Below are 104,223 nucleotides of genomic sequence, written 5' to 3' on the forward strand. Positions count from 1 at the left end.
GCCCTACACCCGCTCCCTTCCCGAACTCGGCCGTGCAATCCCTCCGCGCCTATGATACTGCCCCTCAAGGTGCGGAAMAGTCGGTCGCCGCCAGGTCCCCTAGCCCACTCATAAAAACTCCCACACACCAACATCACATACACCACCGCGGGGTGGAGCAGCCCGGTAGCTCGTCAGGCTCATAACCTGAAGGCCGCAGGTTCAAATCCTGCCCCCGCAACCACACCAATACAGTTCTAAAACCCCCGCTCTCTCACCGAGACAGCGGGGGTTTTCGTGTTATGGGAAGTCTAGGTAGAAACTACTAAGGAAACAGACGGAAAGGCTTCCTACAGTAATTTCGCGTTTGGTAAGAGTATGTGAATTCTGGAATTAGCTGGCGTCATACACCCGGGCTACCAGCATCAAGTGTTTAATTGATGCTGGCTTATCCGCTAAGCCTTCCATGGGCAGATAAAGCTATAAGCAGGTGGTTCTTTAAGCTCTTTTGGCTGCTTCACGTGCGGCAAGCTTTTCTTCTTCGGTCCAGACCTTGCGCTCACGCTTGACCTGCGGCTTGACCTGTTTGACTGGGCCGCCGCCTAGCACAGGTGCTCTCATGGTTGAGTGACGTGCGGTTTCTGAATGCCAAGGATGATCGGTGTGAACCATTAATGTGCGACCGATCTCTTGTTCCACACCATGCAGCCACGCACGTTGTTCGGCATCACAAAGGGTAATGGCGAAACCACTGCGCCCAGCGCGGCCGGTACGACCAATGCGATGGACGTAACTCTCGGGTAGGCTTGGGAGATCATGGTTGAAAACATGTGTGACTGTGTCGACGTCGATGCCTCGGGCAGCAATATCTGTTGCGACAAGTACTTGTACAGCTCCCTCGCGGAACGCATTGAGTGCACGCTCTCGCTGCCCTTGAGATTTGTTGCCATGCAAAGCTTCAGCAGTAATTCCTGCCTCGGTTAAAAAGGCACAGACCTCATTGGCGATGTTCTTCTGAAGTGTGAAGACAACAGCCTGACCAACATCCTGTGTCTCGAGTTGTGCGAGAAGAGCTGCTTTTTTGTGGGCGGCATCCATAAACATCACCGACTGCTCAATTCGGTCCACGGTGGTCGATGGAGGCGCAATTTCGACTTTTACTGGATCGCGCAGAAGGCTCTCGACCAGCGCTGTGATAGATTTCGGCATTGTCGCTGAAAACAGAACGGTATGCCGATCTTTCGGCAGCGTTGCGACAATACGCTCGATTGGTTTTGCAAAGCCCATATCCAGCATCTGATCGGCCTCATCAAGTACAAGCGCTTCAAGTTGCGAGAGATCGCATAAGCCCTGCTCAATAAGATCCAGAAGCCGTCCTGGAGCGGCGACAATAATGTCCACGCCATTTTCAAGTGCATTGACCTGATGAAATTGGCTGACACCGCCGAAAATCGTTGTTACGCGAAGGTTCAGATTGCGCCCGAACTTCTCAAAACCATCTGCAATCTGGGAAACAAGCTCACGTGTTGGTGCGAGTACGAGGATGCGTGCGCCACCTTTTGGTGCTGTACGAGAGTTGGCTGCCAAACGGTGGAGTAGCGGGAGCGCAAAAGATGCTGTCTTGCCTGTGCCAGTTTGCGCCATACCCAAGAGATCGCGGCCTGCCAGCAGCATAGGAATTGACTGTGCCTGGATGGGGGTAGGTGTGACATATCCTTCTTCAGCCAGAGCGCTTAGGAGAGTCGGCGCCAAGGAAAGATCGGCGAAAGTCATAGACATGGACACGCGGCGCCTCCGGCGCTCAATAATGCTGCGCCTGGTTGGGCTTCGCTGTTTCAGAACGCGGAGTTTTACGGATGATGCTAAGCGGGGTCAACGCGTTCAATCGGTTCTTTTATCTCTATGCGCGCGTCACATCTCCTGCGGTTCTTACAAGTACTCCCACCTATTAACCGCTCCAATAATTCATGATTTTGCGATATCTCGCATCGCCACCACCAGATTCATATGAGACGCTAAAAGACGCTGCGGGAGCGTAGGGAGATAAATACGAATGGCTTCCAATCTTTTTGACTCTGGTAGTGTTGCGAAAGGCGGACGCAAGCTTTCACCATCACTGCCCGCATCATAACTTTTAGCGATCGCATTGATGAGGGAAGGCGGAACGGAAGCCAGTAGCGTCCTTTGGGCGGGAGTTAGAAGTCTGTCTCGCAAAGGGCCAGACAGGGTCCGAATTTCAGAGACTTTTGGAGGTTCGTAAGGCTTGAGTTGGGACAGCGGAAATTCGACTTCTACGCCATTGCTTTGCATCACATAACCAGTGGAACCTTCAATATCGACAAGTTTGCCGTCATGGGCGCCTTTGAGGTCCGAAACATGATCGCCGATCGAGAACTGTGCCATGGCTAACCTCACAATATGATGTGTCATAGGGGGGTATGAAATGCTTGGGCGTCAAGCAGGCTGCCACCCGTCAAACACTTTTACCTGTTTGAGTGCGCAACGAATAATAACTGCGAAGTAATAAGTAGAAAATAGATCTCTATTTACGTCTTGGACGTAGATATGGATCTGCGTCAGTCTCTCATTACTGGAATAGAGATTATTCATTTCATCCAGGAAAGCACCCAAGTTCTGGCGGTTTCAGGCGTTCGTCAGCGCCAATGTAACTCTCTCATTTCGCAAAACTCATGCGATGGTTCTCTGATCCAAGACATCAGATACGCCCGTGACATCCGTCTTTGTATGGAATAATTGTTTGTTCCGGTAACGGGTGAAGGCCTGTCTTGGAATTCCATCCTATAAAATTACAAACCGAATTGCTGACGAATTTTTTGATGATAAAGCTTTTGCCTTTCAGCCTGCTCGTCAGAAAAATGTAATCTTCTTGAAACAAGCTCATGCATGAATTTTATTTCTTCGAGATGAGTATTTTGATTGAGCGTATGGGTCGAAGACGATTGATGTCGTCTATGGATGTTCATGGCATCGCTGACATAAACAACACTCACGTCCTTATTATCTAAAAGCTCAAGATAAACGCGCCAGTCTCCGGCGACGTTCAAAACTGCCAAGTCTTTCTTGCATTTTTTTAGAGCCGCTTGCATCGCTGTTTTTTGAAAAATAGCGCTGCTGACATTGAGAACCAGATTACGCTCAGCCAGGCATGTTTGGAGAAAATCTTGTCCGCTGAATTGCCCATCGTGTTCAAGAAGGTTTCCGGCTGCTTCCATGCAATATGGTTGATATGATGCGGAAAGCGGTGCGCCGTTCTCATCTATTGAGCGGCTATCACAAAATGCCATGACCGTGTTCGGGCGCTGATGCGCAGCGTGAACAAGTTTTTCCAAAAAGTGAGGGTCACAGAGATCATCTGCTTCCGCGATCCATACCCATTCGCCTTGTGCCTGTTTGAGTGCTTTCTGCCATTGAGCGAAGACCGATCCGGAAGGGCGTCTGCCTTTGATGATGCGAACGTCACGTCCCCACTCGGCAGCAGTATCCACCGCGATCTCGACGCTCTTATCTGTCGATGCATCATCGAGAACGATAATTTCCAGGACTGGAAATGTCTGCGTAAAAATGGAGACAAGCCTGGCCTCCAGATAACGAGCGTAATTGTAAGAGGGGACTACGACAGACACTGATGGGACTTTTGGCGCAGCCAGTCGCAGAAGTTGCTCAGCGTAAGGGCGAAAAAGAAAGGACTTCCCGAGTTTGCGTGCCGCGTCCTGTCGGCTGGTTTGAGTGCGGCCTTTTGACCATTGGGCAAGTTCCAGCGCTGCCAAACTCATGGCTCTGACATCGGCGAATGGCACAATTGTATTGCATGTTGTCGGGTCGTCTTGCAGGCTTTTAAGAAGCTCTGGAATGCCACCGTTGTCTGCAAAAGACGTACAGGGCAGGCCTGATGCCAGAGCTTCCAGGACGACGGAAGGGTAGGGGTCTTCGCGCGAGGTCAAAGTAAAGACGTCCGAAGCAGACAGCCAGTCCGCAACGTTATGAACACGACCTGGCATATGGAAGGTGCCGCTTGCCCGGGCATGATCGATTTCGGTGCTCAAACCATCCTGAAGAACCGGATCAATCGCGCCGACCCATACACAGTGTGCTTGCCCGGCGAGTTTCCGCCAGAGCTGGAGAAACAGGTCGAAGCCTTTCCGCATATCCGCGTAGCCAACGCCAATGACAAGCAGATCCTGAGCGTTAAGGCCCAACTGCGATCTAAGCGCTTCCCGGGAAGGCCGGTTGAAGGTTGTCTGATCATACAGACCCTGCGGCAGGATCGTTATGTGAGGGTGTTTCTCCAATCCTAGGCGCGCTGCACAGGAGTGTGCGGGGACGACAATTGATTGTGCCGCCTCGCATGCGTCCCGCATGGTTTTCCGTAGATCTCGGCTTTGCAGGAGGTGGGGCAACTCATGAACGAGGAATGTGTAGGTGATTGCATTGTTATGCAGTGCAGGCGCAATGGCTGATGATGCCGCGCTGTTCAATATAGCACATTCAAAACCTTCTGCCCGCAACGTGTTGAGGCGCGCCATAACGTCGCTGGAGGTGGGAGACAGAATTTCAACAGGAGCAACAGCCCTGTAGTCTTCCATCATTGCGCCGCCTTCGAGAAGCACGAAGCGGATATCAACACCGAAAGATCGCCGGAATGTACGGCCTGTCTCCAGAAGGAGTTTTTGGGCTCCAGCCGGGAAGGCATCGTGGCCAATCAGCAGCAGGCGCACCTTATTTGAGGAGCTTTTAAAGCCTGTGCAGGCTCTTGATGTTGCATTCAGATAGGCGCTCCCGAAATGAACGTCAGGCTCCAGATAGGCACCTTCTGCCCATTCATTCCACGCGTTAACGCAGACAATAGATTCCCCGAAAAAACGGTGTTTCTGCGCTGAATTGACGAGGCCATTGAGCCATTTCTCATAAAGCTCAGGAGTTGAGCCGTGCATGACGAGACCGTTGCCCTGACGTCGTGCGTCATTATCCCATGAAGGGGTCGCTGTGCGGATAAGGGGAAAAGACGGATTTGGCTGTCGAAGCGCATTTTCTACAATGTCAGCGTAATCATAGATCTGCCCTCTGAAGTCCTCGTCAAGAATTTGAACGTTTTCATTGATGAGGCGGCAGTCAGAAACGACTTTGTGCGGAGGGAATTCAATGGCTCCTTCAACACCGAAGGAATGAGGGTCTTCATCTCCAAAAGCCTGTCCCATAATAAATATGGGATTGAGACCATGTCTTTCCCGAAAGAGTTCACGCCAGCGCGCAAAGGCCTGCCGTGCATTGGGAATGGTTCCCGGGCGATACACCATCAGGAGGGGGCGATCCCCGATCCTGATGTATCGTGGATCACACATATGTCTGGCGAAACAGTCTACGAGAGCGTTGTCATCCTCGTCTCTGTAATGCTGGGCAATCAGAATATCATCTTCTGATCCGTCCCACCGGCGGCTCCAGTTCTCATTGGCCCACATCAGGCAAAATGGGAGGTCAATCTGAGGGTTGGCCAGAAGCATCTCCAACGGCCCGTCAAGGAGACGTTTTCGATTGAACCAGTAAAAATAGAAGACAAACCCTTCAATACCAGCGGCCTTGGCCATTCGGGCCTGACGGTCCAGAAGATCTGGAGAATTCAGAGTGTAATGACCCAGGTCACGTGGAATCCGGGGCTGATAATGATCTGCAAAGCGGGGGAGTGCGCGCGACGTATTGGTCCACTCTGTAAATCCCTTGCCCCACCATTTATCGTTTTCTGCTGTGGCATGATATTGGGGCAAGTAATACGCAAGGACACGGGCGCGTCTGATCGCGCTCTGGGGAAGTGGGTTGAAATCCTCAAAGGAGGGGCCTGGCGCGCTACGCCGCCGAACCTCCCGAAAGACTGTGACTTCATTCGGCGGGCATGAAGAATGAATTCCCGAACGGTTCTTGTTCTCCAGATAGTGGAGAAGCGGATTACTGTCCGGAGCATGCCGAAGATAATTCTTCCGGTAGTAAACCGGGTCAAAGCCTTCAAATGGCTGCCTGGCCTCACGGAAGCCCTGGATCATGTAATGTTCCAGCGGGTCGAGGCCGGCGGCGGCTACATCCGGATAGGTTTTTAAATAAAAAGCCGGATCAAACTCAGCAATAGGCTTTAATTTCTGCGTATGGCGGTTGAGCAGGTAATGAGCCAGCGCCAGCATCCCTTGCGGAATGGGGTAAGTTTGAGTGTACCAGCCAGGATCAAACCAGCCGATTGGTCGGCGGCCTTCTTTCTCGCCTTTTGTGACGTAATGTAAAAGTGGATCTCCTAGAACGTCCCGATTTTGCGCGACATACCAATGAGGATCAAAAAACGGATTGGGTTTGCGACCCTCTTTCCAGCCATGCTGGTGATAATGCCGAAGAGCTGCTGTTCCGAGGTTCTGGAGGTCTGGATTGTTCTTCAGATAATATGTTGCATCAAACACCCCGGAGTATCCCAGAATTTGAAGCGCGCTTGGTGCGAAAGCATCCGAGGCTGCAGAGACGGCTGGGCTGGATGAATCCGGGAGGGTGTGAAGCATGAAACGGTTTTTTACTGTTTCTTAATGAATTTCAAGTGCGTTAATTTATCGTCAATAAGAAGGGTGATTTGCCGTTGAGGGCGGAGAATGTCATACCGTCGGCCCCGAAGGGCATCGACGCCCTCCCGTCGGCATCGGAGGTGGAAGACTGATGGACCGCAGTGTGTCTTCCTTTGAGGAAGATAGTCCCGTTTACACGCATCAGACCATGTACCTGGAAGAGGGGATGGATCTGGAATGCGGCGTTCATCTTGCGCCGCTTGAAGTTGCTTACTGCACCTATGGCACCCTCGCGCCTGATCGCGGCAACGCCATACTGGTCTGTCATGCTCTGACCGGAGATCAGTATTTAGCGGAGCCTAATCCACTAACTGGCAAGCCAGGTTGGTGGAACCGCATGGTTGGGCCTGGCCTTCCAATCGATACGGACAGATTTTTTGTCATCTGCCCCAATGTGTTGGGCGGATGCATGGGGTCCACTGGGCCGAAGTCCATTCGGGCAGAGACCGGGCGACCTTGGGATAGCGAATTCCCTCCCATCACCATGCACGACATCGTTGCCTCTCAGGCATGTTTGCTGGACCATCTGGGCATCAAACGTCTTTTCGCTGTGGTAGGTGGCTCCATGGGAGGAATGCAGGCGCTGACGTGGATTGCTGATTATCCAGAGCGCGTCTTTGCGGCTTTGCCGATTGCAACTTCGCCGTTCCACTCAGCCCAGAATATTGCATTCAATGAGGTTAGCCGTCAGGCGATCTTTGCAGATCCTGACTGGCATGATGGCCATTACAGAGACTTCGGCGCCATTCCGGCTCGTGGCCTGGGGGTCGCTCGGATGATGGCCCACATTACTTACCTGTCTGAGGAGGCTCTGAGCCGGAAGTTTGGACGAAAAGTTCGAAGTGAGGCTCCAACGGCTGTACCAGCTGCCAGCAGCCCCTCTCTATTTGGTGAGATGTTCGAAGTTGAGAGTTATCTGCGGCATCAGGGCTCGACATTCGTGCGCCGGTTTGATGCAAATTCGTATCTGACAGTAACGCGGGCGATGGATTATTTTGATCTGGCCGCTGAGCATGATGGTGATCTTTCGGCACCGTTTCGAAAGTGCGAGACGCGTTTCTGCGTTGTGTCCTTCAGTTCAGACTGGCTTTTTCCCACGTCTCAGTCCCGTCTTCTGGTGCGGGCTTTGAACAAAGCTGGAGCAAACGTCTCTTTTGTGGAAATTGAGAGCGATCGTGGGCATGACGCATTCCTGTTGGACGAGCCTGATCTGGATCGAACGGTTCGGGGTTTCCTGAATGGTGCAGCCGAGCACGCAGGTCTGACGAAAGTGGAGGGGGTCTGATGCGGCTGGATCAGCGTCTGATTGCGGAGATGATTCCAACCCGGGCCCGCGTTCTGGATGTCGGTAGTGGTGACGGTACGCTCATCGATTATCTGTACCGGACGCGAAACTGCGACGCTCGCGGCATTGAAATCGACATGCAGAGCGTGACGCAATCCGTTGCCCATGGTCTGCCGGTTATGCACGGAGATGCAGATCACGATCTGTCCTACTATCCCGATGATTCGTTTGACTATGTTGTTCTGCAAAGAACGCTTCAGGCGGTAGAGCGTCCTCGAGAAGTGTTGCGGCAGATGCTGCGCATAGGGCGCCACGCCATCATCTCTTTCCCGAATTTTGGTCATTGGCGGTTGCGTTTGCAGCTTCTGACAACCGGCCGCATGCCGATGACATCAGTGTGGAGTACGCCTTGGTATTCCACGCCCAACATCCATCCGTGCACTATTCGGGATTTCCTCGCGTTGTGTGAGGAAGAGGGATATATTGTGCAGCAATGGCTTGCCATTGATGAGGATGGGTTGAAAGCGCCTTGGCGGCGTTCAATTCGCTTCGCAAATCTCTTTGGTGAGCAGGCACTCTTTTTGTTGCGTCGCGGGTAGGGGGCGGTTCTTTTCTCTCTGTGCATTGTGCATGCTCGGGAGCTTCACTGTTTTGCAAAACACGTGAAATAATAATGATTTTTTATAAATCATAGCCCTCAATTCCCTTGCGAGGCAGGGGAAGCTGCCCTACATCCGTTTGCAGATATCTCTGCCTGAAAGCAGGGAGATGCTGACGGTTTCTTCGTCATGCTGGTCGATTTTGGCACAAGGTGCTTTGCTTCCCTGATTCTTGCGGGAAAAGTGAAGTGGGCAATGTGCGAAGGCTCTCGGGCTTCCGCGCATGTCCAGCCGTGTGCCTGCGTCTCGGTGTGAAGGTTCGTCTTTCATCAACTCTCTAGGCTCAAAGCAGGCATTTTCTTCGTGCATAAAGTGCGAACTAGCTGTGCGAGCCAGGCCTTGTTATCCCTCAGGAGGGGTCCATGACCAGTTTCGCAGAGCTCAAACTCGCCGAGCCACTTCAGAAAGCCCTTGCTGAAGAGGGTTACACCACGCCAACCCCCATTCAGGCTGGCTCCATTCCTTACCTTCTGGAAGGACGGGACCTTCTTGGTCTGGCTCAGACGGGAACAGGCAAGACGGCTGCATTCGCGCTGCCGATCCTGGACTACCTGCTGCGGCATCGTCGCCCGGCAGCTCCAAAGAGTGTCCGGGTACTGGTTCTTGCTCCGACGCGTGAGCTGGCTTCCCAGATCGATGAGAGCTTTGCTGCATACGCACGCCACATGAAGCTGACGCATGCAGTCGTGTTCGGCGGGGTCGGACAGGGACGCCAGGTCGAGGCAACGCGCCGTGGCGTGGATGTTCTCGTGGCTGCGCCGGGCCGTCTGCTGGATCTGGTTGGGCAGGGTCACATCGACCTTTCTGCCCTGGAGGTTCTGGTGCTGGATGAAGCCGATCGTATGCTCGACATGGGCTTCGTCCGTGATATCCGCCGCATCATGGCTCTCTTGCCTGCGCGCCGTCAGACGGTTCTGTTCTCGGCAACGATGCCGCAGTCCATTAGCGATCTTGCTCATTCTCTGCTGAAGGACCCTGCTACTGTTCAGGTAACACCTGAATCCAGCACGGTTGATCGCATCCGTCAGGCTGTGATGTTCGTGGAGACGGACAAGAAAAAGGATGCGACACTGATGCTCGTTGAGAGCTCAAATGTCGTACGTGCGGTCGTGTTTACGCTGATGAAGCATGAAGCGAACAAGGTTGCGGAATTCCTAAACAAGAACGGCATTACGTCCGAAGCGCTCCACGGCAACAAGTCCCAGGGTGCGCGTGAACGTGCCATGGCTGGCTTCCGCAACGGGACGATCAAGGTCCTGGTCGCGACAGACATTGCCGCGCGTGGCATTGACGTTGATGATGTCTCTCACGTCTTCAACTACGATCTGCCAAATGTCCCTGAATCTTACGTTCATCGTATCGGTCGTACAGCGCGTGCTGGCCGCGATGGCTGGGCCGTCTCGCTCTGCGATGCCGAGCAGCGTGCGTGGCTTCGAGATATCGAGAAGAAGATCGACAAGGCTATCCCTGTTGTAACCGATCATCCTTACCACTCTGACGCGGCTCAAAACTCCACGATGCGTCCGCCAGTGTTGGGTGGTGGTCGTGGCGGTGGCGGCCAGAGGGGCGGTGGTGGAAAKGGCGGCGGTCGTCGTCGTTCCGGCCCTCCTGCTGGTGGACGTAGTGGTGATGGCGCTCGTCGTGGCGGCGGCGGTGGTCGCCCAACGGGTCGTCGTTGATCCATTTGTAGTGGATACTAAATAATAGTATGTAGTCCTGAGAGGAATTTCTACTTCTCCGCCTATTAAGTTAGGCGGAGATTTTTTTAGACATGACGTTGAAACTATTTTTTATGTAATGATAAATATATTTTTCTTGTAGAGCGCGAATAATCCGCGGAGATGCGCCTTTTCAGCTTCAGAGTGCTGTTTGAGATCGGTCAGAAACTCTGTGCGGGGAGTTTGACCGGGTGCTTGAAAGTGGCTTGAGGACGCGCGAGGTCTGAACTGTTAAACTTCCGGAAGCACATGAATAGCACGGCTGGAGATTGACCGGATGCCGGAGGATTGTTCAGTTCTGGAACCAATTATGCACGGCTGCCTTCTGCGTCAGATCAGTACGAGATACGGCATAGTTTCAGACTAATCATAATCTTTTTAGGTAAGCGTTAGTTTGATCCTATAAATAGAGCAATCAGGTCAAGAAAATAACCACCAAAATTTTTGTGGTGATAGGCATGATTGGTTAAAAGGCATGTCAAGTATTTTTCAGTTAATTATATTCGCATATCATACATCTATGATATGCGAATATAATTACATAATTCGGACTAGAAAAATTAGAAAACTGAAAATTTAGCGTGCAATCCACGCTGCCGTGATCGCTGGGCTTATAAGGGTGCTGATCAACTGATTGAACTTATAGAAACGGTCAGTCTTAGCATTCGCGATCAGGATCACGTCCTTGCTCTTGATGGGTATCCGCTGGGCAAGGAAATAGCTTGAAGGGTTCATCATATCCAGCTTGTAGATTACAGGAATTCCTTGGAGAGTTTCAGCAGTCTGCAGGTTCAGGGCTTTGGCTGCTACAGTGTCCTCAAAACGGAAGAGGAAGACAGCGTTAGGGTCCGCCAAGTTATCATTCGGGCCGCCAACGCGTGCGATTGCTTCTGCGAGGTTTACAGTAGGGGAGTTGAAATCAACTTGCATGGCATTCTTGGAAGCCGCGCCAAACACCGTATAGCTGCGGGGCTGGTAGACAACATGAATACGATCTCCCGGTCTGGCTGGAATATCTTCCTTGGGATAGGTCTCTAGCGTTCCGAGATCCGTACCCCCAGACTTATTGCCGCGAACGAGTTGAACGAACGTGTCTTCGGGGGGGTAATTTGCGCCTCCGGCAATAGCGACAACGTCTGACAGGCGTTCCTGTGCCGTGCTCAGCAGGACCCGTCCCGGATGATGAACGGCGCCCGAGATGATAACGGTGTTGGAAATGTCGGTGCCGATATGGACCATCACCTCTGCGTTCTGAGACTTCCCCGTTAGTGCCGTACGAATTTTCTCGGCAAGATTTTGAGGTGTCATCCCGACGACATGTAGACGCCCTACATAAGGGATGGTCAGTGTTCCATCAGCTTCCACTTCGGTGGGTGGAAGAGTCTGGTGAGTTACACTTCCCGTTGCACCGGATGCGGCTGAGAGATCGGTGTTGGAACTGACACTGGGGGCTGCCCCCGAGAACAGGCCGCTTCCGAGTTCGAAAACCGTAATGTTGAGCACGTCCCCCACGCCGATACGGTCATTAGGTATCAGGCGTGAACTATCAGCATAAAGGGACGAGATAAGGGGGGGGTGTTCGGTTGCGAGTACCTTTGTGACTTCGGGCGTGACTTGCGTGACAAGAAAGCCCAAAGGATTCCGGGTCTTGTCGGTAGCCGCTTTCAGCACAGCACTCTCGGTGGGTGCATTCCCCGGCAGTGCACTGCATCCGCTGAGCGACAGGGCGCCGAGTAGTAGTGCCATTCTGAGGGGTGAGCGGTTGCTACTTGGAAAACAATCGACACGCATAGAATAGAGAAGCCTTCGAATGGGGGAAAAGGAGAGGGTGTGCTCACGTGGCGGCAATGCTGTTATAGAAGGATGCCAGTCGTTGGCCATAGGCCTCTACTAAGAAAGATCTCTCTTTCGCTTTTTCGTAGTGCCCGATCATTCTTAGCTGACAGGAGACAGCACAATATCTACCAGAAATACGGTCAAAGAATGATCGCCCTAGTTCTATATGTGACCGTCTCTGTGGCAATATAGCTCACAATTGGAGGGTTCCAAAAACCTATTGGTTTTGAGCTACTGTCTATGATTTCGTTCCTTCTGTTCTGACTGAAGGAATGGCGAGATGAAACAGTGCGGTTTTTTTTGATGTTAAAGAGCGACTGGCTCGCCTGAGCGGACTTGGTGATCAAATTCGAGGCATTTTCCTGAACTGTGGAATTTGAGATGTTTTGACCTGATATGGGTAAGAATTTGGTATATTCAGATGGGAATAAAGTCAGTCGATCCGGTTCTGGTGTTCAAAATTCTAGTAATCGTAGGCGCTGAATAATTTGTTCAGTGAGCGGGCGAAGGAACTGATCAACGATCACCTCTCTTTCACGCGCTTTTTTCAGTCCGGGACTATCGGACCTCGCCCTTGACGCAAAGACAATTTGACTGCGTCGAGAAGGTCTGAACCACCCGGGTGTGATTGAAACACTTAGATACGGTCTTGTGGAATGCCGGTTATCTGTAGGTGTCAGACCAGCTTTTGGTTGCTGCACTGATGGCGTTTCCAAACGCAGCGCAATGTCAATGGTGAGAAGTCAGACTTTTGGAATGGATTTGTTTTTAAGGCATGGAAAGAGAAGCCGGCAAGGCTGTCTCACAAGGACAGGTATTGCTGCTAAACGCGGAATTTTACGACGCTCAAGCGGCATAAGAACGGAGCGACCTGCAACAGATCTTGCCATTGAACCAGGAGTTTAGGCGATCAGAATCGAAGATGGGGCTGTTCACCAGCGCCATTGGAATAAAACGCGCCGCTTCCTCTTTATCGAGAGCATTGGTGGCATCGTATAGTAATCCAGAGCGCAATGCCTTCTGCTCTGTTTCAAATGCGGAGCAAAAGCTGTCTCGGACAACTATCAAGACCTATCCGTTGAGCCCCCAATCAGACTTTAGGAACCTCAATCGACGGTTCCTCGATTTCGCGATGCTATTGGTATCCGGAAATCTGTATTCCTAGATGAAATACAGATTTCCGACGATCCGTGCTTGGTGACGGTGCGATCTTCACACTGGCGCATCTGACTTAATTGATGTTTGACTGCTGATGCCTAGCGAGAAAAAAGGAAATAAATACTCAATCACAATGCTTGTAGCGCGACTTTTTTGTACTTTCCTGCTGAGGTGCAAAGGTAGAGATTGTCGTCATCCCATGTTACCTGCCCCTTCTTGCATTCCGTTGCCGGTTTGGGAGACGAGGTGGCAATAAGGCGCAGACCTTGAATATCCAGATAGCCGTTCTTGTCGAGGTGAGACGTTTCAGTGTGCTGCTGGTCGAACGTTTCCAGGAAAAAGCCAGTTTCGGTAGGCTGTGTCTTATAGAGTTGGATCATGTTCGTGGCATTACGGATTGAAATTCCGGTCGTCCAAGGAAGCCACGAATGGTCATAGGCGACGTGCATGATATCCAATGCAACCGAATTCGTCTGGTTTCCGGGCGCGCCTCCGCCAGTCAGAAATAGCCCACGAGACCATTTGCCATCCAGTACTTTGCCGTTAAAATTAACATCAACTTCCATATCTGTTGCAGAATTGGTGCTGAGGTTCAGAACATCGTTGTCAATTTCTGAACTGATGGACGTGTTCTTGCCGCCGCCCGTCCCGGAATCCATGCCCCGGTAGATGCAAGCAACCCAGTTTCGGTTCGGGTTGGGATTATGAAGATTGGGGCGATTGGGGCGGCATTCTAGAGAAACGGCCTGTGTGGTTACATGGTCTTTTTGCGGAAGTGCCGCTGGGTCAAACACGTATTTGAGATTAGAAGTGACATTCCACGGATTTGTATAGGTGGCGTTGAATGTTCCGCGCCCATTTTCAGGTGCACCAATACCCGGACCAGAGAAAATATTGCCATTCAAATGATAGGTGCCGAGCGTATCGCTGGGGAGCGCCTTGGAGAGATGGTATCCTTCCGTTGAAGGCGGAAAATAGACATCCGGAGCGGACGTAGTGGTGAATGCCTTTTCTATTTCCGTTTTATCGGAGGTAGCTCCTCGAAAATTTGCCGGCTTTCCATGTTCTGTGATGATCACGGGTTGCCCGAGCGCAACACCTGACGCGCCAAGAGATGTCGTGACTGCAATAATTAGTGCGAGTTTTCTTTTCATGATGTCATCCGTCCGTTGAGATAGGGGGCTAATGTCCCGGTTGGCGGTACGTTTCTCTGATCTTGACGAATGATCGCACGATAAGTTTCACAGACGCCCTGGCGAGTGATGATTGCTACTGTTTTGAGGCGAGATATCAAAAAGACAGGAGGCGTTTCCTGATGGGGGGGCACCTCCTGTTTGATCCGTTAGATCGTTGCAGGCCAGTTAGTAGGAAATAAGGGGATCAATTCCTGTCAAAGGAGTGTCCCATCAAACCGAGAGGTTTGTCGAATTATCAATAGTATTATCGTTGATGCTGCTCTCGATCATAAATCCGTAAACTTTGTCGATGATGTCGAGTTTTGTTTTGCGGGCAGTTTGCGCATGATCGTGGAAAGTTTCTGTCTTCTTATTCCAGTCGTAGGAGAAAGTGAAATCATGCATGCCGATGATATCGAAGCCAGAGCCCATTTCGATCAGCGATAGGTGTTTGACGTCATAGTAAGGGACACTTACGGACGCACAAAGGCCACGAGCTCCCATCATCGAAGCGACAAGGTGGGCATGAAAACGTGTCGAAAAAACAAAATCGTTCGAGCTGATTTGAAAGCCGTTTTTCCAGAGATCATTGAAGTCCCGGACAACGATATCAGTCCGTCTGGATATGCTGACTACCTTGTCAATGATGATGTGGTCAGAAATGGCGTCCAGAGTAAGAAATTCAATGCCATTCTGTGCCTGGGGGCAATGCTCGATAAGCTTCAGGAGAAAGGAGACGACGAGGAAAGGATTGCTCCCCGGCTGGGCGGAGATGATTAATTTGCCCGGTCTGTCCTCATCACTTTGAGGTATAGGAGAGAGGAAGACATCGTCACACGAGAAGGATGCCTTGCTTTTCAGGCCCCAATGAATCAAGCGCTGATAGCTTTTTTCGTCTCGCACATCGATCCATGAGAAGACCTTGAAGAATTCTCCGATAATACGCTCGTATGACTGATCGATAGGCTCTAGGCCAAGGCCGGTACCAAAAAGCTCGAACCCGGCTTCTTTCTTTAACTTTGCCAGAATTGCGATGATTGCGTAGTTAAAATAAAACTCACTATTCATGTAGCCACCGCCAATCATATGAACGCAGCGTGCTGATTTTATTAATTCGAGCCCATTGGCGAACGAAACTCCGCCGTCATTTTGGAAGCCAAGGTCCAAAATGTAATCAATTCCCTTGTTGATGGAGTTTCTGGATGCAGTCCATAAAGTGTCGGTAAATTTTATATTTTTGTAGTCTTTGAATGCCACTGCAGATACGCCCGGATTGCACGTGTCTACCCAGATTTCTTCCAGCGGAAATTTGTTTGTTAGAAAATTAATCCATGTTTTGGCGATTAATTCATCACCAAAATTCAGATAACCAGAGTGGCAAACCAAGTATATCATAATGTTTCCGCTGTTACGGGTGATTTTTTCGATTTTCCATCATTTATAAAAATATTAAAAGGCATGATATAATTTGTTTCAGAATGATTTTTTTTGTAGGTGAAGCGGTAAACTAAAGTTGCAAGCTGGTGAGTCTGCTTTGACTTTTCTTGCCTATGTTGTGTTCTGGGGGGAATGTCTATGTTTTGGAATTTCCAAGTTTTCTAGGTGCTAACCGCAAAGTGCGGCTGTGCAGCGTTAGAATTTCCACTTGAGACGATATGAGGAATATATCGTTTTATTGGGTTGTGTTATCGTAAGTGATTAATATGTAGGCGGCTTCTAAAAATAATTATTTCTGTACGGTGATAAAATCTGCTTATCGCGTGAGAAGAAAGCCTTGGCGGCTATTTTTCTCCCTAAATTTCACAATTCGATAAATGCAGCGAACTTGGAAAACTTCGGGGGTATCTGCCGGAGATGTATGTCGGGTCCACCTACGAATTTGGTAAGGCGCATGATGATGCTTGTAACGTGCGGTAGATAGCGGTCGTAATTGCCTTTCAGATTATGGCAGGTTTGTGAGGTATAACGTGTTGAAATTTTTATATTAATTTCCGGTAAGTAAAATAATATATTTTTTATACAAGGGTTGGCTACTAAGGAAACTTTGGGTTCTCTAGGCAAAGAACTGGAGAAAGGGGGGCGTCTACCGCCCAGGCACCGAAAAAGTTATTACTGAAGGCTTTCTGGCAGAATGACCTCCAACTTGACCTAGGAAAAGGCGAATGCGACAATCTTTTTCTCTTTGAGAAGGTTTCAGGCGGGTTTGAGGAGTGCTGAACTTTCAAGGCGAGCCTTGCGGTAGGGGTATGTAAAGAGGTTGCGGCGAGGGTGGGTCCTGTTTGGAAGCCATGTCGTGCATAATATTGTTTGGTGTCGTTCGTGCCCAATTCCGTTCTTTTGAATGTTGCGGTTTGTGTTTCTGGCAGCCCGTTGTAAAGGTCGTCTTTGTTCATGAGTAATGTCAAGAAACTTGTCTCAGACTATTTGTTTCTAGGGTTTGTTGTTGTTCCGACACTGCTTTCAATTCTCTATTTCGGGTTTCTTGCGTCGGATGTTTATATTTCGGAATCGCGCTTTGTCGTGCGGTCTCCTGAAAAGCCTTCGATGAGTGGGTTGGGCGTCATGTTCAAGAGCGCTGGGATTGCCAATTCCAGCGATGAGGCATACGCCGCTGACGACTACATTATTTCCCGTGATGCGCTGCATTCTATCAACACGGACAACGCTTTTGTTCATGCGTACAGTGATCCGCATGTTTCAGTTTTCAATCGCTATGACCCGGTGAAAATCTCCTCATCTTTCGAGGATCTGTATCTCTATTTCCAGCGTAAGGTTAAGGTTGACAACAATTCTACGACTGGAATTACAACTCTGACGGTGCGGGCTTATCAGCCCCAGAATGCCCAGAAGTTCAATGAAGAGCTTTTGAAGATGGCTGAAGACACGGTCAACCATCTGAACGAAAGGGCGCGTTCAGATCTGATCCAGTTTGCAACGCGTGAAGTGCGAGAAGCTGAGGCTGCTGCTCAGAAAGCTGCAATTGCTATTGCTGATTACCGGAATAGCCACAGGATCATGAATCCGGAGCAGCAGGCATCCGGGCAGTTGCAGATGCTTTCCAAGTTCGAGGATGCGTTGATAGCAACACGTGCCCAGCTTGCGACGATGCAGAAAACGACGGCTAATAATCCTGGTATTGCAGTTCTTCAGAACCGCATCATGAGTCTCTCGAAGGAGATGACAAATGAGGTTACGAAAATTTCCGGCACTGACGGTTCTCTTGCATCCAAAGCGTCGGATTATCAGGGCCTGATCCTTGCGGACCAGATTGCGGGTAAGCAGCTTGCCGCCGCCGTTTCCTCTCTGGAGCAGGCGCAAATGGAAGCACGGCGTCAGCAAAGCTATGTTGAACGGATTGCTCAGCCTAGCCTGCCTGATGCTTCTGAGGAGCCTTATCGTATGAGGGATATTTTCGCGACATTCCTTATGGGGCTCATTCTGTGGAATATCGCCCGGATGCTGAATGCAAGCGTTCGGGAACATATGGATTGACGGGCATGAGTTCACATGGCTCTTTTGCCCGCTCTTTCGTTATCCAGAGGCGTGTCATCTGGGCGCTCTTTCTGCGCGAAACCCTGACACGCTATGGGCGGCACAACATTGGTGTGCTGTGGCTTTTCGGCGAGCCAATGCTATTTACACTGGGAATAACGACGCTCTGGACGCTGGGGCACATGTCTCACGCGTCTAACATTCCTATCGTGGCTTTCGCCCTGACAGGATATTCCACCGTTCTTGTATGGCGTAACATGCCCAACCGCCTGAATAAGGCGGTGGAAATCCATCTTGGCCTCATGCACCACAGGAATGTCAGACCCATAGATATTTATGCGGCGCGTCTGCTTCTGGAAGTGGGAGGCGTTACCACGTCATTTGTGGTTCTTTCGGCCCTGTTCTGTAGCATAGGCTGGATGGACCCTCCTGAGAATATTCTGGAAGTTATAGGAGGTTGGGTACTGATGGTCTGGTTCGGGGCGAGCCTGGCGATCCTTGTCGGTTCCATCAGCGAGCATTCAGAACTCTTTGAGCGGCTCTGGCACCCCATAACCTATCTTATGATTGGATTTTCAGGGCTCGGCTTTCTGGTGGATGCCATGCCTGCTGCTTCGCAGTATTACCTTTTGATGATCCCGATGGTGAATTGTTCCGAAATTATCCGAGATGGGTATTTCGGGTCTCTTTTCACCGCGCATTTCGATGTGATGTATGTTGTGATCTGGAACATCATCCAGTCTTTTTTTGCGATGATTGGGGTGAGGTTCGTTTCCCGAGGCATGACGCTGCAATGATCGAGTTCCGGGATGTCCGTAAAAATTATCATGTTCGAGGAGGGATCAATCGGGTTCTTAGGGGGGCCGATCTCTTAATTCGTCCAGGAGAGAAAGTTGGAATTCTCGGTCGGAATGGCGCAGGCAAGTCGACTACAATTCGTCTGCTGAGTGGTTCGGAACTGCCGACTTCCGGCACGGTCGAGCGGCAAATGTCCGTATCATGGCCTTTGGCGTTCGGTGGGGCTTTCCAAGGTGCTCTGACTGGTAGGGATAATGCGAAGTGCATTTCACGTATCTACGGGCGGGAAATTGAAGATACTCTCCAGTTTATTCAAGATTTTGCCGAACTTGGCCTTTATTTTGACGAACCAGTAAGGACCTATTCGTCGGGAATGGCTGCGCGTCTGGCGTTCGCCATCTCGATGAGTATTGAGTTCGACTGCTTTCTCATTGATGAAGTTGTCCATGTTGGAGATCACAAATTCCATGAAAAGTGCCAGATTGAGCTTTTTGAAAAACGGGCGAACCGGGCACGAGTTATCGTTTCACATAACGAGGATTTTGTCCGGGAGCATTGTGAACGGGCATATGTGCTCAAAGATGGTCTGTTCCACTCGTTCGAAGACGTTGATGAGGCCATCGACTTTCACATTAACACCCTTCATGGAAATAATGGCTCTGGGGATATGAGCAAGCCGATGGTTGCCGTACCACGGCACGATCCGAATTCGATTTATGTTCCTCATCCAGCGATCGAACGTCGGTCTGATGTGCCTGAGGGAACCCAGATTACGTTATCAATCCCACCGTCCTCCATTTTTCCAGACTGCCGACATGAAGCATGGCTTTATCGGCCCGCTGGGTATGATGGACATAGTGCTCTGCCGCTGATGGTGTTTCAGGACGGATGGTGGTTTAAAGCCGACGATGGTCCGTGGCAGGTACCCGTGGTTCTGAACAATCTGATAGCGGATGGCCTGCTTCCACCTATGGCCGTGTTGTTTGTAGAGGCGGGGAAGCCCAACCAGAAGCACGGGCTGGCGAGTGAGCAGCGTTCCTTTGAGTATGACAGTTTGACGGATCATTATGTCCGCTTTCTGGACGAGGAGGTTTTCCCTGAGGTCCGCAAGCACGTCACGATTATGGATGATCCCGCCCAGAGAGCGATCGGAGGGTTCAGCAGTGGCGGCATCTGTGCGTTCACAGCTGCGTGGCAGCGTCCAGATGTGTTCGGAAAGGTCTTTTCCGCTTGCGGCAGTTTCGTGGATATCCGCGGGGGCGGAGCGTACCCGGATATCATCATGCAGTCCGATCCCAAGCCCCTGCGGGTATTCCTGCAGGTGGGGATCAATGCTCGGCTGTCCGGTCGCTTTGAAGGACTGGACTGGCCGGCGGGAAATCGCACTATGGCCAGGGCTCTGGCCTTCAAGGGGTATGACTATCAGCTAGTGACCGGGGAAGGGGATCTTTCCCATGTTCATGGAGCGTCCATCCTTCCGGACGTCTTGCAATGGCTGTGGCGTTAAGGGCTCTTTTTTTGGTAACTCGTTGACGAATTTTCTGAATGCCTCGGATGCGTCAATCTTTTTGGGAGTCTTGAATGCGTTATCTCGTTACTGGGGGCGCTGGTTTCGTCGGCAGTCATGTCGTTCTTGCTTTGCTAGACGCGGGTCATGAAGTGGTTGTTCTCGATAATCTGAGCACGGGTTATCGTGCAGCTGTCCCAGTCGGTGTGGCCTTCCACAAAGTGGATTTGCTTGACTATCAGGCAACTGCCGAAGTTGTTGCTCAAGGACCCTGGGATGGTGTTCTGCATTTCGCGGCTTTGTCCCTTGTCGGGGACAGTATGCGCGAACCGCTGCACTATCTGCGACAAAATTACCTGACGGCGTTGAATCTCGTGCAGACCTGCGTCGAGCAAGGGGTGAAGAAAATAGTTTTTTCTTCCACCGCAGCTCTCTTTGGTGGGCCTGAACGCCTGGATCCCATTCCTGAAACTGCGCCGGTTCAGCCTGGATCGCCTTACGGTGAGAGCAAGTTCATGATCGAACGTGTGCTGCACTGGGCTGACTCGATCTATGGTTTGAGGAGTGCCTGCCTACGGTATTTCAATGCCGCAGGTGCCGATCCGGAGGGACGGGCAGGGGAAGATCACCGCCCTGAAACCCATCTGATTCCCCTAACCATTGATGCCGCCCTGGGGCGCCGTCCGGCACTCAAGCTATTTGGTACGGACTATCCTACCAGAGACGGTTCTTGTATCCGCGATTATATCCACGTGACAGATCTTGCTGATGCCCATGTGCGTGCGCTCGGCCAGATCGACCATCGTAGCGTCACGTATAATATCGGTAACGGACAAGGATATTCGAATCTTGAGGTCATTCGCAGTGTAGAGCGGGTGAGCGGACGGAAGGTTCCTTGGGAGGCAGCGCCGCGACGTGAGGGGGACCCTTCTCTACTTGTGGCTGATTCCACCACGCTTCGGAAGGAGACTGGCTGGGAGCCGCGTTTTGGAGGTCTTGATCGCATTGTGGAGACCGCGCTGCGTTGGCGCGAGAGTCATCCCAATGGTTATGCAATATAATCGTGCAAAAATTTTTGAACTTGGAATAACGTTATGAGATTTTGTATTGTCGGCGCTGGCTTCAGTGGAGCCATTATTGCCCGTCACCTTTCAGAGAAGGGTCATAAAGTTCTTCTTCTTGACGAGCGGTCCCACATCGCCGGAAACTGTCATACCGAACGTGACAAAACGACGGGCGTGATGGTGCATCGTTATGGCCCACACATTTTTCATACTGCTGACCAGCGCGCGTGGGATTACATCCAGCAATTCGGGACGTTCCAGCCGTACATCAATCGGGTAAAGGCGATTTCCCAGGGACGTATGTACACGCTCCCGGTCAATCTCCTGACGATTAATCAGTTCTTCAATACGACTATGTCTCCCAAGGAGGCGCGTGCCTTTATCGAAGAAAAGGCTGACACGTCGATCAAGGAGCCGAAGAACTTCGAAGAGCAGGCACTTTCGATGATTGGTCCGGAGCTCTACAAAGCCTTTTTTTACGGATATACGAGGAAGCAGTGGGGACTGGAACCTACCGAGTTACCGGCTTCTATTCTCAAGAGGCTTCCGCTGCGCTTCAATTATGATGATAACTATTTCAATCATCCGTACCAGGGGATGCCGGAAGAGGGATACTCGGCCATCGTCGAGAATATCCTGAAATCCGAGAACATCGAAGTTCGGCTGAATACGAAATTCGAAGATCTTTCCGAAGAATTCCAGCACGTTTTTTATACTGGGCCGATCGATCGTTATTTCGATTTCAGACTTGGACGTCTGGGGTACCGGACTCTTGATTTCGAACGCATCGACAGTGATGGAGACTATCAAGGTGCGGCAGTAATTAACTATTGCGATCAAGATGTTCCGTTTACGCGTATCTCAGAACATAAGCATTTTGCGCCATGGGAAGCGGATTCTTTAAAGAAAACGGTTTCTTTTCGGGAGTATAGTCGTTTAGCTGAGCCGAAGGATGTCCCATATTATCCAATTCGACTCGCCAATGAAAAAACAATGCTTGACAATTATATTTCTCTCGCGCGGGATACCAAAGGCGTATCCTTCCTTGGTCGCCTGGGTACTTACCGTTACTTGGATATGGACGTGACGATTTCAGAAGCTTTGAAAGCTTGCGATCAAATTGATGAACTCTTGGCAGCAGACACCCAACTGCCGGCATTCTTCATCGATCCTTCCTGAGTAATTTTTTTGTCTTGCTAGCCTTGCTATACGCGTTTCGCGTGAGTGAGGCTTTGCGGTATGAAACGTGTTAATAAATTTTTGCAGGTAACGGTTTCTCCATGAATGTTCTTAATCACACTCCAGAGGTAAGCAAGTATTCACATGCTGACCTTTTCCCGTTTTTTCCTATAAACTTCTCACCGGACCAGAGAAGCAAGTCCCTGTATATGGTGAAGCCGTATACAGATCTTGATGACAATGGAAATGTTATTGTTGAGCGTGGGCGTGTAGTTACGTTTGACGGTTTCATGACCGCGCTTTACGAACGTGAAATCAACCACATTGTTCCGAATGCAAAGCTTTATCTTGAGCTTGAAGTACAAGGAAGCTGTCGTGTTGGCCTATTTCATCGTTCTCAGGCTGGTGTGGTCACCGAATTTGCGATGGAAAAGCATGTCGGCAAAGATCCTCACGAAGTCCGTACAATTCGCATTGATTTCGACATTGTAGGAGCTGAGGCTAAACTTGGCCGGTGGTACTTTACAATTGAAGCACTGGATTTTTATTCAGCAGCCCAAGAAACCAGCGAAAAGTCCGAAGCAGACGGCGGCACTCTTCTACATAAAGCATATCGGAGTGCATGGAATGCACTAGGTGTCGAAGGAACGCCAACCGATGTTATTCTGCGCCGCGCAACGTGGGGCGTGTACAATGCGAAGCTGCAGGAGGTCCGTCCTTGCTTCGTAATTTGCACTTTCCGTCGTGAGAAGCAACTCGCGGGCAATGTGGACCGTCTGGTCAGCGCGCTTGAAGCAGAATACCCCGGTTACGGTATCATCATTGTCGATAATGCCCGGACGGTTGAACGTCAGGAACATTGGCCCGAAAACGTCCGCGTCATACAGCAGCGTAACGTTGGCGGGGCCGGTGGTTTCGGACGTGGTATGTTTGAAGCTCTGGAAAATGGTGGCTACACACATATCGTGATGCTCGACGACGATGCAGACGTTGAGAAAACGGCCATCGCGCGTATGACCAATTTGTTCCGGCTCAGCCTGGACCCGGAAGTATTTATTGGCGGCGCACAGCTTGACGTATACGACCCGTCTCGCCTGGCAGATGGTGGTGCGCACTGGGTTCCAGACCGCTTTGAGCGTCCTTTCGCACGACTCGCCCCAAGTGATCTGGGTGAGTTGTCCGCAAAAGACGCGCTCATGCGCAACCATTCGCTGAATTTCAACGGCTGGTGGCTGTTCGGCGGTCATGTGGATGGTTTCCGCAAGTTCGGAATGCCGCTCCCCTGCTTTGTGCATCTGGACGACGTTGAATATGGCGTGCGTCTGACAATGCGCGGCGGCCATGTACTGTCTATTCCGGGGATCGCAGTCTGGCATGAGCCGTATTATGCAAAGCCCGAAGGTTGGTTTGCGTATTACAATATCCGCAATGAGCTGATTCGCCTCTCCTGCCATATTGAGGTGCTGTATGCGCTTCTCGTCGGAGACAGTTTCGAGACGTCCCGCGAAGAAGTCGATAAGCGCATTTCCAAGATCATGCGTCGTGTCACCCGTTTGCTTCTTCGGCGCTTCCGTGGTTTTGCCGACATTTACCACTACGGTTCGGCTATGCTGCTTGTTCTGGCAGTTGAGGACTTTCTTAAGGGCCCAAGCATTCTCGCAGACACGGATGCTGCGGATCTGCATGCGGATATCATGAAGGTCTACAAACGCTTCAACGCCAATCACCGCTTCGAGAAGTCTCTTCCAGTTGGTGTAATTCCTACCCCGCCTGGGACGTCTGACAAGTTCATTGTTCCGTGGGTTAGCCGTACGAAACGTGGACGGGGTGTTCTTCTTCGCGGCTACAATCTCTATCAGCGTTTGAGCCGTAACGGGAACGTATCGCTGATGACGAGAAAGAAGACGCCTCTGGATGCGATTTCAGCACGTCGCCGTCAGATGACGGTCTTTAATAGCCGTAATGATATTAACTGGCGCGATATCCGCTCTGGTCGTGACTGGGCGTACTATGATCCTCAGCAAATCGGATATCATATCTTTTCTAATGACCCCGAGCTTTATAAGGAAGCGCGCGAGCGTTTGTCCAAGGCGCTGCGTGCCTACCGCAAGGACGTCTCCAGCGTTCAGCTTCAATGGGCGAACGAGTACGATCGTCTGATTTCAGAGCCATTCTGGCGCGATTTGGTCCAGACGTTCGATCGCGTCTGAATGTAAGGTCAATGCCAGCTTGGTACCTGTTACAACCTTCGAGAGCATCTTCTTCCCTTGAGATGTTCTCAAAGGATCTGTTCCCGCAGGCTTGGGCTGCTCATGCACGATTTGAGCATGTGGGGCTTCGGGTGCAGGCGGAAGCTGAACTGCTGGTAAAAGTTTTCCGACACTTAAAAGGGGCAACTCCAGAATTAATTCTGGAGTTGCCCTCTGTGCAGGGGGAGATGGTTCTTGCTCTGCCGCCTCTGACCGAATGCGGGGACCGTCTCTCCTACAATCTGTATGAGGGCAATCGCGAAATTCCGTTGCAGCCTCAGAGCATTGTAGTGGATTGGGTTTGTGATCGACCTCCCGAACGCCAAGTCGGTATTGCGGTCGTAGTGTGTACCCGAGACAGGGACCCGCAGCTTCAGGTGCTTGTTGACCAGATCGTCCCTCAAATCGGGGATGTGGAAAGCTGCATCATTGTTAATCAGGGAAAGGTCGCTCTTAAGAACCGATTGGTTTTGGAGGGTGATCAGAAAAAATATCGGATTTTCGAGCAGGATAACCTAGGGGGAGCGGGCGGCTTTACTCGCGGCATTATGGAAGCCTTGAAGGACCAGAATGTTACGCACGTCCTGCTTATGGATGATGATGTAGAAGTCGATGCAGGTTTGTTTTGTCGTCTTCGTTCCGCCTTGTCGTATGTTGTTTCTCCAGAGACATGCTTGGGCGGAGCAATGATCGATCTTGATCAGCGGGATCGTCTCCTGTCTATCGGGCATGGTTTTGATCCTATCAAGGCAATGACGACAGACTTTTTGCCTCGTAAGGGAGTGCGTTTAGGGGAAACGGAGGCTCGCTCCTTCCTTGAGCGACCTCTCGATGTCGATTTCTGCGGGTGGTGGTTCTTCTGCTTCTCTCGTCAGGCGGTAGAGGTTAACGGGCTGCCATTACCTTTGTTTCTTCGTGGAGACGATGCGGAATATGGTCTGCGCTTGAAGCGTGCAGGTTTTCCGACGGTTATGTGGCCAGGGATTTATGTTGCTCACCCGCATCTGCTGAACCAGACAAGACCATGGCATCAGTATTACGATCGACGAAACGCGCTTGTCTGCGCAGCACTTCAGTGTGGTTCCGTACCATCTCCGGCTATCATTCGGCTTGTTCGGGGGGTCTTTAACGCGATTGCTCTGTATCGCTATGCAGAGGCACGTGTCGGGATTGGAGCGCTGCAAGCATATCTTGATGGGGCAGAGGGTCTAGAGCGCTGGAGCGAGGAAGGGCATCGTGCCCTTGTAGAAGATGATGAGGTGATGTGTCAGTCTTTAGGGCAGGAACGTGTTTTTCTAAAAACGTTCGATACGCCTTTGTCACGAACCATCATCACAGTCCTTCGGGTGTTGGGAGATATTCTAGCCCAGGGGAACGCTATAACCACTCAGGCTGTAAAGGTTGACGCTACGTGCTGGAAGGTCGGGACGATTCACCGCCCCGTTAGTGTGTGGCTCGTTGGCGAGAGGCAGATAATACATATCTGGCGCGATGCCGCTCAGGCGCGCGACATTGCGCTGAGTCTGCTCCGTGTAATGTTTGTTCTCGCGACACGACGATCACGGAAGCCTGAAACTCTATTGAGGCTATCGACGCCAGAATGGTGGGCAAAACGTCTAGGTGTTTCGATAGACTGAGGCTTTTTGAGGATTTTTTTTAAGAAGTTCGTGCCCATTAATTGTTTTTTTTGTTCACTCGTTGGTGGTCTTGTTTTACAGGAAATCCTCTGCGTTGGCTCCCAAAAACAAAGTGTTGAGCCGTTAATGCATGTAATGGCGTTAAGTCATATCAAAACATAATATTGCATCGCTATCGTCCCTATAGGCAGTATAATCAAAGAAAAAAAATACTATTTTTCTTACATGTCAGAGAATTTATTCTTGAGTATATAGTGCGTATTCTAGAATAATCAATTCGAATATTAATTTTTGATGAACAGATAGTAGGTAGGATATGATATAGGCTGAAGGATAGGGGGAATTTATTTACGTTTAAAAAATATGGCATAGACAATTATTATATTGGAATAATTGCAATGTACTTAATGTCTTCTTAGAATAAAATCGGGTAAATTTATAATTTTATATATTCAGCACGTATAGTAATAATAAATTAGTCTATAAGAATATTGTTAGTTTATTTTTTTTGAATGTTGAAGTTGTATAGTGCCGCAAAATGTAAAGTGGAGTGGATAGCGGGTCTGATGAGTTCTTGTCGTCTGAATACGTGGATTATATAATTTTCCAGATTATGGCGGAGAGGGTGGGATTCGAACCCACGGTACGCTTCCACGCACGGCGGTTTTCAAGACCGCTGCCTTAAACCACTCGGCCACCTCTCCGGACCCCGACCGTAAAATCGGGAGTCGTGTCCTGCGTGCAGGACGTGGGCGGCTTCATGCGATGAGATGGCTCCCACGTCAAGTCTCCTTCTTTGTTACATACCTTGGAGGGGTTTACTCTTCGAAACAGGACATGGGGCGTTTTGTAACGAAGAAACTGCCATCTTGAAGGGAATGGGGCGGGAACGCTTTTTCGCCTCTCATCACCATCAAGGATATAGCATCCATGACGGCATTTCGTCTTTCTGTTCTCCTCCCAGCTCTAGCTTCCGTTGGGCTGTTGGCTGGTTCCTCTCTGGCGCACGCCCATCCAGGTGCGCCTGGACCGCAGCTTGATGGCCTACATGGCAGGCCGGGTCCGGGAGGGGGGCTGCCACCGTTCCCGCCGGGAATAACTCTGACTGATGCCCAGAAGGCTCAGGTCCATAAGATTTTCAGCCAAGGTCATGAGGAGATGAAGGCTCGGCATGAAAAGCTGAAGGCTCTTCGGGACAAGATCCGCACGGCTCTTTCCGTGGAGGGTGATCTGGATCGTACGCTTCTCGCTGATCTGACCAAGCAGGAATCCGACCTGCATGTGCAGGAAGCGCAGGCTCGACTGGAGACGCAGGAGAAGCTCCATGATATCCTGACTCCTGAGCAGCGCCGCCAGGCGAATACGACCATGGAGAAAATTCGTTCGCTCCATGATCAGTTGGACGCCATTATGGGCCATCCACCTGAAGACGGGCCGCCGCCTGCACCCTGATTTCTAAGGTCGAGGCGCTCTATTGCTTGACGTCCGCGTCACGAAGCGATAGAGCGAACCTGTTTCCGGACACGCCACATCGCGAAGGCTCGCGCAGTGGCGTGTTTCTGCTTGCTATAAGGTGGCCCGTTGTTCGATCAACTCTCAGGTAAGATGTCCGGTGTCCTCGAAGGGCTTTCCAAGAATGGAAAGCTCTCGGAGGCTGATGTTACCGAGGCCATGCGTGAAGTTCGTCTCGCGATGCTGGAGGCGGACGTCGCGCTGCCGGTCGTGCGAGACTTCGTCAATAAGGTGCGTGAGCGTGCAGTTGGTCATGAGGTGCTGGAAAGCGTTTCTCCTGGCCAGGCTGTCGCCAAAATCGTTAACGATGCCCTGATTGACGCGCTCGGCGGCGCCGGTGTTGCTCCTCTGAATCTTTCAGCTGTGCCGCCAGTTCCATTGTTGATGGTTGGTCTGCAGGGTTCGGGAAAGACCACGACTTCGGGTAAGATCGCCCTGCGTCTCTCTTCCCGTGAGCGCAAGAAGATTCTTCTGGCGAGCTTGGACGTGCAGCGTCCAGCAGCGCAGCTCCAGCTTCAGCAGCTTGCTGAGCGCGTCAACGCGATTACAGGGCTGGTAAAGTCTCTGCCAATCCTAGCGGGGCAGTCGCCGGTAGATATCGCGAAGCGTGCGCTGGAAACAGCCCGTCGCGAAGGCTACGATATCGTCATTCTCGATACCGCTGGCCGACTCTCTATCGACGAAGCTCTGATGGACGAGGTTCGCGAGATCCGTTCTGTCACGAACCCGGCAGAAACGCTGTTGGTCGTGGACGCGATGACGGGGCAGGACGCGGTCAATACAGCCAAGTCCTTCAATGAAGCCGTCGGTATTACCGGCGTCGTCATGAGTCGAATGGATGGTGACGCCCGTGGCGGTGCCGCACTGTCCATGAAGGCCATTACGGGCGCACCAATCAAGCTGACGGGTTCTGGCGAAAAGCTGGAAGCGCTCGAAGAATTCCATCCGGAACGTGTTGCTGGCCGTATTCTGGGGCTGGGTGACGTTGCTGGCCTCGTGGAACGCGCAGCGGAAACGCTCGACCACGAAGAAGGCGAACGCGTAGCCAAAAAGATGCTCGCCGGTAAGTTTGATCTGGATGACTACGTGTCCCAGATCAACCAGATCAACCGTATGGGGTCGATCTCGGGCATTCTCGGCATGCTTCCTGGTATGGGTAAGATCAAGGATATGCTGGGTGACAAGGAGATCGATACGTCGATCTTCAAACGTCACAAGGCCATCATTTCCTCGATGACCAAGCAGGAGCGCAAAACGCCGGGAATCATCAAGGCATCCCGTAAAAAGCGGATCGCCTCAGGTTCTGGAACGACGGTTCAGGAAGTGAACCGTCTACTCAAGCAGTTTGACGACATGTCCACAATGATGAAGCGCATCAGCAAAATGGGCCTTGGTGGCCTGATGCGCGGAATGGGTGGGGCAGGTGGTCTGGCCGACATGATGAAGGGGATGGGCAAGCCCGGTGGGCGCCCGCCTTTCGTCTGATCAGCATCAAGTTTTCAAGTTTGTCTTTCAGGAGTTTTTCATGAGCCTCAAGATTCGTCTTTCACGCGCTGGTGCCAAGAAGCGTCCGTACTACCACATCGTCGTTGCAGACAGCCGCAGCCCGCGCGATGGCCGTTTCATCGAAAAGGTTGGCGCATACAATCCGATGCTGCCGTCCGACCATGCTGATCGTATCCGCCTTGACGGCGAGCGCATCCAGCATTGGCTGTCCAACGGCGCGCAGGCAACCGATCGCGTTGCACGTTTCCTCGGTAACGCTGGTCTGGCTCCGAAGCCTGCTTACAGCGAGCAGCCGAAGAAGTCCGCTCCGAAGGCCAAGGCTCAGGCTCGCGCTGCAGAAGCAGCCGCTGCTGCAGCTGCCGCAGCCTGATCTACTGCTGACGTTTCAGGACGCTTGATCCGTGCCACCTTTTAAACCTGACAGTGATGTCCTGATCGCGACCATCGGTCGTCCGCATGGCGTACGCGGTCTGGTTCATCTTCATGCAGCTACTGATGATCCGGCTTCTGTCGAGATGTTTGGTGCGCTGCATGATGAGCGTGGGGTTGTATGGACAGCAAGCTGGGTTTCTCCGGGAGTGGCTGCTCTGACAGACGCTCAGGGGAACACTCTGCCAGACCGCACAGCTGCCGAACGACTGGTTAACCGTCGTTTGTATGTTGCGCGTGAGCTTCTGCCGGCTGTCGAGGAAGACGAGTTCTATCATGCCGACCTGATCGGCATGACTGCAGTTTCCGAAGATGGCGAAGTGCTTGGAACCGTCTCCATAGTTCATGACTATGGAGCGGGTGTCAGCATCGAGATTGATCGAGGTCTGATTGTTCCATTCACGCTGGCTTGTGTGCCGCATGTCGATCTCGCGCACCGTCGCGTCACCGTCGTGCCGCCAGTTGAAGTCGAGGTCGAAGGTGATCTCGATGGAGAGGTACAGGTCCGGGCATGAGTTGGCGCGCGGACATCCTGACCCTGTTTCCGGACATGTTTCCGGGGCCGCTGGGATTTTCCCTAGCGGGCAGGGCGCTTGATCGCGGTATCTGGTCCTGTGAATCGCATGATCTGCGTGAGCATGGACTGGGTCGTCATCGCGCTGTGGATGATACGCCGTTTGGCGGCGGAGCTGGTATGGTCATGCGGGCAGATGTTTTGGATACGGCTCTTTCAGCGCTTCCGGCGCTGGATGGTCGTCCTGTCATCTATCCGACACCCCGTGGGCGCCGTCTGTCGCATGAAGATGCAGAGCGTTTCGTGGCAGGGCCAGGTGTTGTGGTTCTGTGTGGGCGTTTTGAAGGTATTGACGAGCGTGTGCTGGAAAAGCACGACATCGAACAGTTCAGTATGGGCGATGTCGTGCTGTCAGGCGGAGAAATTCCGGCCCTGATGCTTCTGGACGCATGTGTGCGTCTTTTACCGGGAGTGATGGGTTCCCAGATTAGTGGTCAGGACGAAAGTTTTGCCGACGGTCTGCTGGAGTACCCGCAATATACGAAGCCGGCGGTCTGGGATGGGCGCGAAGTGCCCGAAATCCTGCTCTCCGGCAATCATGGTGCCATCGCCCGTTGGCGTCATGAACAGTCAATCGCCGTCACGAAGGCACGTCGCCCCGATCTGTGGGATGCGTACCTGGCGCGACAGCAGGTTCATTGAATTTTTGTTTCCAGGAGTTTGGTCATGAACATTATCCAGCAGTACGAGGCGCGCGAAATCGAGCGTCTTTCCACGGCTCGCGCCGTTCCGGAATTTATCGCAGGTGACACGGTTCGCGTTGGCGTCCGCGTTGTCGAAGGTACGCGTGAGCGCGTGCAGAACTTCGAAGGCGTTGTCATTGCCCGTTCCAACAAGGGTCTGAACAGCAACTTCACGGTTCGCAAGATTTCCAACGGTGAAGGTGTGGAGCGTGTGTTCCCGCTGTACGCTCCGTCCCTGGCCAGCATCGAAGTGGTGCGTCGTGGTAAGGTGCGTCGCGCAAAGCTGTACTACCTGCGTGGCCGTTCGGGTAAGTCTGCCCGTATTGCAGAGCGCCCGCGCGATCTGCCGAAGGCTGGCGAAAAAGCCGCTTCCTAAGTCAAGGTTGGAGTATAAGGATGCCCGTTTCTTCTTCGCCCAGAACCCTGTTTGACAAGATCTGGGCCGATCACGTTGTTGACCGCCTCGAAGATGGGACGTGCATCCTATACATCGACCGTCACCTCGTTCACGAGGTGACAAGCCCGCAGGCTTTTGAAGGTCTGCGGATGGCCGGACGTCGCCTGCGCCGTCCGGACGCAACAGTCGCCGTGGTGGACCACAACGTCCCCACGTCCGACCGTTCCCAGCCGATCGAAGAGCCGGAAAGCCGTCTCCAGATCGAAACGCTGGAGAAGAATGTCGCTGAGTTCGGCGTTCCCTATTTCCCGCTGCGTTCCGCGTCTCAGGGCATCGTTCACGTTGTCGGGCCAGAGCAGGGCATTTCTCTGCCAGGCATGACGATCGTTTGCGGTGACAGTCATACCTCGACGCACGGCGCACTCGGCGCGCTTGCATTTGGTATTGGCACGTCCGAAGTCGAACACGTCATGGCGACCCAGACGCTTCTCCAGAAGCCTGCAAAGAACATGCGTGTTTCTGTTGAGGGCAAAGTGGGTCCGGGCGTAACGGCCAAGGACATCATGCTGGCCATTATCGGCAAAATCGGTACGGCAGGTGGCACCGGGCATGTGATCGAGTTTGCCGGCTCTGCAATCCGTGATCTGGACATGGCCGGGCGCATGACGCTCTGCAACATGTCCATTGAAGGCGGTGCAAAGGCTGGTCTGGTTGCTCCCGACGAAACGACTTTTGCCTATGTGAATGGCCGTCCGTTTGCGCCGAAAGGTGAAGCGTTCGAACAGGCCTGTGCTTACTGGCGTACGCTGGCATCGGATGAAGGCGCTCATTTTGACACGGAAGTGACGTTGCGGGCCGAGGACATTGTGCCTTCCGTCACTTGGGGTAACAGCCCGCAGGACGTTTTGCCGATTGATGGCATCGTGCCGTCCCCATCAGATTTCAAAGACCCGGCTCAGGCTGCGCAGGTTCAGCGCGCTCTGGATTATATGGGCCTGACGGCTGGTCAGAAGATTGCTGGAACACCAGTAGATGTCGTGTTCATCGGCTCCTGCACCAACAGCCGCCTGGAAGATCTGCGCGCCGCTGCTGAAGTTGTGCGCGGTCGGCATGTTGCGGCAACGGTTCGTGCCATGATCGTTCCAGGCTCAGGCCTCGTGAAGGCTGCTGCCGAAGCCGAAGGGCTGGACAAGATTTTCCTTGATGCCGGTTTTGAGTGGCGCGAGGCAGGCTGCTCGATGTGTCTGGGAATGAACCCGGATCGTCTGACGCCGGGACAGCGTTGCGCTTCTACGTCCAATCGTAACTTTGAGGGGCGTCAGGGGCCGGGTGGCAGAACGCATCTATGTTCCCCATCCATGGCTGCCGCGGCGGCTGTCACGGGCACGCTATGTGATGTGCGTGAGCTGATGAAGGAGACCGTCTGATGGACAAGTTCACGGAACTGACCGCCATTGCGGCTCCGATGCCGAACGAAAACATCGATACCGATCAGATCATTCCGGCACGCTTTCTGAAGACCATCCAGCGCACGGGTCTTGGCAAGAACGCCTTTGCCGCGCAGCGCTACGACGAGAATGGCAACGAGAACCCGGACTTTGTTCTGAACAAAGAGCCGTATCGTCAGGCTGAAATCCTCATCACCTATGATAATCTCGGTTGCGGATCGTCCCGCGAGCATGCGCCGTGGGCTCTGCTGGATTTCGGCATCCGCTGTGTCATCGCGCCGAGCTTTGCCGATATTTTTTTCAATAACTGTTTCAAGAACGGTATCCTGCCGATCCGTTTGCCACGGGAAATCTGTGACGAACTGATGGGTGATGCACGCCAGGGTTCGAATTCCCGTCTGACGGTCGATCTGGAAAAGCAGATCATCATTCGCCCCGACGGGAATGTTGTGCCGTTTGAAGTTGATCCCTTCCGCCGTCACATGCTGCTCGAAGGTCTGGACGATATTGGCCAGACGCTGGCGCATGATGCGGAAATCAGCAGCTTTGAACATCAGGCCAGCCGCGCATGGGTGCCGTCAATCAGCATGGGAACTGCAAAATGAGTGAAGCCCACAAGCTTCTTGTTCTTGCCGGTGATGGTATCGGCCCGGAAGTCATGCGTGAAGTTGCACGGATCGTGCATTGGCTGGACGCAAACCGTGGCCTGAAGCTGGACATTACGGAAGAACTCGTTGGCGCGGCTTCCCTTGCAGTCCATGGCGTTCCTATCCGTGATGAGGTTATCGACCTTGCCCGGAAGTCTGATGCGGTTCTGTTTGGCTCGGTTGGTGATCCGGCCTGGGGTCATGTCGGGTTCGACAAGCGCCCTGAAGTGGCCATTCTGAAGCTGCGCAAGGAGCTTGAGCTTTTCGCAAACCTTCGTCCGGCCCAGCTTTTTGATGCGCTGATCGATGCATCTGCCCTGAAGCCGGAAGTGGTTCGTGGTCTAGATATCATGATCGTTCGTGAGACGGTCGGTGGTATCTATTTCGGTGAGCCGCGTGGCATTGAGACCCTTCCGGATGGTTCCCGTCGTGGAATCAACACGGAAGTTTACACGACGTCCGAAATCGAGCGTGTTGCCCGCGTTGCTTTCGAGATGGCCCGTCAGCGCGGCAATCGCGTCTGCTCCGTCGAGAAGTGCAATGTGATGGAAAGCGGCCTCCTGTGGAAGGAAGTCGTCACTGATCTGCACAAGCGCGAATATCAGGATGTGGAACTGTCCCACATGCTGGCCGACAACTGCGCCATGCAGCTCGTTCGCAACCCAAACCAGTTTGATGTGATCGTTACGGGTAACCTGTTCGGCGATATCCTGTCCGATCTGGCGTCGATGCTGACGGGTTCTCTGGGTATGCTTCCGTCTGCAACACTCGGCATTGTCCGTGAAGATGGCAAGCGCAATGCGCTGTACGAGCCAATCCACGGCAGCGCGCCAGATATCGCTGGCAAGGGCATTGCAAACCCGCTGGCACAGATTCTGTCTTTTGCGATGCTGCTGCGTTACTCGCTCAACCGGGCTGAAGATGCGGAACTGATTGAAAAGGCAGTGTCCAACGTGCTGGCAAGCGGCCTGCGCACCGCTGACATCATGTCTCCAGGCATGGCTCGCGTTGGTACTGATATGATGGGACAGGCCGTTCTGCGCGAAATGGAAAAGCTGGCCTGATTTTATCTTAAATTGTTTCTGCTTAAGGGCCGGGTAGTTCCATAAAGGAGCCGCCCGGCTTTTTTTGTGCACAAAAAACGTGTCAGTCATGTGCCGATGGGCTGTGGTCAAATGAGGGCGGACGGCGCTAGGGTCTCTGCGCGATAAAGCCACCGGGAACCCATCATGTCTCTCATTGCCGACCGTCTGAACCGTATCCTGCCGAGCCAGACGATTGCGATTACCCAGAAAGCCCGTGCCCTGAAGGCCGAGGGCCGCGATATTATCAGTCTTTCAGCTGGTGAGCCGGATTTTGATACGCCGGATTTCGTCAAGCAGGCTGCCATTCGGGCCATTCAGAATGGCGAGACGAAATACACGGATGTTGCAGGTACGATGCCGCTACGTGAAGCCGTTGCGGCCCGACTGAACGCTGATTTCGGTCTGGATTACCGCGCTGAGGAAATTTGCGTTTCGACTGGCGGCAAGCAGGTCATTTATAATGTAATGGTTGCCACCCTGAATGCGGGCGATGAAGTCATCATTCCGGCTCCTGCCTGGGTGTCTTACCCTGATATCGTCTCGCTGGCAGACGGAACACCTGTCGTAATCCAGACAACGGCTGAGAACGGTTTCCGCCTGACGGCTGACCAGCTTCGCGCGGCGATTACGCCTAAGACGAAATGGCTGATGCTGAACTCGCCCTGTAATCCGACAGGTGCAGCTTATGACGAGCATCACCTCAAGGCGCTGACTGAAGTTTTGTTAGAGCATCCGCATGTGTGGATCCTGACAGACGATATGTACGCTAAGCTGATGTATGAAGGTGCCGTGGCCAAGACGTTTGTGCAGGTTGAACCGCGTCTGCGGGACCGGACAGTGACAATGAATGGCGTATCCAAGGCCTACGCCATGACGGGTTGGCGGATTGGTTTTTCGGCAGCGCCTGTGGAACTGACGCGTCAGCTGATCAAGCTGCAAGGACAGAGCACGAGCAATCCGTGCTCCATTGCTCAGGCTGCGGCCAAGGAGGCCGTTTCAGGCCCGCAGGATTTCATTGGGGAAATGGTGAGCGTTTATGAGCAGCGCCGCAATCTTGTGGTGTCCATGCTCAACGACGCACCTGGCCTGAGCTGTGCAAAGCCGGAAGGCGCGTTTTACGTCTTCCCATCCATCGAGGGAACGCTTGGAAAAACGAGTAAGGGTGGTCATCTGATCGACAGTGACGAGGCCTTTGTCACGGCTCTTCTGGATGAGACGGGCGTTGCCGCAGTTCATGGAAGTGCTTTCCTGACGCCCGGATATTTCCGGATTTCCTATGCCACCAGCACCGAGCTTCTGAAGGAAGCCTGCACCCGCATTCAGCAGTTCTGTCAGGGCCTGTCATGACGTTTCGCATCGCATCCCGTCTGGTAACACTCCCTAAGCCAGCAACTATCGCTATGGCGGCGCGGGCCCGCGAATTGCGGGCGGATGGTGAAGACGTCATTTCACTTGCCCTTGGGCAGCCGGATTTTCCATCACCGCCAGAAGCTATTGAAGCGGCTTATGCGGCCGGGTTGGCTGGCGATACTGGTTATCCTCCCATTCCGGGCCAGAAAGCGCTGATTGACGCTATTATTCATAAGTTTAAGCGGGATAATGATCTCACGGTCACGTCCGACCGTATTATGGTGGCCAATGGGGGCAAACAGGTCATCTATAATGCTTTTGCGGCAACGCTGGATGACGGGGACGAGGTTATCGTTCCTGCGCCTTACTGGGTCAGCTATCCACTGATTGCCCGGATGCTGGGTGGGGCGGCCGTTGAAATTCCCTGCCCGGAAGAAAAAGGTTTCCGGCCTGACGCAGCGACAATCAAGGCTGCGATTACGCCTAAAACCCGTTGGCTGGTTCTCAATTTTCCGAACAATCCCACCGGTGCCATCCTTGAACGGCATGACCTTGAAGCCATCGCCGAGGTTTTGCGCGAGGCCCCGCATGTTCTTGTCATGTCTGATGAAATTTACGAGCACCTGACGTTTGATGGTCGCAAGCATCTGTCCATCTTGCAGGTGGCCCCTGATCTGGCAGACCGCATTCTGGTCATTAACGGTATGGCCAAGGCTTATGCCATGACGGGCTGGCGCGTCGGCTTTGCATGTGGTCCGACGCCGCTCATCAAAGCGATGATTGCAGTGCAGGGGAACACAACGTCAGGTGTTTGTACACTTGCTCAGGCAGGCTCTGCCGCTGCGTTGAAAGGGGGGCTGGATCGTATTCAGCAGATGCGCGAAACATACCAGCGTCGTCGGGATACGATGGTTGAAGCGCTTCAGGCTATTCCAGGACTGACATGCGCCGTTCCGGAAGGCGCTTTCTATGTTTATCCAGGTGTTGGCGGATTGATCGGCGGCACTTCTGCCAGTGGGCGATTGCTGGATACGGATGTGGCATTTGCAGAGGCCTTGCTTGAAGAGGCTCATGTTGCGACCGTTCCGGGAACGGCGTTTGGCTTCAGCCCCTATCTGCGCCTTTCATGCGCAGCGGCAGATGACCAGCTTGCGGAGGCATGTCGCCGCATTGAAGGGTTTGTAAAAGGTATCCGCAAAACCTGAGAAGCATGGACGGAAACGGAGCGGAGTGTCAGAATTGGATCATGACACAGACAATCCCTCCGTTCTCTGACCTGTCTTTTCCCTGTCCAGACGAAGCGTCTCTTAAGGCGCGCTACGCGGACATTTCGTCGCTGCTTGATCGCGGGCAGCGCGAAGAGGCTCTCAAGGCCTTTGATGCCGTTCGGCGAGAGTATGAATCTTGGGCCTCCCACGTTCATCTCCAGTTCTCCCGCAACACGCAGGACGAGACGGCGAAGACGGACCGTGACTATGCGGATCGTCTTTCGCCTATTGCGACGGACCATGAAGTCATCATCAAAAAGCGTCTGCTGGCAGACCCTGATCGTGCCGGTCTAGAAGCACTCCTGACGCCACATGTGGTTCATCTGTGGGAAGCAGACACCACGACGTTTGATCCCCGGATCAGCACGGATCTGGAAGAAGAAGCGCGCCTGACGGGTGAATACACAGCGCTTCTGGCCTCGGCGAAAATTACCTTTGATGGCAAGGTTCTGAACCTGTCAGGGCTTGTACCATATTTGCAGGGGCCGGATCGGGAGGTTCGCCATGCTGCTGAGCAGGCACGCTGGGCCTTTTTTGAAGAACATGGCGAAGAACTGGATACGCTTTATGGGCGTCTGGTTGAGCTGCGTGACCGGATGGCGAAAACGCTGGGGTTCGAGAACTATATCGGGCTGGGTTACCGCCGTATGCGCCGGACAGATTACGGCCCGGAGCAGGTGGCATCCTTCCGGGAAAAGGTTCTTAGTTCAGTTACTCCATTGGTTCAGTCACTGCTGGAACGCCGTCGCCTTAAAATGGGATGGGACAAGGTCTGGGCCTGGGACGAGGCACTGATCGATTTGCAGGGGAATCCGGAGCCGGCAGGCGATCATGATCTGCTCGTGGCGCGGGCAGAGGGCATGTTCCGTGCGCTCGACCCCAAAGGCGAAATGGGCGATTTCTACGTTCAGATGCGGGATCTCGGGTATCTTGATCTGAAGAACCGGGACAACAAGGCGGGCGGCGGCTTCTGCACCTCATTCCCGACCGTTGGCAGTCCTTACATCTTTGCCAATTTCAATGGTACCCATAACGATATTGGCGTGTTTACCCACGAGATGGGTCATGCTTTCCAGAACTGGAAAAGCCGCGATCAGGACTGGGTCGATCAGCTCTGGCCCACCATGGAAGCAGCCGAGATTCATTCCATGGGTCTGGAATTTCTGACCTGGCCGCAAATTGATACGCTGGTCGAAGACGGGGCAGGGGACCGGTATCGCCGGATGCATCTCATCGATGCGCTTTCATTCTTTCCCTACGGTGTTTGTGTCGATCACTTCCAGCATGAAGTGTATGCCAATCCGCAAATGACAGCGGCAGAAAGGCACGAGACCTGGGCGCGCCTGGAGAAAATGTACATGCCCTGGCGGGACTGGGGCGATCTGGCTTATCCGGCAAAGGGTGGTCGCTGGCAGGCCCAGCTCCATATCTATCGTCTGCCATTTTATTACATTGATTATGCTCTGGCTCAGTGTTGTGCACTGCAACTCTGGCTTCGTTCCCGTATGAACCGGGAAGCCACGTTCGAAACATATCGCAAGCTGTGTTCGGAAGGCGGCTCCAAGCCGTTCTCACAGCTTGTGGCTGATGCCGGTCTGGTATCCCCGTTTGAGGAGGATGCTTTGGCGGAAGTCGTTCACGAAGCCGAGCAGGAACTCGGAATCTGAGACTGATCTTCTGGCTCTGAAGGATAACTTCAGAGCCAGAATGAACGGTTTATCCGCGGCTGTTCCACTCGGAAATCAGGTCAAGAACGGCCTGTGGGGACATGCTGCGAGCATTCCCCAGAGCCTTCGACCCGTCGCCGTTCAGGGCCTTTCCATCCGGCGTGACGATAATAACTGTTGGAACAGCCTTGATCGTCACGTCGTATTTCTGGGCCAGATCGAGATTGGTGTTAATGCGGCCAACATTCACCGGGACGATCACAAATTGGCTGTCCAGCCATGCCTTGGCGTCGGGCAGGGCAAAAATGCCGGAGAGCATTTTGCAGTCCGGGCACCAGTTGCCGCCGAAATCGAGAAGCACCTTACGGCCCGTTTTGGCAGCGAGCGCAAAGGCATCGCGCACCTGCTCCTGGGCGACGGACGTGTCTGGATAGGGTGTTGCGACCGGCGGGGCTGATGTTTCCGTCAGTTTGGGCGCAGGCGTACTTGCAGCCTGTGCTGAAAAAGGTGCGGAAAGCGCCAGACCCAGTCCGGCGGCGGCAAGAAGGGAAACGCGCATAAAAAAGGCTTTCATTGATCGAATGGTCTGCATCACATAACGCAGTGTTACAGCAAAACGATTAAAGCCTACTTCATTCGGAAGGTCATGCTTTTGATAACGCAACACGGTTCATCCTCATCGCCCTCCGCTCAGCAGAGTGCGGAAGTCAGTATTCTGGAGACGCTTCTGAGGACGGTCGTCCTTGTTGGGCTTACCCTGGCGCTTGCCGCCATCTTTCGTTTCTGGGAACCCGCCGTAAAGCTCTCTCAGAAGACTGCAGCGACACATGTCTGGCAGTCGCTTTACAGCGTGTTTCATATTGAAACGGCGCTCGGGCGAGAACAGCTCATTCTTGTGGGTATTATTCTATTCTGTTTTGCTGTGGCGCTGGTTGTTCAGGTGGCCGGGCTTTTTACTCTTAAGATGATCAAAAACAGATCCTGAAGTCTCAGGCTGAGCGCCGTCTTAGTCCGGACAGTGCTGCAAGAAGCCATGCTAAAATCAGCAAGGTACCGCCATAGGGGGCTATGCGGGCTACTGAGAGTGTCCCGATTTTCATATCAAACAGCGCGAAAAGCGTGACGGAGACACAGAAGAGCAGCGTGCCTGCCAGCATCGTCAGACATGCAAGACGTGCCAGGCGTAGCGTCAGAAAGCGCGCTCCTAGTGAAAGCGCACAGAGTGCGATGGCGTGCCACATGAGGATGTCCACCCCGGAGTGCAGAACGGCACGGCCATTGGGGATGGCAAACATATGGTCGGGGAGGTGAGAGGCAAGCGCCCCGAGAACCACTCCGGATGCGCCTTCGACAGCTCCAGCAATGAAACAGAAGCGGAAGGTACCGGAAAAATCATGCGTGCTAGAATTTGCGGACATGGCCTGAATGTATCATGAGTGGTGCCGAACATGAATGGACCGCTTGAAGCCGGGACCATTCAGCCAGAGTGGCTGGGACATTGTCCTGGTCTCGCAGATGGAAGGAATGTCTCTTCATGACACTTACTGCACGCTTCGCAGCTTTTGCCTCGATTGCCATGCTGGCAGGCCTGAGCGCCTGTAATGCCCCGGATGCACCGCCGGCACCGGCGCTGCCGTCTGCTGCATCAACCTATACGCTTTCGACAGCGGATGCCGCATTTCTTCAGCAGGTCGATGCCATGGACCTGACGCAGGTGAGCATTGCGACACTGGCTGCCACACATAGCAACAGCGATGTTGTGAAGGCTTTCGCCGCAACACTGGTCAGTGACCACACGACCAATCGCAAGGCCGTCTCGAAGGTAGCTAGCGATGCCAACCTGACCGTTACTGATAAGCTGAATGCTGGTGATGAAGCTCACGTTGCATCCTTCGGGCATCTGTATGGCGCTGCGTTTGACCGTGTCTTCCTGCGCGAAGTTCTGAGCGTTCAGACGCCTGCTCTCAGCAGTGCTCTGGCAACAGCATCGCAGTCCGGCGGAACGGCCGATATCAAGACGCTGGCGTCAGACACTACGAAGATGCTCAAGGACCATACGACTCGTGCGCAGGACCTGAGCGGCGCGAAGACTGTCAAAGGTCATCATCATCACTTCGGTCGTCACTAAGCTTTAGAGGCCAATTATGACGGGTGTTCGGCTTGATCGTATTGTAACGCGTGGCGGCGATTCAGGGCAGACTTCACTGGGAGACGGAACGCGTGTCTCAAAAGGCTGCCCAAGGATTGAGGCCATGGGAACGGTCGATGAGCTGAACGCTCTTCTTGGTTTACTTGATTATTCGCTTAGAGCAGAAGAAAGTATACGCGAACTTTCCTCTGATATTCGAAAAATACAGTCCTGTCTTTTTGATCTGGGTGCAGACTTATGTATTCCTGACAAAGAGCGCCCTCAAAGTCTTACAGTAAAAGCCGTTAGTTGGCTGGAAGAACGTATTGAAGAGATGCGCCTGCAGCAGCCTGCTCTTCAAAGCTTTATTCTGCCCGGTGGTTCTCTTGTTTCTGCCCATGCCCATATGGCCCGGACTGTTGCACGGCGCGCAGAACGGCGGATTGTCGTTCTGGAGCCGGCGCCCGAGGATGGGCTGAGGTTCCTGAACCGTCTTTCTGATTATTTCTTTGTTCTTGCGCGTCATGCCAATGATCACGGAGCGACGGACATTCTCTGGCAACCGGGGCAGTGGCAGTAAAAGAAAGATGAATACAGTCTTATTGTGTTGATGACAGGACATATAAGATCTGGTAAAAGAATTTCGTCTGATACACCGGAATGAGTTAGAAAACCGGCAGTGTCGACTTTCATTTCCTTGTCAGGGCATGCTTTTTTCTGATCGGCTTCAAGCCTTTCAGAGCCTCCGTCATTCAGGATGGGCATTCTGATCAGGTGACATAGAACAAATTTTATAATTGGTTGAAAAAACGAAGAATGCAGGACGATCAGCAGGTTAGTGAAGACAAACTGCGTGAGGCGCTTGCTCGTCTAGGGTCAGGATCTTCCCGTCCCCAGAAGGCGCGTCCCACAACGCCGACAACAGAACGTCGCCGTCGCTTTGTACGAGATGGTCAGGTTGTTGTTGAACATCAGGCCAGCCGTGGATTTGCACAGCGTAGCAATGCACCGAGCCAGGACGACCAGGACGAAATCGAGCGTCTTCGTCAGTCCGTAAAGCGTGAGCAGCGTCGCTGGGAAGAAGCTGAGCGTTATCTGGCTGAAGCCCGGACGCAGCTCAAAGCGTATGAGACGCGAGAAGCCCACGCTAAAATCCAGATTACGGAGCTGAACCGTCATCTGCGTGAGCATCAAGACCAAATCCAGGCTCTGAAAGCCCAGCTTCATCAGTCCCGTGAGCAGGCCGCTGAAGCAGCCCGCCGTTCGCCGCGCCCGGTTGGACGTCCGCGTAAGGAAGTGCAGGACGAAACTGTGGTGAAGAAGGTCGAGAAGGTCGCTGTTGAGGCCCCGGCTGTTGTTCTTGACGAGCCGGAACCTGTTCAGTGGTGGGTAAAGGCCTGAATTTCAGGCCGTCGGGCGACGGACAGAACGCCCGAACCAGAACATGATGCCTAGAAACACTGCCCATCCCAGTCCGGCTCGAACCATGTCCGGAATGGGAAGGGCCAGTGTTTCCGTGCTGCCGGTGGCGCCGACAATGGCTGCCACGGCAACACCCACCAGACTTTCTCCCACAATAAAGCCAGATGCGATCATTGTGCCCTGTTCCTTTGGGAACTTGCGCAGGAGCCAGCCGAGGCCTGCTCCGATTGCGATCGTCACGGAGACGTTGGCAGGCAGGTAGATGCCCATACCAACGGCCAGAGGCGGCAGAGCAAGACTGCGCCGCTTTAGAAGAATATCCGCAATGACCAGTACAATTCCGAGCGCTGCTCCAATCTCCAGCATCAGCCAGTCCAGATTGTGCGTGAGAATACCGGTGGCAATGGCAGCCATCAGAGCTGGTTGTGGCGCTGCCAGAGCCCGGGTTGGGTCCATATCAGCGCGGGGCATGGCTCCTACAAATCCGTAGGCCTGATACAGCGTTTGTAGTACCCATGGGATAACCACTGCACCGACAGCACAACCAATCAGAAGGGCAACTTCCTGCTTCCAGGGGGATGCGCCGACCAGTTGTCCGGTCTTCAGATCTTGCAGGTTATCATTCGATACGGCGGCAGATGCCGTAATGGCAGAAAGTACAAATAGTCCAAATGCAATAACCGTTGGGCGTTGGTCAGGCGAAAGAACGCCGCTGCTTTCCAGTCCCCAGAGTGTGACGGAAATGGCAATGATCGCGATAATTCCGACGCCTGAAATCGGGGAAGACGATGATCCGATAATGCCCGCCATATAGCCGCAGGCGCTCGCGACCAGAAATCCAAGACCGAAACAGGCACCCAATCCCAGAAGAACTAGAGTAACCAGTGATGCACCGTGTGGTATTGCGGGCCACAGGAACTGGGTGAACAGCCCTGAAAGGACGAGTGCCAGTCCGATGCTCAGGCCAATCAACGTCCGGGGCGCAAGATCCTGATCACTCTCGTCCTGTGAGGCACGATGCTTGATGGACAGAGACTCTTTCAGGCCAACTGCAACAGGTTTGGCCAGTGCGAGCAGCGTCCAAATTGCGGCAACCGCAATTGTTCCGGCGCCAATGAAACGCACTTTATGCAGCCATAAACCTGTTGCCGCGGCCATGGGGTCTGCGGCCGGGTTCAGATGCCCCAGAATGGGGACCATGACGCCCCAGCCCATCAGAACACCCAGCAGCATGGCAATGCCACCGCCGATGCCGACGAGATAACCCGTTCCCAGGAGTGCGAGGGAGAAGCTGATATCCAGCCGAAACACGGAAGCGCCGAAGCTTGTAGCAGCTGAAACGCCGTCGGAAAGAAGCCGTAGCCCTGATGTTGCGAAAGCAACGGCTGCGGAGACAAGGCTCCCTTTTGTCAGGGAACGCAGGCTCTCGGCATCGCCTTCAGGGGAAGAGGCTCGCAGGATTTCGGCACAGGCTGTGCCTTCCGGATACGGCAGGTCAGAGTTTTTCACCAATGCCCGACGCAGCGGGATCGTGAAGATGACGCCGGTCATGCCTCCTGCAAGTGTTAGGAGGAGTGAGACAAAATATGGAAATTCGTGCCAATACCCGACCATGATGAGGCCAGGCAGCGCTGCGAAGACGCAGGAGAGTGTTCCTGCCGCAGAAGCCTGCGTCTGCACCATATTGTTTTCGAGCATCGTCCCGCCGCCCATCAGGCGGAGTACGGCCATTGAAATGATGGTCGCGGGAATAGAGGAGCCAAAGGTCAGGCCGATCTTCAATCCCAGATAGACATTTGCTGCCGTGAAGACGACGGTAATCAGGGCACCCAGAATGATGCCCCGCAAGGTCAGTTCGCGGCTGTCCATAAGTTTCATGGTGGGGCAATCCTGTGATGTCGCGTTGTTTTTTCGGGCATTACGCTGCGGAGGCCCGCACCGCAACCATTCATCAAAAAGCAAATGACAGGCTGGACTGATAATAGAGCCCGCTTTTTGCCCCGGCATTTTTCAGATCATGCGATGCCGCAAACCAGGCGACGACATGTGTCCAGTTCCAGTGTCGGGATACAGCCCATGTCAACAGACCATTAGGGGCTACGCCGATGAAGTGGCTGCGAAACCTGGGGAAATTATAAGCTGAACTGATTGAATAGACGGAAGACGCTGTGGTCTCCCTCCATAGAATCGGGACTTTGATCCGCAAAGACACCTTACCGTAGGACCCCACGACAATGGGGGACAGATTGATCAGGTTCGCAGCGCCAATGTAGCCCGTGTAATCCAGATACGGATTTTGCGGGGCAAATGGCGCACTGTAAGTCCCGACTGTTCCTGTGCGACGGTTTTCATTGCCGCCGGAATAGACGTCCGTCTGAATTCCAAAGAAGGGTTTGAGAGGCAGATTGGAACGTCTGTATCCCAATGTCGTATTCACGGAATAAGCAGAGACCTGGCGCCGGGCAGTGGTTCCGTATTGTGTGAAATTGCCTTGCTGCCACAAGACGCCGATGGCGTATTCAAGTTGCTGGGCTGTGCCGTACCACCGAAAACCGAAATTGTTACGATTTGTCGCGCCCGTTACGGAGCTGATTTTGCTCGCACTGACCAGCGGAACAGAGCCTGTTTTTCCACCAAGATGAAAGCCAATCCAGAACAGATCGAGATAGGATTGAACACGCTGTTGGCCCAGATGGAACGCGGGGACGTCAAAGGTCGTGTTGAATCCATAGAGGCGCGTGTTCCAGTCCTGTGTGTCGTGGAACATGGCCGTTGGGGTGATGTCTGTCGCAACGAAGTCATAGAGATCGAACCGGACATGCGGGAAAATCGCATAAGCGCGCGGTCCGTTCCAGGTAATCTGGATATTCGGGGGTTCCCGGTCATACAGGACGTAGGATGGCGCATCGAGAAACTGCTGCCTTCCAAACATCAGGCCCGTCTTTGCTGTGCCAATAGTGCGTTTGTATTCGATAAAAGCCTGATGCAGGTCCAGACGCTTACGGTAAGTGCCACCATAGCCATATCCGTTCCAGCCTGCGGCCGTACCGTTCACGAGCTGCGCGAAGATACGCCAGTGTTCTCCGATATGAAGGTCGGCCCCCAACATATTGCGCGTGACAAAGCGACCTGAGCCGGAGTGGGTATTTGTCCCCAGCATCGGATAGTCGTTGTACCAGTTGCGAAGGCGGGTGCGTTCGGACAGGGACAGCCAGATTGTGCGGTCATTATTCAGAGCAATGAACTTCAATGGATCGAAAATGTCGCTCTGATGGTGCTTGTCACGCAGATATGACCAGTCTTCAGCCCATGGCGCGACACCATAGCGTCCGACAGGCCCAAAGCCCGCACCTTCGCCGTTGCCGCGATTGAATCCACCCCATCGGGGCTGGCGTCCGATTGGCGCCACATTCTGGCTCGGCGTCAGACGGCGTGGTTGTTCCAGAAACCCTGCATGGGGAAAGTTCTGAATTTCCGGACGTTCTGCGTGATGGACCTTGATCCTTTCTTCTTTCGATGCCGAAACGTCAGGAGTCGCAGAAAAGGCTGAAGACCCAAGGCCTGCCAGGCAAGCCAGGGTCGTTTTCAGCGTAATCCGGATTTTGACGTCAGGTGAAAGAGAAGGAAAAAGGCCCTTACTGCGTCCGGCCACGGAACTTTACGACAGGGAGGTGCTGCTGATTGTAAGTCAGCTCATCCTTGGTCAGCTGATAGCCGATTTCGAGCGTGTAGGGATTTTCCTGAATATTTTTGGATGCAGGAAGATCAACAAGGCGCAGATCCGTACGAACAGACTGGTTGCTGACATTCGGTTCCAGCTTGAATGTGTCCGTGAAGATCTTCTTATCCACGATTTTTCCGTCACGCATGATGACGATGAAATAGGGGACGTCGATGGTGCCGGTCTTGGAGGCGGGTCCTCGCGTCAGGTTCATTGCCAGACTGACGCGGGTACGAATCATCTGCTGGTCTTTGGGACCTTTGGGGCCACGTTCACAGTCCCCCGAAATGGCGGTGAGCTGTGCATGGCTGACCAGATTCCCGATGTCCGGATCTTTTCCATCATAGACAAACCGGTCTGCTGCGGCGCTGGGAATATCCGTGACCGGGCATGTGGGGGCAAAGAAGCCCGGATTGGATTCGTCACATCCCGCGAGTGTTGAAATCGCGACGACGGCAAAAGCCGGGACAAACAGGGACGTGGCAAGGCGCCGAAAGGCTGGCATCTGCTGTAGAAACTCCCACAAAGCGGCCCGGACGTTGCGACATGCGTCAATCCGGTCGATACTGGTCCTACATATCGAACTCCGCCCGCTTGGGGAACACCATGTCAGATCAGACAACTCTTGCACCTGAAGGTGCTGCACACCAGAAGACGCTCCGCGTCCTGCTGGCCGGGCCTCGCGGCTTCTGCGCCGGTGTGGATCGTGCCATCCGTGTCGTTGAAGAAGCGCTGCGCCGTTATGGCGCCCCCGTCTATGTTCGTCACGAAATCGTCCATAACCGTACTGTGGTTGAAGGACTGGAGGCCAAGGGTGCCATTTTCGTTGAGGAACTCGACGAAGTGCCGCCCGACGGACATGTCGTTTTCTCAGCACATGGCGTGCCGAAGTCGGTTCCAGCCGAAGCGCAGCGTCGCAATCTGCTGTACCTAGATGCAACGTGTCCGCTGGTTTCCAAGGTACACCGCGAAGCAGAGCGTCACTTTGCAGGTGGTGGCCCCGAGCAGCTCCATATTCTGATGATCGGTCATGCCGGCCATCCGGAAGTGGTGGGCACAATGGGCCAGCTTCCGCCGGGCGCTGTCACGCTCATCAACGATGCTGAAGAAGCCCGTACGATCCAGCCAAAGGATCCGGCGAAGCTGGCCTTCATCACGCAGACGACGCTGTCTGTGGATGATACGGCTGAGATCGTCGATATTCTCCGGACTCGCTTCCCGCTGATTGAAGGCCCGAAGCGCGAAGACATCTGTTACGCGACGACCAATCGTCAGGAAGCCGTGAAGGCCATTGCGCCGGAAAGTGATCTGGTGATCGTGATCGGTTCGCCAAACTCTTCCAATTCGCAGCGTCTGCGGGAAGTGGCAGAGCGTTCTGGTGCTCGCCGTGCACTTCTGGTGCCGAAGCTGGAAAATCTGGACTGGTCTGTGCTGGAAGGCGTTGAAACGCTGGGCATCAGTGCGGGTGCGTCCGCTCCGGAAAGCCTCGTACAGGAAATGGTGACGGCGCTTGCTGCAAAGTACACGCTGAAGATCGAAGAGCGAATCATGAAGGAGGAAAACATCAATTTCCGCCTTCCTGGTCCGCTTGCTGGTGAGGACAACTGAGTCTTCATGGCCGTCTATACTGAACTGGCGGCCGAGGCGCTTGAAGCGTTTCTTGGCACATATGACATCGGTGCCCTGGTTTCTTTCCAGGGCATTGCCGAAGGCGTCGAAAACAGCAACTTCCTTCTTCAGACCACGGAAGGGAAGTTCATCCTCACGCTCTTTGAGCGGCGGGTCAAAGCGTCTGATCTTCCATGGTTTCTGGGGCTGATGCAGCACCTGTCGGGTAAGGGCATGAACTGCCCGCAACCCGTACAGGCAAAAGACGGCATCGCTCTCAGGGTATTGGCAGATCGCCCGGCGGCGATCACCACGTTCCTTCCGGGTCAAGCCATACCTCAGATTACAGCATCTGCCTGTCACGCACTGGGACAGGTCCTCGCGACATTCCACAAGCTAGGGCAGGACTATACGGCGGAGCGCCCTAATGGGCTGTCTGTGGAAGCCTGGCGCCCACTCCTTGAGAGCTGTCAGGGCAGCGGGGATGACCTGCTGCCGGGTCTCACGCAGGAACTGTCTGAGGCACTGTCACGGATTGAAAAGTCTTGGCCTGCTGCGGGCAGTTTGCCCCGTGGTCAGATCCATGCAGACCTGTTTCCCGATAATGTCTTCTTTCAGGGCGATCAGGTCTCTGGGCTGATCGATTTCTATTTCGCCTGCACGGACCTCTTTGCTTACGATCTGGCGATCTGTTTGAACGCCTGGTGTTTTCGCGATGAGAAGGTTTTCGAACCTGCTTTCGCTCACGCCGTGATCGAAGGTTACGAAAGCGTCCGCAATTTAGAGATGGCTGAAAAGAAAGCTTTGCCAGTTCTGTGTCAGGGGGCCTCAATCCGGTTTCTGCTGACGCGCCTCTACGACTGGATCAATACCCCGGCTGATGCACTGGTGACCCGCAAGGACCCACTGGCCTATCTGGGGCGTCTCCGACATTTTTCAGGTGTCGCCCATGTCTGATGCGAGCGCGGATCAACTTCCGGTCGAGATCTGGACGGATGGTGGATGCAAACCCAATCCCGGCCCAGGAGGCTGGGGAGCACTGCTTTGCTTTAAGGGCAAGGAAAAGGAGCTATGGGGCGGGCATCCGGAGACGACCAATAACCGCATGGAACTGACGGCTGCGGCTGAGGCTCTGGAAGCTCTGAAGCGGCCGTGTCGGGTCACGTTACATACAGATAGTGAATACCTCCGGAACGGTATCACGCGGTGGCACAGTGGTTGGGTACGGCGGAACTGGCGTAATTCAGCTGGTGATCCTGTTGCCAACATGGATCTGTGGCAGCGCATTCTCGATGCGGCCAAACCTCATGAAATCGAATGGCTCTGGGTGAGGGGACATTCTGGTGATGTGAACAATGAACGTGTGGATGTATTGGCAACTCGGGGGCGGGAAGAGCTCTGAAAAAGTCATGTTTTCTGCGGGTTACTGAAGAAAGTTCAGAAAAATGCAGAAATATGAAAAAAGGGGCTTTACCGACCCCGGCGGTTGGACTAAATACCTCCTCACCGGTCCCGAATAGCTCAGTTGGTAGAGCAAGCGACTGTTAATCGCTGGGTCGTAGGTTCGAGTCCTACTTCGGGAGCCACTCTTTCTTCTTGAAAGAACTGGTTCGGTACAGTGAAAAGCCCCTTACGGGGCTTTTTTCATATCTACTGTACTGATTGACCATCACCGGAAGCTCGATGCCGTTCCGGTGATGAGTTCGTGGGATTTGCTCAGAGTTCTTCTGGTCTGACGTCTTCCAGTCGATCCAGCGCCCACAGGCTGGGAAAGAGACGAATCCAAGTTGCCGCGACAAGAATTGTTCCTACGCCGCCTGCGATAACAGCTGCTTCTGGCCCGATGGCTGTTCCCAGCATTCCGCTCTCAAATTCGCCCAGCTGGTTGCTGGAGCCGATGAACAGCGAATTCACAGCGGAGACCCTTCCGCGCATGGCGTCTGGTGTAGCCAGCTGAATGAGTGACGACCGGACGACAACACTGATGACGTCTGCTGCTCCTAGAACCATCAGGGCGACGACTGAGAGCCATGTGATGTGCGAAGCGCCGAACACAATGGTCGCGATGCCAAAAACGATCACGGAAACAAACATCGTAATTCCAGCTCGGCCCCCAAGTGGATGGCGAGACAGCCAGGCTGATGTAAAGAGCGCTCCGAGCGCAGGGGCTGCGCGCAGAAAGCCCAGCCCGATTGGCCCAACATGGAGAACGCTATCCGCATAGACGGGGAGCATGGCAGTGGCACCGCCAAGCAGAACCGCAAACAGATCCAGGGAAATCGCGCCAAGAAGGTCGCGACGTCTGTTTAGAAAACCAAGGCCCGCAAATACAGAGGCGAACGTCACAGGGTCTTTTGATGCGACCTTATGGCGCAGCTTTAGAGCCAGCGTTCCTAGAAACGCCAATGCGAATCCAAGCGTCGCAAGGCTGTAACAGATAACTGACCCAAGCCCGTAGAGAAGGCCGCCCAGGCTTGGTCCCACAATGGATGCCGTCATGAACAGCGAGGACATCAGGGCCTGTGCTCTGGGCAGAAGCTGAGGGGGGACGATCGCTGGAAGAAATGCCTGCTGGCACGGCATCTCGAAGCTGCGTAGCGTGCCGTAGAACGCTGCAAAAGCGTACACGTAGGCCGGGGTCAGGCAATGCATGGCCGCGATGGCTGCAAGGGCGCCCGTGCTGAGCACTTCCATAATCTGGCAGATCAGCACCACGCTGCGGCGATTAAAACGGTCCGCGACGTGTCCGGAGATGAATGTCAGGGGAACCATCGGTAGAAACTGTGCAAGGCCCAGATAGCCCAGCGACGAAACGCTATGGGTCAGGGCGTACATCTGCCAGCCGATGGCAATTGTCAGCGTCGTAGCAGAAAGCTGGGAACAGATTCGGCTGATAATCAGTGGGCCGAGGCCGGGAAGGGCTCGTAATGCTGGTTCAATCATTCAGGCACATTAATCACTTCCGGCGTGCAAGTTTATTGCAAAATTCCGAGCCGGAAGGCAGATGAGAGACATGAATGCTACATCCACACCCAAACCCGTAACGTACGCAACCGTCACCTGGGACCAGCTCCATCGTGACGCCCGTACTCTTGCTGCGACGCTCATGGAAAAGCACGGTCCGTTCCGCGGTATCGTGGCGATTACGCGTGGTGGCCTGATCCCCGCAGCTATTCTTGGCCGTGAAATGGGCTGCCGCCTGATCGAAAGCGTTTCTGTCATCAGCTACGCTGGTGAAGAAGGCACGCAGCACCAGCCGAAGGTTGTGAAAGCACCAACCGCCGCAGGTGACGGTGAAGGCTTCCTGATCGTCGATGATCTGGTTGATTCCGGCATTACGGCTCAGTTCGTGCGTGAAATGCTGCCCAAGGCTGTTTTTGCCTGCCTGTATGCCAAACCGGACGGAAAACCGCTGACCGATCACTATGTCACGGAAGTCGCTCAGGACACCTGGGTGCTGTTTCCGTGGGATACGGCACCACTTTTTGTGCCTCCGCTCGTAAGAAATGAAAAAGATTGAAAAAACCCTATTGCGTCCGGAACTTATACCACCTAAGTTCCGCCTCGGTTCGGGGCGTGGCGCAGCCTGGTAGCGCGCCTGTTTTGGGTACAGGAGGCCCCCGGTTCGAGTCCGGGCGCCCCGACCAGTCTTTGAGGTTTCTTTACTGCGCCCTTAGCTCAGTTGGATAGAGCAACAGCCTTCTAAGCTGTGGGTCGCTGGTTCGAATCCAGCAGGGCGCGCCAGCCTGCTTAACAGCAGCGCCGCGCGCCTAGCAATTTTCAAAAAATTAGTTGGCAGGATTATTCTTGCTATAGGCATCTCGAAGAACCTTTTCCATTGCTGGTTCTGGTGATCCGAGAAGAGTCTGCTTCAAGGCGCTATTAGCCTTGATCGACAAAAGCCCCCATGCGCCTGAATGGTCGTTTGCCATGACGATTTCGAGCTGCTGCGCCGCACAGTCGTGGGGTTTGCACATGTGACCCAGTGCATAGCGCTTTCCATCTTGGGAAAAATATTCCACAGGCGTTGATGTGCCCTGTCCTGATACGACCCAGGCCGGCAACGTGATCATGCTTTTATAGGCCTCCTTGAAGCCCGAACGGCTCAGGAGTTCCTGTGTCGTTGGAACTTCTGCAGACGCAAGTGAGGTGGAGAGTGCGATAAGGGGTAACATCGCAGCGAATAATTTCAGTTTCATATGCAGTGTCCTCTCCAGCCGAGCTCATTCAGTCAGAAAAAGTGATTCCGTTGCTCCTCAGTTTCTGGAGGAGGGCGCTTTGGTCCGCGTTGATTCCACGGCAGGCCTCAAGCGCGATGTCTGTCCTAAAGCCACAGCGCATGGCGTCCTCAGCAGTTGCCGCGACACAGAAATCAAGCGCCAGGCCACAGATCACAACATGGTTGATGGAAAGGCCGCTGAGGAGCGCATTCAGGCCCGTAGAGGTGACATGGTCATTGTCGAAGAACGCTGAATAGCTATCCCGATTCTGCGCCATTCCTTTGTGAAAGATATGGCTGATCGGGCTAAGGTCGAGAGATTTTGGAAAATCGGCACCTGACGACGCTGCAACACAATGTTCGGGCCAAGGTCCGCCTTGTGGCGCGAAAGAGCAGTGATTTGCGGGATGCCAGTCCTGAGTGGCAATTACAGCCCCAAAGCCAAGATGGGACAGGGCATTAACCTGGGCAATGATTTCATCACCTCTCGGAACAGCTAAGGCTCCATGAGGCAAAAAATCATTCTGGACGTCGACGATAATCAGAGCTGAGTGCTGAAAATCAGGCAAAGGAGCAATCTTCCAAGGCTGAGGCAGGAATCATGTCCTGCAGAACGCATTGTGCGATCTTAATCAGCCTCCATGCTTGGAAGAAAGGTTTCCTGTTAGAGGCGTGTCACCAGAAGCTGGTTAATCCGGAAACCTTCAACGTCCACAACTTCGAATCGGAAGCCTGAAGATTCGACGCTATCGGCCTTTCGGGCCATGCGACGTAGGCGATTCATCACGAAGCCACCAACGGTATCGAAATTCTGGGCATCGTCGAAAATCGGAATATCCAGTTCGCGAATAACGTCACCGATTGGTGCTGCGCCATCGATGAGCCAGGAGTTGGCATCACGGCGGACAATGGCTTGCTCTTCAAATGGGCTGACCAGACCATCCATCAGGGCGCCCATGATATCCTTGTAGGTGATGAGGCCCACGACCAGACCGTATTCATTCACGATCAGTGCAAATCCTGCGGAATGAGCATCAAACTGCGCGAGCGTTTCCCACAGGTTCAGCGTGTCGGGCAGGGACAAGACATCCCGGCGCATCTTGAAGATCTGGCTGGCGACGGGCGTTAGGCTCTCCTTGGATTGCGGCTCATCCACAACAGCAACCAGAACGTCTTCTGCGCGAATAGACCCGATCACGCGATCCAGACCGCCATCGCAAAGGGGATAACGGGAGTAGGGACGCACGCGAACCTTGTCACGCTGGCTCTCTGGTGTCTCCTGAACGTCCAGAAAGACGATCTCATCACGCGGGGTCATGGCGGACGTTACGGAACGATCCTGAAGGCCCAGAACATTCTGAATCATCTGATGCTCCTGCTCAAGCAGGATACCAGAGGCTGTGCCTGCAGCGAGAATAGCGCGCAGATCTTCAGGCGTTACAGGTTCGACAGTGGCCGCGGCTGGGATTTTCATAACGCGCAGAAGCACATCGGATACGCGCGAAAAGACCCAAACCGCAGGATACAGAACCTTCAGCGCCAAGGCAGGGAACCACCCAACCTTAAGAGCGATCCGATCCGGTGCATTCATTGCAATCCGCTTGGGAAGCAGATCCGCGAACAGGACGAAAAGTCCCGTAATAAGAATGAAGGAACAGGCCGAGCCGCCCTTGGCCGAAAGAGACGGTGAAAAGCCCATGAGCTGGAAGCCGTCTGCGATGGGCTCGCTCAACATCGATTCGCTGATGATGCCGCCAAGAACGCCAACGGCATTCAGGCAGATCTGCAGGACAGTAATGACCTGCCCGCTGTTGCGACGGAGCTTCAGAAAGGCAACGGCTCGTGGATCGCCGGCTTCTGCTTTCGAGCGAAGCCTGACGTCACGAGCTGCGGCGAAGGAAATCTCTGAAAGAGAGATCAGGATGGAGACCGCGATCAGGACGACGGTCGCGAGAAGGCCCAGCAGGAGAAGAACAATCATGTGCTGGGTGTAAGAAGAAACTTGCATGCAGGCGGCATCATACTCCGAAGACACCAGAACACGCCAATTATCTTCGGGTGGCAGCCATGCAGGTCCTCAATGTCTTAAAACTGTCAAATCCCTGCCAATGTTCTCCAACCGGCTTCATCAACAGTTTCGAGCCCCAGATCAGCAGCCTTCTTTGCTTTTGATCCGGCTTTTTCTCCCAGCACAACCAGAGACGTCTTTTTGGAAACACTATCGGTTACCTGTGCCCCAAGACGCTCCGCGATAGCTTTTGCTTCAGGGCGCGTCATTGTGGTCAGGGTGCCGGTGAAGACGATGGTTTTACCCGAGAGGTGGCCTTCGGACGGTGCTTCTTCTGCTTCAATTGTATGAAGTTGCTGCCGAAGATCATCAAGTGTTTCGACGTTGTGGGCTTCTGAAAAGAATGCGACCAGTTCGTCTGCAATCGCACCACCGACGCCCATGATGGAATCTAACGCTTCCCGCTCTTCACTGCCCGCGTTCGCGGCTACCATTGCGTCGCGCCAGGCTTCGAAGGTGCCGTAATGCCGCGCAAGCAACTGGGCGTTACGCTCCCCGATCCGGCGAATTCCAAGACCGAAAATGAGCCTGGCCAAAGATATGGTCCGTCGCTCATCAATCGCCAAGAGAAGATTCCTGACCGAAAGCTCTCCCCAGCCGTCCCGTTTCTGAAGTTCGTCCTGATGTGCGCTCAGGCGAAAAATATCCCCTGGTCGCAGGACATAGCCCGCAGCATGAAATTCTCGGATGCTGCGGTCTCCGAGGCCATCAATGTCGAACGCGCCTCGTGACACCATATGAATGAGGCGTTCCACGACCTGTGCCTCACAGGTCAGTCCGCCGGTACAGCGGCGCACTGCTTCTCCATGAACACGCTCAGCCAGTGATCCGCAGACCGGGCAATGATCAGGGAAGACATATCGCGGGCTGCGTGGCTCCTCGCTTTCCACAACGCCCAGAATTTGTGGAATGACGTCTCCGGCACGTTGAAGGCGAACCAGATCGCCATCACGAACGTCCTTACGGGCGATTTCGTCTTCGTTGTGCAGGGTTGCGCGCGAAACAATCACGCCGCCAACATTGACGGGCTCCAGATGAGCCACAGGGGTCAACGCGCCAGTTCGTCCGACCTGAATTTCAATCCGCAGCAGCCGGGTGATGGCCTGTTCAGCCGGGAACTTCCAGGCGATGGCCCAGCGCGGCGCGCGGCCCGCAAACCCCAGTCGGTTCTGGAGGGCAATATCGTTCAGTTTGAAGACAATGCCATCAATATCATAATCCAGGCCGGAGCGATCGCGAGCGAGCCTGTCCACATACGCGGGGATATCCCGGGCATGTTCGATCAGTTGGGACAGGGGATTAACCGTGAAGCCCCAGCGTGTCAGGGCTTCAAGATATCCTGAATGTGTTTCGCTCACAGCGGACGATGCGTAACCCTGAGCGTAGGCGAACAGGGACAAGGGTCGGCTGCGTGTGATTTCCGGGTCTAGCTGTCGAAGAGATCCTGCTGCGGCATTTCGCGGATTGGCGAACGGTTTGATCCCGCGTTCTACCTGTTGCTCATTCAGGGTTAGGAAGTTCTTCTTTGAGAGGAAAACTTCACCACGGATTTCTATGACATCTGGTGCATCATCAGGGAGAGTGTGCGGAATATCCTTGAGCGTCAGCAGATTGGCCGTGACGTCTTCACCCTCGATACCGTTTCCGCGCGTGACGCCCCGGACGAATTTTCGATTTTCATACGTCAGGTTGATAGAGAGGCCGTCAATTTTGGGCTCGGCAACAAATTGAAGGGCTTGAATGCCGTCGTCATTCAGTCCCAGAAAGCGACCGGCGCGGGAAACAAATCCTTCAAATCCGTCTGCCCCAAAGACGTTATCCAGAGACAGCATCGGAACAAGGTGACGGTGCTTTCCAAAAGCCGAATCGGGTAGGGCGCCTACGCGATCGCTTGCTCCTCCCTCACGGCGAAGCTCAGGGTTGGCGTCTTCCAGTTCCAGAAGCTCACGCCGGGCAGCGTCATATTCTGCGTCAGAAACCTCCGGGTCGTCCTTGCCGTGATAGGCCTCGTCCCATCGGGCGAGCAGGGTCTCAAGTTCGGCGTGACGATCGGCAGAATTCATGCGGTCTGTTCCAGAAGGCTATCTGCGGCGCCGCGTGCCGCATCAGTAATGACATCACCCGCAAGCATCCGGGCAATTTCTTCGCGGCGGGCTTCACGGGAAAGAGGCTCGGCAAGTGTTTCGGTGCGCTCGTTGCGGATGCGCTTGGCAATGCGCAGGTGATGGTCACCTCGGGCGGCAACCTGCGGACTATGCGTTACGACGAGGACCTGTACGTCCTGTGCGACCTTGTGAAGCCGGTCGCCTATCGATGATGCGGTTGCGCCGCCAACGCCAGAATCCACCTCGTCAAAGACCAGTGTTCCAACATCAGAGCGCTGGGCCAGCACAACCTTCAGCGCCAGCATCAGACGCGATAGCTCACCGCCAGAGGCCACTTTGGCCAAAGGGCCGGGCGCCTGACCGGGGTTTGCCGTAATGAGAAAAGAGGATTGCTCCATGCCGCGGCTGTTCCATTGTTCGGGTGCGAGCGGGAGCAGCGAGACAATGAAACGGGCACGTTCAAGCTTGACCGGCTTCAACTCACGGCTGACGGCCTGCTCAAGTTTTTGAGCAGAGTGTTCGCGCGCCTTGGACAGAGCTTTCGCGGCTTCTTCATAGGCCAGCCGCGCTTCTGTCAGAGCGATTTCAAGTCGTGACAGTTCGGCATTACCCGAATCGAGCGCAGCCAGGCGGCTTTTCAGGGACGCCAGAAAGGACGGGAGTTCGGCGACCGAGACATTATGTTTTCTGGCTTCGGCCCGCAGGGAGAAAAGACGCTCTTCTGTCTCCTCCAGCAGCCGTGGGTCGCTCTCCGTATCGGCAGCAAGACGCGTTAGCAGCATTTCTGCTTCTGCTAACGCTTCCTCAGCTTTTTCCAGCGCATCCAAAGCTTCCTGAGCCTGTGCCTGATGAGTGGAGGTGCTGCCTTCAGTTTCTGCAGAAGACGGCAGCAGCCGGACCAATGCCCTGCTGGCCGACCGCAAAGCTGCGGAAGGGTTTGATGAGCGTCGGTCACGCGGCGTCAGTTCAGAAAGGGCTGCGGCAACAGCCTCTCCGCGACGTTCGTCTTGCTGAAGACTGACACGTAGCGCGGCAAGCGACTCTTCTTCGCCTTCCTGAGGAGCCAAAGTCGAGAGGTCATCAACGGTCGCGCGCAGCCACTCTTCCTCGCGCGCAGCAGCATCCATTTCGGAACGTGCTTTTGCGAGGGCTGTACGAGCATGGGCCCATTGATGAAATGTTGCGGCAGTTCGCGCCAGAAGGTCCCGTTTGACGCCGAATGCATCCAACAAATTCAGGTGAGTGCTCTGATCGGCGAGGCCCATCTGCTCGTGCTGGCCCTGGATTTCCACGAGTTGAGACGCGATACGCCGCAGCAGGCTAATTCCGACAGGCTGATCCGAGACATAAGCGCGTGAGCGTCCATCAGGCGTGACGATGCGGCGCAGCACCAAAGGCTCCGAAGCTTCTTCCAGTGCGATTCCCTGCTCACTCAGGAGAGTGAAAACAGGATGCCCGGACGGAACTTCAAAGATGGCAGCCACACTGGCTTGCGCTGCCCCGGAGCGGATCAGTCCAGCATTGGCGCGGTCGCCAAGGGCAAGGCCAAGGCTATCGAGCAGGATGGACTTACCGGCACCGGTCTCACCCGTCAGAACGGTGAGACCAGCGGCCAGAGTCAGATCGAGCTTTTCGATCAGAACGACGTCACGGATCGAGAGATGGGTCAGCATGACGGGAATGTTGTGTGTGGTGAGGCGTGTTTCAAACGCCTCACATCAGAATACGCTATGCCAAGCGCGGGAAAAGAATCCACGCGGCTTGCTGGACGTCTTGGTGGGCTGCTTGAACTCGCTGGACAGCAGCTTGTTGTCCCGCAGATTTGCGTAGGCATAGCGGTACCACTGACTGTCTGGATAGTTGTAGCCCAGTACGGATGCCGTCTGTCTGGCCTGATCCTTGAGACCGAGAGCCAAATAGACTTCGACAAGACGCTCCAGCGCTTCAGCTACGTGATTCGTGGTCTGGAAGTCCTGCACGACACGCTGATAGCGCGTCATTGCGGCTTCATAGTTGCGCTGCTGCTGATACCAGCGGCCAACCAGCATTTCCTTGCCTGCAAGATGATCACGGCAAAGATCAATCTTCAGCTGGGCGTCACGTGCATAAGCTGTCTGCGGGAAGCGGGTAATAACCTCTTCCAGAGCATCAAGGGCTTCAACCGTTCCCTGCTGATCACGCTGGACGTCAGCGATCTGCTCATAATAGCAAAGGGCGCGCAGATAGAAGGCATAGGCCGCATCAGGGCTGGTCGGGTGGAGCTGGAGATAACGCTCAAGCTGCTGAACCGAAAGCGCATACTCACCTTGCAGGTAGTAGGCATAGCCTTCCATCAGCTCGGCATTGCCGGTGAAACCGGAATACGGATAGTTCTGCTGAAGCAGCTCGAATTCGCCGCCCGCCAGTTCATATCGGCCGGAATGAAGAGCATCGATACCGTAGTTATACAGCGTCTCTGCGTCAGCAGCCTTTGGAATAACTGGCTTCTCATGCTTGTGAGAAAGCAATGAACAGCCTGACAGAAGCAGCAAACCGCTTACGGCCGCAGCCTTCAGAACAAGACCCCGTCCGTTCCAGGACACTTCGAAATGATGCTGAGTGCTGCTTGCCATACCTGCTCTTCCCGTGAAGCCCGTCTTATATCACGGGAATGCGGGGACGAAAGACCCGCCATTTAACCTTAGGCTGCGACGCGTGTGCGACGGTGGCCCCGTGCTGAAACGGTAGAGGTCGGAGTTTCAAAACGCCAGTTTTTCTGATCTGAAAAAACGCTGCGCAGAAGCTCGTTATTAATTTTGTGACCAGATTTATGGCCGATGAATCCCGCTTTCAGGCGGTAGCCGCAGCAATACAGATCACCGATAGCATCAAGAAGCTTATGTCGGGCAAATTCCCGCTCGATTTTCAGACCTGCTGGATTAAGAATGGTCTTACCATCCACTACGACAGCATTGTCGAGAGAGCCTCCACGGGCGAGGCCAATACTTTGAAGATATTCAATGTCCTTCCGGTTCACAAAAGTACGGCAGAAAGACACTTCTTCTAGAAAGCGAGCCGGATCAAGCTGCATGGCATAGCGCTGACACCCAATGGCTTCAGCATCAAAATTTAACGAAATTGCAAGAGAAAGACCGCGTTGAGCCGGGCGCAGCTCGGCAAAAGCACCGTTGTCGCCTTCAACCCGGACGTTTCGAAGAATTTCGATAATTTTTCGTGGCGTATCTAGCGTTTTCTTCCCTGCGCATCGTAGCAGAAAAGCAAACGCATCTGCCGAACCGTCCAGAACCGGTAATTCCGGACCACTAACCGAAATGAACGCGTTATCGATTTCCAAGGCGTTAAGGGCCGCCATCAGGTGCTCAATAGTTGCCACGCGCAGAGAAGGATCATTTTTGCAGGCAACAACAGTCGAAAGTTTGGTGTCGATAATCCGGTCATAGAGAGCGGGAAACGAAGGAGAGCCGGGGTAATCGCTCCGCTGAAAGCGAATACCTGTATCCGCTTCGGCTGGAGAAATTTCCAGATCGACATCAAGGCCACTGTGAAGAGCGATGCCTCGGCAGGATATGGCAGAATGAAGGGTTGTTTGCAGGTTCTTCAAATCGGGACGCTCAGAGAAAAGAGGCGTCTGCGTGCTGTCAGACGCGCTGGAAAGTAGCGGGCGGACCTTTCGATCTGCTGGAACCGACTTTCCATGATGCGCTGGCGTAACCTGCATGAATCCCCCGACGATTTAGACTGGCTTATAATAAAACCCAGTCATCGCCGGAGTGCCATTCAATGATTGTTGCCGGATATTACCTGACTGCTTTCCTGCGATGCGCAGGATTTTGCAGGAAAGCAGTTCGCTTATTCAGCGACGAAGATAGGTTGGAATATCGAGCGTGGAATCATCGCTACCGTCAGACGGCCCTTGGTTATGGCGCTGTTCGGAGGGGTTATGATGATCCGTCTGCTGATATGCGTCACGGCTGTTCTGCTCCGTGCGCGGGGCCTGCGGTGCTGCTTGCTGCGGAGCCGGACGGCTACGGAAAGCGCCTGTCATAAGGCCGAAAATGCTGCGTGGGGCTTCTGGAGCTGGTGCACGCGGCGGCTCGGAAAACAGGCCAGCGCGAGGGGAGCGCGGCGCCGCATCGTCCTGCGGGGCTGCGACGTGCGGCTGTTGAGGTGCCGCATGTGGCGGTGGTGCAACCGGGCTTTCTGCTGCTGGKGCGGGCGATGCAGGCTGCTGTGACGCGTTCGGGTCAAGGTTGAAGTTCGGGCGTGGCGGCCCACCTGCGTAGGTTGATCCCGGCTGAAACGTCTGAGGAGCCTGACGATTTTGAGCAGACGTATCACGTGGAGCCGAGGCAGAAGGGGCCTGCTGGGGAGCCGCCCCAGGCGTCGTCTCTGTATTGTTCGGATCATTTCTGGACTGGGTGTCGATGCCTGTCGCCACAACCGAAACGCGGATGCGCCCGTTCATGTTCTCATCAATCAGGGCGCCGAAGATGATGTTGGCTTCTTCGGCAACTTCTTCACGAATGCGGTCGGCAGCTGCGTTCACTTCGTAAAGTGTCAGATCTTCGCCACCTGTGATATTGATCAGCAGACCGCGGGCGCCAGCCATGGACGCATCTTCAAGCAGTGGGTTGGAGATGGCGCGCTCGGCAGCGGCAACGGCGCGATCTTCACCATCATCTTCCGTGGTGGCTTCACCGGTGCCCATCATGGCCTTGCCCATCTCTTCCATCACGGCCTTCACGTCCGCAAAGTCGAGATTGATGAGGCCCGGAGAGACCATCAGGTCCGTAATGCCGCGAACACCCATGTTCAGGACGTTGTCAGCCATTTTAAAGGCTTCACGGAACGTCGTGTTCTGGTTCGCGGAATTGAACAGGTTCTGGTTCGGAATAACAATCAGGGTGTCGACGTGCTTTTGAAGCTCGGCGATACCGGATTCAGCAGCCAGCGTGCGGCGGCGCCCTTCGAAGTTGAAGGGCTTCGACACCACACCAACTGTTAAAACGCCCCGCTCACGGGCCATGCGCGCAATAACCGGAGCCGCACCCGTACCCGTACCACCGCCCATGCCGGCTGTGATGAAGACCAGATTCGCCCCTTCGAGCTGACGCTCGATTTCCTGTGCAGCTTCTTCAGCAGCTTCGCGGCCGATTTCCGGCTTGGCGCCTGCGCCGAGGCCGCGTGTCAGATGGGGGCCAAGCTGGACGCGGCGTTCAGCCTTGGAGTGGGCGAGCTGCTGCGCATCCGTGTTGGCAACAACGAACTCGACGCCCTTGAGCTCCGAATCGATCATGTTGTTGACGGCATTCGTGCCACCACCACCAACACCGACGACGGTAATGCGCGGGGCCAGTTCAACGTGAGAGTTCGGGGTCGGGGTAAGGTTCAAAGTCATGATCAGGTCCGGAACTGCGAGGAAGCAACGGAAAAAAGGGCGTTATTTTCTGTGTAGCTCATCCACGGTCGCGGATGAACCCCACGAGACGTTTCAGAAGGCTGCCAGATCGAGGTTCGGGAGTTGAAATGTCCCCAAAGTCCCGATCTGCGCCCGCTGCCCAGGCCAGAAGCCCCGCAGCGGTGGAAAAACCGGCCGAAGCTGCAGCAGTCTCCGGCAGGCCATGAACGTTTAGCGGTTTGCCCATGCGAACCGGCCGGGCAAGAATGCGTGTTGCGACAGGCACGATGCCCTCCATCAAGGAAGCTCCGCCTGTCAGAACGACACGCCCGTTGGCGAGACGCCCCAGACCTGCATTGTCCAGAGCATGGCGCACAAGTTCAAGTGTCTCTTCAACGCGAGGCTGAATAACGGAGATCACTTTCGAGCGCGGAATACGGGCCAAACGGTCCCGGCCTTCCCCAATGAGGGGCACGGACAGGATTTCGCGTTGATCGTCAGACCCGAGCTGTGCCGCACCATACATGGTTTTCAGGCGCTCTGCAGTTTCCAGAGATGTCGAAAGAACGCCCGCAATATCACGGGTAACATGAAGGCCACCAACAGGGATTTGTGCCGTATGGATCAGTCGGCCTTCACAGAAAACTGCGAGAGAGGTGGTTCCGCCTCCCATTTCCACGACGGTAACGCCTAAATCACGTTCTTCGTCAGCCAGCACGGCAACGCCAGAAGCAAAGGGGCTGGAAACCAGTCCGTCAAGTTTGAGCTCTGAATGCTGAAGAACGGTATCCAGTGTGCGGAGAGCACTGGAGTTCATGTCAACAACATGCAGTTTCGTCGCCAGCTGTTCACACTGATGGCCACGCGGATCAGCAATGCCCGGCATGGAGTCAACGACATACCCGATGGGAAGGGTATGGATGACGTCCCGGCCTTCTGACCATGCACGAGCCTGACCGTCCGTGATCAGGCGCTGAACATCTCCATCCGTCACTTCACGACCACCGATGGGCATGTGGGCATCGATTAGGCGGCTTCGGGGATGACCGCAGGACAGATTGACGACCAGTGAGTCCATTCGTCGCTCTGCGGCTTCCTCTGCCTGACCAACGGTGGCGCGAATAGCAGCCTCAGCTTCACGAATATCCACGATCGACCCAGATCGAATGCCGTGGGAGCGCCGCCAGCCATAACCCAGAACCTGAATGGAACCATCCGGCTCACCCTTGCCAATGAGGCAGGTCATTTTCGTCGTGCCGATATCCAGCGCACCGAAAACGCCATTGCGCCAGACACGAGGTTTGGATGTCTCTTCCGGAGGCAGCGGCAGGATTTCACGTGATGCGCGGTTCAGCGCAACTTCGCGTTCGCCACCCACAGGGATCAGGGACCGGCCCCGCAGACCACCCCGGCGGCGAAAGGCCGGAAGATCGGACGTTGGTGTAAGATCGGTCATGGCTGCTGTGTCGTCTGGCTGCTGTCAGAAGGAGGGGCGGGTGTGTCTGTTTTGGGKGTGTCAGGAGGAGGTGTGGGCGCAGGTGTCTGATGAATGACCATGCGATCTGGAAGGCGCATGTCAATCGAGACGACAGGCCGATCCAGCAGGTTCATGCTTGTCTGATATTGCGCGAGACGTGCAAACGCTGCGGCCTCTTCGCCTTCGGGGAGCATGACAGTTGTCCCGTCTTTCAGGGTCACATTCCAGCGCCTGTTTCCCACACGAATGAGGGCGGTCACACGGGATTTGACATCCGGCTGTTTGACTAAAGCGTCAATGACGACGGACGCGGCAGTATTGGCACCATCGCCAACGACAAGCGGTAGCTGAAGAAAAGCCTGAGCATTCTTGCCTGTCATGCCCTGATCGGGAACTTCTTCGCCGGCCTGGTTAATGAGCGAAAAATGCCCATGCGTTTGCCAGACGGCGATGGGTGTACGTTCGGTCAGGTTGATGATGATCGTATCCGGCATCCGCCGCTCGACGGTCGCATGATCCACGAAGGGAAGTTCATCAATGCGCTGGCGTGCGGCTTCAACAGAAAAACCGAAAATTGGGTGGCCAGTGCTTGTTCCCAGGGCTTCGTAAATTGATGCCTCGCTGGTCATGCCGCGACCATTGATGACGACGTGCCGAATAGGCAGCGGCTCCATGGCAACAAGCTTGGCTCTCAGCGGAGCAAAACGCTCCTCCGACGCTGCGTCATACAGGAGGCGCGCTCCTGCTCCTCCCAGTCCGACCACGACAAGGAATACGATTCCGGGGCGAATCAGTTTCCGTTGACGGCGCAGGAACAGTTTCGTCCGTGACGGCCGGTCTTCGTAAGGCGGCATCGGCGCCGGGCGGAAAGCCGGGTCACGTCGGAAATCGGGTTCCTGAGGGCGGGAGTCCCTGCGCATCAGCGGGTCAGTGCCTCCTGAACCAGCCAGTCACAAAGATCCGGGTAGGAGATGCCGCAATATGCAGCCTGTTCCGGCAGCAGGGAGGTTGGGGTCATGCCGGGCTGCGTGTTAACCTCGAGAACGATCAGAGTGTCTGTCTCGTCGTCGTAGCGGAAATCCGTTCTGCTGGCGCCAGAACATCCCAAAATCTGATGAGCACGCAGAGCATAATCCAGTGCACGCTCGGTCACGCTTTCTGGCAGCTCTGCCGGGACGACGTGTCTGGAGCCACCAGCTTTGTACTTTGCTTCGAAATCGTAGAATGCAGCCGTTTCGGCAGGCAGGATGTCGGTTACGGCCAAGGCGCGATCACCCATGACGCCCGCAGTCAGCTCACGGCCAGGAACGAATGTTTCAACAAGAGCTTCTTTGCCGAAGCGCCAGTTTTTTGCGATTTCGACACGACGGTTGTCACCCTGGCGAATAATTTCAACGCCGACCGACGATCCTTCTGCAACGGGCTTCACAACATACGGAACGGGCAGTGGGTCTGCTTCCGCCAGTTCTTCAGGCGTGATGACACGGCCTTCAGCAATGGGAAGCCCCGCTGCCGCGAGCAGCATGCGGGTTGCTCCCTTGTCCATTGCGACAGCAGAGGCGCGGATGCCGGAGTGTGTGTAAGGAAGTCCCATCCATTCCAGCACACCCTGAATGGCGCCATCTTCGCCTTTTGGGCCATGCAATGCATTGAAGACCACGTCAGGGGCGGCGGCTCTCAGAGCCTGGATCGTGACGGCAATATCGGCGCCGACATCGACTGGCGTTACTTCATGCCCCTTCTCGCGCAGGGCGGAGATGGCTGCATTGCCACTGACAAGGCTGACAGGTCGCTCGCTGGACGTACCGCCATATAAAACTGCGACCTTCATACTGTCTTCTCTCCTACGTCACGACGACCAATGCGTCTGATCTCCCAGTGCAGGTCAATTCCGCTGCGGTCCAGAACTTTCTTGCGAACAGTTTCCCCAAGCGTTTCAAGCTGTTTGCTACTGGCATCACCAATGTTCAGCAGGAAGTTGCAATGCTTCTCACTGACCTGAGCGCCACCCAGCGTCAGGCCACGGCAACCTGCTTCATCAATCAGCGCCCAGGCTTTGTGACCCTCCGGGTTACGAAACGTTGAGCCACCAGTGCGGGCACGAACAGGCTGGGACGCTTCGCGAGAGGCACGAATTTCTGCAAGGCGTTCCCGAATGGCGTCTGGTGCGTCGGGTGTGCCACGCAGTCTGGCCCGAATGACAATAGCACCTTCCGGCAAAGCCGAATGACGGTACGCAAAGCCCAGTTCTTCACAGGTGAGGCGACGCAACTCGCCGTCTGACGTGAGAATATCCGCCCAATCGAGAACGGCATTGATGTCCGAACCATAAGCGCCAGCATTCATGCGCACAGCGCCGCCGATGGACCCGGGAATGCCGACAAGAAATTCCAGTCCAGCCAGTCCTGCAGCGGCACTGTGCTCGGCCACCGTAACATCCAGAGCTGCGGCGCCCACTACCAGGCCGTCAGTCTGGACTTCAATGTCCGAGAAACCACGGGCCAGCCGGACCACCACGCCTTCAATACCACCATCGCGGATGATGACATTTGAGCATGCGCCAAGAACTGTCAGGGGCATGTCGACGGGGCGGTTCCGCAGCAGGTCAGCCAGATCATCTGCGTCTTCTGGCACGAACAACCAGTCAGCGGAGCCGCCAGTGCGGAACCAGGCGCGGGCTCCCAGCGGTGCATTGGCCGTCAGACGTCCGCGAAGGCCCTGAACTGGAAAGTTGTCGCTCATACAGCGCTTTCCGGCGTCGGGCTCTTGGTGTTTAGAGCTTCCAGCTCTTGCGGAAGGGTCTGTGCCCACTGGGTGATTGTTCCGGCACCGAGGCAGACAACATAGTCGCCGGGCTTTGCAATCGCGTTCACCATTTCGGGAAGAAGTTCAGGTGAGGGCAATGGCACGACAGAGCGGTGTCCACGATCCCGCAGGCCTTCGACCAGCGCATCACGATCTGCGCCATCAATCGGGCTTTCACCAGCCGCATACACGTCAGCCACGATAACGGTATCAGCATCGTTCATGCAGGTGCAGAATTCGCCGAACAGGCCTTTCAGGCGGGAATAACGATGTGGCTGCACCACGGCGATGACGTTCTTTGCGCCTGCCTGACGGGCAGCTTTCAGGACAGCCGCAATCTCGACCGGATGATGACCATAATCATCAATGATCGACACGCCATTGAATTCACCCGTCCGCGTGAAACGACGCTTTACGCCCTTGAAGGACGCCAGGCCGGAGGCGATGACGGAATCACTGATTTCCATTTCCAGCGCCACCGCGATAGCTGCCAGAGAGTTCAGAACGTTATGATGGCCCAGCATTGGCAGGCGGAACGGACCGGCGCGACGCGTCCGGTTGCGGGCGCGGTTCGTGACGACAACCTCGAATGTTGCGCCACGCTTGTCCATCACGACCTTCTCAGCGCGAACATCGGCTTGCGGGCTGAAGCCGTAGGTGATGATGCGGTGGTCGGACAGGCGCGGGATCATCTGCTGAACCTGCGGGTGATCTACGCACAGCACAGCAAAGCCATAAAACGGAATGTTGGAGACGAACTGGTCATAGCCCGCCTGCATGGCTTCTTCCGTACCCCAGTGATCCAAATGCTCGGGGTCCATGTTCGTGATGACCGCAATGACCGCAGGCAGACGCAGAAATGATCCGTCGCTTTCGTCTGCTTCCACCACCATCCAGTCACCGGAGCCCATACGGGTGTTGGTTCCGTAAGCCTCAATGATGCCGCCATTGATGACGGTCGGGTCCAGCTTCGCATGCTCCAGAACGCAGGCCACAAGGCTTGTCGTCGTGGTCTTGCCGTGCGTGCCGCCGATCGCGACAGACCAGCGCAGACGCATCAGTTCTGCCAGCATTTCCGCGCGACGAACGACCGGAATCAGCTTTGCCCGCGCGGCAACAACCTCAGGGTTGTCTTTTTTGACGGCTGTAGAGGTCACGACAACCTGGGCGTCACCCAGATTGGAGGCATCATGTCCGATGTGGATCTGGATGCCAGCGTGTCGCAGACGCTGAACATTCGAGCTTTCCGCAATATCTGAACCCTGAACCCGGTAGCCCAGCATATGCAGAACTTCCGCAATGCCGGACATTCCGATACCGCCGATACCGACGAAATGAATGGTTCCGATGTTCAGGGGCAGGGCGCGCATGGGGCAGGTACTCTTGAGGTAATAGGGTAAAAAGAGATGATCAGGACCGAAGGCCGGCTTCGATCAGGTCTGCTACCTTTGCGGCAGCATGAGGGCGAGCAAACTGACGTGCAGCTTCAGCAGCAGCAGAAAGGCGCTCAGGGTGTGTAAGCAGATCAGCCACGAGAGCCGCCAGGGCCGCAGATGTGAAATCCGGCTGACGAACCATCCAGGCCGCTCCGGCATCCTGTAAGGCTTGGCCGTTGGCGCCCTGTTCGTCAGAGGCGGCGATGGGCAGAGGCACTAGAATGGACGGAAGCCCGGCCATGGCGAGTTCCGCAACAGACGACCCGCCTGCGCGGCCAATAACCAGATGGGCTGATTTCAGTCGTTCGGGAACATCGTTGAAAAAAGGTTCAACCTCAACCGCAATACCTGCATCTTCATAGATGGCACGAACGCGATCAGTGTCTTCCGCACGAACCTGTTGCGTGACATGCAGACGTGTGCGGAAGCCAACCGGCAGAGCAGCCAGAGCCTGTGGCACAATATCTGAAAATACGCGGGCACCGAGAGAGCCCCCCCAGACCAGTAGCCGAACAGTCTCTGTCGGAGCGGTATAGGGTTGCCCGAATAGGGCTTCGATCCCGGCCCGAACAGGCATCCCTGTCAGAGTGACGCGGGCGCCCTGTGGGAGGCGCGCAACGCTGTCATAAGACGTGGCGATCAGCGGAGAAAAGCGCGACAGAAAGGCGTTTGCCTGCCCGAGAACCGCGTTCCCTTCGTGAATAACCATTTCCGGACGCTGTGATTTTGGCAGCATGCGAGAGGCCAGAAGCGGCGGAATGGATGGATATCCTCCAAACCCGACAACAGCGGCCGCATCGAGTGTTTTGAGGACCCGGCGTGCTTCGAGCATGCCTCGGAAAAGTGCAGTGATACCACGCACTTTCCCGCCAAGGCCTTTGCCAGCCACGCCTGCGCCGTCCAGCACATACTGAGGTCGATCCTTGAACAGGCCGGCCTCACGCCGTCCATGCCTGGCGTCCGTCATAAGAACAAGGTCATGCCCACGTTCTGCCAGGACGGTTGCAACAGCTTCAGCGGGGAAAAAATGTCCTCCGGTTCCACCGGCAGCAACGACAATCGGACGTTTCATGGGGTGTTTCTCTCAAGAAGGGAACCGGGGGTGTAAGGGGTGGCGACGCGCTGGGCAATCTTGCCCGGACCAACGTGATGGCGCGTCAGGGCAAGGACCATTCCCATGGTCAGAGCAATGGACATGGCCGAACTCCCACCATACGAGATGAATGGCAGCGTCATGCCCTTTGTTGGGATGAGGTGAAGTGTTGACCCCATGTTGACGAAAGCCTGTAGCCCGAACCCTGTCACCAGGCCTGCCGCAGAGACGATCACAAAAGGATCTTCTTCCCGCATAAGTTTCAGCAGGGTGCGCAGGACAATAATGCCGAACACGGTGATAATGCCGAAGCAGAGCAACAGGCCGTACTCTTCGCCAGCAACGGCGAAAACAAAGTCGGCATGAGCATCAGGCAGCAGATCCTTGACGCGTCCTTCACCCGGCCCACGTCCGAGCAGACCCCCATTTCCGAAAGCACGAAGCGCCGTGTCGATCTGATAGTGATCGCCAACGTCCGGATGCAGGAACCGCTCAACACGGGAGCGCACGTGCGGGAACATGACGAACGCCATGCCGAATGCACCAATCATGCCTGCAACACAAAGCCCAACCCAATACAGACGTAGTCCGTCGACGAAGAGCTGCGTCATGAAAACCATGGTGATGACGGACAACATTCCAATGTCCGGCTGGGACTTGAGGAGCGCCAGAATGACGCCAAAGCATGCGAAGGCGATCAGCATCCCGGGGAACGCTATGTTCCCTCGCAAAACGACCGTCCGGCGTGCGGAGAGGAGCCAGCCCGTCATGACGGCAAAGCAGGGTTTAAGGAATTCTGAAGGCTGCACGGACATCATGGGCAGGGCGATCCAGCGGCGCGCGCCTTTGATCTCCATCCCGTGCACCAGTGTCATGGCTGTGGCGGCGAGGGCAAGAATACCCCCGATAAAGGCCAGKTTTTTGACACCCGCTCGCGAAAGATAAGACACACCAAGCACGATTGCCCCAGCCAGTGCCAGGAAGATCACCTGCTTGAGGATGAACATGTTGCGGGACGCGCCAATTCTCGAGGCCACGGCAGGGCTGGCCGCGAGCATCAGCACATAACCCAGGCCGATCAGAATTCCGACACAGGCGAGCGTGACCCGGTCGGTATTGCGCCACCAGCGGGCGATTGCCGATGAATCGACACGGGAGGAGCCCGCCATGACCGTCAACCTTCCTGTTCTGCTTTGAGCATTTAGCCCGAATGGCCTGATTTCACAATATTATCGCAAATCTGGAGAAAGTGTGACCCACGATCCTCAAAACTGCGAAACTGATCAAAACTTGCGCAGGCCGGAGACAGAAGAACAGTTTTGACACCACCCGTTAGGGCTGCGTCAAACGCTGCGGGAACTGCGCGGTCCAGCGTGTCACACATCGTGTAGGGAACGCCATTGGCTTGAAGTGTTTCAGCAAGAACAGCGGCGTCTCGGCCAATGAGGAACGCGTGGGCAATGCGGTCAAACCACGGGACAAGCATTTCGATGCCTCCCGCTTTAGCCGTTCCCCCTGCAATCCACATCACACGGTCGTAGGACCCAAGCGCCTTGGATGCAGCTTCGGCATTAGTTGCTTTGCTATCGTTGATGAACGCCACACCATCCCGCTCGGCTACCTTTTGCAGCCGATGTTCCAGACCGGGAAATGAGGCCAATCCATCACGAATAGCCGTGTCGCTCAAACCAAGATGCTTTGCCATCGCCCAAACCGCGGCGACGTTCTGACGGTTGTGCCGTCCCGGAAGTGCAGGGCCGTCGAAGGATGGAACCGCATTCGGCGCCAGCATCGTGACGGGAATTCCTCGTGACGCAATTTTCTCGGCGATCGTCAGGCACCATGGATCGGCTTCGCCGATGGCCGCCAGATCTTCAGACGTCATGTTGTCGAAGACATGCGCTTTCGCTGCCGCATAGCCATCCATGTCTCCATGACGATCAAGATGGTCCGGTGTAATGTTTAACAGGCAGGCAGTCGCAGCGTGGAACTGATCCAGCCGTTCCAGCATGTATGACGACATCTCAATAACGTAGATGCCGGTATCAGCCAGAAGAGGAAGTGCCAGAGACGCAGTGCCCAGATTGCCGCCCGCGACACAGGGAACCCCGGCGGATTGCAGGAGATGAGCCAGCAGAGCTGTTGTTGTGGATTTTCCGTTTGTACCGGTTATGGCTGCAAAATGCGCTTTGGATCCGGCTTTGCGAACATTGCGATAAAGCAGTTCTGCATCTGACAGGATCTGCACATTCTGAGCGCGAGCCAGTTCGGCCACAGGATGGGGCTTAGGCAGAATGTGCGGAATACCAGGAGACAGGACGAGCGCTGTCATGCCGGACAGGTCTGTCAGTGGTGCAAGTGTCAGTCGCTCATGAGGGGGCAGAGACGGGGCATTATCATCCCATGCCTGAACCTCGGCACCCATGTTCAGCAACGCGTTGACTACGGCCGCACCGTTACGACCAAGGCCGCAAACCGCATAGCGCTCACCTGCGAGAAGATCTGTCGGAAAGCCTGTCATCTCAATTTCAGCGTGGCCAGACCACACAGCCCCAGAACGATGGAGACAATCCAGAATCGTACGACGATCTTCGGTTCCTGCCAGCCCTTCTTTTCAAAGTGATGGTGCAACGGTGCCATGAGGAACACACGCCGGCCTGTACGCTTAAACCAGAAGATCTGGATCACGACGGAGAGCGTTTCTGCGACGAACACGCCGCCAACAATGCACAGAACAAGCTCATGCTTGACGGCGACGGCAACGGCCCCAAGTGCGCCGCCGAGGGACAGGGAGCCTGTATCACCCATAAAAACGGCAGCCGGGGGTGCATTGAACCACAGAAAGCCAAGCCCCGCTCCAATCAGTGCGGCGCAGAACACAGCCAGTTCGCCGGTGCCCGGAACAGGGTGAAGCTGGAGGTAATCAGCAAAAACATGATTGCCCACGAGATAGGCAATCAGCGCAAAGACGAGCGCTGCAATTACGACAGGAACAATGGCCAGCCCATCCAGGCCATCGGTGAAGTTCACGGCATTGCCGAAGCCCGTAATCGTAATCATCGCAAAAAGTGGGAAGGCATAACCGAGCGGAAGGAGGATATCCTTCACGAAGGGGAATGCGACGGCATTACGGAGTTCCGGTGGCGTCAGGTGCTGGAGCCAGATGCCTGCGATGAGAGAGGCTGCAAACTCACATCCCAGCCGTACGCGCTTGGACACACCTTTCGTATTACGGCGGGAAAGCTTTAGATAGTCGTCTGCAAAGCCAACGGCACCGAATGCGGCAGTTGTGAGCATAACGGCCCAGACGAAACCGTTTGTCAGGTCTGCCCACAACAGCGTCGCGGAGAACAGCGCGATCAGGATTAGCATCCCGCCCATTGTTGGCGTGCCAGCCTTTTCCAGAATATGCCGTTCCGGACCAAGCGTGCGGATAGGTTGCCCTTCACGCTGGATCCGTTTGAGCTGCGCAATGAAGGGGTTGCCAAGCGCTAGCGAGATCACCAGCGCCGTCAGGCACGCACAACCCGAGCGGAACGTCAGATAATGGAAGAGGTTGAAGAACCCGCCATGCGATGAGGCATGAGAGGCGACGAGATTGAACAGCATCAGGCAGAGACCGGGTTGGAAGCGTTATCGAGGGCCGCAATGACATCGCGCATCCGGCTGCCCAAACTGCCTTTGACGAGCAGAAGGTCACCGGGGCGGAGAGCATCACACAGAAGGGGGGCGAGGGAAGACGCGTCCGGGGCATAACCACCCCGCACGGTTTCGGGAAGAGTTTCGTAAAGCGCGTGCATGTGGGTGCCACAGCAGAAAGCCAGTGCATCTGCTGCAATTACGGCATCCGCGAGAGAACGATGTTCTGCCTCTGCGAATTCGCCAAGTTCACGGATGTCTCCCAGAGCGACCACGCGCCGTTTGGCGGGAAGAAGCGAGAGAGTCTCTAGCGCCGAACGAATGCTGGTCGTGGAGGCATTGTAGCTTTCATCAAGCAACTGCACGCCGTTCAGCACAGTACGCATCTGTCCGCGGCCTGCTCCTGGAACAAACCCGGTCAACGCTTTAGCCGCATCCTGCACATTTTCGCCAAGGGCTGCGACAGCTCCGAGAGCCAGCGCAGCGTTTCGCGCCAGATGTCGGCCTGGAGCTGTTAATCTGACGGACACGCTCGGAGTATTAGGGAATGTCAGGGTAAAAGTGCTGCCTTCCGCGGTGCAGACCAGGTTTTCTAACCGGACTTGGGCGGCAAGAGAAAAACCACTTAACCAAAGAGATGTATGGTCAGGGAGAGCTGCCTGAAACAGGTCTTGCCCCACAGCATCGTCCGGAGCAATGGCCGTCCCGTGTGGTGGTAATGCGCTGAAGAGTTGGGATTTTTCACGCGCGATTTCTTCCACGCTTCCCATGTGGCCCAGATGCGCTGTTCCGATGGTGGTAATGATCCCGACGTCCGGGCGAACCTGCGCAGCCAAGGGGGCAATTTCCCCCACATGGTTCATGCCAATCTCACTCACGCAAAAACGTGCGTCGCGGGGGAGGCGCGCTAAGGTGAGAGGGACGCCCCAGTGATTATTGTAGGATGCAATGGCAGCATGTGTCGGCCCGAGCGCAGAAAGTGCGGTGCGGAGCATGTCTTTCGTCGTGGTCTTGCCGACGCTGCCAGTAATCGCGACGACTTTTCCATCAAAGCGTGCGCGCGCGAAGCGTCCCAGTGCTTCCAGACCCTGCATCGTATCGGCAACGATCAGGAGGCGTGGGTCCGTAAGGCCTCTGGTATCATGCACCATCACACACGCTGCCCCGGCATCAAGGGCCTGCGCGATGTGAGCGTGGCCATCACTGGCATCGCCCTTAAGTGCGATGAAAAGGTCGCCAGATTTTAATGTCCGGGTATCGATGGAAATTCCGGTGACGGAAACGTCGGCTTCAAGGCAGCCATTTGTCGCATCACGAAGCTCTTTGGATGTCCAGAGAACGCTCATGCTGCACCTGCGAGTTCACGGATAACGCTGCGGTCATCGAACGGAAGAACGGTTTGACCAACAATCTGTCCCTGCTCATGACCCTTGCCAGCAACAACCAGAATGTCCCCCGGCTGAAGCGCGTCCAACCCTGCGGCGATCGCAGACCTGCGGTCTCCGATTTCGTGCGCTTCTGGGCAGGCCGCATGGATGGCGGAACGGATACTCTGCGGATCTTCCGTGCGCGGGTTATCGTCTGTGACAATCGCCAGGTCCGCCATGCGCGCTGCAACTTCGCCCATTAACGGGCGCTTGCCACGATCACGATCGCCGCCCGCACCGAACACCACAATAAGCCGTCCTTTGGTGTGTGGCCGGAGGCTCGCTAGAACGCGTTCCAGTGCATCCGGCGTGTGGGCATAATCGACGTAGGCTGCGGCTCCATTGGAAAGCTCAACAGCACGTTCACATCGTCCGCGCACGCCGACCAACTGCGGCAGGTAATTTACCACGCTTCGTGCTGTGCTTTCATCCTGCCAGCACATCGCGGCCGCCAGCATGGCATTATCGGCCTGGAACAGGCCGGGTAATGCCAAGGTCATTTCTGGAAGCTCTTCGCCGTAGAGGGAGAGCCGAACAATCTGACCGGTAGGTGTCGGAGTTGTTTCGAGAAGGCGCAGGGCTGTCCCTGTTTTGCCGACTGTGCGAAGTGTCATGGCGCGCTGGGCTGCCAGTGCCTGCAACGCGTTGAGCGTCTCAGGATCCATATCCGCATTGACCGCAGCAATACCATTCGTTGGCAGAAGCTCTTCAAAAAGACGCAGTTTGGCAGTGCGATAGGCTGTAATGGTGCCGTGGTAATCCAGATGGTCACGCGTCAGATTTGAGAAGCCCGCTGCGTTAAGCGTAACGCCATCAAGACGGTGCTGCTCCAGTCCGTGCGATGATGCTTCGAGTGCAACATGGTCCACACCGTACTGCGCCAAAGAGGCAAGTGTCTTGGCCAGTGAAACGGGATCAGGCGTTGTCAGTGATGGCGGAGGCGGGACGTCAACATTGGCAATCAGCCCCAGTGTTCCAAGGCTGGCCGCCTTGAAGCCCTGAAGCGTCCAGATCTGGCGAAGAAATTCTGCCGTGCTGCTTTTGCCGTTTGTTCCGGTTACTGCTGCAATGCAGGTCGGCTGTGGACCTGCAAGCGTTACAGCCGTTAATGCGAGCAGGTGTTTGGCGTCAGGAGTTAGCAGAACGGGAACATCAGCTTGCGCCGGATGATCTGCAACAACGGCAACTGCACCATTTGCGACCGCTTGAGGAATGAAGGCTGCTCCGTCCTGTTTTGCGCCACGAAGAGCAAAAAACAGTGTGCCCGGCCGGACCTGTCTGCTGTCTGCTGTTACCGCGCAGATTTCAGGGTCAACGGAAGGCGACAGAATGGAACCATTCTGCCGGAGGAGTTCAGAGAGACGCATGGGTAGGCTCAGTGCTGTGTCTTGGGAGTGTGCGCCTGATAGCGCGGATCTCCAGGGTCGTTACCAGGGCCAAGGGCACGATAGCCCGCTGGCACGGACGGATTCATAGGGATGGCGAGAGATGCATCAATGGCGTCCTTGTTGGCCGTATCCGGGAACTGGTTCAGGATAGGTCCAACACGGGAAATGATTTTCTTGACGGTCGGCGCTGCGTTCCATGCGGCAGTGGTCCAGCCATGTGTGGCCGCAGTGCCCTGTGGGCTATCGAGCATGACATACACCGCGTAATGCGGGTTGTTCATCGGGAAAACACTGGTGAAGGCCGAAACGTTGACGTGTTTCAGGTATCCACCATGAGCACCGATCTTTTCAGCCGTGCCTGTTTTGCCACCCACGTAATAGCCCGGAACTTCAGCCGATTTGCCGCTTCCCAGGGTAACGTCAAGACGCAGCAGTTTGCGTAGCAGGGCAGACGTTTTCTCTGACAGAACCCGTGTTCCGACAGGTGTCTGTGCGCCAATGTCATCACCACTATCCGCTTCGTCGGGCTTGTAAGCGACAGGACGCACCTTGGCATCAGGTGTCTGGCTCTCGTCCTGCTGATCCCGAGCCACCAGTGTGGGCTTCAAAAGAATGCCACCATTCACGGTCGCCGCTGTGCCACGGACAATGGCCAGCGGAGGCTCAGCCACACCATGACCGAAGCCAACAGTCATGACGGTGGAAAGTCCCCAGTTTTTCGAGGCCGGTACAAGTGGACGTCCGGCTTCTGGAAGCTCAACCGGGACGCGGTTGAAGAAGCCCATGTTTCGCAGCCAGTCCTGCTGGCGCTGGGCGCCCACATCCAGGGCAATATGGGCTGCGGCCGGGTTGGACGAATAGGCTAGCACACCCGGCAGAGACAGCCATGGCGCAAAGTGGTCAGTCTTCATATCGCGGATGGTGAAGCGGCCAACCCGGATAGGAATGGTCGAAAACCGATCCCAGATATGAACCACGCCAAGCTGAAGACCCATGGCCGCCGTTTGAAGCTTGAAAGTCGAGCCCGGCTCATACATGCCTGTCACGGCACGGTTAAAGCGGGCATCGTTCGGTGCATGGTTGAATTCATTGGCGTCATAGTCAGGGAGGCTGACCATGGCCAGAATTTCGCCCGTTCGAACATCCATGACAATGGCCGAAGCACCAATGGCCGAGAACTCGTCCTTGGCTGCCATCAACTCATCATGCGCGACAGCCTGAACGCGAACGTCCAAAGACAGGCGTAGAGGCGTGCGATCCGAGTTCAGGCGCTGATCAAAAAATCGCTCCACGCCAGCAATGCCATGATCATCGATATCCACGCTACCCATGATCTGAGCGGCAGTCCGGCCAAGCGGATAATGACGGCGCTCACCGGCTTCAAAATAAATACCGGGAATACCAAGATTATTGATCGCGATTTCCTGCACAGGAGAAATATCACGAGCGATGTAAACGAACTGCTTCTTCAGTGAGAGACGACGAACGGTTTCGGCTTCATCCAGCTTGGGCAGAACAGTTTTAAGCTTCTTTGTCGCGTCCTCTGGATCAATCAGTTCCATCGGATTGGCGTAAACCTGCGCCACGGGAAGAGACAGCGCCAGGGCCTGCCCGTTACGATCGGTAATGGTCGCGCGCTTGACTGTGGGCAGGACGAAATCACCTGCCATTTCACCGCGAGGATCGCTTTTCGGAATTTCTGGAACCTGAGGTGCGATCTGGCGCTTCTCGGGCTCCATGGGCATCAGGACCGTTGCGAACGTGGCTTTGAGGGCAACTGCGCCATAAATGGCCAGAAAACCCATGCCGACGCCCAGAAGGCGACTATGCATCTGATCGAGATTAAGACGGCGGGAAGGTGTTCGCACTGCCGTCTGTGACTCGCGCCGCTCTGCCCGTTTGCCCGGGCGCGCTGCGCGACGCGAACCTGATGGGGGTGGCACGTCCTGGGGCATCGTGCGGCGTTGCGTCCTGTCTAAGGTGCTCGCCCGAAGCTATCCGGAAAATACTGAACGAGCAGTTAATAAAGAAGAGAGGGTCTCAGTTAGCCAACGGAACTGGCGGGGGCAATGCGTCTTCGTCATTTCCCAGCGCAGAGCTGGCATGATGGTGCGGGCGGGGGCGCTCTTCTGCAACGCGGGTCAAGGACGCCTCACGAACCTGATGGACAGGTTGCGTATGCCACGCCGCTGCGACCAGCGGTGTCGGGCGTGCGCCGTGATAGCTCACAAGACGAACAGTTGGCGTCACGTCCGAACGGGTTGTCGCGCTGACATGCGGCGTCACAGGACGAGCAGAGGCCAGATCCATGTCTGGGGAATGGACAATCCGGTCAGCATGCGGGTGAGCAACATGCGTCGTAACGGCACGGGCTGTCATGACATGAGGTGTGGGAACTGCAGGTGTGGCTGCAGCAATAACCGGAGCATGCTGAACAGGCGCAACTGGGTGAACAACCGGAGGAGCCGGGAGCGGAAGATGTGCCTCGGTCGCCGCACGGTTGACGACTTCATGCAGGCTTTCTCGCGGATCTGTTGGAACAGGGCGAGAGCCCGGGTTGGGAAGGCGTGCTTCAAGACTGGCCATGCGGATGAACTGATCCGGGGCCATAGGGTGAAGGTCAGGAAGAAAGCGCGCTGCCAGGGTGTTCAGGCGATCCGGCTGGTTCAACAGGGCCCATTCCGTCCGCATCATGGCCGTTTGTGCGCGGACCTTCTGCGTTTCCTGGACCACCTTGGTGATCTTCTGGTCGAGGACCGTCGTCTCATGCTTCTTGGTGTAGAGAAACAGGCCAGACCCTGCGGCGAGAACAGCGCAGGCGATGGTGAAGGGCCGGATCATGCTCGGTTTCCTGAGGCGGGCGGTTGTGGGGCGGAATTACGAACCAGGGCGCGCAACCGGGCGCTGCGTGCTCTGGGGTTATCCCGCGCTTCCTCTTCCGTGGCAGACAGGGGGCGGGAATAGAGAAGAGAAAAAGCCGAAGGCTCTTTCCGGACGGGCGCCGGGTCATAGCGGGACGGATTGGCAGTACGACCTGCCAGTTCCGCCATGGCGCGCTTTGCCAGACGATCTTCAAGGGAATGGAAGGTCACAACAACGAACACGCCGCCTGGAGCCAGAAGGCGAGGGGCTGCCTCCAGCGCGCGTTCCAGTTCGCCCAACTCGTCATTCACAGCAATCCGGAGGCCTTGGAAGCTGCGCGTGGCAGGGTCGATCTTGGAGCGATCCTTGGGAACACAGGACCGAACGATATGGGCGAGGCGACCCGTGGTCGTAATGGGTTCTTCCGCGCGGGCTGCCACAATGGCGCGTGCGATGCGACGGGACAGCTTCTCTTCGCCATAACGATAGAGAACATCCGCCAGATCACCTTCCTTCATGGAATTTACCAGATCGGCAGCAGAGGGGCCTTCGCCCCCCATGCGCATATCCAGCGGGCCATCATTACGGAAAGAAAAGCCGCGTTCAGCCTGATCAATCTGGAAGGAAGAAACACCGAGATCCAGAACGATGCCGTCAAACGGTCCGTCCTGGCCCACAAGCGCTTCCATGTCCCCGAATGTTCCCTGATGCATGAACAGTCGACCATTGGCCTGCTCGGCCATGGCTTCACCACGGGCAATCGCAGTCGGGTCACGGTCAATGCCGTGTAGGGTGCAATCTGCGCTGTTGAGTATGGCACGTGCGTAACCGCCGCCGCCAAATGTTCCATCCAGATACCGGCCGCCTTCACGCGGGGAAAGTGCTTCGAGCACCTCCTTCAGCATGACGGGAACATGTCCTTGATGGACGAGCGTGATTGCGTTCATGCCGCATCTCCGGTGGCCGGTTTGCGGCTGCTGGTAAGTTCTTTTGCCCGTGCGCGGGCCTGGTGACGACGTTCTGCTGCTGCTGCCGGATTCCAGATCTGGAAAACGCGACCCAGTCCCATGAAGGACACTTCGTCGTTTAACGATGCATGGGCGCGCAGAACATCGGGAAGAATGATCCGGCCTTCCTTGTCGCTGTCGAGCGGATACGCATCTGCGTAAAGGCTGGCAGCCAGATCTTCGTGGTCTTCAGAGAACGGATCGTATTCGTCCAGAGGCTGCGCCAGAGAGGCGAAAGCGGCGGACGTCCAGGCTTCGATGCACGGATGAAGATGTGAGGGCCGAAGAATGACCAGCGCTTCGCCAGGCTGAGCCTGCGTTCTGAGAGCGGATCGGAAGGGGGCCGGAATGGAAACACGTCCCTTGGCGTCAAAGCGGTTCTGATGTGTGCCGAGGAACATGCTCATTGATGATGTGCCTCCCTTCACTTCAGGACTTGCGCAAGGTGATCAGGTATTTCTCTGTTCTTTCTTGGGATACCATGGGATTTCATGGGACGTCAAACATATATCTGCGAAAAACCGCAGAAAACTGCGGCTATTTTCATGGTGGAAATTGTGACGCGATTTTTTGCTGTTTGTTAGGAATTATCAGGGATAATCGCACGGCGAGATCTATACCTGCCGTTATTTGTTCCCTTTATGTTCTCATGGCGTAGCTTTTGAGAATTACTGGAGAACGTTTTTCATCAGAGGTGCCAGACGGCCTGTAAGCCGGGTTCTGTCCGCCAAAGGCGGGACGATCATTCCTCTGGGACATGCATCGCTGCATGTCTCACGCAACCAACCCGAACGACGGAGTGAGACGCTCCCGGCTGCCTTGCGACAGCCTGCCGTTCCTATTCGGTTTTGCTCCCGGTAGGGTTTACCGTGACCGACGCCGTTGCCGGCATCGCGGTGTGCTTTTACCACACCGTTTCGCCCTTACCCGCGACGTATTCCAAGAAGGAACAGTCCGGCGGGCGGTCTGTTTTCTGTGGCACTGTCCCTAGGGTCGCCCCCGCCGGCTGTTAGCCGGTACCGTTGTCCCATGGAGCCCGGACTTTCCTCCATGACGGGGATCCTCATCCCAATCACAGCGACCGTCCAGCCGTCTGGCGGTGCGGACCTTGCGCCGGGAGCGTTTGCGGGTCAAGGGCAGACTTTGTTCTGGTTTCGCTGCATGATGCTGGAATGAAACCAGTATTTGCCCTGAGGGTGTTCCTCGCGTGGCTCGCATGGCAGGCTCGTCGCCGCGGTGTTGTTCGTCAGTCAGTGCCTGTTGAGGTAGTGCCAGAGATCCCCGGTTCGGCCCCGTCGCCGGATGTGCTGAAGCAGATACGGAAGATCACCGGACGCCCCAGCTTTCCGCAATGCCTGTCATCCCTGCGGATCCGCAAATGGGTAGATATCAGGGTTCCCGGCGGGGAAGGTCCGCGACCTGCACGCCTGTATCGGCCAAGAGGGGCCGTATCGGGCGTGGTGTTGTTCCTGCATGGTGGCGGATTCGTACATTGCGATACGACGTCACATCATGGGATTTGTTGCCGCATCGCTGCGTCTTCAGGCGCAATGGTCCTGTCTCTCGATTACCGCCTGGCACCGGAACATCGCTTTCCCGCGGGCCTAAGAGACGCGCAGGCAGCCCTTCAGTGGCTCAAACTGGCAGCGCCGGATCTGCCGATTGCTGTGGCAGGGGATAGTGCTGGTGGAAATCTGTCAGCAGTGCTGGCGCAATGGAGTCGCTCACAGCCTGATCTGCAACTGGCTGCCCAGCTTCTTTATTACCCTGCCCTGAGTGGCCCGGTCATTCCTTTATCCCGGCATGATTACGCGGAGGGTTACATGCTGACGACAGACCTTCTGTATTGGTACTGTTCTCAGACTCTCTCATCGCCCGATCAACTGTTCGATCCGGAATTTTCGCCTGTTTTTGCGGGTCATCTCAGTGATCTTCCTCAAGCGATGATCGTGACGGCCGGCTTTGACCCTTTGCGTGGCGAAGGTGAACTTTACACGCGATTGCTCAGGGAGGCTGGAGGAACCGTCAAATACCGGGTGTTTCCACGCATGATCCATGGCTTTCTGAACGGGTATGCCCTGTTCAGGGATGGGCGGACAGCATTGCGGGAAGGGGGCGTATTTTTACGTGAGGCTTTCAGGAAGGCCGGATCACGACCTTCCTGAGCAGGAGCTTTAAAGCCGCAGTTCGTGGAACGTACCAGGCGTTCCTGCATCGGTTTGAATCGTGCGCTCACTGCGATCAACCTTCAGACTGAACAGTTTGTCAGCTGACGGTTTGTCTCCGGGGCAGCCATTACCGTGGCGTCCCAAGACATCAATGTCCGGATTATTCTCGGCAGCATTGCCATTCACAACGAACACGAGACAACGCTTGGGCATGTCCGTCAGTCCGTCGTTGGTCACGACAAGCCGCAGATGTTCCACAAGGGCTGTATTATCGAACCAGCTCAGCTTGTTGAACGTGAACTTGTCGTAGGAAAAATCCAGAAGTCCGGAACGAACGACCACGAACATCAGCAGAAACGCCGGCACCACAATCAGGAGCCGGCGCATCAGATGCTGTTTGAGTGTACGGGGCGGACGCCGTGTGCCCCGTGTAAAACGGGGCTTCGCGTTCGCGGGGTCAGTCAAAAGCAATTACTCCATGTCTTCGTGCCACTTGTCGCCCTTGTCGGCGAGCAGCGCTGCAGATTTCTCCGGACCATAAGACCCGGCACTGTAAGTCTGCATCGGCACCTTGTTCTCGCTCCAGGCCTTGAGCACAGGCTCGGCCCAGCGCCAGGCCGCTTCAACTTCGTCACGGCGAATGAACAGAACCGGATTCCCACGCACCGCGTCAAGCAGAAGGCGCTCATACGAGTCCGGGAAGGGGAGGCCGCCTTCCATGCGGATTGTCGTGTCGAGATCTGCCGTACGCAGGGTGTAAGCGTCCAGAGCGGGGTTCTTGACGTTAAGCTGGAGCTCAACACCCTCGTTCGGCTGAATGCGAATGACCAGTCGGTTTTCTGCTGGTGCGGCACCAAACAGAGCGGTGGGCGCAGAGCGGAAACGAATAACAATCTCGCTGACCTTGCGTGCAGAGCGCTTCGCCGTCCGGATGTAGAACGGAACACCCTTCCAGCGTGGAGTATCGACCCAGGCGCGCACTGCGGCGTATGTTTCCGTATTGCTCGGCTGTCCCAGCTCTTCCAGGTAGCCCGGAACGCTCTGGCCGCCGACAACGCCAGCCGTGTACTGCGCACGGACGGTTTCAGACGCGACAGTTTCATCCGTAATCGGGCGGAGTGCGTTCAGCACGGCCAGCTTGGCATTACGGACGGTATCGGCTTCCAGGGAATCTGGCGCTTCCATCGCGACCAGACACAGCACCTGCAGGAGATGATTCTGGATCATGTCCCGCATGGCACCTGACGTGTCGTAGTAGGAGGCACGCCCTTCAACCCCGACGGTTTCAGCAGCCGTGATCTGAACACTCTCGATCTGCTCGGCAGACCAGACGGCGTTCATGATCGGATTGGCAAAACGAAGAGCCAGAACGTTCTGGACAGTCTCTTTCCCGAGATAATGGTCAATACGATAGACCTGATTTTCCGGGAAATACTGGCCCACGCCGTCATTGATGGCAGTCGCGGTCGCCATGTCCGTGCCAATCGGCTTCTCCAGCACGACGCGCGAACGAGGCGTTACGAGGCTATGGCCGTGCAGGTTCTCGCAAATTCTTCCGTACAGTTGCGGGGCTGTTGCGAAGTAATAAACGCGGATCCGGTCAGACGGGGCTTCGGAGAGAATGGAGGACAGGGCGCTCCAGTCACTGTCGGCCTTCGTGCCATCAAGTGTGACGTAATGTAAAAGTCCCAGAAAACGGTCTACGAGGACCGGAGATCGGACATCATCGGGAATGAAGCGTTCCAGCGCCTCTTTGGCGCGGGCAACATAGCCGTCCCGGTCGATATCCGTACGGGCCGTACCAATGATGCGGGCATCGTCTGGTATCTGCCCCATGCGGAGACGGTTATAAAGCGCAGGCAGAAGCTTGCGCATTGTGAGATCGCCGGTGGCGCCAAAGATAACATAGTCGAATGGTTCGACTTGCTGGACGTGTTCCATGGGTGCTCTCTGACCTCTCGAACCCGGATTGTCGGGGGAAAAGGGTTTAGGGTTCAGGCCTTTGCAGGCAGGGTCTAGTTCCGCTCTGAGGGGCTTTATGTCAAGGGAACGGGCATGCACGACATCGGGAGGAGGCATCACGGAAACGCGTGCGTTCCCTAAATGTGCACATAATTCCGTTGACCTCCCAAGCCTTGGCGCGATAAGCCGCGCGGCTGGTGTCGCATCTCTGCGATGCCCCGGACTTATGCCTGAAAAAGGAAAATGAACATGGACGCAGAAAGCAAAATCGAAGGCGCCGCAACGGGTGGCATTGCTGCTGACCGCCTGCGCTCCATCATTGAGCGGGTCGAGCGTCTGGAGGAAGAACGCAAGGCTCTGGCGGGTGACATCAAGGATATTTTCTCTGAAGCGAAGTCTGCCGGTTTTGACGTGAAGGTGATCAAGCAGATCATCAAGCTGCGTAAGCAGGAGCCTGCGGAAGTGGAAGAGCAGGAAACGCTTCTTGATATCTATCGCCGCGCTCTTGGCATGTAATCCGGCGTCTCCGGATCGAACCCGCATTGTCTGGCTCTCTTAATATCCGGACCGGAGCATGATGCCCGATATTTCATGGTTGCCCGCATGGGCATTGATGTCTCTGCTGATCATTGCCGGGCTGTTCGCCCTGGCACTGGTCTGCATGCCGTTTGCCGTTTTCGGTGTTAAGCCACGGTTGCAGGAACTCGAGTTCCAGATTGCAGAACTGCGTGCAGAGCTTCAATCACTGTCTCTGCGTCTGACGGCCCCGCCATCAGACCGGATGGTTGCCGCCGGGCGGCCGTCTGCCGAAGAAAGCCGGACTGACAGTGTTCGTGCGCCAGTTCAGAAAACGCCCTCGGTTGAGCGCGTACCGTCTGAACCAGCGGATTATTTTGAGCCTGCTGCTGTCGTGCGTGCTGAAGGGCCGTCCTATGAAGACGGTCCGTTGGTGGCGGATCCTGACGCTCTGCGAAGAGTAGCCAAGAAGCCTGAGGTCGCTAAAAAAAGCTGGTCTCGCGCGCCTTGGGAGGGTGAGCAGGCGCGAATTCGTGCTGCTCGGGAACGGGAAGAGCTTGCTCCTCGCTCCGTAGTCAGCCGAAGTGATGATGACGAAGCCTTTAGGGCCCGCGCAGAGCCAAAGCTCCGGTGGCCGCCAAAAGACTAAAAACGGTTTGTGCTGGAAGGGCTTTAGTGCTGATCCAGCACAAGATCATCGCGATGAATCAGAACATCGCGACCACGGTAGCCTAAAAGCTGCTCCATTTCTTCCGAGTGATGGCCGATAAGCTTTACGCACTCTTCGGAGGTGTAAGATGCGAGCCCACGACCCAACACATTTCCCCCCGCATCTTTGATCAAAACAAGATCGCCGCGCTCGAAGTGTCCGTCAATTGCGGTAACGCCAGCGGGAAGGAGTGATGCGCCCACGATCAGGGCATTCTGCGCTCCCGCATCAATCACAAGAGAACCCTTGGGGTGCAGGCTGCTTCCGATCCAACGTTTGCGAGCAGATCCCGTATCCGTCTGGGGAAGGAACCAAGTGCACAGACCACCATCCAGAAGCTTCTGGATGGGGTTCTGCGCCTGTCCTGCCGCAATGACCATGGCTGCGCCAGCGCGACTGGCAATTCGCGCCGCCATAAGCTTCGTACGCATCCCGCCAGACGAGTAGCCAGGTGGAGGCTCGCCCCCCATGGCCATGATGTCGTCCGTCACTTGATCAATGACCGGAATATGGCGCGCGGCTGGATTCGTGCGGGGGTCTGCCGTGTAGAGGCCGTCAATGTCGGAGAGGAGAACGAGACAATCCGCTTCAATCATCTGCGCAACACGGGCGCCTAAACGATCGTTGTCACCAAAACGAATTTCCGAGGTAGCGATGGCATCATTTTCATTGATGACGGGAATGCAGCCAAGGTCCAGCAAGGTCTGGAGTGTAGCGCGAGCATTCAGATGCCGCTCGCGGCTTTCCGTGTCATCAGGCGTAAGGAGAAGTTGGCCTGCGACAAGACCGTGCTTGGCAAGAGCCTCACTCCAGCCCTGAGCGAGACCAATCTGTCCAACTGTAGCAAGTGCCTGCTTTTCGTCGAGGCGCAGGCGGCGGTTCATCAGGCCCAGTTGATGTCTTGCAAGGGAAATTGCCCCTGAAGATACGACAACCACTTCAGTGCCAGCCTTTCTGAGACTGGCGATGTCCTCACAGACACTGCGCAACCAGTCGGCCCGCAGCGCTGCCTGTGCGCCATCAACAAGAAGAGCGCTTCCAACCTTGATAACAATCCGGCGCGCCTGCGCCAGTTGAGGGGCAGGGGCCTTGGCGGTCATGCCAGCTTGCTTTCCTTTGCTGCATTGACGCGATCCTGAAGGAGCCGGAGCAGCTCGGGAAGGCCTTCGCCTGTCACGCCGGAGAGTGTCAGCACTTCTGCGCCAGATGCTTTTGCAAGAGCCCGTTTTTTTGCTGATTTCTGTTCGGCAGTCAGAGAATCGCACTTGTTGAGCACAATGATTTCAGGCTTGGCGGCCAGGACCGGATCATAAGCTTCAAGCTCATTCCGGATCAGGCGCCAGTGCTTTACGATCTGCGATTCTGTTCCATCAATCAGATGAAGCAGCGTTGCGCAGCGCTCGACATGGCCCAGGAAGCGGTCGCCGAGGCCTGCGCCTTCGCTTGCGCCTTCGATTAGTCCCGGAATATCCGCAATTACGAACTCTTCAGTCGTATTCAAGCGTACGACGCCAAGCTGCGGATGCAGAGTGGTAAACGGGTAGTCTGCAATCTTCGGGCGCGCACGGGATGCCACGGAAAGAAGCGTAGATTTGCCTGCATTCGGGAGGCCAACCAGGCCCACATCCGCAATGAGTTTCAGGCGAAGCCAGACCCAGCGCTCTTCACCCGGCCAACCCTTGTCGGCACGGCGTGGCGCACGATTGGTGCTGGTCTTGTAATGGGCATTGCCTCTGCCACCATCACCGCCGCGGCACAGAAGGATCTCTTTGCCGTCTTCGTCCAGATCTGCAAGGAGTGTCTCGCGGTCTTCATCGAAGATCTGCGTGCCGACGGGCACATTGATGATAACGTTTTCCGCAGCTGCACCGGTTCTATCGGAACCTGCGCCGTTGCCGCCTTTACGGGCCTTGAAGTGCTGTGTGTATCGGAAGTCGATCAGCGTATTGAGGGCAGGGACGGCGCGGAAAAGAACATCGCCACCACGCCCGCCGTTACCACCGTCAGGGCCACCGAATTCGACGTACTTTTCCCGACGGAAGGCGATCACGCCGTCACCGCCATCGCCGGAACGTACATAGATCTTGGCCTGGTCGAGAAATTTCATCGTATTATCCGCAACATATGAAAAAGGCCGGCCCTTGGGAGGACCGGCCCTTCCGCTCGCGCTTGGGGCGCGGTGACTTACTCGGCGGCTTCCGGCAGCGCCACGGAAACGTGGACGCGGCCTTCGGCGCGACGCTGGAACTTCACATGTCCGTCCACAAGGGCGAACAGTGTGTGATCGCGACCAATGCCGACATTGCTGCCAGCCTTCATCTTGGTTCCACGCTGACGGACAATGATGTTGCCTGCCAGAACGCTCTCGCCGCCGAACTTCTTGACGCCGAGACGGCGACCGGCGCTATCGCGCCCGTTACGACTGGAACCGCCTGCCTTTTTTTGTGCCATGGCTGTGTATCCTTCCTAGTGCGGCTTCAGGCCGCGTTGATCGCGTCGATGCGCAGCACGGTAACGTGCTGGCGGTGGCCATTCTTACGACGGCTGTTCTGACGGCGACGCTTCTTGAAGATGATGACCTTGGCCAGACGATCCTGTGCGACCACGGTGGCCGTCACGGTTGCGCCAGCAACCAGCGGCGCGCCAACGGTCACGCTGCCTTCGCTGCCGACCATCAGGACGTCGGAGAAGGTCACGGTGCTACCGGCTTCAGCCTCAAGCTTTTCAACCTTCAGGATGCTCTCAGGAGCAACACGGTACTGTTTTCCGCCTGTGCGGATGACTGCAAACATTCTGGAAACTCTCGCTGTTCCGATCTCTTGGCCGCTTTTGCCGGGGTATTCCCGGTCTGGCGCAGCCCAGTCGCTTCTTATCGTTGGTTCCTGACCGAACACATGGGACGGCTAGAACAGGCGGGTCGATACAAGGAGACAGCCCTCCAGTCAATCAAAAACAGCGAATTGTGAGTAAGTCATGCCATCTTTAATTGGAGAAAGAGTGGTGGCGCCCTCTTGCATTATGCTGAAAATCCAGTCATAAGCCGCGCCATCGATCAGGTCTGCTTCTGTAGACCGTACGGAGAGGTGCCAGAGTGGTCGATTGGGGCGGTCTCGAAAACCGTTGTGCCTTCGCGGGTACCGTGGGTTCGAATCCCACCCTCTCCGCCAGATAAATCAAAAATTCCCAGATTTTTCAGAGAGTTATTTGATTTACCAAAATCTATCCCACCTTGGGTCCCATCTTAAAAAATGCGTCATCGTGCAGCGCCCGGACGCGATATGCGTCGTCCTGTAAATTTATCGACGCGACCTGCTGACTGAAATCCTGTCATTCCCCGAGGCATCCAGATAATCTGAGGCCGAGACTGAAGCAGCACTCCGCAAAAATTCGCTCAGAAATATCTTGAAATCGTCGCCCGTGTTCAGCTAACGTTCTCTTGTTGGTTGACACTAAAGTATAGAAGACTTCTTACAGGGGAAGTGCACTACCTGCTTCTGATCGAAGCAGCAATTTTGCAGAATCCTGAACGCCCAAAAACCAAACGAACCACGGTGTCATCGTTAGTTCCGCAAGGGACATGTTTGGACGGGCGTATCATGGACTCTATATTGGCGAGTCGTCTTTCGGATGACTTTTTTATAAGCCGTCGCGAAGCCGCGACACGGCTCTGTGTCTCTCTCTCAACAATTGATCGGTATGTCGCCGCTGGGGTTCTGCAGCGCTACAAGATCGGACCGCGTCGGACGCTCTTTCGGCTACGCGACGTCGAGCATCTTGTCCGTCGCGACGATGTCGGCTTTCAGGCACCTGCGCCAGTGCGCTTGAGGCCGGATTTCTAGTCATCTCGCCCCTTCAGGGCCAGATCCCCGCAAATCCCGCTTCAATGCTGAAAGTCGCCCCGATGTTTGATGTCGTTGAAACAGAATTTTCTTGGGAAGCTCCCTGGAGCTCTCTTGAAGTCAAAAATGTTGCCCAGGATTTTTTCTACTGGCTTCTCACGAATGTCTTCAGAGGCCCCACGGATGGAACTTATACAGATCCTGATCACCCGCAGGCCAGTTGGTCACTGTTGGACATTTCCAAAGCCATCGAGCGCTCTTTGCCGCGTGATATCGGCGCAAGGTGGTCCCGCGTTTATTTTGAAAGCCCAAATTTCTCGGACAGAAAAATAGATGAAATCATAGAGAGGCTGACACTGCGACAGCCCCATTCGATAACTAGGGGTCCGCACTTTTGGGCACAGACAGATGCACTCATGGAATTGCTGTTCGCCCGGACATCCTTCTGGTCTGATGCATTGACACTGGATGACCTTCTTCCGCAGCTGACATCAGGCCGGATGATTCAAGTTTATGACGAATACCGGAAGACAGGTCTGCCACTCAATGTGATTGGAGAACACGTTCTCTTTTATAAAAGACCAATCCGATCCGATGAGCAACGCGATGTTGCTCGCGCTTTGAGGGATCTTGGTTGGACACGGCATCGCACTGCTCAGGCCCGTCGTTGGATAGCACCTCCTGATTTTCCATCGCGAGACCGAAACAAGCCCCGATGGCATCACAAGTGAAGACATCTCGTAAAGCGCTACGACTTCTCCAGTGTCTTTCTTTGCCCAGCCGTCTTTTTCTTGGTCATTTGCCTCGCTGCAACCCTATGTCCTGACGCTAAGTTCTGAGCCTAGGGGACGCATATGTTTACATGCCAAAGGGCATTTCGTAACAAAAAGCGTCACCACATAGGGTTCTAGAGCGAATGTCGTCGAAGCCAAGCCATCATTCGGTCCTTTCGTACTGGCATTCCGCTCTTCTTGATGACGCCCAGATGAAGATCTCCTTCAGCCGGGATAATCTGGTTGCCCTTGACGATGAGGGCTTTGAAAAAGGCCAGCTGCCGCCTGACAAAACCCAGGCACTGAGAAAGATACATCCTGCCTCCCGTGACCTGGCTCCCGACGATTCCATTATCGCGATGGCCGGTATCCGCATTCTTCTCGGACAGGTCAGGCATTCCACCGAGCATACGAAACAGCCTGCCCTTTTCTGTATGGCCATGCTCGTCAACGTCAGTCCGGATGGCACCATCCAGCCGCTCAAGGATGCCTCGCCCTGGATAAATCGAGATCTTCTCGAACCGTCAGATGGTGACGTCCTGATTGGTGATTTAGCCACCATGGACACGTGGCTCCAGCTCAATCCGTTTGAAGGAGGCAGTCTCGGCAAGACCCTGAAGTGGGCGGAAAAGCTCTGGAACGCGGTGATCGGGGAAGACGGATTACCCGACGGCTATGAACTCTGGGAGCGCGTGGCACTTCAGCCTGCGGAGGCTAGCATCGGGATGATTGCGACCCTCCATCAGCGACGGTTTTACGATACCGTTCTGGCTGACACCGGTCTCGTAACACCTCTGCTCGCAAGGTATGTCGATGGCGGACCGGAACCGGCTGTCGTGGATGAGGCCCACGAGTGGGTTGCAGCGGGCCAAGCCAGGGGAACGATGACTTCCGCCTATGGAATGTCACCCAGTCAGTCTGAAGCCATGACGGCGTTCTGCTCGGTGAAAGATGGTGACATTCTCGCCGTGAACGGCCCCCCGGGCACCGGCAAGACGACACTTCTGCAAGGTATCGTGGCAACGGAGCTGGTGAGGCGCGCGCTCGAGGGTGGTGATCCGGCGGTCATCGTCGGGACCTCAACCAACAACCAGGCTGTCACCAATATCATTGATGCCATGAAAAAAGCCATGGCTTCCAAGGACAGCCGGCCATGGGCGAGAAGATGGATTGGAGGTGCCGATGCGCTGGGTCTGTATTTCCCTTCCGGAGATAAAGAAAAAGAGGCTTTGAAAGCCGGCTACCTGATCGCGTCTCCGGGAAGAGGCCTGGGCACGATGGAGTGGAAAGGCTTCCCCGAACGTGAACGGGACACGGCCGATGCCTGGGCCTCCCGTGACGCCTGGATCAACGGCTACTACGGTTCTTTCTATCCGGGCGTCACTCCGCCAGTCCGCAAGGAGCACCTTTCAGGTCACGGTCCTCAGGGGGCGCGTCACGACATCAGCCTTGTTGAAGATGGCATCGCGAAAATCCGCGCCCGGATGAAGGTGCTTGTCGAAACAGGGCGGGTCTGTGCTGGAGAAGCCAGAAAGCTGAATCAGCTTTACGTGGCCTCAGGCTATGGAACATATCCCGACATCACAAAGGCCATCGCCCAGCGGGAAGCCCTTCTTCAGGAGCGCAGGCCAAGGGAAGACGCTCTCAAATCCGACCTCAAGGAAAAAGAGGCCGCTGCCGCTGTTCCGCGCGCCAGGATCAATGAGGAGAACCGGAAGACCCGGGACCTCCTTAAGCAACGTGATGATGCCGTGCATGCTGCCGGGCAGAAAGTCGAAGAGGTGGGAGCACATGCCGTCGCGCTCATTGCTGCATTGCCGGAGGGCGGTTTCTTTTCGAACCTGATAAGTGGACGCAGCTGGGCGAATGTTGAAAGGCTTGTTGCCGAGGGTAGACAGGGCAGCTTCTTTCGGTCGCTCATGCAAGCTCAGGTCAAGTCCAAGCTCGAATGGATGAATGCCATCAATGAGATGACTGCATCAGCCGAGAGGAAGCTCGCAACAGTCCGGGAATCCCGGGAAGAGACGCGTCAGGCTCGAGATACCCTGGTCCAGAAGTTGGAACGCGAGGTTGCCGCTGCCGACCTGGTGAGCAAAACCGCCCGAGCAGAGTATGATCACTATGTGGGAGGCTCCTATGTTCTGGCCGGTCGCGAGCTTGAAAAGCTCGTCACCCTCAAGCATCAGATACTCCAGAAACTTCAGGATTGCTGCACGGCCATTGAAACGGTTCTGGCACCGTCCGACTGGGCCGCGATGTTCGACATGCCGGAAGAAAAACTTCCCTGGCGCCAGAGCGACTGGACAGGAAGGCTAGATGTCATCGAGGATTTCCTGGACCGGACAATACGCTACGCTCTGTTCCAGTATGCTTTGCGCTACTGGGAAGGTCGGTGGGTCCTTGAAGTTCAGGCTCTTCAGGATGCGCTCGAGCAGAACGACAACAAGGTCTATCCGTTCAAGGTTGGCGGCAGAGCCATGGAGGCCATGTATCGTCGATGGGCGATGCTGACACCGCTCTTCATCGTGACGGCAGCCAGCCTTCCGAAGTTTCCCAAATGCACGATGATGGAAAAGGGCAAATTCGTCGAACGTTTCATGGCAGGCTTTTTCGACCTGCTCATTGTTGACGAAGCCGGACAGATAGCCCCCTACCAAATGGTCCCGGCCATGGCCTTCTCGAAGAAAGCCGTTGTGGTCGGGGATGTCTTCCAGATTGAGCCGGTCGTCACCAGTTCCCATACAACGGATACTGGCAATGCCCGAAAGGCCGGCGTTCAGGAATACTTCTGGGATGACGACGGACCGGTTGATCCCCGCGTCGTCACGGCCGCCCCGGGAAACAATAACATCATGGGCTCCGTGATGCGCGTGGTCCAGACGGGCACCAGTCACTCCTCACCGGACAGCCCTGTTCCCGGTATCTTCCTGACCGAGCACCGCCGTTGCCGACGGGACATCATCGAGATCTGCAACGAACTCGTTTATAAGGGCCGCCTGAAACCCATGACCGCAGAACCGGACAGGGAACCTCCTCTGCCGCCTCTTGCTTGGGCCAATGTCAATGGAACGTCGGAGCGTCTGGGGCGCAGTCAGCGCAATCCCCGTGAAGCGGAGGCCATCGCGCGGTGGATTGTCAGTAAAGCGGATGAATGGAAGGACTTCTACGACAAGCCGGTGAACGAGATTGTCGCGGTGATTGCCCCCTATGGACCGCAGAGAGACGCCATCCGGCGGGCCTTGCGCAAGTTCAGCACGGCCCATACAGACAAGAACATCTCGAAAATCAAGGTCGGCACGGTCAACGCCATGCAGGGCGCGGAACGGGACATCATCATCTTCTCGCCAACATGCGACCGCAAGGCGAGCACGGGATTCCTGGATGGCAAGCGCAGTCTTCTCAACGTCGCCATCTCACGAGCCGTCCATTCGTTCGTCGTCATTGGCACGATGGAAATCTTCGAGCGAAATCCTGCGTCGGCCTTGGGAATTCTGGGGAGAGCCCTGTTTTCCAAGGGCTATGAACTCGGGGATGTGACTGGCAACTGGGCGGCAGATACGTCTCTCATCCTCCGTGGCAAGAGGCTGTCATCCGTAAGCGAGCACCACGCGCAACTGGATAAAGCCCTCGCGGACCTGAAAGACGGCGAGGAAATTGTCATTGTTTCCCCCTTCCTGTCCCTCTCCGGCGTCAACGCACCTGAACTCCAGGACAGCATCCGCGAGGCCGTTGGCAGAGGGGCCGCGGTCAATATCGTGACGCGCGCTCCCAACGCTCCCGGTTATTCCAACGGAACATCACCTGCGTGCAGAAAAGCACTCGAGGAGACGGGAGCAAGGCTGCACGACATCAAGCTCCTGCATTCGAAGACGCTGATGACGCAGAGCTTCATTGCCGAAGGGTCCTTCAACTGGCTGAGCGTCATGCGCGACAAACCTGAGGGTGCCAACCTGGATACGTCATGGGTGCTGACCGGGGAGGATGCCCATAAAGCCGCCCGAGAAGCCATTGATGAGCTCAACCTTCTTCTGAAAGAGAGCAAGCCTCCGTCTGAAATAGGGCACGGAATAATGGCGGCTTTTGCCAGTCAAGGGAAACGCTTACAGCTTTTCCCGGAGTAATACCAACAGTAATGATGCTGGTTTTCGATGATAAATTTCAGCATTATGCAGTTTGTGTTCGGCAAGCACTCGTTCACGAATACAAGGCGGGTGTGGAAAAGAAAGCCTGATCGTATCCATAGTTTTCTGCGGCACATATTTGAGGTCACGTGTGACTACCAACCATATCTTGATACGGCCACCGCTATGGGGGGAACAGAATGTCGGCTTTGTGTATGGCGATCGGCAAAACCAGACACGCACACGGATGACCCTCGCGAAGGCTTTCATCCTATTCCAATCGTTCAAACAACCCGTGAGATTTTCTGAAAGCCGACATCCGCAGGCTCATTCGCGAGCGTGGAAAGCGAGCTTTCGTCCATCCACCACTCAACAGATAGACAATCCCGCAAATCCGGGGTGACTCACCTCGGCGATCGTGCGACTAAACGGTGAGGGGTGAAAGGAATTCTGCGATATGGAGCAAACTGTAGCACAATCGGATTGCTGCACCTTTCGTCCTGCCACCTATTACATCGATGAGAGTGGGAACACCGGCGACCTGACCACGGCAAAGATCGAAACCTACGGCAAGGAGCAGCGCATGTTCACGCTTGCCGCCGTGGGCTGCGATTTGGACCAGCCGTTCAAGAATCGGTTCGAGGCCCTCAAGGCGGCCCATCGTATCCAGTCCGGGGAAGTAAAGTCTAGACAGGCCTATGAGCGGCCGCAATTCGTCTCTGACCTCCTCGACCTGCTAGACGAGCGAGGCTCCCCGATCTTCATCGAGGCAGTCGACAAGCATTATTTCGTCATCGCTAACATCATAGATCGGATTGTCGTGCCCTATGTTGGGGCGTGCGATGTTCAGCCAGGCGCGTTATGGATGAAGGGGGTGATGGCGGATCACATGGCGATCCACGGGCCGCCTAAGTTAGCCCAAGCCTTCATCTCCTGTTGTCAGAGCCGGGACTACGTCGAGGTCCGCGACTTCTACAAGCAGATCATCCGCTGGGCCCAGTCATGTCGGCTTCCCACCGAAGGTGTAGCCGATGCTTTCGTCCGCTTCACTCGCGACAGCCTCAAGGATTTTAGGAAGCTCCCCAAGGTAAGGGCGGTGGAGCGCGCGCTGCCCATTTCGGACACCGCACCTAAAGGCAAGCCCCTCTGGGTCCTGCCGAACCTGACGTCCTTCACCCACATCTATGCCCGGATCAACCGTTTCCTTGAAAAGCAGGTGTCGGGCGTGACGCTGTTCCATGACGAGCAACTGCAGTTCGGCGACATCCTGCGTCAGAACAAAATGGTGATGGAGGCCTTTACCAACGAGGATGTGATACCTGCATTCAAAACCGCGGATTTCGAGTTTTCGGCATCCGCGAAGTTGGAGTTCATGCGCTCCCACGATTGCATCGGCATCCAGATCGCCGACGTCCTGGCCGGCTTTGTCGCACGATACATCCAGGATGCAGTCTGGGGCGGAATAGCAATGGATCCTGGCCGGATGTCGMTTTTCAGCCGCCTTGTAACTGCTGGCGTGCCTGAGCGGGGAACAGGGGTGAACATCGTGGTCCCGGAAAGCCTGGTTCGCTTTCTCGGCATAGCTCCTCGAGCGAATTATTCATCTTAGAATAGAAATATTCCCTCTTTGGGCGGAATGAGCAGCGTATTGGGGAGGAAGCTGTGATGGCAGCGATCGACGATCTTAAACGTGAAAAGTATCTCAGAAGCACACCCACTGACCTGCCGGCCAGCCTTAGCAATGTCGTAGAATACAGGAAATCCGGTCTCAGCCTGAACCACGTCGTCGGGTGCCCGCTCGATTGCGGCTACTGCGTGCGCCACCTATTTGATAACTTCGAGATGAAGCGCCCTCATCTCGTGATGGACGATGAACAGGCGGTGGCCACGTTGATCGCGCATTGGGCCTTCGTTTCCCACGTCACCCCGGTCCAGATATTCAATCGCGCGACCGATCCGTTTCTGCCTCTGGTGAAGCAGCACATGCTACATTCCCTCGAACTGCTCGATGGGCACGGCCTCAGAAATCACGTTCTTGTCATTACCCGCTGGGAGGTCACGCCTGAGGACGTCAAACGCCTCGAACGCCTGCGGCATCTAAAGGTCACGGTTCTTGTGACCTGGTCTGGCATCGCGGACCCCCGTCTCGAACCGGTTGATAGCATGATCGCGGAAAGGTCGCTCGAGGTGCTGGCCGAACATGCCAGCCGGACGAAGAGGCTACTCTACTGGCGCCCCATCATAGCCGGTGTCAACGACACCGACGCTTGTATCGACAGGGCGAGCGCGCTGTCGCGACTGGCCGACGCCACCGTCTTTACAGGCCTGTTCCACCGCGAGCAGATTCGTGCACACTTCCGCTCGGCTGGCATTGAGGATCTCTATGCCGACGTGCCCAGGCGCAAGATCCTCCCGCGCGAGGTTGAGGAGCACGTCCTGCGCCGCTACTCCGGCGCGCCGATCTTCCGCAAGACCTCCTGCGGCATCGCCTACGTCTATGGGGAGACCGACTACAACGGCCATTACGGCATCCGCGAGATATGCGACATCTGCCCTGCCGGTCAGATCAGGCTATGCGCTGCAGGTCACCATGAGCCATCGCGTGAGCGGCTGTCGTCGCTCGCGAAGGCGGTGGGCCTAGACCCGGGACGAATTGAAATCGCTACGGGAAAGGTGATTGTTGAGGACAGCACCGAGCAGCAGCGCTATTTTATCCAGCATTCGCTGGGCTTTCAGGTGCATGATCGCGCTCAGCCGCATCTGCCGGAACGCCACGGCCGCGCTGAGGAGGGCTGGAGTTGAGCGAGATAATGTGGGCCGTCGACGTCGAAGGCAGCGGCAAGTCACCCCCTGAGATCGTCGAGCTGGCGATCGCCGAGATGGAGGGGCTGACTCTGACCGGGCGCAGCAAGCATTGGCGCTTCAGGCCAAAGAACGGCATTTCCCCCATCGCGTCCCGCATCCACGGGATCTGGGACGAAGACGTGGCCGATGCGCCCGAGTTCGAGGATGTCGTCGATGATGTGCTGCTGTGGCTCAAGGACAAGCCCATCGTCGGCCATAACGTCAAGGTCGAGGTCGACATCCTCAGCCAGGCGCTCGAAGGGTGGAAGCCCGCAGCTGCCTATGACACATTGAAGATCGCGCGGCGCCTTCTCTCCGCCGAGCAGAAGCATGGTCTGGAGCATCTCGGATCCAAGTTGGGCCTGAGCCCCGAGGCAGGGAAGATCACCGGCGGGCAGGCCCACTCCGCCCCCTTCGACGCGGTATTGTCAGCTCTGCTTCTGGACCACATGCTGCGCGACCAGACAGAGCATGACCAACGGTCGATCCTTGCCGATGCGGACATTCTGGGACGCGCCCAAGGCTCGCTCTTGTGAGGCAGCCACCATTCCGCATCGCGGTCGCAGGAACGCACTCTACCGGCAAGACGACCTTCCTCACACGGCTGAAGGAATTATTCGAGCAGCGCGGGATTGCCGTGGCCTACGTCCACGATAGCGCGGTCAACGCCAAGGACAAGGGCTTCCCGATTCTTGCCGACCACACCTTCGAAAGCACGGCGTGGCTGATGGCGAGGGCCATCGAACTGGAGGCCGAGGCCACCCTCGCGGCAGAGGTCATCCTCGTGGACCGTCCCATCTCCGACGCTCTCGGATACCTTCTGGCCGCACTGCGGCACACCAACAGGTCGATTGCCCCCGCCCGCGCCGAGGCTCTGGAGCAGATCTGCGAAGCCTGGGCGTCCGAATACGACCTCGCATTTCTGACGGTCCTCGATCCATCTCTCGAACTCGGTGCGGGGCGTGACGGGGATGCGCTTTTCCGCTCGCGGGCCGCCGAGGAGGTGACCCGTGTGGTCGACAGGTTCATGCCCGACCGCCACCTTCTTTGTCATGGCGGCGCGGAGGCAGCCTTGGCGCTCGCCATTGCCGCGTTCGAAGATTACGGCCGTGAAGCCTCATGATGGACCTCGAGCAGATCGTGCCCGCGAGGATAGCCGAACACCGGGCGATCGGGCTGGCGGGCGAGCGCCGTATTGGCCTCGGTTGCATGGCGCTGACCGGGATCTATGGCTCCGTTGGCCGTGAGCAAGCCATCGCGACGATCATCGCGGCCCTGGATCATGGCGTGACGCTTTTTGACACCGCCCCGCTGTATGGCGACGGCGCGAACGAGACGTTGCTGGGCGACGTGCTGGGCGGCCGTCCCGATGCGACCATCGCCACCAAATTTGGCCTCTATGCTGATGCTGGGGGTAGTCTCTATCGCGACAGTCGGCCCGCGCAGATCAGGCAATCAGTCGAAGCCTCGCTCACGCGACTGAGGCGCGATCGCATCGACCTGTTGATCCAGCACCGCACTGATCCCAATACGCCTGACGACGACGTTCAGGCCTGCATCGAGGATCTGATCTCCGCAGGCAAGGTGGGTGAGTTCGGGATCTCAGGTGTTTCCGCCGACCTGATCGCAAGCCGGCCAATGGGATGCGACCTCGGCGCTGTACAGAACGAGCTTTCCCTGACGACCGGTCCCAAGGGAGCGGAGGTTGCCGCCTCGGCTGCGCGGGGCGCCTGCTTCATGGCCTTCTCCCCATTGGGACGAGGCATCCTGACAGGCTCAAAGCCGTCACGGCCAGACGATCTCAGGACATCTATGCCGGCTTTCGCGCAGCTCTCCACGAACGGGCGCTGCCACAACGGTAGCTCTGGCGACGATATCGAAGCTGGGGCCCAGGCCTCCGCGCGCCGGGCGCTGGCCTGGGCTCTTGCACAGGGCGCCAATGTCGTAGCTATTCCCGGCTGTCGATCCCCGGACCACGTCGCAGCGATTTTTGATGATGCCGATGGCCTCACCGCCGTTCGTGCCCCTATGATCGAGGACAAGCTCTCCCAGCACGTTTCAGACTGAAGCGGCCTGGGGCATGCTTTGGGGTGACGTGGCTTCGAGCGTGTCCAGGCTATGCCGACCAGACGATGATGCTACATCCTCGGCGAGCTCTACCTTCGAGAGCATCAGCAGTCCACTTGCCCTGAAGGTAAGCCCTTCGGCACCGGTCTACGCCGAGGCAGAAGTGTTTGCCGCGGCCCGTGCGCGCGCCAGCCGATTCAACCGCGTCAAGTTGTCTCTCAGCACGTGATCCGTCCTGAGGGCCTGTTCCAGATCAAAGCCTAAGCCGACCAGCATCAGCAGTTAGAATACCGCTTCGGTTGGGAGAGCCGCTTCTAGGACTGAGCCAGCATAGCGCCCGAGCAGCGGGGCATCCCCGTGAGCGTAGCTGCCGCGAATTGTTGGAATGAGGCGACATGTCTCCTCGGCATTCGATAGTAGTATGGACAAGCCATACCGCGCTTGGAGCAATGCCAAGAAAACCTACAATCATATCGCGAAAGACAGCGTGTTGAGGTTTCCGATCAAACCTCTGGACCGCTTAGTAAGATTCGAACCTCGACTGGGTGGAACGCGTGCGCAAATCCGCTATCCGTCTTTGCCGGCAGACCGTCGGATGGATTTATGCCGGCTTTTGGGGAAACTCTTCCAACCGCCTATATGACCGGGATGAGGCGTAAACGGAACTTCTGCTTATGCCTCATGTCGGACATGCGTTTTAAGGCTCCATAGCGGACATACATGCTTAAGAGTCATCTATAACGGCCGGACGCGTCTATTCGATATACCTACTCATCTGACGGAAAAAAACATGCCGTCACTGTGTTTGTTCTATTTCTCTCGCTAAGGCTTTAATTTCGGCTTCCATACCCTGCCACTCGGAATAGACAGAATGGTCTATATATATTCGGTGCACATGATATTCTGCACCCGAAGCTACGATAGGTGAAACGAGAGATATGTCACTACATCTGTCTCCCATCTTAATATTAATTTTTTGCGTCTTTGGCGTTATCGCAGATGCTCTTTTGTATAGGATGCGCTTAGAAGAATCATAAAAACATTTCTCTGAAATAAATCTCTCATCAGTTATTAATTTATCGCATATTTTTTGACATATATTCTGAACTAATTTGAAATGGTCAGTAGCACTTTCGTCGACGCGTTCTGGAAATATTGAATCAACAATTTTCCATACATCTATTACCTTGAATAGGTCTCTTCTATAAATCATATCAATGAGTTTTTTAAGGTGATCATCGGTAGATACACTGAATAATCCAATAGAATACCAAAACAGTGAATCATCCAATCTTAGCAAATTATCGATATCATCCGGATTATTTATCAAAACAACAAAAGGGTGTGTATCGGACAACCCTACAGAATCTAGATCTTTTGCATCTATGTATCTAAAAACCTTGCTAATTATCAAACCAAACATATATTGAATACTGCGAGTTTTTTTGTGTAAATATATTGTAGGATACAGCTGAAAAAGAGTAACAAGATATTGCTCTATAGAAGCATAGGCTTTACTTTCTATAGAAAAATAGAAATTATCATCATCTTCTTTTTCAACAGTTATATTTCTCAATATCCACTCTAGATCTATTCCACCGGAAGAAACTCCAGCAAAGTATGGATCTCGCCGAACATAGTCCAGCCTGTCAGCATCAAGCTGTGAAGAAATTATTGATTTGTATATGCTTTTACTTCTCTTGCCTTTGTCGTCAAGCATGTCAGAAACGTCATTCGACATTCCTGGGTATATCTTGTTGAGGATATTCGATATAGATCCACTCTTGATAATGCGTTGACTTATTTTTTCATGGTTTACTGATAAAAATAGGGGATCTTTTTCTATTTTATTAGTTTCCGATCTATATTTTTTCTCAAGATGTTTTTTTACTGCATCCTCAAAAACGTGGCTAAACATTCCGTGTCCAACATCGTGAAGCAGGGCAGCAGCCAAACATGCCAAGCCTTCATTACTCCAGTTTCCATTCACTACCTGGGGTTCAACAAGTGCAAGCATTTTCTTAGCAACATGAAAGACCCCAAGAGAATGAGAAAACCTAGTATGTGTAGCTGATGGAAAAATATGGTCTGAAAATCCTAACTGCTTAACTCTCCGTAGTCTCTGATAAAATGGGTCACTCAAGATGCTAAGTAATTGAGTCTCTCGACCTTCAAAATCTACAAATCCGTAGATAGGATCTTTAATCTGCTTATTTTCTGTATAGAAGTTATTCATTGAAAACTCTTTGAGATAATTAATCTCAAGCATCCTCATATCAAAAACCCATTCCGTCAATATCATAGGAAATTATTATATAAATAAGGATGGTTGCACTCACATTATCTAAATGTCCAAAGTGCGCGGTAGAGACACCTTACCAAGCATGATCACTATCCTTTTTTGTATCTATTACCGGACATTCTGCTTCCCCCTGATCTGCCTGTCCGCTCAGTGATGCAGGAGCAGGCAGGCGGCATTCTTTAAAAATTACGCTCTATTCAAAAATTATAGGGTTCCCGAGGGACATGATCTGGTTAAGTGATCTGTCTATACAGGGAGGGTAAATGACATACCGTCGAGAATGGAAGGGCGTTGAATGGCAAGAATTCGCGTTGCAGCTTGTTCAGCGCCGTCATCGCGCCGAGAACGTCCAGATCGTTCCCGACAGAGTCAAGGGCGACGCGGGCCTCGAGTTCTTCACGACATGCGGCTGTCTCTACCAGTGTTATGCCCCTGAAGAAGCCTCGGACGTAGCAAAAGCAGCGAGTGCGATGAAGGCGAAAGCCAGTCGCGACTTGAAGAAGCTCGATAAGAACAAGGCGACGATCGAAAAAATTCTCGCCGGAACGCAGGCGAGAAGGTGGATTCTTCTCTGTCCGTTTCTGGACAACAAGGACGTCGTGGCGGCCGTGCGCGCCCACGGCATGGCCGAGAAGGCCAAAGGCCTTGCATTCCTCGACAGCAGTTTCGAAGCGCTCTGTCACTCGCAGCAGGATTTTCAGGCAGAAATCGAGCTTCTGAAGAGCCTGTCGCTGGGGCCACCGATTAGTGTGGTCGTCCCGACCGACGAGCAGGTCAAGGATGCCGCCGCAGCCACTGAAATTGGCGCACGGATCGATGACAAACTCGGACGTGCGTTGGGCCCTGCCGTTTCCCTGGGACAAATCGCTACGAAGCGCGACCAGTATGTGAAAGCTCATCTGCACCGCGAAAACGCGCTTGAACAACTGCGCGAGAACCACGCGCTCTTGTGGGAGCGCGCCTACGAGACGATCGATGCCGAGGAAGCCAGGCTGATAGCCGTCGGAGCTTTCTCGACAATTCCCGTCCAGCAGTTGCAGGAAAGCATGGTCCGGATCGAGGCCTCCCTTGCCGCAGCACTGCCAACGCTGGCCCCGGGATTTCTTACCCGCATCGCGCTAGGCACGATCAGCGATTGGCTAATCAGATGCCCGCTCGATTTTCCGGAAAGCGATCAGGCGTGAGCACACCAGATTTCACCAACACCCGCTTCTCGTTCAAGAGGCGACCTATACCGGTACCAGGCGACATGCGGATCGCGTGGCGCGTGTCTCTGATCCTCCTGATGCTGGCGGCATCGAGGTCGAGCAAGGCATCACTCGCCAAGCTTCACATTCTGAACGATGCGATCAGGTCAAACCAGGTCGCTCGCCTGAAGGAGGCCACCTCCGCGGGGGTCAAGATCCTGCCTTGGAACTTGCGGGTGGAGCCAGCCTTCGCGCGAGCGATCGACTTTGTGGTTGGCGAACGGCTCGCGACCTGGACGAAGGCCAGCGGTCGAGCTTCGCTGCAGCTGACGGCCAGCGGAACTGCGGCTGTGACCAAGCTGGAAGGCGTCGAGGACGCGCTCGAGCTTGAGCGCAACATCATCACCAAATACGCGAAGAAACTTACAGAAACCCGCGTATCAGAACTGCTTGGCGAGAGAACTGCAGCATGATCAAATTGCGCCACCTGCGACTCCGCTCCTTTACGGCAGAGCGAGCCTACAAAGCTGATATCGGGTTCGAGGACGGGCTAAATATTATCCAGGCCGGCAACACCTCGGGTAAGTCGACGTGCCTCCAGGCGATCATTTACGCGCTGGGTCTTGAGCGTTCGCTAGGGCCGCAGCTCGCGATCCCGCTGCCCTATGCCATGCGCGAACGTATCCATACTGCCGAGAAGGCCGAATATGAAAGAGTCCTGCAATCCTTCGTCGAACTCGAGATCGAGAATGAAGCTGGTGAAATCGCCGTCGTCCATCGCGACGTGGTCGGAGGTAAGAACACCAAGCTGATCCGAGTCACTTTCGGCGCGACGCTGAGCAGCGGCTTGCCCTCCACGGACCAACGGGATTTCTACGTCCTCGACGGCGGGGCCGCGGTCCAAGAGGACGGATTCCACCATTTCCTCACTTCGTTTCTTGGCTGGGACCTGCCGATTGTCTCGCGGTTCGATGGGAACGAATGCCCGCTCTACCTTGAAGCCATCTTCCCGATGCTGTTTGTCGAGCAGAAACGGGGTTGGTCTACCATCCAGGGGCCGTTCCCAACTTTTCTTCGTATCCAGGACGTTGCCCGGCGCGTAATGGAGTTCCTGCTCGACCTCGATGTGGCGCAGTATCGTCGGCAGCGCTCGGAACTGCGCAATGCCATTGCTGAGTGCAAAAACCAGTGGTCACGGGAGCGTATCAAGCTTCAGGAAGCAGCTGCCAAGATCGGAAGAATTCGGGGATTGCCGGAGAAGCCTACTGCTGAGTTCGCGCAGGAGCCTGAGATCGATCTTCAGCTATTCCATAAAGGAGAATGGGTAAGACTAACCGAGCTCGCCGGCGAGATTGAAGCGGACGTCACCGCTCTCGAGACCACACAAATGCCGACGATCGATACGATCGCACCTGAGATCGAAGCCCGAATTGCCATTCTCCGAACCCAAATCGACGCGGAGACGGCAGTTTTGGAAGCTGTTCGCAACGAGCGCGCTGCCGAGGTTCAGGATAGCAAGGCTCTGACCACGCGGGTCCAGGCGCTCGAAATCGACCTGCGCCGGAACCAGGATACGCAGAAGCTGCAACGCCTTGGTTCGGATCTCGGCAAGGCTGCGCACGAACATATCTGCCCAACCTGCCATCAGGATGTGACCAGCGAATTGCTTCCGACTGTGGATTCTGTCGGCATGGCGCTCGAGGAGAACATCACCTTTGTCAAATCACAGCTGGAGCTCTATCGCTCCGCCCTCGACGCATCCGGTCAACGATTAGAGGAAATCGCAGGCCGTTTTCGCGGCGTTGATCGCAATCTTCAGGACAAGCAACAAGAACTGCGCAGTCTGCGGCAGGAATTGCTACGTCCGGGAACTTCGCCATCCCGTGCTGCAATTGAAAATTTGGTTCGGCATCAGAACTTCCTCGCGCAATTACGCAGTATCGACGATCTGGCCATCTCGTTGATTGACGATCTGCAGAAGATCGCGGCAGATTGGGCAAAGGCAAACGCCTCCTTGCGTGACCTGCCCGAAGACAACCTCACCACAGCCGACAAGAAGAAAGTCGGTGTGCTGACCGCCAAAATCATCCACCAATTGACAGTCTATGGATTTCGATCGTTCGAACCGGAAGAGATTGCGCTCTCCACCGACAACTTCCGGCCATTGGTTCGCGCTCGCGAAGGTGACGATGTCATCGAGAAGGAAATCAATTTCGAGGTTTCGGCGAGCGATGCCATCCGCCTCAAATGGGCCTATCTCCTGGCCACATTCGAATTGAAGCGCGAGAAGGACACGAACCATCCGGGCCTCGTCGTGTTCGATGAACCCGGACAGCAGGAAATCGCCTCACGCGATCTTTTTGCCTTTTTAAAACGGGCTTCCACAGCGAGCAGGAGCAATGGACAGGTCATCGTGTCGACCTCGGAGAAGCTGCCGCTCGTAATCGACGAGATGCAGGGACGCGCGCATATCATCGACTTCCCGGGCTTCATTCTGCAGCCTGATCTGGACGCGCGCCCACCGCACGATTTCGAGGCGCAGTTGGGCTAGCCGCGCTGTAAATCGGACGGTTTGATTTTCGCCGATAAGGGATGGCGTCGGTGGATTTCGCGCCATCCGCTTTTCACACGAGTTGGGCTTTTGGGTTCAATGAACAGGGTTAGCGATCCGTACTGGATGTCACGAGGTTCTTCCGCCGCCAGGAAGCGGAGAAGGAGTCGATCCCGAGCGTTACCCATACCAACAGGTGGAGTCGCCGCTCTGGGAGCCCTAGGTGTTTAGTCCCGTGTTTTGATGGTGTGATATTTTCACGCGAGTGGAAGGAAGCCTTATGGGACAGATACGTCATGGCAGCGCCACGACCACGCACGCCGTGCGAGCAGCACTACAGCGATCGCAGGCTTCGCTCGCGACGCTGAGCGAGGAGTTCGGGATCAACCCGAAAACAGTTGCAAAATGGCGAAAGCGTCAAACGGTTGAGGATCAGAAGACAGGTCCTAAAGAGCCGCGCTCAACGGT

At 55.1% G+C, this 104,223-nt stretch carries 85 protein-coding genes, 6 tRNA genes, 1 other RNA gene and 1 pseudogene; 49 read left to right on the plus strand and 44 right to left on the minus strand.

Translation table 11 applies throughout. The annotated features are described in order from the left end of the window. Positions 1-146 precede the first annotated feature (146 nt). Positions 147-223, plus strand: a tRNA-Met gene (locus KP708_RS09540). A gap of 254 nt (positions 224-477) precedes the next feature. On the opposite strand, the gene KP708_RS09545 is transcribed toward KP708_RS09540, so the two are convergent. The 3 genes from KP708_RS09545 to KP708_RS09555 form a co-directional block, all read right to left on the minus strand. Beyond that, the gene (locus tag KP708_RS09545) at positions 478-1,758 is read right to left on the minus strand and encodes a DEAD/DEAH box helicase (protein ID WP_215751208.1); all 1,281 of its coding nucleotides are present in this window, start codon (positions 1,756-1,758) and stop codon (positions 478-480) included. A gap of 186 nt (positions 1,759-1,944) precedes the next feature. Beyond that, complete coding sequence (locus KP708_RS09550; protein ID WP_215751209.1) at positions 1,945-2,382, minus strand: hypothetical protein; 438 nt, start codon at positions 2,380-2,382, stop codon at positions 1,945-1,947. A 404-nt stretch (positions 2,383-2,786) separates the two neighbouring features. Then, positions 2,787-6,530: a glycoside hydrolase family 99-like domain-containing protein gene (locus KP708_RS09555; RefSeq protein WP_215751210.1), complete on the minus strand. Its 3,744-nt coding sequence runs from the start codon at positions 6,528-6,530 to the stop codon at positions 2,787-2,789. 151 nt (positions 6,531-6,681) lie between these two features. Here KP708_RS09555 and KP708_RS09560 point away from each other — a divergent pair, with 151 nt between their 5' ends. From KP708_RS09560 to KP708_RS09570, 3 genes are all read left to right on the plus strand, one after another. Beyond that, positions 6,682-7,875 (plus strand): homoserine O-acetyltransferase, encoded by a 1,194-nt coding sequence (locus KP708_RS09560; protein ID WP_215751211.1) that lies wholly within the window; start codon positions 6,682-6,684, stop codon positions 7,873-7,875. After that, positions 7,875-8,474 carry a methionine biosynthesis protein MetW gene (metW, locus tag KP708_RS09565; RefSeq protein WP_064273068.1) on the plus strand — a complete coding sequence of 200 codons (600 nt, stop codon included), beginning with the start codon at positions 7,875-7,877 and terminating at the stop codon, positions 8,472-8,474. The genes KP708_RS09560 and metW overlap by 1 nt, the downstream gene beginning before the upstream one ends. A 422-nt stretch (positions 8,475-8,896) precedes the next feature. Next, the gene (locus KP708_RS09570; RefSeq protein WP_215757170.1) at positions 8,897-10,213 is read left to right on the plus strand and encodes a DEAD/DEAH box helicase; all 1,317 of its coding nucleotides are present in this window, start codon (positions 8,897-8,899) and stop codon (positions 10,211-10,213) included. 615 nt (positions 10,214-10,828) lie between these two features. Here the strand turns inward: KP708_RS09570 and KP708_RS09575 are convergent. The 3 genes from KP708_RS09575 to KP708_RS09585 form a co-directional block, all read right to left on the minus strand. Further along, positions 10,829-11,998, minus strand: coding sequence for a polysaccharide biosynthesis/export family protein (locus tag KP708_RS09575; protein WP_252347568.1), 1,170 nt, complete (start codon positions 11,996-11,998; stop codon positions 10,829-10,831). Between the two features lie 1,376 nt (positions 11,999-13,374). Further along, a complete protein-coding gene (locus KP708_RS09580; RefSeq protein ID WP_215751214.1) occupies positions 13,375-14,400 on the minus strand; it encodes a hypothetical protein in 1,026 nt (341 codons plus the stop codon). A 252-nt stretch (positions 14,401-14,652) separates the two neighbouring features. After that, on the minus strand, positions 14,653-15,816 hold the full coding sequence (locus KP708_RS09585) for a polysaccharide pyruvyl transferase family protein (RefSeq protein WP_215751215.1): 1,164 nt from the start codon (positions 15,814-15,816) through the stop codon (positions 14,653-14,655). Between the two features lie 996 nt (positions 15,817-16,812). Between KP708_RS09585 and KP708_RS09590 the strand changes: the two genes are divergently transcribed. The 7 genes from KP708_RS09590 (at position 16,813) to KP708_RS09620 (ending at position 26,347) form a co-directional block, all read left to right on the plus strand. Continuing rightward, positions 16,813-17,913: a hypothetical protein gene (locus tag KP708_RS09590; protein WP_215751216.1), complete on the plus strand. Its 1,101-nt coding sequence runs from the start codon at positions 16,813-16,815 to the stop codon at positions 17,911-17,913. 5 nt (positions 17,914-17,918) lie between these two features. Further along, positions 17,919-18,710, plus strand: a complete 792-nt coding sequence (locus tag KP708_RS09595; protein WP_237390080.1) for an ABC transporter permease — start codon at positions 17,919-17,921, stop codon at positions 18,708-18,710. Then, complete coding sequence (locus KP708_RS16025; RefSeq protein WP_202208438.1) at positions 18,707-20,218, plus strand: ATP-binding cassette domain-containing protein; 1,512 nt, start codon at positions 18,707-18,709, stop codon at positions 20,216-20,218. The genes KP708_RS09595 and KP708_RS16025 overlap by 4 nt, the downstream gene beginning before the upstream one ends. Before the next feature lie 74 nt (positions 20,219-20,292). Then, complete coding sequence (galE, locus tag KP708_RS09605; protein ID WP_215751218.1) at positions 20,293-21,279, plus strand: UDP-glucose 4-epimerase GalE; 987 nt, start codon at positions 20,293-20,295, stop codon at positions 21,277-21,279. A gap of 33 nt (positions 21,280-21,312) precedes the next feature. After that, positions 21,313-22,461, plus strand: a complete 1,149-nt coding sequence (gene glf / locus KP708_RS09610) for a UDP-galactopyranose mutase (protein WP_215751219.1) — start codon at positions 21,313-21,315, stop codon at positions 22,459-22,461. 209 nt (positions 22,462-22,670) lie between these two features. Further along, the gene (locus tag KP708_RS09615) at positions 22,671-24,671 is read left to right on the plus strand and encodes a glycosyltransferase (protein ID WP_237390082.1); all 2,001 of its coding nucleotides are present in this window, start codon (positions 22,671-22,673) and stop codon (positions 24,669-24,671) included. 62 nt (positions 24,672-24,733) lie between these two features. Beyond that, on the plus strand, positions 24,734-26,347 hold the full coding sequence (locus tag KP708_RS09620) for a glycosyltransferase family 2 protein (RefSeq protein WP_215751221.1): 1,614 nt from the start codon (positions 24,734-24,736) through the stop codon (positions 26,345-26,347). Positions 26,348-26,961: 614 nt separating this feature from the next. Here the strand turns inward: KP708_RS09620 and KP708_RS09625 are convergent. After that, positions 26,962-27,051 (minus strand) — tRNA-Ser (locus KP708_RS09625). A 226-nt stretch (positions 27,052-27,277) separates the two neighbouring features. On the opposite strand from KP708_RS09625, the gene KP708_RS09630 reads away from it, so the two are divergent. From KP708_RS09630 to KP708_RS09685, 12 genes are all read left to right on the plus strand, one after another. Continuing rightward, the gene (locus KP708_RS09630) at positions 27,278-27,799 is read left to right on the plus strand and encodes a Spy/CpxP family protein refolding chaperone (protein WP_215751222.1); all 522 of its coding nucleotides are present in this window, start codon (positions 27,278-27,280) and stop codon (positions 27,797-27,799) included. A gap of 129 nt (positions 27,800-27,928) precedes the next feature. Continuing rightward, complete coding sequence (gene ffh, locus KP708_RS09635) at positions 27,929-29,344, plus strand: signal recognition particle protein (RefSeq protein WP_215751223.1); 1,416 nt, start codon at positions 27,929-27,931, stop codon at positions 29,342-29,344. A 40-nt stretch (positions 29,345-29,384) separates the two neighbouring features. Further along, positions 29,385-29,735, plus strand: coding sequence for a 30S ribosomal protein S16 (rpsP, locus tag KP708_RS09640; RefSeq protein WP_099212690.1), 351 nt, complete (start codon positions 29,385-29,387; stop codon positions 29,733-29,735). A gap of 31 nt (positions 29,736-29,766) precedes the next feature. Beyond that, positions 29,767-30,309 (plus strand): ribosome maturation factor RimM, encoded by a 543-nt coding sequence (gene rimM / locus KP708_RS09645; RefSeq protein WP_086633643.1) that lies wholly within the window; start codon positions 29,767-29,769, stop codon positions 30,307-30,309. Further along, positions 30,306-31,010 carry a tRNA (guanosine(37)-N1)-methyltransferase TrmD gene (gene trmD / locus KP708_RS09650; RefSeq protein WP_202208452.1) on the plus strand — a complete coding sequence of 235 codons (705 nt, stop codon included), beginning with the start codon at positions 30,306-30,308 and terminating at the stop codon, positions 31,008-31,010. Before rimM ends, trmD begins: the two co-directional genes overlap by 4 nt. A gap of 24 nt (positions 31,011-31,034) precedes the next feature. After that, a complete protein-coding gene (gene rplS, locus KP708_RS09655) occupies positions 31,035-31,427 on the plus strand; it encodes a 50S ribosomal protein L19 (protein WP_007283497.1) in 393 nt (130 codons plus the stop codon). Between the two features lie 20 nt (positions 31,428-31,447). Then, positions 31,448-32,875 carry a 3-isopropylmalate dehydratase large subunit gene (leuC, locus tag KP708_RS09660; RefSeq protein ID WP_215751224.1) on the plus strand — a complete coding sequence of 476 codons (1,428 nt, stop codon included), beginning with the start codon at positions 31,448-31,450 and terminating at the stop codon, positions 32,873-32,875. Further along, entirely contained in the window at positions 32,875-33,501 is a 627-nt protein-coding gene (gene leuD, locus KP708_RS09665) for a 3-isopropylmalate dehydratase small subunit (RefSeq protein ID WP_064273079.1), read from the plus strand. The genes leuC and leuD overlap by 1 nt, the downstream gene beginning before the upstream one ends. Continuing rightward, positions 33,498-34,607 (plus strand): 3-isopropylmalate dehydrogenase, encoded by a 1,110-nt coding sequence (leuB, locus tag KP708_RS09670; protein ID WP_086633647.1) that lies wholly within the window; start codon positions 33,498-33,500, stop codon positions 34,605-34,607. Before leuD ends, leuB begins: the two co-directional genes overlap by 4 nt. Positions 34,608-34,772: 165 nt before the next feature. Further along, positions 34,773-35,975 carry a pyridoxal phosphate-dependent aminotransferase gene (locus KP708_RS09675; RefSeq protein WP_215751225.1) on the plus strand — a complete coding sequence of 401 codons (1,203 nt, stop codon included), beginning with the start codon at positions 34,773-34,775 and terminating at the stop codon, positions 35,973-35,975. Next, positions 35,972-37,183: a pyridoxal phosphate-dependent aminotransferase gene (locus tag KP708_RS09680; RefSeq protein WP_215751226.1), complete on the plus strand. Its 1,212-nt coding sequence runs from the start codon at positions 35,972-35,974 to the stop codon at positions 37,181-37,183. Before KP708_RS09675 ends, KP708_RS09680 begins: the two co-directional genes overlap by 4 nt. Before the next feature lie 41 nt (positions 37,184-37,224). Continuing rightward, positions 37,225-38,913, plus strand: coding sequence for a M3 family oligoendopeptidase (locus KP708_RS09685; RefSeq protein WP_215751227.1), 1,689 nt, complete (start codon positions 37,225-37,227; stop codon positions 38,911-38,913). A 49-nt stretch (positions 38,914-38,962) separates the two neighbouring features. Here KP708_RS09685 and KP708_RS09690 read toward each other — a convergent pair whose 3' ends face one another. Beyond that, positions 38,963-39,487, minus strand: a complete 525-nt coding sequence (locus KP708_RS09690; RefSeq protein WP_369826510.1) for a thioredoxin family protein — start codon at positions 39,485-39,487, stop codon at positions 38,963-38,965. Between the two features lie 72 nt (positions 39,488-39,559). Between KP708_RS09690 and KP708_RS09695 the strand changes: the two genes are divergently transcribed. Then, on the plus strand, positions 39,560-39,898 hold the full coding sequence (locus tag KP708_RS09695) for a hypothetical protein (RefSeq protein WP_215751229.1): 339 nt from the start codon (positions 39,560-39,562) through the stop codon (positions 39,896-39,898). A 4-nt stretch (positions 39,899-39,902) separates the two neighbouring features. On the opposite strand, the gene KP708_RS09700 is transcribed toward KP708_RS09695, so the two are convergent. Further along, the gene (locus KP708_RS09700; RefSeq protein WP_215751230.1) at positions 39,903-40,331 is read right to left on the minus strand and encodes a DUF423 domain-containing protein; all 429 of its coding nucleotides are present in this window, start codon (positions 40,329-40,331) and stop codon (positions 39,903-39,905) included. A gap of 116 nt (positions 40,332-40,447) precedes the next feature. Between KP708_RS09700 and KP708_RS09705 the strand changes: the two genes are divergently transcribed. From KP708_RS09705 to KP708_RS09715, 3 genes are all read left to right on the plus strand, one after another. After that, the gene (locus KP708_RS09705) at positions 40,448-41,041 is read left to right on the plus strand and encodes a DUF4142 domain-containing protein (RefSeq protein ID WP_215751231.1); all 594 of its coding nucleotides are present in this window, start codon (positions 40,448-40,450) and stop codon (positions 41,039-41,041) included. A 16-nt stretch (positions 41,042-41,057) separates the two neighbouring features. Then, a complete protein-coding gene (locus KP708_RS09710) occupies positions 41,058-41,621 on the plus strand; it encodes a cob(I)yrinic acid a,c-diamide adenosyltransferase (protein WP_215751232.1) in 564 nt (187 codons plus the stop codon). 236 nt (positions 41,622-41,857) lie between these two features. After that, on the plus strand, positions 41,858-42,442 hold the full coding sequence (locus KP708_RS09715) for a hypothetical protein (RefSeq protein ID WP_215751233.1): 585 nt from the start codon (positions 41,858-41,860) through the stop codon (positions 42,440-42,442). A gap of 3 nt (positions 42,443-42,445) precedes the next feature. On the opposite strand, the gene KP708_RS09720 is transcribed toward KP708_RS09715, so the two are convergent. The 3 genes from KP708_RS09720 to KP708_RS09730 all read right to left on the minus strand — a co-directional run bounded on the left by KP708_RS09720 (position 42,446) and on the right by KP708_RS09730 (position 46,689). Next, the gene (locus KP708_RS09720) at positions 42,446-44,341 is read right to left on the minus strand and encodes an OPT family oligopeptide transporter (RefSeq protein ID WP_215751234.1); all 1,896 of its coding nucleotides are present in this window, start codon (positions 44,339-44,341) and stop codon (positions 42,446-42,448) included. Positions 44,342-44,414: 73 nt separating this feature from the next. Further along, positions 44,415-46,115 (minus strand): alginate export family protein, encoded by a 1,701-nt coding sequence (locus KP708_RS09725; protein ID WP_215751235.1) that lies wholly within the window; start codon positions 46,113-46,115, stop codon positions 44,415-44,417. Then, a complete protein-coding gene (locus KP708_RS09730; RefSeq protein WP_215751236.1) occupies positions 46,099-46,689 on the minus strand; it encodes a hypothetical protein in 591 nt (196 codons plus the stop codon). Before KP708_RS09730 ends, KP708_RS09725 begins: the two co-directional genes overlap by 17 nt. A gap of 101 nt (positions 46,690-46,790) precedes the next feature. Between KP708_RS09730 and ispH the strand changes: the two genes are divergently transcribed. From ispH to KP708_RS09750, 4 genes are all read left to right on the plus strand, one after another. Next, complete coding sequence (ispH, locus tag KP708_RS09735) at positions 46,791-47,792, plus strand: 4-hydroxy-3-methylbut-2-enyl diphosphate reductase (protein WP_046901354.1); 1,002 nt, start codon at positions 46,791-46,793, stop codon at positions 47,790-47,792. A 6-nt stretch (positions 47,793-47,798) separates the two neighbouring features. Further along, positions 47,799-48,749: a homoserine kinase gene (locus tag KP708_RS09740; RefSeq protein ID WP_215751237.1), complete on the plus strand. Its 951-nt coding sequence runs from the start codon at positions 47,799-47,801 to the stop codon at positions 48,747-48,749. Continuing rightward, a complete protein-coding gene (rnhA, locus tag KP708_RS09745) occupies positions 48,742-49,194 on the plus strand; it encodes a ribonuclease HI (RefSeq protein WP_046901356.1) in 453 nt (150 codons plus the stop codon). The genes KP708_RS09740 and rnhA overlap by 8 nt, the downstream gene beginning before the upstream one ends. Positions 49,195-49,302: 108 nt before the next feature. Further along, a tRNA-Asn gene (locus KP708_RS09750) sits at positions 49,303-49,378 on the plus strand. A 130-nt stretch (positions 49,379-49,508) separates the two neighbouring features. Here the strand turns inward: KP708_RS09750 and KP708_RS09755 are convergent. Next, positions 49,509-50,735, minus strand: coding sequence for an MFS transporter (locus tag KP708_RS09755; RefSeq protein WP_215751238.1), 1,227 nt, complete (start codon positions 50,733-50,735; stop codon positions 49,509-49,511). A 61-nt stretch (positions 50,736-50,796) separates the two neighbouring features. Between KP708_RS09755 and gpt the strand changes: the two genes are divergently transcribed. From gpt to KP708_RS09770, 3 genes are all read left to right on the plus strand, one after another. Further along, entirely contained in the window at positions 50,797-51,312 is a 516-nt protein-coding gene (gpt, locus tag KP708_RS09760) for a xanthine phosphoribosyltransferase (protein ID WP_086633629.1), read from the plus strand. A gap of 50 nt (positions 51,313-51,362) precedes the next feature. After that, a tRNA-Pro gene (locus KP708_RS09765) sits at positions 51,363-51,439 on the plus strand. A gap of 20 nt (positions 51,440-51,459) precedes the next feature. Then, positions 51,460-51,536, plus strand: a tRNA-Arg gene (locus KP708_RS09770). A gap of 44 nt (positions 51,537-51,580) precedes the next feature. On the opposite strand, the gene KP708_RS09775 is transcribed toward KP708_RS09770, so the two are convergent. The 24 genes from KP708_RS09775 to rnpB all read right to left on the minus strand — a co-directional run bounded on the left by KP708_RS09775 (position 51,581) and on the right by rnpB (position 79,813). Then, positions 51,581-51,991, minus strand: a complete 411-nt coding sequence (locus KP708_RS09775; protein ID WP_202207291.1) for an Ivy family c-type lysozyme inhibitor — start codon at positions 51,989-51,991, stop codon at positions 51,581-51,583. A gap of 28 nt (positions 51,992-52,019) precedes the next feature. After that, positions 52,020-52,580, minus strand: a complete 561-nt coding sequence (locus KP708_RS09780; protein ID WP_215751239.1) for an isochorismatase family protein — start codon at positions 52,578-52,580, stop codon at positions 52,020-52,022. 95 nt (positions 52,581-52,675) lie between these two features. Further along, the gene (locus tag KP708_RS09785; RefSeq protein WP_046902044.1) at positions 52,676-54,019 is read right to left on the minus strand and encodes a hemolysin family protein; all 1,344 of its coding nucleotides are present in this window, start codon (positions 54,017-54,019) and stop codon (positions 52,676-52,678) included. A gap of 86 nt (positions 54,020-54,105) precedes the next feature. Next, the gene (ligA, locus tag KP708_RS09790) at positions 54,106-56,142 is read right to left on the minus strand and encodes an NAD-dependent DNA ligase LigA (RefSeq protein WP_215751240.1); all 2,037 of its coding nucleotides are present in this window, start codon (positions 56,140-56,142) and stop codon (positions 54,106-54,108) included. Continuing rightward, entirely contained in the window at positions 56,139-57,857 is a 1,719-nt protein-coding gene (recN, locus tag KP708_RS09795) for a DNA repair protein RecN (RefSeq protein WP_215751241.1), read from the minus strand. The genes ligA and recN overlap by 4 nt, the downstream gene beginning before the upstream one ends. Before the next feature lie 45 nt (positions 57,858-57,902). Then, the gene (locus KP708_RS09800) at positions 57,903-58,796 is read right to left on the minus strand and encodes an outer membrane protein assembly factor BamD (protein WP_046901363.1); all 894 of its coding nucleotides are present in this window, start codon (positions 58,794-58,796) and stop codon (positions 57,903-57,905) included. Between the two features lie 68 nt (positions 58,797-58,864). Continuing rightward, positions 58,865-59,902, minus strand: a complete 1,038-nt coding sequence (gene lpxC, locus KP708_RS09805) for a UDP-3-O-acyl-N-acetylglucosamine deacetylase (RefSeq protein ID WP_215751242.1) — start codon at positions 59,900-59,902, stop codon at positions 58,865-58,867. Positions 59,903-60,037: 135 nt separating this feature from the next. Further along, positions 60,038-61,582, minus strand: a complete 1,545-nt coding sequence (ftsZ, locus tag KP708_RS09810) for a cell division protein FtsZ (protein ID WP_215751243.1) — start codon at positions 61,580-61,582, stop codon at positions 60,038-60,040. 58 nt (positions 61,583-61,640) lie between these two features. Then, positions 61,641-63,038 carry a cell division protein FtsA gene (gene ftsA / locus KP708_RS09815; RefSeq protein WP_046901366.1) on the minus strand — a complete coding sequence of 466 codons (1,398 nt, stop codon included), beginning with the start codon at positions 63,036-63,038 and terminating at the stop codon, positions 61,641-61,643. After that, positions 63,035-63,979, minus strand: coding sequence for a cell division protein FtsQ/DivIB (locus KP708_RS09820; RefSeq protein WP_215751244.1), 945 nt, complete (start codon positions 63,977-63,979; stop codon positions 63,035-63,037). Before KP708_RS09820 ends, ftsA begins: the two co-directional genes overlap by 4 nt. After that, a complete protein-coding gene (locus KP708_RS09825) occupies positions 63,979-64,890 on the minus strand; it encodes a D-alanine--D-alanine ligase (RefSeq protein WP_215751245.1) in 912 nt (303 codons plus the stop codon). Before KP708_RS09825 ends, KP708_RS09820 begins: the two co-directional genes overlap by 1 nt. Then, complete coding sequence (gene murB / locus KP708_RS09830) at positions 64,887-65,801, minus strand: UDP-N-acetylmuramate dehydrogenase (RefSeq protein ID WP_215751246.1); 915 nt, start codon at positions 65,799-65,801, stop codon at positions 64,887-64,889. Before murB ends, KP708_RS09825 begins: the two co-directional genes overlap by 4 nt. Beyond that, complete coding sequence (gene murC / locus KP708_RS09835; RefSeq protein WP_215751247.1) at positions 65,798-67,234, minus strand: UDP-N-acetylmuramate--L-alanine ligase; 1,437 nt, start codon at positions 67,232-67,234, stop codon at positions 65,798-65,800. The genes murB and murC overlap by 4 nt, the downstream gene beginning before the upstream one ends. 40 nt (positions 67,235-67,274) lie before the next feature. Continuing rightward, positions 67,275-68,372, minus strand: a complete 1,098-nt coding sequence (gene murG / locus KP708_RS09840) for an undecaprenyldiphospho-muramoylpentapeptide beta-N-acetylglucosaminyltransferase (protein WP_215751248.1) — start codon at positions 68,370-68,372, stop codon at positions 67,275-67,277. Beyond that, complete coding sequence (locus tag KP708_RS09845) at positions 68,369-69,562, minus strand: FtsW/RodA/SpoVE family cell cycle protein (protein WP_215757171.1); 1,194 nt, start codon at positions 69,560-69,562, stop codon at positions 68,369-68,371. The genes murG and KP708_RS09845 overlap by 4 nt, the downstream gene beginning before the upstream one ends. Positions 69,563-69,594: 32 nt before the next feature. Next, on the minus strand, positions 69,595-70,914 hold the full coding sequence (gene murD / locus KP708_RS09850; protein ID WP_215751249.1) for a UDP-N-acetylmuramoyl-L-alanine--D-glutamate ligase: 1,320 nt from the start codon (positions 70,912-70,914) through the stop codon (positions 69,595-69,597). Next, positions 70,911-72,002 (minus strand): phospho-N-acetylmuramoyl-pentapeptide-transferase, encoded by a 1,092-nt coding sequence (gene mraY / locus KP708_RS09855; protein WP_064273099.1) that lies wholly within the window; start codon positions 72,000-72,002, stop codon positions 70,911-70,913. The genes murD and mraY overlap by 4 nt, the downstream gene beginning before the upstream one ends. Then, entirely contained in the window at positions 72,002-73,378 is a 1,377-nt protein-coding gene (gene murF, locus KP708_RS09860; protein ID WP_215751250.1) for a UDP-N-acetylmuramoyl-tripeptide--D-alanyl-D-alanine ligase, read from the minus strand. Before murF ends, mraY begins: the two co-directional genes overlap by 1 nt. Beyond that, positions 73,375-74,826 (minus strand): UDP-N-acetylmuramoyl-L-alanyl-D-glutamate--2,6-diaminopimelate ligase, encoded by a 1,452-nt coding sequence (locus KP708_RS09865; protein ID WP_215751251.1) that lies wholly within the window; start codon positions 74,824-74,826, stop codon positions 73,375-73,377. Before KP708_RS09865 ends, murF begins: the two co-directional genes overlap by 4 nt. A gap of 8 nt (positions 74,827-74,834) precedes the next feature. Then, positions 74,835-76,802, minus strand: coding sequence for a penicillin-binding protein 2 (locus KP708_RS09870; protein ID WP_215751252.1), 1,968 nt, complete (start codon positions 76,800-76,802; stop codon positions 74,835-74,837). A gap of 85 nt (positions 76,803-76,887) precedes the next feature. Continuing rightward, positions 76,888-77,688: a hypothetical protein gene (locus tag KP708_RS09875; protein WP_215751253.1), complete on the minus strand. Its 801-nt coding sequence runs from the start codon at positions 77,686-77,688 to the stop codon at positions 76,888-76,890. After that, on the minus strand, positions 77,685-78,656 hold the full coding sequence (gene rsmH / locus KP708_RS09880; protein WP_215751254.1) for a 16S rRNA (cytosine(1402)-N(4))-methyltransferase RsmH: 972 nt from the start codon (positions 78,654-78,656) through the stop codon (positions 77,685-77,687). Before rsmH ends, KP708_RS09875 begins: the two co-directional genes overlap by 4 nt. Further along, entirely contained in the window at positions 78,653-79,123 is a 471-nt protein-coding gene (mraZ, locus tag KP708_RS09885; protein WP_211502790.1) for a division/cell wall cluster transcriptional repressor MraZ, read from the minus strand. Before mraZ ends, rsmH begins: the two co-directional genes overlap by 4 nt. A 286-nt stretch (positions 79,124-79,409) precedes the next feature. Continuing rightward, an RNA gene (rnpB, locus tag KP708_RS09890) (RNase P RNA component class A) lies at positions 79,410-79,813 on the minus strand. A 75-nt stretch (positions 79,814-79,888) separates the two neighbouring features. Between rnpB and KP708_RS09895 the strand changes: the two genes are divergently transcribed. Then, positions 79,889-80,881, plus strand: coding sequence for an alpha/beta hydrolase (locus tag KP708_RS09895; protein WP_215751255.1), 993 nt, complete (start codon positions 79,889-79,891; stop codon positions 80,879-80,881). 9 nt (positions 80,882-80,890) lie between these two features. Here KP708_RS09895 and KP708_RS09900 read toward each other — a convergent pair whose 3' ends face one another. Together KP708_RS09900 and zwf are read right to left on the minus strand one after the other, a co-directional pair. After that, the gene (locus KP708_RS09900; protein WP_046902046.1) at positions 80,891-81,349 is read right to left on the minus strand and encodes a hypothetical protein; all 459 of its coding nucleotides are present in this window, start codon (positions 81,347-81,349) and stop codon (positions 80,891-80,893) included. Between the two features lie 6 nt (positions 81,350-81,355). Further along, positions 81,356-82,825: a glucose-6-phosphate dehydrogenase gene (zwf, locus tag KP708_RS09905; RefSeq protein WP_202207309.1), complete on the minus strand. Its 1,470-nt coding sequence runs from the start codon at positions 82,823-82,825 to the stop codon at positions 81,356-81,358. A 270-nt stretch (positions 82,826-83,095) separates the two neighbouring features. On the opposite strand from zwf, the gene KP708_RS09910 reads away from it, so the two are divergent. Beyond that, entirely contained in the window at positions 83,096-83,362 is a 267-nt protein-coding gene (locus tag KP708_RS09910) for a GapR family DNA-binding domain-containing protein (RefSeq protein ID WP_007283547.1), read from the plus strand. 58 nt (positions 83,363-83,420) lie between these two features. Further along, positions 83,421-84,011, plus strand: a complete 591-nt coding sequence (locus KP708_RS09915; protein WP_215751256.1) for a hypothetical protein — start codon at positions 83,421-83,423, stop codon at positions 84,009-84,011. 23 nt (positions 84,012-84,034) lie between these two features. Here the strand turns inward: KP708_RS09915 and proB are convergent, their stop codons facing one another. The 4 genes from proB to rplU form a co-directional block, all read right to left on the minus strand. After that, a complete protein-coding gene (gene proB / locus KP708_RS09920; RefSeq protein ID WP_215751257.1) occupies positions 84,035-85,171 on the minus strand; it encodes a glutamate 5-kinase in 1,137 nt (378 codons plus the stop codon). Then, positions 85,168-86,178, minus strand: a complete 1,011-nt coding sequence (obgE, locus tag KP708_RS09925) for a GTPase ObgE (RefSeq protein ID WP_064273106.1) — start codon at positions 86,176-86,178, stop codon at positions 85,168-85,170. The genes proB and obgE overlap by 4 nt, the downstream gene beginning before the upstream one ends. Before the next feature lie 77 nt (positions 86,179-86,255). Beyond that, the gene (rpmA, locus tag KP708_RS09930) at positions 86,256-86,522 is read right to left on the minus strand and encodes a 50S ribosomal protein L27 (protein ID WP_046901385.1); all 267 of its coding nucleotides are present in this window, start codon (positions 86,520-86,522) and stop codon (positions 86,256-86,258) included. 26 nt (positions 86,523-86,548) lie between these two features. Then, positions 86,549-86,863 (minus strand): 50S ribosomal protein L21, encoded by a 315-nt coding sequence (gene rplU, locus KP708_RS09935; RefSeq protein ID WP_046901386.1) that lies wholly within the window; start codon positions 86,861-86,863, stop codon positions 86,549-86,551. A gap of 285 nt (positions 86,864-87,148) precedes the next feature. Here rplU and KP708_RS09940 point away from each other — a divergent pair. From KP708_RS09940 to KP708_RS09975, 8 genes are all read left to right on the plus strand, one after another. Beyond that, positions 87,149-87,238 (plus strand) — tRNA-Ser (locus tag KP708_RS09940). Positions 87,239-87,679: 441 nt separating this feature from the next. Further along, positions 87,680-87,910: an AlpA family transcriptional regulator gene (locus KP708_RS09945; RefSeq protein ID WP_252348093.1), complete on the plus strand. Its 231-nt coding sequence runs from the start codon at positions 87,680-87,682 to the stop codon at positions 87,908-87,910. Between the two features lie 985 nt (positions 87,911-88,895). Then, positions 88,896-92,804 carry an AAA domain-containing protein gene (locus KP708_RS09950; protein WP_252347570.1) on the plus strand — a complete coding sequence of 1,303 codons (3,909 nt, stop codon included), beginning with the start codon at positions 88,896-88,898 and terminating at the stop codon, positions 92,802-92,804. 457 nt (positions 92,805-93,261) lie between these two features. Next, positions 93,262-94,413, plus strand: a complete 1,152-nt coding sequence (locus tag KP708_RS09955; protein WP_215757172.1) for a DUF3800 domain-containing protein — start codon at positions 93,262-93,264, stop codon at positions 94,411-94,413. Positions 94,414-94,469: 56 nt separating this feature from the next. Beyond that, a complete protein-coding gene (locus tag KP708_RS09960; RefSeq protein ID WP_215751262.1) occupies positions 94,470-95,606 on the plus strand; it encodes a hypothetical protein in 1,137 nt (378 codons plus the stop codon). Next, on the plus strand, positions 95,603-96,184 hold the full coding sequence (locus KP708_RS09965; protein ID WP_215751263.1) for a 3'-5' exonuclease: 582 nt from the start codon (positions 95,603-95,605) through the stop codon (positions 96,182-96,184). The genes KP708_RS09960 and KP708_RS09965 overlap by 4 nt, the downstream gene beginning before the upstream one ends. Next, positions 96,181-96,771 carry an AAA family ATPase gene (locus KP708_RS09970; RefSeq protein ID WP_215751264.1) on the plus strand — a complete coding sequence of 197 codons (591 nt, stop codon included), beginning with the start codon at positions 96,181-96,183 and terminating at the stop codon, positions 96,769-96,771. The genes KP708_RS09965 and KP708_RS09970 overlap by 4 nt, the downstream gene beginning before the upstream one ends. Before the next feature lie 17 nt (positions 96,772-96,788). Then, positions 96,789-97,715, plus strand: a complete 927-nt coding sequence (locus KP708_RS09975) for an aldo/keto reductase (protein ID WP_215751265.1) — start codon at positions 96,789-96,791, stop codon at positions 97,713-97,715. A 796-nt stretch (positions 97,716-98,511) separates the two neighbouring features. Here the strand turns inward: KP708_RS09975 and KP708_RS09980 are convergent. After that, positions 98,512-99,990 carry an HD domain-containing protein gene (locus KP708_RS09980; RefSeq protein ID WP_215757173.1) on the minus strand — a complete coding sequence of 493 codons (1,479 nt, stop codon included), beginning with the start codon at positions 99,988-99,990 and terminating at the stop codon, positions 98,512-98,514. Positions 99,991-100,280: 290 nt separating this feature from the next. On the opposite strand from KP708_RS09980, the gene KP708_RS09985 reads away from it, so the two are divergent. The 4 genes and pseudogenes from KP708_RS09985 to KP708_RS10000 form a co-directional block, all read left to right on the plus strand. Next, complete coding sequence (locus tag KP708_RS09985) at positions 100,281-101,201, plus strand: hypothetical protein (RefSeq protein WP_215751267.1); 921 nt, start codon at positions 100,281-100,283, stop codon at positions 101,199-101,201. Further along, positions 101,198-101,677: a hypothetical protein gene (locus KP708_RS09990; protein ID WP_215751268.1), complete on the plus strand. Its 480-nt coding sequence runs from the start codon at positions 101,198-101,200 to the stop codon at positions 101,675-101,677. The genes KP708_RS09985 and KP708_RS09990 overlap by 4 nt, the downstream gene beginning before the upstream one ends. Then, on the plus strand, positions 101,674-103,755 hold the full coding sequence (locus KP708_RS09995) for an AAA family ATPase (protein WP_215751269.1): 2,082 nt from the start codon (positions 101,674-101,676) through the stop codon (positions 103,753-103,755). Before KP708_RS09990 ends, KP708_RS09995 begins: the two co-directional genes overlap by 4 nt. A gap of 280 nt (positions 103,756-104,035) precedes the next feature. Continuing rightward, positions 104,036-104,223: pseudogene (locus tag KP708_RS10000) on the plus strand (IS481 family transposase); the annotation flags it as partial.

The sequence above is a fragment of the Gluconobacter sp. P5H9_a genome (genome assembly GCF_018812085.1).
Taxonomy (GTDB): domain Bacteria; phylum Pseudomonadota; class Alphaproteobacteria; order Acetobacterales; family Acetobacteraceae; genus Gluconobacter.

Coding starts and splice junctions, on each gene's coding strand:
- KP708_RS09995 (WP_215751269.1), top strand. CDS start 101,674: ATGATCAAATTGCGCCACCTGCGACTCCGCTCCTTTACGGCAGAGCGA.
- ispH (WP_046901354.1), top strand. CDS start 46,791: ATGTCAGATCAGACAACTCTTGCACCTGAAGGTGCTGCACACCAGAAG.
- KP708_RS09870 (WP_215751252.1), bottom strand. CDS start 76,802: ATGCCCCAGGACGTGCCACCCCCATCAGGTTCGCGTCGCGCAGCGCGC.
- KP708_RS09585 (WP_215751215.1), bottom strand. CDS start 15,816: ATGATATACTTGGTTTGCCACTCTGGTTATCTGAATTTTGGTGATGAA.
- metW (WP_064273068.1), top strand. CDS start 7,875: ATGCGGCTGGATCAGCGTCTGATTGCGGAGATGATTCCAACCCGGGCC.
- KP708_RS09895 (WP_215751255.1), top strand. CDS start 79,889: ATGAAACCAGTATTTGCCCTGAGGGTGTTCCTCGCGTGGCTCGCATGG.
- murF (WP_215751250.1), bottom strand. CDS start 73,378: ATGAGCGTTCTCTGGACATCCAAAGAGCTTCGTGATGCGACAAATGGC.
- trmD (WP_202208452.1), top strand. CDS start 30,306: ATGAGTTGGCGCGCGGACATCCTGACCCTGTTTCCGGACATGTTTCCG.
- KP708_RS09550 (WP_215751209.1), bottom strand. CDS start 2,382: ATGGCACAGTTCTCGATCGGCGATCATGTTTCGGACCTCAAAGGCGCC.
- KP708_RS09875 (WP_215751253.1), bottom strand. CDS start 77,688: ATGATCCGGCCCTTCACCATCGCCTGCGCTGTTCTCGCCGCAGGGTCT.
- KP708_RS09755 (WP_215751238.1), bottom strand. CDS start 50,735: ATGATTGAACCAGCATTACGAGCCCTTCCCGGCCTCGGCCCACTGATT.
- mraZ (WP_211502790.1), bottom strand. CDS start 79,123: ATGAGCATGTTCCTCGGCACACATCAGAACCGCTTTGACGCCAAGGGA.
- KP708_RS09560 (WP_215751211.1), top strand. CDS start 6,682: ATGGACCGCAGTGTGTCTTCCTTTGAGGAAGATAGTCCCGTTTACACG.
- KP708_RS09575 (WP_252347568.1), bottom strand. CDS start 11,998: ATGGCACTACTACTCGGCGCCCTGTCGCTCAGCGGATGCAGTGCACTG.
- murD (WP_215751249.1), bottom strand. CDS start 70,914: ATGACAGGCTTTCCGACAGATCTTCTCGCAGGTGAGCGCTATGCGGTT.
- KP708_RS09595 (WP_237390080.1), top strand. CDS start 17,919: ATGAGTTCACATGGCTCTTTTGCCCGCTCTTTCGTTATCCAGAGGCGT.
- KP708_RS09730 (WP_215751236.1), bottom strand. CDS start 46,689: ATGCCAGCCTTTCGGCGCCTTGCCACGTCCCTGTTTGTCCCGGCTTTT.
- KP708_RS09675 (WP_215751225.1), top strand. CDS start 34,773: ATGTCTCTCATTGCCGACCGTCTGAACCGTATCCTGCCGAGCCAGACG.
- glf (WP_215751219.1), top strand. CDS start 21,313: ATGAGATTTTGTATTGTCGGCGCTGGCTTCAGTGGAGCCATTATTGCC.
- KP708_RS09685 (WP_215751227.1), top strand. CDS start 37,225: ATGACACAGACAATCCCTCCGTTCTCTGACCTGTCTTTTCCCTGTCCA.
- KP708_RS09590 (WP_215751216.1), top strand. CDS start 16,813: ATGAGTAATGTCAAGAAACTTGTCTCAGACTATTTGTTTCTAGGGTTT.
- KP708_RS09710 (WP_215751232.1), top strand. CDS start 41,058: ATGACGGGTGTTCGGCTTGATCGTATTGTAACGCGTGGCGGCGATTCA.
- KP708_RS09555 (WP_215751210.1), bottom strand. CDS start 6,530: ATGCTTCACACCCTCCCGGATTCATCCAGCCCAGCCGTCTCTGCAGCC.
- KP708_RS09715 (WP_215751233.1), top strand. CDS start 41,858: ATGCAGGACGATCAGCAGGTTAGTGAAGACAAACTGCGTGAGGCGCTT.
- KP708_RS09615 (WP_237390082.1), top strand. CDS start 22,671: ATGGTGAAGCCGTATACAGATCTTGATGACAATGGAAATGTTATTGTT.
- KP708_RS09785 (WP_046902044.1), bottom strand. CDS start 54,019: ATGCAAGTTTCTTCTTACACCCAGCACATGATTGTTCTTCTCCTGCTG.
- mraY (WP_064273099.1), bottom strand. CDS start 72,002: ATGCTGTTCAATCTCGTCGCCTCTCATGCCTCATCGCATGGCGGGTTC.
- KP708_RS09980 (WP_215757173.1), bottom strand. CDS start 99,990: ATGAGGATGCTTGAGATTAATTATCTCAAAGAGTTTTCAATGAATAAC.
- KP708_RS16025 (WP_202208438.1), top strand. CDS start 18,707: ATGATCGAGTTCCGGGATGTCCGTAAAAATTATCATGTTCGAGGAGGG.
- KP708_RS09690 (WP_369826510.1), bottom strand. CDS start 39,487: ATGAAAGCCTTTTTTATGCGCGTTTCCCTTCTTGCCGCCGCCGGACTG.
- KP708_RS09705 (WP_215751231.1), top strand. CDS start 40,448: ATGACACTTACTGCACGCTTCGCAGCTTTTGCCTCGATTGCCATGCTG.
- recN (WP_215751241.1), bottom strand. CDS start 57,857: ATGCTGACCCATCTCTCGATCCGTGACGTCGTTCTGATCGAAAAGCTC.
- lpxC (WP_215751242.1), bottom strand. CDS start 59,902: ATGCAGGTTACGCCAGCGCATCATGGAAAGTCGGTTCCAGCAGATCGA.
- KP708_RS09620 (WP_215751221.1), top strand. CDS start 24,734: ATGTTCTCAAAGGATCTGTTCCCGCAGGCTTGGGCTGCTCATGCACGA.
- KP708_RS09985 (WP_215751267.1), top strand. CDS start 100,281: ATGACATACCGTCGAGAATGGAAGGGCGTTGAATGGCAAGAATTCGCG.
- rplU (WP_046901386.1), bottom strand. CDS start 86,863: ATGTTTGCAGTCATCCGCACAGGCGGAAAACAGTACCGTGTTGCTCCT.
- KP708_RS09910 (WP_007283547.1), top strand. CDS start 83,096: ATGGACGCAGAAAGCAAAATCGAAGGCGCCGCAACGGGTGGCATTGCT.
- leuB (WP_086633647.1), top strand. CDS start 33,498: ATGAGTGAAGCCCACAAGCTTCTTGTTCTTGCCGGTGATGGTATCGGC.
- KP708_RS09800 (WP_046901363.1), bottom strand. CDS start 58,796: ATGGCAAGCAGCACTCAGCATCATTTCGAAGTGTCCTGGAACGGACGG.
- murG (WP_215751248.1), bottom strand. CDS start 68,372: ATGAAACGTCCGATTGTCGTTGCTGCCGGTGGAACCGGAGGACATTTT.
- KP708_RS09630 (WP_215751222.1), top strand. CDS start 27,278: ATGACGGCATTTCGTCTTTCTGTTCTCCTCCCAGCTCTAGCTTCCGTT.
- KP708_RS09915 (WP_215751256.1), top strand. CDS start 83,421: ATGATGCCCGATATTTCATGGTTGCCCGCATGGGCATTGATGTCTCTG.
- KP708_RS09865 (WP_215751251.1), bottom strand. CDS start 74,826: ATGCGTCTCTCTGAACTCCTCCGGCAGAATGGTTCCATTCTGTCGCCT.
- KP708_RS09740 (WP_215751237.1), top strand. CDS start 47,799: ATGGCCGTCTATACTGAACTGGCGGCCGAGGCGCTTGAAGCGTTTCTT.
- proB (WP_215751257.1), bottom strand. CDS start 85,171: ATGACCGCCAAGGCCCCTGCCCCTCAACTGGCGCAGGCGCGCCGGATT.
- rnhA (WP_046901356.1), top strand. CDS start 48,742: ATGTCTGATGCGAGCGCGGATCAACTTCCGGTCGAGATCTGGACGGAT.
- ligA (WP_215751240.1), bottom strand. CDS start 56,142: ATGAATTCTGCCGATCGTCACGCCGAACTTGAGACCCTGCTCGCCCGA.
- KP708_RS09950 (WP_252347570.1), top strand. CDS start 88,896: ATGAAGATCTCCTTCAGCCGGGATAATCTGGTTGCCCTTGACGATGAG.
- KP708_RS09545 (WP_215751208.1), bottom strand. CDS start 1,758: ATGTCTATGACTTTCGCCGATCTTTCCTTGGCGCCGACTCTCCTAAGC.
- KP708_RS09960 (WP_215751262.1), top strand. CDS start 94,470: ATGGCAGCGATCGACGATCTTAAACGTGAAAAGTATCTCAGAAGCACA.
- zwf (WP_202207309.1), bottom strand. CDS start 82,825: ATGGAACACGTCCAGCAAGTCGAACCATTCGACTATGTTATCTTTGGC.
- KP708_RS09825 (WP_215751245.1), bottom strand. CDS start 64,890: ATGAAGGTCGCAGTTTTATATGGCGGTACGTCCAGCGAGCGACCTGTC.
- rpsP (WP_099212690.1), top strand. CDS start 29,385: ATGAGCCTCAAGATTCGTCTTTCACGCGCTGGTGCCAAGAAGCGTCCG.
- rpmA (WP_046901385.1), bottom strand. CDS start 86,522: ATGGCACAAAAAAAGGCAGGCGGTTCCAGTCGTAACGGGCGCGATAGC.
- rsmH (WP_215751254.1), bottom strand. CDS start 78,656: ATGAACGCAATCACGCTCGTCCATCAAGGACATGTTCCCGTCATGCTG.
- KP708_RS09700 (WP_215751230.1), bottom strand. CDS start 40,331: ATGTCCGCAAATTCTAGCACGCATGATTTTTCCGGTACCTTCCGCTTC.
- KP708_RS09695 (WP_215751229.1), top strand. CDS start 39,560: ATGCTTTTGATAACGCAACACGGTTCATCCTCATCGCCCTCCGCTCAG.
- KP708_RS09680 (WP_215751226.1), top strand. CDS start 35,972: ATGACGTTTCGCATCGCATCCCGTCTGGTAACACTCCCTAAGCCAGCA.
- leuD (WP_064273079.1), top strand. CDS start 32,875: ATGGACAAGTTCACGGAACTGACCGCCATTGCGGCTCCGATGCCGAAC.
- KP708_RS09775 (WP_202207291.1), bottom strand. CDS start 51,991: ATGAAACTGAAATTATTCGCTGCGATGTTACCCCTTATCGCACTCTCC.
- obgE (WP_064273106.1), bottom strand. CDS start 86,178: ATGAAATTTCTCGACCAGGCCAAGATCTATGTACGTTCCGGCGATGGC.
- leuC (WP_215751224.1), top strand. CDS start 31,448: ATGCCCGTTTCTTCTTCGCCCAGAACCCTGTTTGACAAGATCTGGGCC.
- galE (WP_215751218.1), top strand. CDS start 20,293: ATGCGTTATCTCGTTACTGGGGGCGCTGGTTTCGTCGGCAGTCATGTC.
- rplS (WP_007283497.1), top strand. CDS start 31,035: ATGAACATTATCCAGCAGTACGAGGCGCGCGAAATCGAGCGTCTTTCC.
- KP708_RS09580 (WP_215751214.1), bottom strand. CDS start 14,400: ATGAAAAGAAAACTCGCACTAATTATTGCAGTCACGACATCTCTTGGC.
- murC (WP_215751247.1), bottom strand. CDS start 67,234: ATGCGCGCCCTGCCCCTGAACATCGGAACCATTCATTTCGTCGGTATC.
- murB (WP_215751246.1), bottom strand. CDS start 65,801: ATGAGCGACAACTTTCCAGTTCAGGGCCTTCGCGGACGTCTGACGGCC.
- ftsA (WP_046901366.1), bottom strand. CDS start 63,038: ATGACCGATCTTACACCAACGTCCGATCTTCCGGCCTTTCGCCGCCGG.
- gpt (WP_086633629.1), top strand. CDS start 50,797: ATGAGAGACATGAATGCTACATCCACACCCAAACCCGTAACGTACGCA.
- KP708_RS09720 (WP_215751234.1), bottom strand. CDS start 44,341: ATGAAACTTATGGACAGCCGCGAACTGACCTTGCGGGGCATCATTCTG.